Genomic DNA, 90,096 nt, shown 5'->3' with positions numbered 1-90,096 from the left:
GACGCATCGGCAGGATCGGCGGAGCCGCGACCTCCGGCGCTGCCATCTCGGGCGGAGCCTCTTGTGGCGGCGGTGCCTCCGCAGCAGCAGGCGGTGGCGGGGGTGGGGGTGGGGGTGGCGGCGCCTCCGCCTCGGCCGGTTCGGGCGGCTTTTCCTCAGGCGCAGGCTCTTCCTCTGCCGGTTCTTCCGGCGCAGGCGGCTCTGGCGGCGGCACAAGCGTTACCTCGACCACCGGCTCTTCCGACGGCTGCTCCGGCTCATCCGGCTCCGGCCAGGCGAAGTTGAACAGCAAGACCGCGGCCACGGCAGCATGGATCAGCAAGGAGATACCCAAGCCCCCGCCAAAACGCCGCCACCGCATCGATCTTGCTTCTACCATCGAGCGATACTTAGCAACGAATGAAGCGGAAACAATGGTCAAGGTTGGCTATGCAGGCAAATCCGGTGTGAACTGCCCAACAAAAAACCCGGCGTCTCCGCCGGGTTCTTCAATTCCAGATCCTGACCGCTCTTAGCTGTCCAGGAACGAGCGCAGCTTGCGCGAGCGGCTCGGATGCTTCAGCTTGCGCAGCGCCTTCGCCTCGATCTGGCGGATACGTTCGCGGGTAACCGAGAACTGCTGGCCGACTTCTTCGAGCGTGTGGTCGGTGTTCATGCCGATGCCGAAGCGCATGCGCAGCACGCGCTCTTCACGCGGCGTCAGCGAAGCAAGCACACGGGTTGTCGTTTCGCGCAGGTTCGCCTGGATGGCGGCGTCGATCGGCAGAAGCGCGTTCTTGTCCTCGATGAAATCGCCGAGATGCGAATCCTCTTCGTCGCCCACCGGGGTTTCGAGCGAGATCGGCTCCTTGGCGATCTTCAGGACCTTGCGGACCTTTTCGAGCGGCATGGCGAGCTTTTCGGCCAGTTCTTCCGGGGTCGGCTCGCGGCCGATCTCGTGCAGCATCTGGCGCGAGGTACGAACGATCTTGTTGATCGTTTCGATCATGTGCACCGGAATACGGATCGTGCGGGCCTGGTCGGCGATCGAACGGGTGATCGCCTGACGGATCCACCAAGTCGCATAGGTCGAGAACTTGTAGCCACGGCGGTATTCGAACTTGTCGACCGCCTTCATCAGGCCGATATTGCCTTCCTGAATGAGGTCGAGGAACTGCAGGCCGCGGTTCGTGTACTTCTTGGCGATTGAGATGACGAGACGCAGGTTGGCCTCGACCATTTCCTTCTTGGCGATACGGGCTTCGCGCTCGCCCTTCTGCACCATGTGCACGATACGACGGAATTCCGTCACCGAAATACCGGTTTCGGTGGCAAGGTTCTGGATCTCGCCGCGAATGTCGCGGATCGTCTGATTTTCCTCGCGGGCGAAATCCTTCCAGCCGCGCGCAGAAAGATTGGCGATCGACTTCATCCAGTTCGGATCGAGTTCGGCACCGGAATACTGCTCGAGGAACGAATCACGCTTGACGCCGTAGGATTCGGCCAGACGCAGCAGGCGGCCTTCGTTCTGCACGAGGCGCTTGTTGATGTCGTAGAGCTGCTCGACAAGGCTATCGATGCGGTTCTGGTTCAGCGACAGCGACTTGACGGCCGTGATCAGCTGGTCCTTGAGCTCCTTGTAGCGGCGCTCCTGGCCGGACGACAGCGTACCGGCACAGGCGAGACGTGCCTCCACCTGCTGGTCCTGCAGCTTGCGCAGCTTCTTGTAGGTGTCGGCGATCAGGTCGAGGGTTTCCATGACCTGCGGACGCAGTTCCGCTTCCATGGCAGCGAGAGACAGATTGCTCTCGTCTTCGTCCTCTTCCTCTTCCTCCTGCGGCATGCCTTCGCCGCCGATCGACGTGATGTCGTCATCGCCGGAAGCGACGGGGCGACGCTTGGCGCGTTCCTTTTCCTTTTCTTCGGCAGCCTTGCGGTCGGCCTCGATCTTTTCCGGGCTCTGGAACTGCGGCGCAGCCTTGGCTTCCGGACCGGAATAGGTGGTTTCGAGATCGATGATCTCGCGCAGCAGCGTCGTGCCTTCGTTGAGTTCGTCGCGCCAGATGATCAGCGCCTGGAACGTCAGCGGGCTCTCACAGAGGCCCGAGATCATCGTCTCGCGGCCGGCCTCGATACGCTTGGCGATGGCGATTTCGCCTTCGCGCGACAAAAGTTCGACCGAACCCATTTCGCGCAGATACATGCGCACCGGATCGTCGGTACGATCGGTCGGCTCTTTCTTCTTTGCAGTCGCAACGGCGGTACCGGCAGACGGCGCCAGCTCGTTGCTTTCGCTTTCGTTGTCGTCAGCGTCGTCGCTGTCTTCGCTCGCCGTCTGTTCCTCGGCGTCTTCGTCCTCGACGACGTTGATACCCATGTCGGACAGCATCGCCATCGTGTCTTCGATCTGCTCGGACGTCACTTCTTCCGACGGCAGGACCGAATTCAACTCGTCCATGGTAACGTAGCCGCGCTTCTTGGCGGCCTTGATCATCTTTTTGACTGCGTCATCCGAAAGATCGAGAAGCGGACCGTCTGTCGCGCCGTCGCGTTCGCTTTCGGCTTCTTCGTTTTCTTTGACTTTCGATGCCATTTATCTCGTCGCTTTCCCTGACGTCTGATCATGCTGCCCACCGCCGGGCAAAAGGAGAGCGGACCACTCGCCCGGGCGGATAGCTGTCACTGACCTAACGGAGTGTTGCTTAATTCCTGATTAACTAAAGGCATTGCGGCCGCAGCACCGAACTCTTGAATATCCGCATGACCGGTGATCATACCAGAGATCCGTCTGAACCCACTTCACCCTTGTGTTGCTGAATTGGTGATTCCCACAATTTTTCTTGGCGTCAAGCTTTTCCACATCGAATGCCCAGAAAAACAACAAAATAGACGCCATGCGGTGGCTTATACACCTGTTGACGGGAATGTAGGTTATCGGGCCGAAGAAACAAGGGGCCGAGGCAATTGAGCATTGCCTGATGCAAAATGCACGGGTTCAAGCCTTCACCCCGACCAAAAACCACACGCGCATCTGGCCCTTGCCCTTCACCTCGATCGGCCCGCGCAACTCGAACTCGAAGCGATCCTCGAGACGTTTCTTCAGGCAGTCCGCTACCTGGATGCGGCTGGCGACCCCCAGTGATTCCATTCGCGCCGCCGTGTTCACCGCATCCCCCCAGACATCGTAGAGCAGCTTGTTCGGGCCGATCACGCCGGCCACCACCGGTCCGGTATCCATGCCGATTCTAACTTCGACCGGCTCGCCGATCTCCTCAGAGATCGTTCGGCAGCATTCGAGCAGATCCAGCGCCATCAATGCGACCGCTTCTTCATGATTCTCGCGCCGTTCCGGCAATCCGCCCGCCACCATATAGGCATCGCCGATCGTCTTGATCTTCTCGAGCCCGTGCTTCATCGCGATGGCATCGAAGCGGCCGAAGATCTGGCTCAGGAATGCCACCACCTGCTGCGGTCCCCAGCGCGCAGCGCGCGGGGTGAAGTTGACGATATCGGCAAACAGGATCGTCGCCGAATCGACATGGTCTGCGACCAGCTGCGTTCGATGATCCTTCAGGCGGTCGGCGACAGCGCGCGGCAGGATATTCTGCAGCAAACGTTCGGAGAATCGATACTCGGTTTCCAGAGCGGTCTCCGCCTGCGCCGCCTCCTTGAAGGCGAAGAAGGAGGTGGTGAAAATGAGCAGGAACGTAAACGGCACCGTCATGTAGTACAGCACCTGCAGAAACACAGGCTCGACATGGAGGAAGGAGATCGGCTGAACGAGAACAATCTCGACCACGAGGAAAGCGCAAAGGGCAATCAGCGCGACCAGACCCGACAAGGCCAGCCGCTCGGCACCGAACACCAGGATGGAGGCAGCCGCCCCGGGCAGGAAGAAAAACTGCAGCCCCGAATCGCGGCCAAAGAACAGGCAGCTGGCGAGCCCGAAGATCAGCCACATGGTACAGAGATAGACGGCACCGGCGGTCGAGCCGAAGCGATGAAAGAACGGCGTCACCGCATAGAAGACGACTTGCGGTGCAAACGCGATGATCGCCGGCAAAAGCCCCCATCCGTCATAGAGCATGTAGAACAGGATATAGGGTATGGTGATCAGGCTATACATGGCCGAGATCACATTGGTGACCGCCAGCCGCCGGCGAATGCGCGGCGAATAGCCAGTGGTGCCGATACGCGCAATCCACCAAAGGACAACAGGCAACCGCCAGGGTGACCGACGGCCTCGTGCTCCGGGAGCTATCAGTTCGAGCTCATCTGACGACACGATGCGTTCCGCGTACAAAGGTTTGCTGATGTTCCATCCCGCATTTGCAAAACGCGCGCAACCTCGAATCCGCTACGCGGATTACGAGCTGTGACCTGTTGCCGGACCTTTGACACGGCCCGACATGACCCCGAAGCCATCGATGATCGCCTCCTGGTTCTCCATCCGGGCGACTTCGAGCTGAACCTCGTGCAGGGCATTGATCAGCTGGTCGATGCGGTCGCCGTCGTCGGCTTCGGTCGCATCGGCAACCTCGCGCTCCAGCTCGATGCGCTGGCGCTTCAGCGCACGCGCACGCTTGTAGAGCGAGAGTGCCTGACGATAACCCTCGCGCGCGTCTTCAGGTGCTGCGATCTCGGTTGCGGTCCAGAGCCGGGCATTGCGGATCTGCTGATCAAGATTGCGCAGCGTCGCGCCATGACCATGGGCGTCGAGCCGCGCCATCAGCGTCTCGCGACTGAGCGAAGGACCACCTTCGGCCACGGCCGTCAAAAGCGATGACCATAGCTTCTGCAAGGCGGGATTTTCATAGTCGACGGACGCGATCTCGTCATATTCGTCTTCGAGCAGTTGCGGGTGGTTGACCACGGTGAGCGCGAGAACGCTTTCGCGCAGGGCCGGCTGCTCCTGATGCCCCCGCACCAGCCCCGAGCGCGCCAGTCGGTCTGAAATGGCGCCACCGCCACCCGCGGAAGGCCCGGGCGTGCGGCCGCCAAACCGTCCACCGCCCTGGCCACCCTGCCTGCCCTCGCCATTGCGGCCACTGCCGCGACCACCCTGCTCATAGCCACCACCGCCGCCACGTCGCTCGTTGCGGCCAGGCTGGGTCGACTGGAAGAAGGTATAGAGCCGGTCGCGGACATCCTGCTGGTAGTGCCAGCGCACATTCTCGTCGGCGATCACGGTGACGATCTGCTTCAGCCGCGCCTCGAGTTCGGCGCGCTTTTCCGGCGTGTCGAAACCGCCACCGCCCACTTCGCGCATCCAGACCATTTCGGCCAGCGGTCGGGCCTCGGCCATTACCCGGTCGAAAGGTGCACGACCGTCTCGTTTCACCAGGTCATCGGGGTCCTTGCCGTCGGGCAGCATGGCAAAGCGCAGCGACTGGCCGGGCTTGATATGCGGCAGTGCCAGATCGACGGCGCGAAACGCCGCCCGCTGCCCGGCCCCGTCGCCATCGAAACACAAGACCGGCACCGGCGTCGTCTTCCACATCAACTGCAACTGGTTGTCGGTCAAAGCCGTGCCCAGCGGCGCCACGGCATTTTCGATACCAGCCTGATAAAGCGCGATGACATCCATATAGCCTTCGACGGCAATCAACGTCTCGGCCCCACCCGCCCCCTGCATCGACCGGCGTGCACGCGAGAAATTGTAGAGCACGTTGCCCTTGTGGAAGAGCTCGGTTTCATTCGAGTTCAGATATTTCGCCATCGCATCCGGCGACATGGCGCGACCACCGAAGGCGATTACCTTATCGCGCGACGACAGGATCGGGAACATGATGCGATCGCGGAACCGGTCATAGGAGACTGGAATATCGGATCCATGCACGACCAAGCCACAGGCCTCGATCTGCTCTTTCGGCACGCCCTTGCCCGACAGATACTCCTTCAGCGCATTGCGGCTCTCCGGCGCGTAACCCAGCCGGAAGGTCTCGATCGTCTTGCCCGACAGACCCCGTTCGCGCAGATAGGCGCGTGCCCGCGCGCCGCTTGCCGTCTGCAACTGGTCCTGAAAGAACTGCGTCGCAAGCTCCATGACATCCTGAAGCGTCGTGCGTTCCTTCTCCCGCCGCTCCGCCTGCAGATCCGGCTGCGGCATGGCAATGCCCGCCATGTCGGCGATCTGCTGCACCGCCTCGGGAAAGCTCAAGCCCTCCATCTCAGTCATGAAGCGGAAATGGTCGCCCGAAACGCCGCAACCGAAGCAGTGATATCGTCCCTTGCGATCCTCGCAATGGAAGCTCGGGCTCTTCTCGCCATGGAACGGGCAGCAGGCCCAATAGTCACCCTTCGGCGCATTGGTCTTCTTGCGATCCCAGGTCACACGACGGCCGATCACGGCCGAAATCGGCACGCGGTCACGGATCTCGTCGAGAAAGTCGTTGGAAAAGCGCATAGTCGTCCCTGCTGGCTGAGTTTCATATAGGCGCGCGCTCGACCCAACGCCACGCCTTTCGCGCATGATGCCCGCTATTCACAGCCATTGACGAAAATGACAAGTGTATATACAATCCATCCTAAGCGATTGTGAGCGGAATGGCACATGCAAAGCTTGGATGACGTGCCCATTGAGGACTGGGACTTCGAATGGGATGAAGACAAGCGGCGCTCCAACATCCGCAAGCATGGAATCGACTTCGAGGACGCCATGCTGGCATTGTCCGGCCCGCGGCTCGAACACCCCTCGCCGAAAGCGGGCGAACATCGGATAGTTGCAGTCTGCCCATTGACCGGCAGATTAATCGCAGTGGTCTACATGATGAGAGGACACGTATGCCGGATCATTTCCGTACGCGCGGCAGGAAGCAATGAGCGAAGAAAATATCACGCGCATTACTCTACATGAGCTTCTCGAAAAGCGCGCTCGAGGAGAAAAAAGCCTGACCGACTGGGCGCGGGTTAACGCGTTGACCGACGAGGACATCGAACGCGCCATGCGCGACGATCCCGACTGGCAGGACTTCATCGACATCGACTGGTCGAAGGCCGTGATGGTCATCCCCCAGAAGAAGAAGGCGATCTCCATTCGCCTGGATGAAGACATCATCGACTTCTTCCAGCAGACCGGCAAAGGCTACCAGACCCGCATCAACGCGGTGTTGCGACATTTCATCAGCGAGCAGAAGCGCTCCAAGGGCTGAAATCCGGGGACTGGAATACGGGGCCTGAAACGCGAAACGCCGCCCGAAGGCGGCGTTCGTCAACTCCATGCCGAAAGGCAGATCTATTTGAGCAGGTCCTTGACCAGGCCCGAAGCCTTGGCAAAATCCATCTGACCCGGATAGCGGTCTTTCAGCGTGTTCATGCATTTGCCCATGTCGCGCAGACCCTGAGCACCGGTTTCGGTGATGACGGAGGCGCACAGTTCACGCACCTTCTCTTCCGAGATCTGCTCGGGCATGAAGGACCGGATGATCTCGATTTCCTCAAGCTCCTGGGCAGCCAATTCCGGCCGCGCATTCTCGGCATAGATCCTGGCCGACTCGTCGCGCTGCTTGATCATCTTCATCAGGATCTGCATGATCTCGTCATCACTGACGGCATCCTTGCCCTGTCCCCGATTGGCAATGTCACGATCCTTGATCGCCGCCTGGATCAGGCGCACGGTCGAGGTGCGGCGAACATCCTTTGCCTTCAGGGCTTCTTTCATCGTATTGGCGAGTATATCGCGTATCATTTCTTTCTCCGCGGAAAAGCCAGTGCGGACGGTGTCGAATTGTGGCTTTTCCTTGTTTTCTGAGCCGTTTCATAGCCAGACATCCTCGGCAGTGCAAACGAATTGCACAAACCCTTGAAATGGCTTGGGAGAAATCCGCAAGCCTTCAAACTCAAGAATTGACCTGACGGATCGATCCGTCTATTGCTCGGCACCTGCACGAAATTGTCATCAGGGCCGAACACGCGCGACTACGCGCGCCCTCGATCTGCAACATAGATGGCCCTTGGAAGCTGCCCTGACAAGTGGGCTGCCGCGAGGGCGAACAAGGAACGACCATGACCGCGACAGCCCCCTGGACCACCCGCAAGCCGACAGCCCTTCTCGTTCTTGCCGACGGGACGGTCATCGAAGGTCACGGCATCGGTGCGACCGGCAAGGTTCAGGCCGAGGTCTGCTTCAACACGGCTCTGACCGGTTACCAGGAGATCCTGACCGACCCGTCCTATCTCGGCCAGATCGTCACCTTCACCTTCCCGCATATCGGCAATGTCGGCACCAACGAGGAAGACATCGAAGACCTGACGCCTGCTGCCCGCCACGGCGCCGTCGGCACAATCTTCAAGGCTGACATCACCGAGCCATCCAACTATCGCGCCGCCTCGCATCTTGATGCCTGGCTGAAGGCCCGCGGCATCATCGGCCTTTCCGGCGTCGACACACGCGCGCTGACCGCCTGGATCCGCGAAAATGGCGCTCCGAATGCGGTCATCGCCCATGACCCGAACGGCGTATTCGACATCGAGGCGCTGAAGGCCGAAGCCAAGGCCTGGAGCGGTCTCGAAGGGCTCGACCTCGCCAAGGTCGCCACATCCGGCCAGTCTTCGGTCTGGAGCGAAAAGGACTGGTCCTGGGAGCACGGCCACACCACGCTCGGCGAAGCCGATGCCAAGTACCACATCGTCTGCGTCGACTTCGGCGTGAAGCGCAATATCCTGCGCCTGTTTGCCGGCCTGGATTGCAAGGTCACGGTCGTGCCGGCCTCGACCTCGGCTGAGGATATCCTGGCACTGAACCCTGACGGCATCTTCCTGTCCAACGGCCCGGGCGACCCGGCCGCGACCGGCGAATACGCGGTTCCGGTCATCCAGAACCTGATCAAGAGCGAAAAGCCGCTGTTCGGCATCTGCCTTGGCCACCAGATGCTCGGCCTGGCGCTGGGCGGCACAACGGAAAAGATGCACCAGGGCCACCATGGCGCCAACCATCCGGTCAAGGACTTCACAACCGGCAAGGTCGAGATCGTCTCGATGAACCACGGCTTCGCGGTCGACTCGAAGTCGCTGCCGGAGAGCGTTGAAGAGACTCACGTTTCCCTGTTCGACGGCACCAATTGCGGCCTGCGTCTCAAGGGCAGGCCGGTCTTCTCCGTCCAGCATCACCCGGAAGCATCCCCCGGTCCGCAGGACAGCCACTACCTGTTCCGCCGCTTCATCAATATGGTGCGCGAGAACAAGGGCGAGCCGGCTCTGGCCGAGCGTTGATCCCAACATCGGCAACGCTTTGCCGGTAGACTATTTAGACGGCCCGGATCAGATCCGGGCCGTTTTCATGTCATGACGGACCCTGTGCAGAAACCGCGCGCAGAGCAGCACGGACGAACTTGTCAGTCCGACCAGAAAGCCGATCCAGATGCCGATCCCGCCGAGACCGAGCGGGAAGGCCAGGATCCAGGCCAGCAGGAAGCCGATCGGCCAGTAGGAAATCAGCGCCAGGATCATCGGCACACGCGCATCCTTCAGGCCGCGCAGCAGGCCGCTGGCAACCGCCTGCACGCCGTCGACCAGCTGGAAGATCCCGGCGATCGCGATCAGCGGTCCGGCATAGCTGAGAACCGCCGCGGCATCCGCCGTGCTCTTGTTGATGAACGCGCTGCCAAGCAGGTTCGGGATCGCCATGAACAGGATGCCGCCCGCAAGCGAGATGACACTGGCAAGTACCATGACCGCCACCGCCGCCCGTATCAGCTCCGGATAGTTGCCGCGTCCATGCGCCAGTCCGACACGCACGGTCGCCGCCTGCGCCAGGCCGAGCGGGATCATGAACGCGATCGAAGCCAGTTGCAGGGCAATGCCGTGCGCGGCGAGTTCGATCGTGCCGATACGGCCCATCAGCAGCGATGCTGCGGTGAACAGGCTGACTTCGGCAAGAATGGTGACACTGATCGGCACGCCAAGCATCAGGACCTCGCGGAAGGCATGCCAGTCCGGCCGCCAGAAGCGGACGAACAGCTCATAGGCGCGTGTTTCCGGCCGGGTCTGGATATAGAGGACCATAAACAGGAAGCTCGATACATGCACAATCACGGCAACGATTGCCGCACCCGTCATGCCGAGTGCCGGCAAGCCGAAATGACCAAGCACCAGCGCATAGGCAAGGATTGCGTTCATCGCCAGCATGACCAGCGTGACGTAGAGAATGATCCCTGCCCGGCCTGTCGCACTGACGAGGGCGCGCAGGACTGCAAACAGCAGCGCCGGCAAAAGGCCAAGTTGAATGATCTGCACGTAACTGGCAGCCAGAGCCGCGACTTCCGGCTTCTGGCCAAGGGCCAGCAGGATGGCTTCCGCATTGTAGAACAGCGGCGCCGTCAGCAGCGTATAGAGGATCGACACCCACATGCCCATGCGGATCGAACGACGCACGGAGACGACGTCGCCGCGGCCATAGGCCTGCGCCACCATCGGCACGACCGCAATCGAAAAGCCGGAACCGAAGACGAAGATGGTGAAAAAGAACTGTCCGGCAAGCACCATGGCCGCCAGCGCCTGGGCGCCGAGCTGGCCGACGATCACCACATCGGTCGTGTGGATGGCCAACTGTGCCAGCTGAGACCCGATCAGCGGAATCCCGAGCGCGAACGTCGCACGGAAATGCGAGCTCCAGCTACCGCCGGCATCGTGGGCCGCAAGGGATCGGACGAATTGTTGCATGACAGATATCCAAGACGAAAAAAGCCGCTTCCAGTTTTGGCTGGCGAGCGGCGCTTGACCTTGACTAATTGATGAAATTTTAGACTGCAAGCCTAAAAACAGATCAAGAAATATTATTGGTCGGATCATCAATCTGATTGATGCCTGGCTCCTGCCCACGCCCTCGCCCTCGCCGGGACATACCCGCCCAACAAGTCACGAACGCGTGAGTTTTAACTTGACTCATTTTATCCTGTTTGAATAGCTTCGCGCCAACGGAGCTGGATCGGGATGCCAGCCTCGGTAGACACGTGATCAGCAAGGAATGAAATGATGGTGGGTAGACAGGCAGGGCTGCAGATGTTCGCAAGACACTTGATTGCGAGCAGCGCCATGGTGACGGTTTCACTGGCAATTGCAGGCGCCGCCGGGGCACAGGACAGCGTCACGGAGGATGCGACCCAGCTGCAAACGATCGTCGTCGATGGCAAATCGGATCGTGCCGTCGGTCCGGACGCCACGATCGTCGGCAAGAACTCTGCAACCGGCACCAAGACCGATACCCCGGTCATCGACGTTCCGGCCTCGGTCTCGGTGATCACCCAGAAGGAACTGGAGCAGCGCCATGTCGACAGCCTGCAGCAGGCGGTTGCCTACACGTCCAGCGTCTTCACCGATGAATTCGGCAGCGATGATCGCTACGACTACATCCGTATCCGCGGTTTCGATCAGACGACGCTCGGCACCTATCGCGACGGCCTGGCCGCGCGCATTCCCGCATGGTTCACCGCCAGCCGTCTCGAGCCCTACGGGCTTCAACGCGTCGAGGTGTTGAAAGGATCGACATCGACACTTTTCGGCCTCAACGGCCCCGGAGGCCTGGTCAACGCTATCACCAAACGCCCGCAGGACGAAAAGCATGGCGAGGTCTACACCTCCTACGGCGACGGAACCAAGGAGATTGGTGCCGACATCGGCGGACCGCTCGACGCCGACGGCGTCTGGAGCTACCGGCTCACCACGCTTCTGAAAGACGGCGACCTCGGGTGGGATTATTCCAAGGATGATCGCATTTACGTCGCGCCGGCACTGACCATCAAGCCGCAGGAAGGCACGTCGCTGACCATTCTGACCGACTACTACAAGCGCAATGGAACAGGTGCGCGCGGTTTCCCAGCCGGTACCGGTACCGACATCGACATCGACATCGACATCGATACATTCCTCGGCGAGCCTGACTTCAACCGCTTCAACACCGAGCAGGCCGATATCGGCTACCAGTTCGAGCACGAATTCAACGAGAACCTGACCTTCCGCTCGAACGCCCGCTACACGCATCTGAGCCTCGACTATGCCGAGATCTATGGTGCATCGACCGACCCGACTGCCGACCGCACGGCGTATTCCGTCGATGGCATGTCGAACCGCTATGCCTTCGATAACCAGCTGCAATACGACGCCAGCTGGAACGGGATCGAAAGCAAGACATTGCTCGGCGTCGACTACACCGACGACAACACCGTTGAAGAGATCTTCTACGGCACGGCCGACGGCATCGACATCAACAACCCGACCTATTGCGGTCTCTCCTGCATTGACCCCGGCTCCGACCCCTGGGTGGACTGGAAAGTCAGACAAAAGGCGCTGGGCATCTATGCCCAGGAGCAATTGACCTTCGACGATCGCTGGATTGTCACGCTTGGCGGGCGCTGGGATCATGTGAACACGGTCGCGGACTATTTCAACACGGGTTTGCAGGACGACGATACGGCATCCGCCTTCACCAAACGGGCCGGCCTGACCTACAAGTTCACCCCGGATTTCGCCGCCTATGCCAACTATTCGGAGAGCTTCCAGCCGCTGGTGACGCCGACCGGCAACGGATATGCCCTCGAAGGCACGCTCAAGCCTCAAAAAGGCGAGCAGTATGAAGTGGGCGTCAAATATAAGCCGGAAGGTTTCGATGGACTGTTCACCGCCGCGCTCTTCGACCTGACCCAGACCAACGTGCCAAGCAATGTCAGTCCGACAGTGCAAAGGCAGATCGGCAAGGTTGGCGTCCGTGGCCTCGAGCTCGAGGGCAAGGCTGCAATTGCCGATAACCTCAACCTGACGCTGGCCTATTCCTATTGGGACGCGGAGATCCAGGAAGCCGGCTCGACCAGCGGCAATATCGGCAACAGGCCGCAACGCGTCCCTCGCCACCTGGCATCGGCCTGGCTCGACTATACGTTCCTGGGAGACGGCGAGCGTGGCGACCTGACCGTCGGCGGCGGCGTACGTTATATCGGCCAGTCCTACGGCGACGACGCCAACACCGTATCAGTCGGCGGATATGCGCTGTTCGACGCCATGGCCTCCTACAAGGTCACGAAGGACGTGACCCTGTCGGTCAACGCCACGAACCTGTTCGACAAGAAATATGTCGCCTCCTCCTACTACGGCACGGAATATTACGGTGACCGCCGCAAGATTGTCGGCACGCTCAAATATACGTGGTGAGATTGCCAACCATAGTTCGCAACGGCAAGGACTGGTAAAATCGACATAGCCAAAACAATGCCGCATGGATCGGGCCATCCCGGTCCGGCGGCATTGCTGCTTTGTTCCCAGCGTCGAGAAATGTCAGGACTACTCGGCTCCTCGCCCCTCGGCCCCTCTTCCCTCGGCACGGACAAAATCGACAAAGGCACGAAGCGGCGCCGGCATGTATTTGCGGCTGTGGTAGTAGAGGAACGGCCCGGAAAACGATTCCTCCCATTCCGGCAAGACCTGCACAAGATCACCCGAGGCGAGCGCATCCCGCAGGAAGTCCTCGAACGTGAAAATCATCCCTAGCCCCGCCTTGGCCGCGGCGATCTCCATGTCGATCGAATCGGCAATCATCCGCCCCACCGGCGTGACCGACACTGTCTCTTCACCCCGTTCGAAGGCCCATGCCTGCATGCGACCGCTGGCAAAGCGGTGCAGGATGGCGGGATGATCGACAAGCTCGCGCGGATGCTGCGGCGCGCCGTGCAGCGCGATGTAGCCAGGCGATGCGGCTCCGACATAACGCTGGCTGCGTGGTCCGATGGGAAGCGCAATCATGTCCTGCTGCAAGGATTCTTCGTAGCGGATACCGGCATCGAAGCCCTGCGCCAGCACATCGACCAGCGCATCATTGCTCGTCACTTCCAGCACGATCTCCGGATAGAGCTTGAGGAACCGGCAGGCGATGTCCGGCAGCACGCAGCGCGCGACGATACCTGGAACATTCAACCGCAGCCGACCCGCCGGCCGGTCGCGGACACTGTTCAGCCCGTCGAGCGCCGCCTCGATCTCGCCCAGCGTCGGAGCCAGACGATCGAGCAGCCGTTGCCCCGCATCGGTCAGTGTCACGCTGCGCGTCGTGCGATTGAGAAGCCGAACGCCGAGCCGCCCCTCTAGCCGCCGCATTGCTTCGCTGAGCGAGGACGCGGAAACACCGCGCTGCTTTCCCGCCGCACGAAAGCTGCGCAGCTTTGCGATCGCGGCGAAAGCATCGAGTTCGGCCAGGGGCAGATCACTCATTGTTCTGATTTCCAAACAACCTGTACGCTAACGAACGGATTATCGCACAAAGAGCATCGAGATAAAAGCATCCCAACGCCAGCCGCGCCGCTGCAGCTGGCGAAGACGGGAGAATGACAATGCAAATGATGAAACTTGGAAAGACCGGCCCGGAAGCCTCGCGCTTTGGACTGGGTTGCATGGGCATGTCCGGCATGTACGGTCCCTCGGACCGCAGCGAGAGCCTGGCGACCATCGCCGCCGCGCTTGAAGCCGGGATGACGCTGTTCGACACCGGCGACTTCTATGGCATGGGCCACAACGAGATACTGCTCTGCGAGGCGCTGAAAGGCGGCAAGCGTGACAAGGCGCTGCTCAGCGTCAAGTTCGGCGCACAGCGTGATCCCGGCGGCAACTGGATCGGCTTCGATGGCCGGCCCTCTGCCGTAAAAACCGCCCTCTCCTACACGCTCCAGCGCCTCGGCACCGATTACATCGACATCTACCGCCCGGCGCGCCTCGATCCCAACGTACCGATCGAAGATACGATCGGCGCGGTGGCCGACATGGTCAAGGCCGGCTATGTGCGCCATATCGGCCTGTCGGAGGTCGGCGCAGAGACCATCCGGCGGGCGGCGGCGGTCCATCCGATCGCCGACCTGCAGATCGAGTATTCGCTCGTCTCGCGCACCCTCGAAGACAAGATCCTGCCGGCCTGCCGCGAACTCGGCATCGGTATCACCGCCTATGGCGTCCTGTCGCGCGGCCTGATTTCCGGCCATTGGCAGCCTTCAAAGGGCAATGTCGCCGGAGACTTCCGTTCCCATGGCCCGCGCTTCCAGGGTGACAACGAAGCCCGCAACCTGGCGCTGGCCGAAGCGCTCAGCAAGGTTGCCACCGCCAAGGGCATGACCACTGCCCAGGCTGCCATTGCCTGGGTCATGGCTCAGGGCGATGACATCATGCCGCTGATCGGCGCCCGCCGCCGCGACCGCCTCGCGGAAGCGCTCGGCTCAGCCGCCTTTACGCTCACGGCCGGAGACCTCGCCGAGATCGAGGCGGCCGTTCCGAAAGGCTCCGCCGCCGGCAGCCGTTATGCCGAGGCGCAGATGGCCCATCTCGACAGCGAGAAGTAACCAGCGCGGCAAGACGATGCGGCCGGATTTGGCCCGCAGCGGACTTCAGACAAACAAAACAACATTGCATTTGCGTTGGGAAATTAAGAGGTTGCCAGAACAAGCTCCGCTATCCTTCGCGAACGAATTTTGCGGAGAGTGTAATGAGTCGATTTGCTTTTACTCTGCTTGTTGCTCTGGCGGTCGCGGCAACTGGAATTGGCGCAAGACATTATGTTCAAGCGTTGGGACCCTATGGGCTTGTCGCTGTGATGTGGGCAACCATTGCGATCTTCATGATGATCTGGCGTCAGCTTTCGGTCTCAGCGTTTGTTTCAAGCATCACTATTTCCAGCGCGATCTGTCTGCCTATCGTTGCATACCTGATCAACAAGTGGCTAGGTTTTGGAGTAGGTGCGGTAATTTTCTATCTAGCCTCTAAATGGGCTGAAAAACTGAAAGATCGGTCGTCACCAAACGCTGGTCAATGACTGCTGATGGCGCGAAGCGGAAGACAGCAGTCGGGGAAGACCGAACCCGGTCGTGATCGACGCACCTTTCCTTGGGGAATATCCGACACCCTCTTCCGTTTCCCCGGAGGCAGCGTTTAATGTGCGGCGTGTTTCCTCCTTCAAGAACGGCATCTCATGTTTGAACTGATCTGGCGCGGCGTGATCATCGGTGCGGGCGCAACAGCATTGATGGACATCTGGGCGATTGTCCTGTGGCGCGTATTTGGCCAGTCGAAAGCCAATTGGGCGCCGGTCGGTCGCTGGTTCTGGCACCTGAAAAACGGCAAGGTCTTCCACGACAATATTGCCAATGCCGAACCCTACGCGCATGAACTGACATTGGGCTGGATCAGCCACTATGCCGTCGGCATCCTCTACGGTATTCTACTGGCGGTTCTGGTTGGGCCGGTCTGGTTTGCAAATCCCACCTTCCTGCCCGCCTGGATCCTCGGCATCCTGACTGTCGGCGCGGGCTGGTTCCTGCTGCAGCCAGGCCTCGGTATCGGCTGGGCCGCGTCGAAGACGCCCAATCCCACAAAGGTGCGCGCCCTCAATCTGGTGGCGCACACGGTATTCGCCATCGGTCTCTGGGGTACGGCTCAACTGATTGGCTGACCCGCATATCGCCGGGACTTGAGAAACAAAAATCGGCGTTCAGGCTTGCGAACAAGGTCTGAACGCCGATCTACATCAGAAAAAACCTTAGATATTTCCTGAAAACGTGTCGCAGGACCCGACGCTGCCGCTGTCGTAACCCCGCTTGAACCATTTCATCCGCTGCGCCGATGTGCCGTGGTTGAAGGCATCGGGCACGACATAACCCTGGCTGCGCTTCTGCAGCGTGTCGTCACCGATCTGCTGGGCGGCATTCAGCGCCTCTTGCAGATCGCCGGCCGAGAGGATGCCTTCCTTGTCGGCGCTCTTCGCCCAGATCCCGGCATAACAATCCGCCTGCAATTCGACGCGCACCGACATCTGGTTGGCTTCGCGCTCACCCATTGCCTGGCGCTGGCGATTGAACTCCGGCAGAACCCCGGTGAGGTTCTGCACATGATGGCCGACCTCGTGCGCTATCACATAGGCCTGGGCGAAATCGCCGGCCGCATCGAACTGCTGCTCAAGCTGGCGGAAGAAGGACGTGTCGAGATAGACCTTCCTGTCGCCGGGGCAATAAAACGGACCGGTCGCAGACGATGCCTGACCGCAGGCAGAACTTGTTCCGCCATCGAACAATACCATCGTCGGCTTCTGATAGGTCTCGCCGGACGCCTTGAAGATTCCGTCCCAGGTCGTCTCGGTTTCCGCAAGCACCGTGCGGACAAAGGCGGTCATTTCATCGTTGGCCGGCCCCGACGGAGCCTCACCGACCTGTTGTTCATAGCCCGAGCCGGAGCCGGACATGTTGCCCTCGCCCAGAACCTGCAGCATGTCGATGCCCATGGCCTTGAGGATGAAGTAAACTACGACCAGGAAGATGATCATGCCGAAGCTCAGGCCGCCACCGCGCCTGCCGCCCATGGGGATCTGGATCCCCGAGCGGCCGAAGGGATTGCGCCCCAATCCGCCGCCGCCGGAGGAATTGCCGCGGCGATCCTCGATATTGTCCGATTGGCGTCGGCCCTTCCATTCCATGCTGTCCCCTCCAAGGCTTCAATTCGCCTACTCAACGTCACATTAGGATAAAGCGTTCCATCACGCCATTGCGGATTAGCTTTTCGCGTAGCGATATTCGCCGCCGCGCGTCAGGGCGCGCTGGTAGGCAGGCCGGGCCCGGATCGCTTCCATCCATTGCCTGAGCACTATGGTGTCTCGTTCGTGCCCGATCGCGCTCATTGCCCCTTCGACCGGAAAGCTCATGGCGATGTCGGCCGCCGAAAACTGCCGGCCGGCAAACCAGCCATCGCGAGCAAGTTCTGACGTCCACAGCGCCAGATGATCGGCCATTTGCGGATCGATCAGCTTGCGGCGCACCCCGTCCGAAATCATCCGTGCCACCGGCCTGATAAAGAATGGCACCTGGCCCGGAATGCGAGCGAAGACCAGTTTCATCACCAGAAGCGGCATCGCCGAGCCTTCAGCATAATGCATCCAGTAACGATACCGCAGGTACTCGTCCGTGCCCGCGGGCGGCAGCAGTTTCTTCCCGTCATAGGTCTCGATCAGGTAGTCCATGATCGCACCGCTCTCGGCGATCACTTTGCCATTGTCGACGATCACCGGCGATTTTCCGAGCGGATGGACCGCCTTCAGGTTGTCGGGAGCTCGATATTCGGATGTACGTTTGTAGGTTTTCACCTCGTATGCGAGGCCCAGTTCCTCCAGCAGCCAGAGAATGCGATGTGCGCGGGAATTGTCGAGATAGTGAACGGTGATCATCAATGGCTTCCGGTTTCATCTGTCCGCTGACCATCTAGGGCACGCAGCGCCAAGGTCGAACAAATTTCTCAGAACGGCTATCCTACGCGCATCGAGCCTCGGCGAAGACGCTGGCCCGCCGCGGGTGCCCGTGCCACTATCGCGCCGACAAGACTGAATCACTTTGGGAGGAGTGACCCATGAAGGCCATGCGACTGGAGGGCGTCGGCCAATTGTTCGTCCGCGAGATCGACCGGCCGATCCCCGGACCGGATGACCTTCTTGTCAGGGTCGAGGCCTGCGGCGTCTGCGGCACCGATCGGCATCTCTTTCACGGCGAATTTCCCTCCACCCCTCCCGTCACGCTCGGACATGAATTCGGCGGCATCATCGAAGCCACAGGCACGACCGTGACCGGCTTTTCCGTCGGAGATCGTGTCACCGGCGATCCCAACATCGCCTGTGGCCGCTGCCCGCAATGCACCGCCGGACGCGTCAATCTCTGCCGCAATCTGCAGGCCATCGGCATTCATCGGGACGGCGGCTTTGCCGACTACGTTCTGGTTCCACAAAAGCAGGCGTTCCTCCTGCCGGCCGGCCTCGACCCGATGCATGGCGCCTTCTGCGAACCGCTCGCCTGCTGCCTGCATGGCATCGATATTGCCGGTATCAAGGCCGGCGCCTCCGTCATCGTGCTCGGCGGTGGCGTCATCGGCCTGCTGACGGTGCAACTGGCGAAACTGGCCGGCGCAACCACGGTGATCCTTTCAACCCGTCAGGCGTCGCGTCGCAGGCTCGCCGAGGATCTCGGCGCCACGGCAAGCGTCGATCCAACCGCAGCTGACATCATCGATCAGATCGCCGGGCCGGATGGCCTGGTGCCCGGCGGTGTCGACGTCGTCATCGAATGTGCCGGTGTCGCAGAAACCGTCCAGCAATCGTTCCGCCTGGCAAAAGCCGGCGGTACCGTTGTCATCCTCGGCGTTATGCCACAGGGGGCAAAGGTCGAGATCGAGCCCTTCGACATCCTGTTTCGCGAACTGCGCGTCCTGGGCTCCTTCATCAATCCCTTCGTCCACCGCCGCGCAGCCGATCTGGTCGCATCGGGCGCGATCGAGATCGACAAGCTGATCTCGCGAAAGGTGTCGCTCGACGAGGCAGCCCGGGTCGTTTCCCATCCACCGGCACCAGGCGAGGTCAAGGTCCTGGTCGTACCGGGGCTGACTAGCGGTTAGTGGCGGTCAGACAGGTGGCGCGAAATGAGGATCTGCAAAGATGTCCCCCTATGGCCAAAAGTCAGGAAGCCTCAGACGGCGGGGGTCAGTGTCTCAGGAGAAAACACCAGCAATTCCTCGAAATGGTTCATGTCGTCGAAGGCGCAGAAGGCCGGCGCCTTGAGCTCGATGATCGGGGCACGTTGCCGGATGTCAGCGACGATCTGATCCAGAAACGGCTGCCAGCGCAGAATTTCGGCATCGTCGAAATATCGCAGCATATAGGCGAAAGTGATGTGAAACACGTAAGCGTCGTGGTCTGGATGCCGGTAGCCCAAGAGGTCGGAGAGACGGTCGCGCCAAGCCTTCAGTGCTGCACGATCTTTCATCGACACGCCATCGAGAACCAGACCGAGGGGCGTCGCGTGTGTGACCTCCATCTGAAACACCGGCCCCGGCTCGAACCCTGCCAGCCGATCGATGAAGATTGCCGTCATGTCGTCGACCGGGGTCTCGACAGGCACGTCATGCGCCCAGAAAGGCCGTTCCCGACGGCTGTCGATGATGCCCTTGAACAGGGTCATGTGCAGGCTGGTCTCAGCGGTGAAAGCAAGGTTTTGCGCTTCGGCGGTTTCCAGATAGCGCTGCCGCGCCGCGGCGATTGCCCTCTCGCTTTCCGATCCGGAAGCCAGATGGCAGACCACCGTATTGCCCCGCTCCGTCAGGAACCGCCCCGAGCTGTCATATCGACGACCCAGGTGGCTGGGCACTCCGTCGCGGAAGTGACTTGAGCAGGGCCGCAGGTGGTCCGGTAGAATCTCGATGGTCATGGCGCGCCTCTCGTTGAATGAGGCGGCGCTACCAGCGCGATGTAATGACAATGTGACACCGGCTCATCAGCCCGCAGGACGATGCGGCCAGACCAGTATCAACAGGGTCGCGCCGAGAAAAAGCGGAGCGATCGGCAACCCGAACGACGCGCTGAGGACAAAATGCAAGATTGGCAGCAGTGCCACGCCGCGTAGCAGCCGCGTGTGAAGAGCGTGCCGCGCCCAGGGTGGCTCACTTCGATAAACTCCTATCGCCGCAACCGCCGACAGGGCGCCCATATCGTAGACCAGACTGTAGGGCGAAATCAGGAAGCTCGCGACAAGCAGTAGCAGGCTTCTCGCGAAAGCATCCTTCAAACGAACGAGGCCGATCAGGAACAGGATGAACGCCACGGAGGCGAACACGAGGTGAAGTTTCATCGCAACCGCTGAATCAATTCCGAGGCTGCGCAGGGAACCGAACAAGGACGGCATCATGAACAGAAAAGTCCCTGAAAAATCCGTCATCACGCTCGCCTGATAGGGCAGATTGAACTGGGCATATCCTCGCCAGCTGTCGATTCCGAAAAGCAGGACCGAAGTCGCGGCAAGCAGAAGTGCCGTGATCGCAGCGGAACCGATGACCACCCAGTTGCTCCCGAACAACAACACGATTGGAACGAGAATCCCGAGCTGCGGCTTTACCGTCAACAGTCCAAAAGCGATACCCGCCCATATCGGCGACCGGTCTCTAAGGCCCAATCCGTACAGCATCAGCGCAGCCATGAGGAAACCATTCTGCGCCAGCACAAGATTGCAGATGATGAATGCGACGAGAAGTGCGGCAACGGGTGGCGCAATTCGCCTCTCGAAAACAGAAACGCTGTGCAGGAAGACAATCGCCGTCAGAGCGAGAAAGATCACCATGGACGTGGCATGCGGCAACAGGCCAAGCGGCCAGATCATTAGAAGAAAAGACGGTGGATAGCTCCAGTTGTGCCAGGGGTAGTCCTCCCCGAATGCTGCGAGCATATGGCGGAAATAATTGTCCTGACCAGTGAACAGATCAAGCACCTCTCCCTCCAGCACGAGACGCGAGGCAATCCAGTAGTTCGAAAAATCGGTGTTGGTCCATTTAAGCGTACCCGTTTCCAGGTTCCCCAACCACACCGCCCCGAGAATCATTGCAGCAAATACAGCGATGACCGCCGCCAGCCACTGAAGTGATTTCGCCGGAGCCCTCGTGTTTTCTTCTGTTGTCATGGCTCCGTCCCGAGGCCGTGGTTGCTGGTGGCTGCACGACTTTGCTTCAGTGGCGGTAAAGCAAGCCTTTACTGCCACTGACAAGTTTGAGGGTGGTCTCCCACGCACCGACCCGTCGGCGCAAAATAGAACCGGAGATCCCCGAAAAATGTGTCGATGCACTGCGTTTTGGGGTTCCTTCCGCCGGTACATTTCCCTATAAGCCGCTTCTAGCCTGAAAAGACCATCTATCTGCGCCCGGCCGGTGACCTGATCACCTTGGCCGGTTTTTCGCGCAGGTCACAGAACGGATAGAGCCATGCCCAAGCGCCAAGATATCAAGTCCATCCTCATCATCGGCGCTGGTCCGATTGTCATTGGCCAGGCATGCGAATTCGACTATTCCGGCACCCAGGCCGTCAAGGCGCTGAAGGAAGAGGGTTACCGGGTCATTCTGGTCAATTCCAACCCGGCCACCATCATGACCGATCCGGGCCTTGCCGACGCAACCTATGTCGAGCCGATCACGCCGGAAGTCGTCGCCAAGATCATCGCCAAGGAGCGCCCGGACGCGCTGCTGCCGACCATGGGCGGCCAGACGGCGCTGAATACCGCGCTGTCCCTCAAGAGAATGGGGGTGCTCGACCGCTACAATGTCGAGATGATCGGCGCAAAGCCGGCCGCAATCGACATGGCCGAAGACCGCGCCCTGTTCCGCGAGGCCATGACCCGCATCGGGCTGGAAACGCCGAAGTCGATGCTGGCCAACGCGACCGAAATCAAGGACACCGACCGCAAGACCCATGAGGCTGCCCGCGCCGAGATCAAGACGAAGCTGTCAGGCGCAGACCTCGACAAGGCGCTCGACGAGCTGGAAAACCAGTGGAACCTCGGCGAGACCGACCGCAAGCAGCGCTACATGAGCCATGCCATGGCAATTGCCGCCCAGGCGCTCGACGTCGTCGGCCTGCCGGCAATCATCCGCCCCTCCTTCACCATGGGCGGCACCGGCGGGGGCATTGCCTACAACCGCTCCGAATTTTACGAGATCATCAATTCCGGCCTCGACGCCTCCCCGACGACCGAAGTCCTGATCGAGGAATCTGTTCTCGGTTGGAAGGAATATGAAATGGAAGTCGTCCGCGACAAGGCGGACAACTGCATCATCATCTGCTCGATCGAAAACATCGACCCGATGGGCGTGCACACGGGTGACTCGATCACGGTCGCGCCTGCCTTGACCCTGACGGACAAGGAATACCAGATCATGCGCAACGCCTCGATCGCGGTTCTCCGCGAGATCGGCGTCGAGACCGGCGGCTCGAACGTGCAGTTCGCCGTCAACCCGGCCGATGGCCGCCTGGTCGTCATCGAAATGAATCCGCGCGTCTCGCGCTCGTCTGCTCTGGCATCAAAGGCCACCGGCTTCCCGATCGCCAAGGTCGCCGCCAAGCTCGCCGTCGGCTACACGCTGGACGAACTCGACAACGACATCACCGGCGGCGCGACCCCGGCATCGTTCGAACCGTCGATCGATTACGTCGTCACCAAGATCCCGCGTTTCGCCTTCGAAAAGTTCCCGGGCGCCTCGCCGGTCCTGACCACCGCCATGAAGTCGGTCGGTGAAGTCATGGCCATCGGCCGCACCTTTGCCGAATCGCTGCAAAAGGCTCTGCGCGGCCTCGAAACCGGCCTGACCGGTCTCGACGAGATCGAGATCCCCGGCGTCGAAGGCAATGGCACCAGTGGCGACGACAAGAACGCCATCCGCGCCGCCATCGGCACGCCGACCCCGGACCGCCTGCGCATGGTCGCCCAGGCTCTGCGTTTCGGCATGACCGAAAAGGAGGTGCATGACGGCTCCAAGATCGACCCCTGGTTCATCGCCCAGTTCAAGGCGATCATCGACATGGAAGCCCGCGTACGCGAACACGGTCTGCCGACAGACGCCGAAAACCTGCGCACCCTCAAGGCCATGGGCTTCTCCGATGCCCGCCTCGCCTCGCTTTCCGGCAAGCGCCCGAAGGAAGTCGCCGAACTGCGCAACGGCCTAAACGTCCGCCCGGTCTTCAAGCGTATCGACACCTGCGCTGCCGAATTCGCCTCGCCGACCGCCTATATGTACTCGACTTACGAGACGCCCTTCGTCGGCGAACTGCGCTCCGAAGCCCAGGTGTCCGACCGCAAGAAGGTCGTCATCCTCGGCGGCGGCCCGAACCGGATCGGCCAGGGCATCGAATTCGACTATTGCTGCTGCCATGCCGCCTTCGCGCTCAAGGATGCCGGCTTTGAAGCGATCATGATCAACTGCAACCCGGAAACCGTGTCGACCGACTATGACACCTCCGACCGGCTCTATTTCGAGCCACTGACGGCCGAAGACGTGATCGAGATCCTCCGTGCCGAGCAGGAAAAGGGCGAAGTCGTCGGCGTCATCGTCCAGTTCGGCGGCCAGACCCCGCTGAAGCTTGCCGAAGCGCTGGAAAAGAACGGCATCCCGATCCTCGGCACCGCGCCGGACATGATCGACCTTGCCGAAGACCGCGACCGCTTCCAGAAGCTTTTGATGAAGCTCGACCTCAACCAGCCGAACAACGGCATCGCCTATTCGGTCGAGCAGGCCCGCCTGGTCGCAACCGAGATCGGCTTCCCGCTGGTCGTGCGCCCATCCTACGTGCTCGGCGGCCGCGCCATGCAGATCATCCACAATGAGAGCATGCTGCAGAGCTATCTGCTCGACACCGTTCCGGGCCTCGTTCCGGAAGACATCAAGCAGCGTTATCCGAACGACAAGACCGGCCAGATCAACACCCTGCTCGGCAAGAACCCGCTGCTGTTCGACAGCTACCTGACCAATGCCATCGAAGTCGATGTCGATGCGCTCTGCGACGGCGAGAATGTCTTCGTCTCGGGCATCATGGAGCATATCGAGGAAGCCGGCATCCATTCGGGCGACAGTGCCTGCTCGCTGCCGTCGCGCTCGTTGTCCAAGGAAATGCTCGACGAACTGGAACGCCAGACAGCCGCCATGGCCAAGGCGCTCAATGTCGGCGGCCTGATGAACGTTCAGTACGCCATCAAGGACGACGTGATCTACGTGCTCGAAGTCAATCCGCGCGCCTCGCGCACCGTGCCCTTCGTCGCCAAGACCATCGGTGCGCCGATCGCCAAGATCGCCGCCCGCATCATGACCGGCGAAAAGCTCGATGTAGCGATCGCCGCCTATGGCGAAAAGCCTGACCCGCGCAATCTGAAGCACATCGCTGTCAAGGAAGCGGTCTTCCCCTTCGCCCGCTTCCCCGGCGTCGATACGCTGCTCGGTCCGGAAATGCGCTCGACCGGCGAAGTCATCGGCCTCGACACCGATTTCGCGCTCGCCTTTGCCAAGAGCCAGCTCGGCGCCAGCGTCGAACTGCCGCGCGACGGAACCGTCTTCGTCTCGGTCCGTGACGAGGACAAGGCCCGCGTTCTTCCGGCCATCATGATCCTGACCCAGATCGGCTTCAAGGTCATGGCCACCGGCGGTACCCAGCGCTTCCTCGCCGAAAACGACATTCCGGCGATCAAGATCAACAAGGTGCTGGAAGGCCGCCCACATATCGAGGACGCCATCCGCAACCGCCAGGTCCAGTTGGTCATCAACACGACCGATGGCAACAAGGCGATCTCGGATTCCAAGTCGCTGCGCCGCGCCGCCCTGATGCAGAAGGTGCCCTACTATACCACTATGGCCGGTGCACTTGCTGCCGCCGAAGCGATCCGGGCCTTGAAGAAGGGCCAGCTCGAGGTTCGTCCGCTGCAGAGCTACTTCTGAGCGGACAGACCGGCGTCATCTGAACAAGCCCCATAACGCGTTGCGTTATGGGGCTTGTTTCGTTATGATAGCCCATGATCCGGAGTTTTGCTGACGCAGAAACCAGTCTTGTTTGGTCCGGGCGCCGAAGCCGAAAGCTTCCCTCGGACATGCAGGCCGTGGCGCTTCGCAAGTTGCGCATGATCAATCAATCGAGGGTACTTTCCGACCTGAAGGTACCGCCAGGAAATCGACTGGAGCTATTGCGCGGCAATCGCTCGGGCCAGCACAGCGTCCGCATCAATGACCGGTGGCGGATCTGCTTTATCTGGAAAGACGGAGGTGCAGAGAATGTCGAGATCGTCGACTATCACGAGTGATGACGAACTGCTTCAGAACCCGACACCCGGAGAAATCCTGGCCGAAGAGTTCATGAAACCAATCAAGCTGAGCCAGAATGCCTTGGCCCGCGCGCTTGGCGTTTCTCCGCGAAGGATCAACGAGATCATTCTCGGCAAACGGGCGATTACAGCCGACACAGACCTTCGCCTCGCACGCTATTTCGGCACTAGCGAGGGCTATTTTCTCGGCCTTCAGGCGGATTTTGATCTGATGGAGCGCCGACGCATCATCTCCAGCGAACTCAACGCCATCACGCCCCGTGCGGCCTGAAACAGCCAATGCTTCGCGCTGGAGCCGTAGCCTTGACTTGACTTGACTTGATCTGCTTGCAGTACTATTTATCCAATCGGTTAATTAACCAATCGGATAATCAATGTCGCTGGACCCGCTCTCAGAAACGCTCTTCGCCCTGGCCGATCCCACACGCCGGGCGATCCTGGCGCGCCTGTCAAAGGGCGAGGCGACAGTCAACGAACTGGCGGCTCCGTTCGACATCAGCCTGCCGGCCGTCTCCAAGCATCTGAAGGTTCTGGAGCGCGCCCGGCTGATCTCACGCGGGCGCACCGCCCAGTGGCGCCCGTGCCGGCTTGAACCGGAACCCTTGAAGGCCGTTGATGGCTGGCTCGGCGATTATCGCACGCTTTGGGAACACCGCCTCGACCGGCTGGAGGACTATCTCGCCACGCTTCAGGCAGACCACGACCACCAGGAGGACAAAAATGACTGAGAAGATGGAAATCCTCAACAATCGGCTGTTTGCCGTCGATCCGTCCACGCTGTTCAATGCCTTTGCCGACCCCGAAAAGCTCAAGCATTGGTGGGGACCGCATGATTTCACCAACCGGATCGACGAATTCGATTTCCGTGAAGGTGGCAGTTGGCGCATCACCATGACCGCGTCCGACGGCACCGATTTCGACAACCATTCGACCTTCAAGGAAATCGTCCCGGCCCGCCGTATCGCCTTCCTGCATCACGAGCCGATGCACATCTACACGATGGAAATGACCTTTTCGCCGGAAAGCAACGGCACGCGGCTCCATTGGCGCATGCTGTTCGAGCCGACGGAGGAAAATCGCGCACTCGAAAAATTCATCACCGCGGCCAACGAACAGAATTTCGACCGCCTTGAACAGGTGCTCGACCAGCACGCGGGAGCGCTGTGACATGCCCCTCGAACTGGACCCATCCCGCATCATAGAGGTCGACCGCCTCGTCGGCGCGCCGATCGATCTCGTTTTCACGATGTTCACCGAGCCCGGCCATATAGACCAGTGGTGGGGGCCGGACGGGTTTCGTAACGAGACCCATGAGATGGACTTCGCCGTCGGCGGTCTCTGGCGCTATACGATGCATGGCCCGGATGGCAAGGACTGGCCGAACTGGATCCGATACCAGGACATCACGCCCCCGACCCGCATCGCCTATCAGCACGGCGGCGAGATGGGCGAACCCGCCCATTTCGAAGGCGTCATCACCCTGCAGCCGGAAGGAGACCGCACCCGTGTTACCATCACACTGATCTTCCCGAGCCCCGAAGCACGCGACGCGACGATCAAGTTCGGCGCCGTCGAAGGTGGAAGGCAAACCCTGGCGCGCCTGGATGCCTATGTCGGCGGCCAACGGAAACGGGTCTGAACAACGCCTGCGCAATGCCGTTTTGTCGTACGTTCGGATTTGACGCTTGCCAATTCTGAGAAATCGCGGAACTCTCCGCCAGCCTTTGGGGGAGACGACATGGAAGTGCCAAACCGGATCGGTGAACATGCGACGCGCCGCGAATGGATCGGCCTTCTGATCCTGTCGATCGCCTGCCTGATCTATTCGATGGACCTCTCGGTCCTGTTTCTCGCCATGCCGGCCATTGTCGCCGATCTCGATCCCTCGGCAACTCAGCTTTTGTGGATCAATGACATCTACGGCTTCATGGTCGCCGGCTTTCTTGTGACGATGGGCACGCTGGGCGACCGGATCGGTCGCCGCAAGGTCCTGCTCATCGGCGCCTTCTTCTTTGCCGCCGCCTCGGCCTTTGCCGCCTTCGCCACGACGGCCGACATGCTGATCGTCGCCCGCGCCCTTCTCGGCATTGCCGGCGCGACCATCGCACCCTCGACACTATCACTCGTCGTCAACCTGTTTCGCGACGAGAGCGAGCGCAATCGCGCCATCAGCATCTGGGGCACCGCCTTTGCGCTTGGCGGCCTTGTCGGCCCGCTGATCGGCGGCGTGCTTCTGGAATATTTCCACTGGGGTTCTGTTTTCCTGATCAATGTACCGATCATGGCGCTGCTGCTCGCCACCGCGCCCTTCCTGTTGCCGGAATATCGCGACGAGCAGGCGTCCCGTATCGATCTGCTCAGCGTCGGCCTGTCACTGTTGACCGTGCTGCCGATCATCTACGGCTTCAAGAAAATGGCGGCCGACGGCTTCATGCCGTACCAGTTGATACCGATCGTAAGTGGATTGCTGGTCGGCTATATCTTCGTTCGTCGTCAAAAAGCCCTCAGCCACCCGCTGATCGATCTCGCCCTGTTCAAGATTCCCGCCTTCACAGCCTCGCTGTTGGTGAACCTCTCGGGCGTGTTTTTCATCTTCGGCATTTTCCTCTTCCAGAACTTATACCTGCAGTTGGTCATCGGCTTGACACCACTAGAGGCAGCGATTTGGTCGATCCCTTCATCGCTGGTCTTTACCGTGATGTCCTTTCAGGCATACCGCGTCACCAATCATCTCGGACCGGTTCGAACCGTGCTTCTCGGCCTTGTGGTCAACGCGGCCGGTGCGGCCTGCATGGCCATCGCCGCCTATCATTCGAGCCTTGTCGGCGTCCTGTTCTCCAGCATGATCATCGGCCTCGGCTTCGTGCCGGTCATCCTCACCACCACCGGCCTGATCGTCGGCACGGCGCCGCCGGAACGCGCCGGTTCTGCCTCGGCGATTTCTGAAACAAGCGCCGAGTTTGGCGGTGCTCTGGGCATTGCCGTGCTGGGCAGCCTCGGAACATTCGTCTACCGCATGGCCATGTCCAGCGTCGATCTCTCCGGCCTTGACGGCCAGACCGCTCTTGCTGTTTCGTCATCACTCGCCAGCACGGTCGAGATAGCGCAAGCGCTCGGTGGCCCGGCTCCCGAATGGCTCATTGAGGCCCGGGCAAGCTACGCCCTCGGCTTTGCCGTCTGTTGCGCCGCTGCGGCGGTCACGCTTCTGTTGCTCGCGTTGGTCGCCAAGCGTGTCTACGACACCGCGCATCTCGACGAAAAAGCCCTTCAAGCACATTAGAGCCACACATTCTGATTGGGTACTGGATGTGCACGCCAAGCGTCAGCACGCGCGCAATACCTTATGCACGGCCAGCATATCCGAGTGAAAACGCGCAATCTCTTGGCGTCTGCGCGCCTCGTCCGGGATGCGCAGCAGGTAGGAAGGATGCACCGTGACGAACAGGATTTGGCCATTGGCGAGCGCAAGAGGATGGCCACGCACCTCATCAAGCGCCTTGCGTTCGCCGGTCAGGGCAAAATAGGCGCTACCGCCCATGGCGACCACGATCTTCGGCTTGACGATGTCAAGTTCACCGGCCAGCCACCAGCGGCAATGCTCGATTTCTCCGACATTCGGCCGCTGATGGATACGGCGCTTGCCGCGCATCTCGTATTTGAAATGCTTGACCGCATTGGTCACATAGGCCTGCTCGCGCACGATCCCGGCCGACGTCAGCGCATGGTCGAACACGTTGCCGGCCGGCCCGACGAACACGCGGCCGGCCAGATCCTCCTGATCGCCGGGCTGCTCGCCGACGAACATCAAGGCAGCATCGATCGGCCCCTCGCCAAACACCGTCTGGGTGGCATGACAATGCAGCGGGCAGCGCTCACATGTTGCAGCGTCCTGCCTCAGGCCGGCAAATGCATCGTCGGGCCCGCCATCCTCGTCCTCCGCTTTTTCCTGCCATGCGGCTTGCAGCCTTTCATGAAAGGCCGGCGGCTGGCTGGCTTCGCGCGCGGCCATCTCCGCCACCCTTTGCTCCGCATTGGCGATCAGGCCGGGGATCAGATCGGCCTCCGGCATGTTTTTCCAGTATTTCTTCGGCATCTCAGCCTGCATGGCTTTGATCTTCAGCCGTGCCGGATTGAAGATATTGGCGAAATAAGTCCGCCACAGATCATCCGTCGCATCCTCTGCCTGCGGCTTTTCGGCAGATTCCGCCGATATCTCCAAGCTGCGGCCATCCCAGATCGCCGAGCCCTTTGGCGTGGCGATGACCCAGTCCATGTCGGTAAACCGCCTCTGGAAGAACGGCGCGGTCCGGGCAACGATGTAGTGCTCCGGCTCGAACCACGCGACAAAGCAGCGGCGCTCCTCGACACGCCGGTCGGGAACCTCGCGAAACCGCACGAAAGCGGTCATCTTGTGTGCATCGCGACGAACGTTCTTGATCAGTGCCCGCAAATGCACAATGTCCCGATCGGCTGTATCTCCCAGCAGCGACCGATCGGCCTGCAGCCGCCAGAGAATCCGGTAAAGCAACGCGAACCGGTCCGGCTCGCAATGACAAAGCGCAGCATTCGCTGCCTCCACAAAGGCGCGCGGCACGCTGAACGCCTGGACACGGTCACCATACTGACCCTGATTGTGCGCGGCGGCATCTCGACCGAACAGATCGTCCGCCCCGCCTGAAACGATCCATCGCACGTCATCCGGATGCACATGCGCGCTCAGAAGAGACCGCGCCGCATCGCGCCATTCCCCGAAATCGCCGCGCCCCTCCAGTGACACAACCGGCATCAGAGTAATGACAACTGTTCGGGCTGCGGTGCGAAGACAGCCCGTAGGTCGGATCGCTCCAGGGTCCTGTGCGGCGACCAACCTTCGGCAACAATGAAAGGCCGCACCTTCTTGAGCACGACGCCGAGGCGGGCCAGATCCTCCAGCCGAACCGTGCGATGCTGGCGGGCCGCCAGCAGGGCTTTCACCGTCTTGGTGCCGAAACCCGGCACGCGCAACAGGCTCTCCCGATCGGCCGTGTTCACATCGACCGGGAAATCCTGGCGATTGGCGAGCGCCCAGGCGAGCTTCGGATCAAGCTCCAGGTCGAGCATGCCGTCGGCACGTGCCGACGTGATCTCTTCAACCGAAAAGCCGTAGAATCGGTAAAGCCAGTCAGCCTGATAGAGCCGATGCTCGCGCACCAGTGGCGGCTTGATCAGCGGAAGATTGCGCGAACTGTCCGGAATGGGGCTGAAAGCCGAGTAGTAAACCCGCTTGAGCGAATAACTGCTGTAGAGCCTAGCGCTGGAACCGAGGATCGTCGCATCGTTCGCCCCGTCGGCACCGACGATCATTTGCGTACTCTGGCCGGCGGGGACGAACCTCTTGCGCCGGCCGGTATGCGTCGTCTCGCCCGCAGCCTCGATCTTCAGACGCAGGTCGCCCATCGAGCGACGAATCCCGGCCGGGCGTTTTTCCGGCGCATAGTGCTGCATGCCCTGATCCGTCGGCAGTTCGACATTGATCGACAGCCGGTCGGCATAAAGCCCGGCCTCCTCTACCAGTCGCGCCGAAGCCTCCGGGATCGTCTTCAGATGGATATAGCCGCGAAAGCCATGCTTGATGCGCAGGTCGCGGGCAATCTGTACCATTTCGCCCATCGTGTCGTCCGACGACCGGATGATGCCCGACGACAGGAACAGCCCCTCGATATAGTTTCGACGATAGAATTCGATTGTCAGCCAGACGACTTCGTCCGGCGTGAAACGCGCCCTTTCGACATTGCTCGATGACCTGTTGATGCAATAGGCGCAATCATAGATGCAGAAATTGGTCAGCAGGATCTTCAGGAGCGAAATGCAGCGTCCGTCCGGCGCATAGGCGTGACAGATACCCGAGCCTTCCGTTGAGCCCAGCCCGCCGCTCGCCGACGAATCGCGGCGGGTCGTACCGCTCGAAGCGCATGAAGCATCGTATTTCGCCGCATCCGACAAAATGGCGAGGCGCTCTTTCAGAGATTTCTTCATAAGCATGTTCACTATATGTTCTGCCTGCTTGCGTCAAGGCATCGGCACGGCGGAGTTGGTCGCGCCTGATGCGAAAACGCCGATCGACGGCTGCGGCAAAGGCTAAATTTTACCGCCTGAAATTGAGACTTTCGCATCAACTCAACCGAAACCTCTGCCTTTTCGATATGGCCAAAGCCGACATTCATATTCCAGTAAAATTAAATATACATATTAATCACAGACACTTAGCGGCAATCCTGCATTCGGAAATACACCCTCCGAATCCCTCCTGTCGAAATGTCTGGAATTTGCGTCAGGCAATCTGCTATAGTTGGTTCAAATTTGATTTGTGACACGGTTCCGTAGCTTTGCTTCGGAACCTGTTTTCTTTTGTGCCCGCGCTCGCGGATAAAAAGACCAAAGGAAGAGGTAATGGTAGATAAAGTACCGATGACGCAGAACGGCTTCGTCAAGCTGAACGAAGAGCTTCGCTGGCGCCAGCAGGAAGAGCGTCCCCGCATCATCGAGGCAATCGCGGAAGCGCGCGCTCATGGCGATCTCTCCGAAAACGCGGAATATCACGCGGCCAAGGAAGCCCAGAGCCACAACGAAGGTCGGGTCGGTGAACTGGAAGACCTGATCGCCCGCGCGGAAGTTATCGACCTGTCGAAGATGTCCGGCTCGAAGATCAAGTTCGGTGCCACCGTCAAGCTGGTCGATGAGGACACCGACGAAGAAAAGACCTACCAGATCGTCGGCGACCAGGAGGCCGACGTTAAGGCCGGCCGCATATCGATCTCTTCGCCGATTGCCCGCGCCCTGATCGGCAAGGAAGTCGGCGACAATATTGAGGTCGTGGCACCTGGCGGCTCCAAGGCTTACGAAATCCTCGCCGTTCAGTGGGGCTGAGCACCGAGGAGAGGCATGTGGCACCCGAACCGATAGCTTACGTGGATCCATCCGAGATCCACGTGATTGCGCCAAACTTCAAGCAGCGTCTTTCGGGCGTCACATCGACGATCATCCAGCTTGTTCCGGTTCAAAACAGGCTCGGTCACCGCGTGGCGGTGATCGGCCCTGGCTTGCCGGCGCACCTGCCACATATCCGGTTTGCCGATCTGTGGAAGCTCTGGCAGAAGCCGAAAGACGGCAATGTCCGCGTATGGCATGCCCGCCGCAACATCGAGATGCTGCCGGGCCTCGTGCTCCGGGACATTCTCCGGATGCCGCTCAAGCTCGTCTTCACCTCCGCCTCGCAGCGCAAACATTCCCGCTGGACCAAATTTCTCGTCTCGCGCATGGATGCGGTCGTGGCGACAAGTGCCAAGACGTCGAGCTACCTAACAGTCCCTAACGCGGTGGTCATGCATGGCATTGACGAGCAGCGTTTCCGTCCTGCTGATGACAAGATTGCAGCCAAGCAGACCCTTGGCCTTGCCCCGCAGCAAAAGCATGTCGGTTGCTTCGGTCGAGTGCGTCACCAGAAGGGCACCGACCTTTTCGTCGACGCGATGATCGAACTTCTGCCAACGCGGCCGGACTGGGTCGCGGTGATCGCCGGACGTGCCACCGCCAAGCATGCGGAATTCGAACGCACCCTGAAGGACAAGGTCCGGACGGCAGGCCTTCAGGACCGTATTCTGTTTGTCGGCGAGCAGACCAATATCAACGACTGGTACCGCGCCCTTGATCTCTTCATCGCGCCGCAGCGCTGGGAAGGTTTCGGCCTGACCCCTCTCGAGGCCATGGCCTCGGGCGTGCCGGTGGTAGCAACCGATGTCGGCGCATTCCGGGAACTGATCGCGGTTGGCGAAAACGAAACCGGCGTTGTGCTTGCAGACATCAGCACGACGGCGATGGTAAATGCCACCAGCTTGCTGATGGATGATGAAGAACGCAGACACGCCGCAGGCCGGCGTGCAATCGAGAGAGCCCATGGCACCTTCTCCATTGAAGGCGAAGCAGAAGGCCTACGGCGCATTTACGACCGACTTTCACGCGCGGGCGGCTGAGCCGGCAATCGCCGCCGAACCGTCAGAGACGTCATCAATCGAGAGCGACAAGACACGCCCATGAATTCGCCAAGCTCCGCCGCTCCCGCCGCCTTTCCGGTGCCCACTGCCTCTCCGGTGAATGTCATCTGCATGAAATGGGGCACGCTTTACGGCCCCGAATACGTCAACAATCTCTGCCGTGGTGTGCAACTCCACCTGAAGCGCCCGCATCGTTTTGTCTGCTTTACCGATGACACGACCGGATTAGACCCGGTAGTGGAGACCGCCCCCCTTCCCGCGTTGAAGATGCGCGATGGAGAAACCGATACACGCTGGAGAAAACTGTCGGTGTTCGCCAGGGACCTTGCCGGTCTGTCGGGACCAACGCTCTTTCTCGACCTCGACCTCGTCGTCGTCGGCAGTCTCGATGCCCTGTTCGACGCGCCAGGCGAATTCCTGGTCATCCGCGACGACGACCTTTTCCGCACAAAGCCCTTCCGCTGGCTCAACCGCAAGCGCGATGCATTCCTCGCGATGGTCGGCAACAGTTCCGTCTTCCGCTATGAATTCGGCGCCCATGCCGACGTGCTTGAAGACTACCTGGCGGATCCTGCGCAGGCCGCCGTAGACTACGAGCACGAACAGCAATTCCTGAGCGACCATATGTTTCGCGCTGGCAAGCTGCGCTACTGGCCGCGCCAATGGTGCGTCAGCTTCAAGAATGACTGCGTACCAAAGAACCTCGCCAGTTTCCTGCGCGATCCGTCGCTTCCCGAAGACGCCCGGATCGTCGTCTTTGCCGGCCATCCGAAAATGGGGGAAGCGTTGAATGGCGGCGGACAGAAATGGTACCGCCGCATCGGTGACGTCACTTGGCTACGCAAGGCCTGGTACGGCGCTTAGAGCCAATCACATCTAAATTTGGTGCGGTTCGTCGCCGGCCAGGAGCCTCGGCTCTCAGACCTCCACCAGTCCAAGCTTCTTCACCTGCCGGATCGTCAGCATGGTGCGAACCGTATCGACATGCTCGTTCGCCGTCAGAACCTCGATGACGAAATCCTGGAACTTGGTCAGGTTGGCCGCAACGCAATGGAGCAGGAAGTCGCTGTCGCCATTGACCATCCACGCCTGCCGCACGATCGGCCAGCCGTCGGTTGCTGCGGAAAAGGCCTTGAGATTGGCTTCGGACTGGTGCTTCAGGCCAACCATGCAGAAAGCGACAAGATCGTAGCCGAGCTTGGTTGCGCTCACCAGCGCATGATAGCCCTCGATCACGCCGGCCTCTTCAAGCTTGCGCACGCGGCGCAGGCATGGCGGTGCGGAGATCCCGACCCGCTCCGACAATTCGACATTCGTCATCCGGCCATCGCGCTGCAACTCCCGAAGGATTCGAAGATCGATGGCGTCGAGTTCCACTTTCAGCACGGGCGGGCCTTTCCCAAATCAGCCTCAGTTATCTAGCGGAAACGTCAGAATACGCAATAATCTGTCCGGAATGCGCACAAATATTACACTGCCTCTGAAAGCCCTGTTGCTAATGCAAAGCTCCCCTTGAATAAACATGGGGAGCGTTCATAAATGAAGCGACAAGCGGGAGCGCGCTCCACGGTTCGAACGCAGCTCTCTATTGGTCGTTTTGAAAGGATCCATCATGTCTGCCCGCCACACCAAGGTGCTGATCATCGGCTCCGGCCCCGCCGGTTATACCGCCGCGATCTATGCCGCCCGTGCAATGCTGAAACCGGTCTTGATCGCCGGCATGGAACAGGGCGGTCAGCTGATGATCACCACGGACGTGGAGAACTACCCGGGCTTTGCCGATCCGATCCAGGGCCCATGGCTGATGGAACAGATGCTCAACCAGGCGATCCATGTCGGCACTGAGATCGTCAGCGATCTGGTCACCGAAGTCGACACCAGCCACCGCCCCTTCACCATCAAGACGGACAGCGGCCAGGTCTGGACTGCCGACAGTCTGATCATATGCACCGGCGCCAAGGCAAAATGGCTCGGCATCGAGAGCGAGCAGCATTTCCAGGGTTTCGGCGTATCCGCCTGCGCGACCTGTGACGGCTTCTTCTACCGCAACAAGGATGTCATCGTTGTCGGCGGCGGCAATTCGGCCGTCGAGGAAGCGCTTTATCTGTCGCATATCTGCAAATCGGTCACGGTCGTGCATCGCCGCGACTCGTTTCGTTCGGAAAAGATCCTGCAGGAAAGGCTCTTCGCCAAGGACAATATCCGCGTGCTGTGGAACACCGCCGTCGATGAAATCACCGGGGCGCCTGCCAAGCCGCCGATGCCGCCATCGGTCTCCGGCGTCAAGCTGCGCGACACGCTGACCGATGCGATCACCGAAATGCCGATCGATGGCGTCTTTGTCGCGATCGGTCACGCGCCGGCCGTCGAACTGTTCAAGGATAAGCTGAAGCTGAAGTCGAACGGCTATTTGTGGACCGCGCCTGATTCGACCGCAACCGATGTCCCCGGTGTGTTTGCCGCTGGCGATGTGACTGACGATATCTATCGGCAGGCGATCACGGCCGCCGGCATGGGCTGCATGGCGGCGCTGGAAGCGGAACGCTTCCTGTCAGCCGCCATCGCTCCCGTCCAGCAAGCGGCGGAATAAGCGATGAGAGGGGGCGGCATGCCGCTGGACTGGGACAAGCTGCGTATTTTCCACTCGGCCGCTGAGGCCGGGTCCTTCACCCATGCAGCCGACAAGCTTCATCTGTCGCAGTCCGCGATCAGCCGCCAGGTCTCGGCGCTGGAGCAGGACATCGGCGTCAAGCTGTTCCATCGCCATGCCCGTGGCCTCATCCTTACCGAACAGGGCGAACTTCTGTATCGCACCGCCCATGACGTCCTGCTCAAACTGCAGACCGTCAAGATGCAACTGACGGAGACGACGGAGAAGCCGAGCGGCAAGCTGCGCGTCACTACCACCGTCGGCCTCGGTCAGGGATGGCTCACCGACAAGGTGCAGGAATTCCTGCAACTCTATCCGGACATGTCGATCCAACTTCTCCTCGACAACGAGGAACTGGACGTCAACATGCGTCATGCCGACTGCGCCATTCGCCTGCGCCAGCCACAGCAGTCGGACCTGATCCAGCGCAAGCTATTCACCGTGCACATGCACGTCTATGCCGCGCCATCCTATATCAACCGCTACGGCGAACCGCAGTCGATCGAGGATCTGGACAGCCACAAGATCATTTCCTTCGGCGAGCCGGCGCCCAACTACCTGCTCGATGTCAACTGGCTCGAAACGGCAGGCCGCTCGTCGGACAATGCCCGCATGCCGCATCTTCAGATCAACAGCCAGACATCGATCAAGCGCGCCTGCCTTCTCGGCATCGGCATCGCCATGCTGCCGGACTATATTGTCGGCCGCGATCCGGGTCTGGTCCAGTTGGCCATCCCCGCCGACATTCCATCCTTCGACACCTATTTCTGCTACCCGGACGAGATCAAGAACGCGGCAAAACTCAAGGCTTTCCGTGACTTCATCGTCGCCAAGGCGCGCAACTGGAACTTCTGATCAGCCAAGCAATGCAGTCGTTTTCAGGCTGAAAAGTTAAGGCCTGCGCTTGACGCATGCCTGACATGCACAAAAAAGCATTGTTCACTGCACAAAAAACCACCATATCGCACTCAGCTGATGCATATGGTGGCTTTTTCCTCCCAGTTCCACCGCAGCAGCTGTTCCCCTCTGGAGGTTTTTGACCTTCACACTTTAAAGGGCCCTGGATTTTTCCAGTGGCCCTCTTTTTTTGCCAAAATTTTAAGTGATCTGTCTGGCGGCATTGCCGCTTGCGTTCAACCTCCCGCCTTTGGCAATCTACAAACTTGACGATAGTCAATAATCCCCTATTTGACTTTCGTAACATACACTGAGGAGAAATCTCTTTGGAAGACGTCATGAAAGCGCTGGCCCATCCGGCGCGACTGGAAATGCTCATCTGGCTGAAGGATCCGCTCGAATATTTCGGCGTCGCACGAGAGGAAGCCTCGGAAGGCATCAGTGCGGGACAATTCGAACGCTCGGGCCTGTCGCAATCAGCGGTCTCTGCCCACCTCGCGACACTCCAGCGCGCTGGCTTGATTGCCTCGAAGCGAGTAGGACAACGCGTCCTGTATCGTCGCAACGAACAGAGCATTTCCGAATTTATCCAGGACTTGAACAGCAAGCTTTGAGACCCCAAATGAGAAATTCCAATGCGCTTTCCTCCCCATCATTGGAAAACTCCCGAGAGGTTTCATGTCCAAGCTTTTTCAATCGACCACCGTGGGCGATATCGCCGTAGCGAACCGCGTTGCCATGGCACCGCTGACCCGTAACCGTTCCCCGGGCGCCGTTCCCAACGATCTCAATGTCGAATACTATCGCCAGCGCGCCGGCGCCGGCTTGATCATCACCGAAGGCACGGCCATCACCCACCAGGGCCAGGGTTACGCGGATGTGCCGGGGCTCTATCTGCCGGAAGCCATCGAAGGCTGGAAACGCGTCACCAGCGCTGTACATGAAGCGGGTGGCAAGATCGTCACCCAGATCTGGCATGTCGGCCGAATTTCCCACACCTCGCTTCAGCCGGACGGTGGAAAGCCTGTCGCCCCGTCTGCGATCCAGGCGAAGTCCAAGACCTATATCCTCAACCCCGATGGCACCGGCGCATTTGCCGAAACGTCAGAACCCCGCGCCTTGGAACTGAACGAGATTCCGGGCCTGCTCGAAGACTATCGCAAGGCCGCCCGTGCCGCGATCGATGCCGGCTTCGACGGCGTCGAGATCCACGCTGCCAACGGCTATCTGCTTGAGCAGTTCATGCGCTCCAGCAGCAACCAGCGCACGGACGCCTATGGCGGCTCGATTGACAACCGTATCCGCCTGACTGTGGAAGTGGCTGAAGCCGTAGCCAAGGAAATCGGCGGCGGTCGCACCGGCATCCGCATTTCGCCGACCACCCCAGCCAATGACGTATCCGATCCCGATCCGACGGCTGTCTACACGGCCCTGGTCGAGAAGCTGGCGGCCCATGACCTGGCCTTCATCCACGTCGTCGAAGGCGCGACCGGCGGCCCACGTGACGTTCTGCCCTTCGACTGGGCAGCCCTCAAGGCAGCCTACCGCGCCAAGGGTGGCAAGGGTGTCTGGATGGTCAACAACGGCTATGACCGCGAAACGGCGATCGAAGCCGTTGAAAGCGGTTATGCCGACGTCGTCGCCTTCGGCAAGCCATTCATCGCAAACCCCGATCTGGTTCGTCGCCTGAAGGAAGAAGCGCCACTCAACGAGCTGGATGGATCCACGCTCTATGGTGGCGGTGAGCAGGGCTACACGACCTACCCGGCGCTTGCCTGACGCCACGCCTGGCCGCGGCATTCGATAAAAGCCACTGATGGAATGAGAAACGCCCACCGAATGTCCAACATTCGGTGGGCGTTTTGCATTGCGAACGAAAAGACCATTGTCGAGGCACACCGGCGATCACAATCAACCATGCCCCGCTCCGACCTTCGGCGGGAGCAAAACCCCCAATCACTTGATTCAAAACATTAACGCACGGCCCAAGCGTGAAGAAGGCCCGCTAGCCGGTTGATCGGATTCACGAAACGACTGCCGCCATCGGCATCACAGCTGTGAAGGCGCCTCGGGAACGTAGGCATCGACGACCTCGATTTCAGGGCGATCGCCACCGTCACTGTATTCCTCCAGCCAGCGACCGCTTTCGTCCTGAAAGCTGATCGTCACCGGTTCGTCGCCGACCTGCTGCTCGGCCACCACAATCCGGACCGCCTCAAGCGCCTGATCATGTGTCGCGAACGATTCGGAATAGACTGTGCCCAGCCGATAAGCCCAGCCCCCATCATGGGGCACGATCTCATAGACAATCTTCACCATGGCCTTCTCCTCTCACGGTTTGACGATTATTCCATCAAAGACGATGCTTCGCAAATGTCATGCGGTCACAGCCGCTTGAGCGGGAACCTCTGAATGCTTTCGCCGTTCCGCAATACAACCGTGAGGAATGCAAGTATGTCGCTGATCCGCCAGGAACGATCCCTGTTCATTCCGATTGTCATGGCAATCCTCGCTTATCTTGTCGAACACGCGGTCTCGGAGGCAGGCCAGGCAGCATCCCTCATAGGTGCGGCCCTGTTGATCGGTGCGATCGTCATCGCCTCGATGCGCGTGGCCCATCACGCCGAAATCCTCGCCCACAAGGTTGGCGACCCCTACGGCACGATGATCCTGACCCTCTCGGCAGTCGCAGTGGAGGTGATCATCCTGGCGATCATGATGAACAACGAGGCCTCACCGACCCTTGTACGCGACACCATCTATTCCGCGGTCATGCTCGATATAAACGGCATTCTCGGCCTTGCCGCCTTGATCGGCGGGCTCAAGCACGGCGAACAGCCCTACAATGACGATTCCGGCAAGACCTATGGCGTGATGATCCTGACCGCCATGGGAATTTCCATGATCGTCCCCGAATTCATCCCGCACGAAAAATGGCAGTATTATTCGCTCTATACGATCTTCGCGATGATCGCGCTGTATGGACTGTTCCTGCGCATGCAGGTCGGCACCCACAGCTACTTCTTCTCCTATAGTTATCCGACCCGGGAACCGACTGCCGAAGAGAGCAAGTCCGGGGCACACGACAATCCATCCCCCGGGCCATCCCCCAGGCCAACTCACGCACCAACGCATCGACAGTCCACCACCGTCTCCATTGCCGTCATTCTCTTCGGCGTCGTTCTGATCGGCGGCCTGGCCGAAGTCATGGCGGTTCTGGCAGATGCCGGACTGGAAGGAACCGGTGCCCCGGTTGCCCTCACCGCCATTCTCGTCGCGGCGATTTCCGCAGCGCCCGAAATCCTCACAGCCCTGCGCGCCGCCCTCAACAACCGCATGCAGGCCACCATCAACATCGCCATGGGTGCCTCGCTTTCGACGGTCATCCTCACCGTCCCTGTGATGGAAGGTATTGCCCTCTACACCGGTCAACCCTTCGTGATGGCGATGACCCCTGTCCAGACCACCATGGTAGCGATCACTCTGATTGCAGCGGCCATCAACCTCAACGACGGCGAGACCAATGCCATTGAAGGCATGACGCATTTCATCCTGTTCACGACCTTCATTATGCTGTCCTTCATCGGCCTCTGAGCCCCTCCAGCCTTTGTGCACCGCACACGAAAACCGAAATTCCTTCGGAACCTTTGTGGAAAACTGCCGTTCCTCCAGCGATGGTCAGCCCGCTTTGGGCCACCCGCCGCATTGTCAACACGATGCGGATGCACATCGCTCCCACAGGTTACCGGGGGGCCAACTCGGGAGTCGAACGTGAAAAGATTGGACGTGATCGACGGCATGCGGGGCTATTTCCTCGTGTTTATGCTGGTCAACCATCTGGTATTCACAGGCGGCCTTTGGCTCGTCGAAATCAACCATCGCAATCTCGCCTTTGTCGAGGATGCGCAGGGCTTCGTCTTCCTGTCCGGTCTGCTGACCGGCATGGTCTATGCCCGCAAGATGATGAAGGACGGTTATGCCGTCGGTCGCGACCGGATCTGGTCGCGGGCGCTTGAGCTTTATCGCTATGCGATGGGCATTATGCTGGTTGTCCTGGCACTGCAGCTGATCCTGCCCGGCGCAGGTGCAATCTGGCAGAACTGGCTGGGTCCGACAAAGCTCTTCGACCCGAGCAGCCTAGCGCCGGTGATCTCCTTCCTGTTCCAGCCGACCTTCATGGACATCCTGCCGCAATATATCGTCTACATGCTGTTTGCGCCGATCGTCATCTGGCTATGCCTGCGCGGTCAGTGGCTCGGTGTCGCCATCGGATCGCTGTTGATCTGGATGGCAGCTCAGCTCGGCCTGCAGCGCGCCCTCACCTATCCGCTCAACGAGTGGCTAGCCGGAGCGCCCGACAAGGAGGGCCTGCGGGTCAGCTTCAATCTGCTCGGCTGGCAGATCGTCTTCTTCGCCGGCATCATTGGCGGCAGTCTGACCTCGACGAAGCAAATCGAATGGCAGAAAATGTTCAACCCACGCAACACCACGCTGGCCTGGACCGCGCTTGCCATCTGCCTCTTCTTCATGCCACTGCGCATCATGACCGCGCATGGTCTGATGCCGGGCGTCGTGCTGGAAAAATTCGGGCTGATGGAAGTCCGCGCCGATTTTGGTCCCGTCTATCTGCTCAATTTCGCGGCTGTAGCCTATGGTCTCGCCTGGCTGCTGATCGCCGGCCCGCGCAGTGAGAACGGCACCATCCGCAAGATCGCCAACGGCCTGACCAGCCTGTTCTCGCTGAAAATCCTGCAACTGCTCGGACGCCACTCGCTGCAGATCTATGTCTGGCATGTGCTGATCGTCTATCTGGTCTACTATGTCGACGGCCGCACGCCGGAACTGTCGCAACTGACCAAGACGATGATCACTGCCGTCGCACTGGCACTCCTGACCCTGCCCGCCCTGTGGCGCGACCGCGAACGGCTGTTCGGCGACAGCGCCTTCCTGGGCCCATGGGTAAAGAACACGGCCTAAACACCCGGTTCGACTCAACAAAAAAGGCGGGACCGCGAGGTCCCGCCTTTTCGCATTTCAGATCGTGTTGCTTACTTGCACGAAGCGCAGAAGCGCTGGATGCGGTTGCAAGCCTCTTCGAGAAGCTCTTCCGAGGTCGCGTAGGAGATGCGGAAGTTCGGGCCGAGACCGAAGGCCGAGCCATGAACCACGGCCACGCCTTCGGTCTCCAGCAACTCGGTGACGAAATCCTCATCCGTCTCGATGACCTTGCCCGACGGCGCGGTTTTGCCGATCAGGCCGGCGCAGGACGGATAGACATAGAAGGCGCCTTCCGGCTTCGGGCATACGATGCCGGTGGCCTGATTGAGCATCGACACGACGAGATCGCGGCGACCTTCGAAGATCTTCTTGTTCGCCGGAATGAAATCCTGTGGACCGTTCAGCGCCTCGACGGCGGCCCACTGGGCGATCGAGCAGGCGCCCGACGTCTGCTGGCCCTGGATCATGTCCATAGCCTTGATCAGCGCGAGCGGACCGGCCGCATAGCCGATGCGCCAACCAGTCATTGCATAGGACTTCGAAACGCCGTTCATCGTCAGCGTGCGGTCATAGAGCGACGGCTCAACTTCGACCGGGGTGACGAACTTGAAGTCGCCGAAGGTCAGGTGTTCGTACATGTCGTCGGTCAGCACCCAGACATGCGGATGCTTGACCAGTACATCGGTCAGCGCCTTCAGCTCGTCATGGCTATAGGCCGCACCCGACGGGTTGGACGGCGAGTTGAACAGGAACCACTTGGTCTTCGGCGTGATCGCCTTTTCCAGATCGGCAGCGGTCAGCTTGAAATTGTTGTCCTGCGTCGTCGCGACGAAGACGGGCGTGCCGCCGCAAAGCGAAACCATTTCCGGATAGGAAACCCAGTACGGCGTCGGGATGATGACTTCGTCGCCCGGGTTCACCGTCGCCATGAAGGCGTTGAACAAGATCTGCTTGCCGCCGGTGCCGACGATGGTCTGCTCAGGTGTATACTCGAGACCATTCTCGCGCTTGAACTTGGCCGAGATCGCCTTGCGCAGTTCAGGAATGCCCGAAACCGGCGTGTACTTGGTCTCGCCACGCTGGATCGCGTCGATGGCAGCCTGCTTGATATTGTCTGGCGTATCGAAATCCGGCTCGCCGGCACCAAGGCCGATCACGTCCCGGCCTTTCGCTTTCAGCTCGCGCGCTTTCTGCGAGACGGCGATGGTGGCGGACGGCTTAACACGGGAAAGGGCGTCGGCGAGAAATGCCATTGTGTGAGATCCTGAAGCTGATTGATCAATTGGAACCCTCGACGGAGCCAAGGCTTCAGGTTCAAGCTCTATGGCGAAAATGGTCCTAGCTTTCAAGCGGAAAGCGCGTGCGTCGGGCGATTATCGCGTCACCGAGCCAATCCGCCCGGCGCACCACCTGCCCAATCATGTGAAAGCCGCGACATGAACCCGGCATCGCCATAATTCCGTCCCGCTGCCGTCGCGAAAAGCCGATTGTCTGCGCCTGCCCGGCAACAGCGTGGAAGGCCCACCATGAATACCCGCACAAAGAATCCTGTTGAGCTCGACTGCGCAACCTCCCATCGACGGTCCCGACGGCCCGCCATCAAAGCCGTCGGCATCACAACATTGGCGGTCACAGGCCTGGTGGCGGCTCTGACCTTCGGGGCAAGCGCCGAAACACCGCTCGCGCCGAGGCTCCCGACCACGCAACACCAAGCAACCGTCATGGTAGCACCACACGGCGATCCTGCCGCCAGCCCCATCGCAAGTAACCAGCCGGTCGCCCCACTGGCCGCCCCACTGGTCAGCCCGTCAGACAAGACTGACGGCGAAAAAACCGGAAGCATCGGCGGGCACAGCAGTTCCCTCATCAGCGAGGAAAGGCGTGTGCTGATCGGCCTGCTGTTTCTCTGTTTCGCGGTCATGGCAGTAGGCGGTTACGGGCTATGGCGCCGCAGCTTCAGGGATCTGATCCAAACCCGGATTGGTGTCGACCGGCCCTGAACTGACATTGACACTGCCGCGCTGTTAACGCTGCAGTTCACAATGAGGTCAACAGACGGCGGTTTTGCACCTGGCACCTGTTATAGCCCTTGTCTGGCCTCGCCAGTCCACCAAATAGCATCAGAGACCGGATTGCCTGAAAACCACCCGCTGCGCCCGGAAGACAAAGACCGTTTGGAGGATCCATGACAGCGACATCCAGCCTGAAAATGCGCCTTTCCCTCGCCGCCATCATTGCTGCGGCAGCGCTTCCGGCAGCACAACCCGTTCTGGCCCAGGAGAAAATTCAGGCCGGCGACGTCGCGATCAACGTCCAACCCATCGCAGGCAACCTTGAAAACCCATGGGCGGTCGAAGTCCTGCCCGATGGAGCATATATCGTCACGGAAAAGCCGGGCCGTATCCGCATCATCCGCGACGGCAAGACCAGCGAACCGCTGGCCGGCCTGCCGGAAATCCGCGTGACCGGCCAGGGCGGATTGCTCGACATCGCCCTGGCGCCCGACTTTGCCGAGAGCCGCGTCCTCTATTTCACCGCCGCCGTCGCCGGTGAAGGCGGACACGGAACAGCAGTTTTTTCCGCCCGGCTTTCAAAGGATGAAAGCGGTCTCGAAAACGTCCAGCGTATCTTCGTGATGAACAGGCTGACCGGAACCGGCCAGCATTTCGGCTCGCGCATCGCGATTGCCGCCGACGGCAGCCTGTATTTCGGCATCGGCGACCGTGGCGAGATGGATCGCGCCCAGGATCCGAACGATCACGCCGGTTCCATTCTCCACATCAAGCCCGATGGCACGCCCGGCGACGGCAACCCGTTTGCCACCAACGGCAAGGGTGCGGCAGAAATCTGGTCGATCGGCCACCGCAACCCGCAAGGCATCACCATCGATCCGAACGACAACCAGCTCTACACGGTTGAACATGGCGCCCGCGGCGGCGACGAAATCAACAGCCCGAATGCCGGCAGCAATTACGGCTGGCCGATGATCTCATACGGCAAGCATTATTCCGGCGCTGAAATAGGCGTTGGCCAGGCGGCAGATGGCTATGAGCAGCCCCTGCACTACTGGGATCCGTCAATCGCCCCCGGCGCGATTGCAGTCTATCGCGGTGCGATGTTCCCCGAATGGAATGGCGACTTCCTGATTGCCGCCCTGAAATATCAATTGCTCGCCCGCATCGATCGCGCCGAGGACGGCTCCATCGGCACGGAAGAAAGACTTCTGGCCGGAGACTATGGCCGCATCCGCGATGTCAAGGTGGCGCCGGACGGCTCAATTTTGCTGGTCACGGATGAAGAAGATGGACAATTAATCCGACTATCACGCGCCGATGCATCCTAAAGGCGAAAAAGGCGAACACAGAAAATTTCAACTGAAAAACACCGTGTTCGCACTTCGATTTCCGTAAATCTCCATCGCACGCGATGCAAATTTTCGCCGAAACGCCAATTCCGGCCAAAATCCTCCTCCGGAGACCGGCACATCCCTTGATATCCAAGGGCTATCGCCGTTAACCTTCGGAAAACTTTTGCTTGCCAATTCCTGATAAACCAAGCACTCTTTTCGTGTTCGGGCAAATTTGCGAGCATGGGAAGACCTAATAAACAGATGCGCGCCGGGGACGCTATAACAACTCCGGGCAGACAATCTTGAGCCGTTGGCCTCAAGGTTGCATGCGGTAACAGGGCCCCTTTCCTCACATATCGACAAATGCCTGTCGCTCACCCGTTCGCGGGAAACATTGCAATGCTGCCCCGCCGAATATGGGCAGAGAGAAAAGGACCTGACGCATGGCCGAAACTGGCACTGTAAAATTCTTCAATACCGACAAGGGCTTTGGCTTCATCAAGCCAGACAATGGTGGCGCGGACATCTTCGTTCATATCTCCGCAGTGCAGGCATCTGGGCTTTCGGGCCTGACCGAAAACCAGAAGGTAAGCTTCGACACGGAACCGGATCGCCGTGGCAAGGGCCCGAAGGCCGTAAACCTGCAGGTATCCGGCTGATTTCATCCGGTCCCTGCTTCGCATTCGCGGCCCGGCAGGTTTGCCGGGTTTTTTCGTTCAGCTTCCGTTCAGCCGGCGGGGCCTAGTGTCTCCTCATCGCTCGTTAACCAAGAGCAAAGCCGCTTTGGCATGAGGAACTGACCTTATGATGAAAATCGCAAAATACGCCCTTCTCGCGACGGTCGTCACCTTGACCCCGATCATGGCATCGAGCCAAGCCGAAGCACGGGATCGCTATCGTCACCACAGGGACAATGACGCCGTTGCCCTCGGCGTTCTGGGCCTTGCAACCGGCGTGATCGTCGGTTCGGCCATCGCCAGCCAGCCGCAGCGCCGCGTCTATGTCGAGCCGGCACCGGTCTATGACGAACCGGAATACTACGTCGACGATTATCCGCCGCCGCCCCCGCCGCGCCGCAGCGTCTACCAGGAACGCCGCGTCAGCTACGGCGTCGAGCCATGGACGCCGGAATGGTATGACTACTGCTCGAACCGTTACCGCAGCTTCAATTCGCGCAGTGGCACCTATATCGGCTACGACGGCATGTCGCATTTCTGCACCGCAGGCTGACCGAAACGACCGTTAGCCTGAACTGCAAAGCGCCGCTTCTGCGGCGCTTTTTTTCCATCCACCCTTGAAACAGACCCGTTGGATCAGAGCCCGCGCAAAAAAGGGTTATTCCGGCGTTCTTCGCCAATGCGCCCGCCCGGACCATGGCCGCAGATGAAGCCGACATCATCGCCCAGCGGAAAGACCTTGTCCCGGATCGAATTCAGCAAGGTCTGATGATCGCCTCCCGGCAGATCGGTTCGGCCGATCGAGCCGCTGAACAGCACATCGCCAAGATGGGCAAAGTTCTGATTGCGATCGAAGTAGATGACATGACCTGGTGCATGGCCCGGGCAGTGATAGACCTCGAACTCGTGATCGCCAAACGATACCCGGTCACCATCCTCGAGCCACTGATCGGGCACCACATTGCGCAGGCCCGAAACGTTATAGGTCCTTGCCTGCGTCTCGATCCGCTCGAGCAACGGCAGGTCGTCCTTGTGCGGACCGATGATCGTGAGGCCCAGCCGCTCCTTGAGCTCGGCAGCACCACCGGCATGATCAAGATGGCCATGGGTCAGCCAGATCGCCTTCAAGCTGATCTTGTTCTCTTCGATCGTCTGGATGATGACATCGACATCGCCGCCTGGATCGACAATCACGCCTTCGCGCGTTTCGTCGTCGAAGAGAATGGTGCAATTCTGTTGGAATGGAGTAACCGGGATAATGCCTGCCTGAACTTGACCCATCGGGACTGCTTCCTTTGACGCTAGGGACTGGAAGCGCATATCACGACTGTTCGACGACGGAAATCAGCGGTTGAGCCCATAGGCGCTCGAAACCGGCGATCCCGGCAACATCGTCGCCTGCGCCACCAGAAGGCTGGCCACCATCAACTTGGCCGCGACCACGACAATCACCACCGGTTTCAACGACCGTGCCGATGTGCTTTCCTCGATTTCATTGTGGAGCATGAGAGCCCGTCCCTTCCTCATTCCTGGTATCCCTAGCCGAATGTCCTTACGTGGACCTGTTCGACCGTTCTCGAAGCCCATAACGACCAAGTCGGCAAGAGGTTTCCGACTATTTCGCAAGCTGTGCGATCCGTGTAAAATCATTGGAGTTTTGCCGCACTTCCGCTTAGTTTGCCGCCAATCGAATACAGTGTCGTTTCCGGTGGCATGGATGCGCATTGAGTGATCCGGCCCAAAACGAGCGGTCAGGAACGAGCGGGAGAGCAAACGCGGACGATCGTGCCGCGGCAATCCCGGACAGCAAGCCGGCATCGACTGGGCAGAGCCCCGCGCATCTGCCGGGAAAGGCCGGAAGGAAAGGAATGACAGCGTGGTACGACAGTCTGCGGTAAAGGCTGCCAAGAAGGATCTTCCCGAATTGCCTGTGGTCGACGACAAGGCAATCGATTTCGAAACGATCGAAAGGCTGTTCTTCGCCTATCGCGATTTCGTTTCCGATCCCGATGCGATCCTGTCGAAATTCGGCTACGGCCGGGCCCATCACCGGGTTGTCTATTTCGTCAGCCGGCGCCCCGGGATGACCGTGGCCGACCTGCTGGCGATCCTGCAGATTACCAAGCAGAGCCTTGCCCGCGTGTTGAAGGAACTGATCGACAGCGGCTATATCCGCCAGATGGCCGGTCCCGCCGATCGCCGTCAACGGCGCCTCTATCCGACGCTCGCCGGCCGTGAACTGGCGCTTGCCCTGTCGGAGCCGCAATCGCAACGCATTGCCAATGCCATGCAGGGCCTGTCCATCGCCGAGCGTGAGGCGGTGCGCCGTTTCCTCGACGGCATGCAGAAACAGACAGTTGCCGTGAACCCGGATATCGACGACGGAGCCGACTGACGTGGCCAAGAAGATCCTGCTTTCAGACGATGCACCCCATCTTCTCGTCGTTGACGACGATACCCGTATCCGCGACCTGCTCCATCGGTTCCTGACGGAAAAGGGGTTTCGCGTGACGGTGGCCGCAGATGCAGCGGAAGCACGCCGCAAGCTCGAAGGCCTCAATTTCGACCTGCTGGTGCTGGACGTGATGATGCCGGGTGAATCCGGCCTGTCGCTGACCCAGAGCCTGTCGGACGCAAAAAAATGCCCGGTGATCCTGCTAACCGCCCGCTCGGAAGCGGATTCGCGTATCGCTGGCCTGGAAGCCGGGGCTGACGACTATCTGGCCAAACCCTTCGATCCGCGCGAACTGGTGCTGCGCATCAACAACATCCTCAAGCGTAACCTCAATCCGGACGCCCCGAAGATTGAGCAGGTCATGTTCGGCCCCTATACCTTCTCCGTCCTCCGCAAGGAATTGCGCAAAGGCGCGGAAACCATCCGCCTGACCGACCGCGAGCAGGAGATCATGTTCCTCTTCGCGACGCGGGCGGGTGAGACGATTGCGCGTCATGAACTGGTCGGCAATGACGCAGAAGTCGGCGAACGCACGATCGACGTCCAGATCAACCGCCTGCGCCGCAAGATCGAGGATGATCCGGCCAATCCTTTGTGGCTGCAAACCGTGCGTGGCATCGGCTATCGCCTGAGCATGGACTAGTCGGTCCGCCGACGGCAAACGGCACGTGCCGGCAAGGAAGCGATGACCAAGGACGCGAAGACGATGACGCCTTTCGAGCAGATCCGCCGGGATCAGGATCGTAGTCCGGCAACGGGCCTGCGATATCTTGCCCGTTGGCTGCGCCACCGGCTGCCGACCGGTCTCTACGCCCGCTCGCTGCTGATTATCATCCTGCCGATGCTGATCCTCCAGACGGTCGTTGCCTTCGTCTTCATGGAGCGCCATTGGCAGCTGGTGACCGAACGCCTCTCCTCCGCCGTCACCCGCGACATATCGGCGGTAATCGCCCTGATCGAGGCCTATCCGAGCCCGCAGGATTATGGACAGATGGTCCAGATCGCCAAGGAACGGCTGAACCTGACCATCGCGATGGAGCCCGGATCGGAACTGCCGCCCGCCCGCCCCCGCCCCTTCTTTTCGATCCTCGACCAGATCCTGTCCGACCAGATCGAGCGCCAGATCCGCCGGCCCTTCTGGATCGATACCGTAGGGGATTCCGGCCTCGTCGAAATCCGCATCGTGCTGGATCAGGGCATCCTGCAGATCTTTGCCCGGCGCAACGAGGCCTATGCCTCCAACACCCATATCTTCCTTGTCTGGATGGTCGGCACGTCGCTGGTGCTGATCATCATCTCCATCCTGTTCCTGAGGGGCCAGATCCGACCGATCCTGGCGCTGGCCAATGCCGCCGAGAGTTTTGGCAAGGGCCAGCGACCGCCGGACGATTTCAGTCCGCGCGGCGCCGATGAAGTCCGCCGCGCCGGTCTGGCGTTTATCCTGATGCGCGAACGCATCGAGCGGCAGATGGAACAGCGTACCGCCATGCTGTCAGGCGTCAGCCACGATCTGCGCACCATCCTGACCCGCTTCAAGCTGCAACTGGCACTCGCCGGCGACGATCCGGAACTCGACAATCTCAATCAGGATGTCGACGACATGCAGACCATGCTGGAAGGTTATCTCGATTTTGCCAAGGGCGAGGCGGAGGAAGACGTCGGCCAGATCAGGCTCGGCGAATTGTTCGAGAAACTCGCCACGGACTTTGCCCTCCACAAGAAGACGCTGACCTATACGATCGAAGGCGATGAAGCGATTGCCGTCAGGCCGAATGCCTTCACGCGCCTGGTCACCAACCTTGCCTCCAACGCCAGGCGCTACGCAACGAAGCTGAACATCGAGGCACGCCACACCGCCAAGTGGCTCGTGGTGATCTTCGACGACGACGGTCCAGGTATTCCGCAGTCTGCGCGCGACGATGTGTTCAAGCCGTTCTTTCGGCTCGATGAAGCGCGAAATCTCGACGCCTCCGGCACGGGTCTCGGATTAGCGATCGCCCGTGACATCGCCCGCAGCCATGGCGGCAATGTCACGCTCGAGGACAGTCCCCTTGGCGGTCTTCGAGCCGTGATCCGCATTCCCGTCTGAGCCGAGAAGGAAGCCGACATGACCCCGCCCGACAGCGCACCATGGAATGCCATGACATGGCTCAATCCTCCGGCATCCGCACATGTCGAGGGCAACGATCTGCTGATCGAGACCGGCCTTGAAGGTGACTTCTGGCAGACGACCTATTACGGCTTCCGGCATGACGACGGCCACGTCCTGCATCAATCCAGGCACGGTGACTTCACGGCGGAGACCCGCTTCACCGGTGCCTATGAGGAACTCTACGATCAGGCCGGCCTGATGATCCGCCATGATGCGGATCACTGGATGAAATGCGGCATCGAGTTCACGGACGGCCTGTGCCATTTCAGCACCGTCGTGACGACGCGTGGGCGCTCCGACTGGTCGGCCTTCGCACTGCCCCCGTCGACAAAGACCATCAGCGTCAGAGCCAGCCGCCTCGGTGACGCGCTCTTTGTCCAGTATCAGTTGGATGGAGACGGTCCTTGGCAGATGGCGAGGCTCGCCTATTTTCCGCCCGACATCGAACAGCTCTCTGTCGGCATCACCGCATGCTCGCCAAAACGGGCGGGCTTCAAGGTCCGCTTTCACGGCTTCTCGCTCACCGATCCTGTCAGCAAGGACATTCACTGAAAGGAAAAGGCCCTCGCGGGCCTTTGATCACATCAGTTTGCGGCCATTGGCAACCGGCCGCTCGACGGCCGCCAGAACGATCGCACCCGCTTCGTCCTCAAAGCCAAGCGTCAGGACCTCGGAGCGAAATGGCCCGATCTGGCGCGGCGGGAAATTGACCACCCCCAGCACCTGACGACCGAGCAGGCTTTCCGGCGTATAGTGCACCGTGATCTGCGCCGAGGATTTCTTGATCCCGATCTCCGACCCGAAATCAATCTTCAGCTTGAAGGCCGGCTTGCGCGCTTCGGGGAAGTCTTCGACTTCGATGATCGTGCCGACACGGATATCGACCTTCTCGAAATCGGCAAAGGTGATCTCGCTCAAGCTGCTTTCGCTCACTGTGCCAGTTCCTCGGCCCGCTTGCGCGCAGCTTCGATCGCCTGGTCGAACAAGGGTTGCATGCCCTCGTCCGCCATCAGCACGGACAGAGCAGCCGCGGTTGTGCCGCCCGGCGAAGTCACGTTCTGACGCAGTCTGGAAGCGGGGTCGGGAGACTGATGAAGAAGTTCACCAGCCCCCGCGACCGTTTCCCGCGCGAGACGCATGGCAAGGTCCGCCGGCAGTCCGGCTTTGCGGCCTGCCTCTGCCATGCATTCGACGAGATAAAACACATAGGCCGGCCCACTGCCCGAAAGCGCGGTCACGGCATTGATCGCATCCTCGCTATCGACCCATTCGACCGGGCCGGAAACCTTCAGCAGACGATGCACGATATCGCGCTGCGTTTCGCTGACGGCAGCATTGGCATAAGCGCCCGTCACGCCACGACCGATCATCGCCGGCGTATTCGGCATGGCGCGAACCATCGCCGCCGCCCCCAGATGAGATTCCATTGAGGCAATCGTCTTGCCGGCAGCGACGGAAACGACAGCAGTGCTGTCGCCCATCAGCGAGGTCAGCTTCGGTAGGACCGCATCCATCACCTGCGGCTTCAACGCCAAAAACAGGATATCGGCAACGAGACCATCCGGCGGATTGACCGAATGGCTTGCACCCGCATCGCGGATCATCGTCAGCATGGCCTCTGACGGCGACGGATCAAGGACCAGCACGGAAGAGCCGGGAACGCCATTCTTCAGCCATCCGGACAGCATGGCGCCGCCCATATTGCCGGCGCCGACGAGCACGATCTGCCCGAATGCTGACTGGCTCATGCTCAGGCCTCTCCGACGGTCTCGAACAGCACTGCATCCATCGCAGTCTTTGCATCGACGCCCGACCAGACGACGAACTGGAAAGCCTGATAGTAGGCCTCGCAGGCCTCCACCGCCGACGAGAGGAGCACTTCGACCTGTCGGTTGGTCGGCTCAGCACCACCAGCGAGCAGCAGCGACTGGCGGAAAATGACCACGTCCTCGTTACGCCACAGGTCGAAATGCCCCATGAGCACCTGTCCGTTGATGTAGGAGAGAAGCTTGATCACCTCGTTGAGGCGATTTTCCGGGATCTTCAGGTCGAAGGCCGATGCCAGATGCAACGCCTCGAACTCTTCCATCCAGGAGAACGACACATGGTAATCGGTCCAGCGCCCTTCGACCGTCATCGCGATCTCGTCTTCGCCGGAACGCTCGAACGACCAATCATTGGTCGCCGCGACAAACTCGATCATATCGACCGGGTTGGACTGGCGTTCGACTTCCATTTCCATGAGGCTCATGCATCACCTTCTTGACCGGAATGAATGTAGGCTTTCGGCGGCATGCCGAAGAACTCAAACACCAGAACCGGAAACTACACTGGAACGATTCCGAAGGACCCCAGGATAAAACACGCACCCTGTCCGAAACTTACGTAGGCCCGTTTCGAATCATCATTTAAAATCAGTGTATAATCGCCAGAACCAAGAACCAGCCCCCAATGCCACAATTGCGTCTCGGGCCTGTGGATGGACCTTCGGGAATCGCCTGCGCAACGGGGCATAAGCGACTCTGGCCATTGGCTTTTTGCCACCTGTCCACAAGCGGTAAAATAACCGGGGATTGGCTTGGGACGACCCACGGTCAAGGGCCTGAAAAGACAAAAGACCCACAACCAACAGGTTATGGGCATCCTTGGAAAACAAGTATTTGAACCGGCTTACCGGAAACTTAGACTGCCGGCTTGCTCGCCTTACCCGGCTTATTCGCAAGTTGCGCTTCGAGCGCCTCGATCCGCTTCTGCAGCAGATCGTTTTCCTCGCGTGCCTTCAGCGCCATCTCGCGCACGACGTCGAATTCCTCGCGCTTCACCAGATCCATGCTGTTCATCCAGCGCTCGGCCTGGGCATGAAACGCGGTTTCGACTTCCCGGCGCACGCCTTGCGCGGCACCGGCGGCGTCCGTCATCAGTTTGGCAAATTCATCCATGATACGGTTCGGCCCGGTCGACATGGCATGGCTCCTCTTCAATCAAGATCCGTTGGGGATCACCCCGTTGAAGATGAGGTAGGCATTCGGCCGGGAGCTTGCAAGAAGTTTCGAAGTGATAAAGGTGGTTGACGGTGTCACAGGGGCACGCGATTCCATCTTGACCGGCTCATTTAGCAACGCCATTTTCGCCCTGCATAAACGAAAGAAAGCCATTTGTTGTCAGTCCTGGAACTTTTCGCCGTCGTGACCTTCCCCGCGATCGATCCGATCGCCTTCTCGGTCGGCCCTTTGGCGGTCCACTGGTATGGACTGGCCTATGTCGTCGGCATTCTTCTCGGCTGGCTCGTCGCCCGTGATCTGCTGCGCCGGCCGCAGCTCTGGCCAAACGGCCAACCGCCGGTCACGATCCAGCAGGTAGACGACTTCATCCTCTGGGCGGCCATCGGCATCGTTGCCGGCGGACGTCTGGGCTACATTCTGTTCTACGATTTCGCCTCCGTTGCCGCCAATCCGATGCGCGCGATCGAGGTCTGGAATGGCGGAATGTCCTTCCATGGCGGCTTTCTGGGTGCCACGCTCGCCATGGTCCTCTTTGCCCGCAAGCACACAATCCCGCTCTGGAGCCTGTTCGACCTGGTCGCCAGCGTCGCCCCGCTCGGGCTGTTTTTCGGCCGGATCGCCAATTTCATCAATGGCGAGCTCTGGGGCCGTCCGGCTGATGTCGCCTGGGCCATGGCCTTTCCGACCGGCGGCCCTTTCCCGCGTCACCCAAGCCAGTTGTATGAAGCAGCCCTTGAAGGGCTTCTGTTGTTCGTTGTGCTGCAGGTGCTGGCACGCGTCTTCAAGTCCTTGCGAAACCCTGGCCGCATTACCGGCGTCTTTGTCGTTCTCTATGCAGCGGCCCGCATCTTCGTCGAGTTCTTCCGTGAGCCCGACGCGCAGATCGGCTACCTCTTCGGTGGCTGGCTGACCATGGGCATGGTCCTGTCGCTGCCGATGGCTGCCATCGGCATCTGGGTGATCGTGTGGTCTGGTCGGGCCGCCGTTGGCGCCAATCGGACGGAACGAGGCTGAGGAGGTCATGCGAATGCCCACACCGCTCGCCGAAAAAATCAAGGCTCTGATCCTCGCCAATGGCCCGATCAGCATCACCGACTATTTCGCCCTCTGCCTTGCCGATCCCGAGCATGGCTACTATCGCACCCGCCATCCTTTCGGCCGCGCCGGCGATTTCATCACGGCCCCGGAAATCAGCCAGCTCTTCGGTGAGATGCTCGGCATCTTCATGATCAGCACCTGGCAACACCACGGCGAGCCTCAGGATGTTCGGCTGGTCGAAATCGGCCCTGGCCGTGGCACGATGATGGCCGACATGCTGCGCGTCATTGCCCGCGTCGCACCCGGGCTTTATGAAACCGCGACGGTGCATCTGGTCGAAACCAGCGCCTTGCTCAAGCTGACGCAGATGGAAACCCTCTCCTCGCACGGCGAAAAGGTATCCTGGCACGAAAGCTTCGAGGGTTTGCCGGCTGGCTTCACCCTGCTTGCAGCCAACGAACTGTTCGACGCAATCCCGATCCGCCAGTTCGTCAAGACACCGACCGGTTTTCGCGAGCGCATGGTCAGCCTCGACGATCATGACGACCTCTGCTTCACCACCGGTGTGGCGACGCTCGACGCGGCACTGCTGCCCCAACAAATGGAGCCCCCCGAGGACGGGGCAATCTACGAAGTGGCCCCAGCACGCCAGTCCGTAATGCTGACCATCTGTGAACGCCTGCGGCAGTATCATGGAACGGCTCTGGTCATCGACTATGGCCACATGGTCAGCAATTTCGGCGACACGTTGCAGGCTGTGCGTGCCCACGAATACGATCCGCCACTCGCCCACCCCGGCCTCGCAGACCTGACCAGCCACGTCGATTTCGAAAATCTCGCCCGGACCTCCCTGTCCGCAGGTGTCCATCTGAACGGCTGTATGCATCAGGGCGACTTTCTGGTCGCGCTCGGCATCGAGGAGCGCGCCGCCGCCCTTGGGCGCGGCAAGGACGAGCGGACCCAGGCCGATATTGTCGACGCCGTGCGGCGTCTGGCAGGCTCCGGCAACGGCTATATGGGCGAACTTTTCAAGGTCATGGCGGTGTCCAGTCCCGCCGTGCATGTTGCCCCGTTCAAGGTCAAGCATTGACTTGACCGGCCTCCATTGACACCATCGCGCCGAAAATATCGCCTGGGGAACACCTGAAAGACGAATGAATTCAGTTGTTTTCACGCATGAGCGAATCAGGCGCCGGAGGACGCATCGATGCCGGAGACAAAAACATGAGCGACACCTCGTCGCCGCAACCGATCATCGGCGCGCGGCTTCAACAGGCGGCGGCCTCCGGTATCCGCCACGGTTTCTTCACCCGTTCCGGCGGCGTGTCGGATGGCATCTATCGCGGATTGAACGTCGGTCTCGGCTCGAATGACGAGCCGCAAAATGTCGAGGAGAACCGGCGCCGCGTCAGTGCCTGGTTCGGACAGCCGCTTGATCGGCTGGCCACGGCCCATCAGGTCCACTCGCCGGACGTCGTGACGGTCGGTGCAGACTATGATGGCAGCCGTCCGAAAGCGGATGCTCAGGTAACGGCAACGCCCGGCATCGTGCTTGGCGTCCTGACCGCCGATTGCGGCCCGATCCTGTTTGCCGATCCTGAAAACCGCGTCATTGGTGCGGCCCATGCCGGCTGGAAAGGCGCCCTGACAGGCGTGCTCGAAAATACGATCGAGGCGATGATTGCGCTCGGGGCCTGCCGCCAGTCCATCCACGCCACGCTCGGGCCGTCGATCAGCGGCGCCAATTACGAGGTGGGGCCGGAATTCGTCGACCGCTTCGCCAACGAAGATCCTGCCTTCACCGCGTTCTTCACGCCCTCGGCAAAACTGGGCCACGCGATGTTTGACCTGCCGGGCCTGACCTTGATGCGGCTCGCGAAGGCCGGCATCGAGGTCGACACGCTCGGCCTCTGCACCTATGCCGATCCTGACGCCTTCTATTCGTACCGCCGCACCACCCATGCCGGAGAACCGGACTACGGCCGACAGATTTCCGCAATCGCGATATTGGAGGACTGACATGGCACTGCACTTCACCGAGAGCGAATATGCGACCCGCCTGTCGCGTCTGACCGCCCGCATGGCGGAGCAGAAGCTCGATGCGGTTTTGCTCTTTGCCCAGGAAAGCATGTATTGGCTGACCGGCTACGACACCTTCGGCTACTGCTTCTTCCAGTGCCTCGTGGTCAGGGCTGATGGCAGTATGACACTGCTGACGCGGTCAGCCGACCTGCGTCAGGCAAAGCACACCTCGACAATTCAGAACATTGTCATCTGGGTCGATCGCGTCAACGCCGATCCGACCGCAGACCTGCGTGGACTGCTCAGCGACATGGATCTGCTCGGCACGCGAATCGGCATCGAATATGACACGCATGGCATGACCGGCCGCGTTGCCCGGCTGCTTGACAACCAGATGACCAATTTCTGCGAAATCGCCGACATCTCCTATCTCGTCAGTGAATTACGGCTGATCAAGAGCCCGGCCGAGATTGCCTTTGCAACTCGCGCCGCCGAACTCGCCGATGATGCCCTCGACGCCGCCCTGCCGCTGATCAGCGCCGGCGCGGATGAGGCAGACATACTGGCTGCGATGCTAGGAGCCGTGTTCAGCGGCGGCGGCGACTATCCGGCCAATGAATTCATCATCGGATCGGGTCCGGATGCGCTGCTGTGCCGATACAAGTCCGGGCGCCGCAAGCTGTCCGAGACCGACCAGTTGACCCTGGAATGGGCGGGTGCCGCCGCACACTACCATGCGGCCATGATGCGCACCGTGATCGTCGGTGAACCCAGCACGCGGCACCGCGAACTGTACGCCGCCTGCCAAGAGACCATCAAGGCGATCGAGGGCGTGCTGCGTCCGGGCAACACGTTCGGCGACGTCTTCGACACGCACGCCCGCATTCTCGACGACCGTAGCCTGACCCGGCACCGCTTGAATGCCTGCGGCTATTCGCTGGGCGCCCGCTTCTCGCCCTCCTGGATGGAACACCAGATGTTCCACGCCGGCAATGCGCAGCCGATATTGCCGGACATGACCCTGTTCGTGCACATGATCATCATGGACAGCGAGCGCGAAACGGCGATGACGCTCGGTCATACCTATCTGACCACCGAGGATGCGCCACGCGCCCTCTCCCGCCATCCACTCGAGCTGATCATCCGCTGAGGCGAGAAGCGATCACCGTCTGTTCAGAAAATTGACAGTAAATTGCTGCTACAAGCATACAAACAGGAGTGACTGGGAAGGATCGGCGATAGATGAGACGTTCCGTACGGCTGGCATCAATACTCGTCCTGCTCCTGCAGCTTGGCGCCTGTAACAGTACCGAAGTCCTGACGCCCCCCGTCGATGTCGGCGATGGCAGCCAGGGCGGCGGCGACATCGGGCAAACATCCGCGGCACCGCTTGGAGCGGTCGCCACCCAGGGCGTCCAGAGCGCCCCTCTCGACCAACCCGGCTATCAGTATCACCGCTCTCCGCAGAACACGCTGGAGGCTCAGGCGGCCGCTTTGAGCCAGGGCAACAATCCGACAGCCTCCGCTCCGCTCGACGGAGGCGCATACGATACCGATCGGACAAGCCAGGCCTTTCCGCAGCAACCACAGGCGCAGGCGGCGCAACAACAACAGCAACAGCCGGCCGCCCAGCAGACACAACAGGCCTCCCTCGCACCGGCCGGCGCGACGACCGCGCGCGGAACAATCCGTTTCCTGCCCATCATCGGCGCCCCGGTTCAGGCCGTGACGCCCCTGTCGCGCCAACTGGGTGCCGAAGCGCGCGCCCATGGCCTGACCATCAAGAGCGCCAATGATCCGGCCAGCGAACATATCCTGAAGGGCTATTTTTCCGCCTTTGCCGACGGCAGCAATGTGACGATCGTCTATGTCTGGGACATACTGGACGCCAGCGGCGGCCGGCTTCATCGCATTCAGGGTCAGGAAAGCCTGCCTTCGGGCGCAAAAGATCCGTGGGCTTCCGTTCCCGCATCGGTCATGCAGCAGATCGCCACTAAGAGCGTGGCGCAATATGTGGCATGGAAAAACGCGCAGACCGGTTAGACCTTGGATTTCAACCCGTCAAAGTTGCCTTATTCACCCTATCCAGAGTTAACTCACCCCGAATTGACGAAAAAGCGGGTGAACACCGCCTAGCCTATTGCATTCAGGGGCAAGGACGGTAAAAAGCGCGCATCTCAAGGCATATAACAGGCGGGCCACGATGAAGGTTTTCGCAGGTAATTCGAACCGGCAGCTGGCCGAAGCGATCTGCTCCTATATCAATGTTCCACTCGGCAAGGCCAGCGTCCGCCGTTTCGCAGACCAGGAAATCTTCGTCGAAATCCAGGAAAACGTGCGTGGCGAGGACGTGTTCGTCGTACAATCGACGTCGTTTCCGACAAACGACCACCTGATGGAACTGCTGATCATGATCGACGCCATGCGGCGTTCGTCTGCACGGCGCATCACCGCGGTGCTTCCGTATTTCGGCTATGCCCGTCAGGATCGCAAACCGGGACCGCGCACGCCGATTTCGGCCAAGCTCGTGGCAAACCTGATCACCGAGGCTGGAGCAGACCGCGTCCTGACGCTTGATCTGCATGCCGGACAGATCCAGGGCTTCTTCGATATTCCGACGGACAATCTTTACGCCGTGCCGCTTCTGGCGCGCGACATCAAGGAGCATTACGACCAGAACAACGTCATGGTCGTATCGCCAGACGTCGGCGGCGTGGTTCGCGCCCGCTCATTGGCCAAACGCCTCGACTGTCTGCTGGCGATCGTCGACAAGCGCCGCGATCGTCCGGGTGAGTCCGAAGTCATGAACGTCATCGGCGACGTGGCCGGCAAGGACTGCATCCTGATCGACGACATCGTCGACAGCGGCGGCACTCTCTGCAATGCCGCCGAAGCCCTGCTAAAGCATGGCGCGACCAGCGTGACCGCCTATATCACCCACGGCGTTCTGTCTGGCGGCGCTGTCACCCGCGTTGCGTCATCGAAACTGCGCGAACTGGTGATCACCGATTCCATTCAGCCCACCACGGCCGTTCAGTCGGCACACAACATTCGTGTGCTCTCGACCGCCAGCCTGCTCGGCGAAGCCATCAACCGCACCAGCGCGGAAGAGTCGGTTTCCAGCCTCTTCGACTGATATTCGGCAATGCAGTGCAATGCGTCGCATTTAGACGCATTGCACTGGAATATTTAGCTTATTTTTCTAGTTATATTGCAAAACGTCATTCCTTGACGCAATTCCATTAAAACAGATCGGCTATCATGTTGAGTGATTGCTGCGTCTGCGCATGCATCGAATTACTCTCACCCGGCCATCCATTCCATGTCTCTGACAGTCGAATTGCTGCTCCAGAATGCCGATCTGCACGAGGCAATTCGCGATCAGTCCAAAGCCCTGCTCGAAATCAACGCTGTGGCGCCCAAGCTTGCAGCGGTTTTTGGCACGCAACAACGCTGGCTTCTGGCGCATCTCGCCATGTCGATCTACTTCAACGAAGCGGCACGCGGCGCGCCCGAACCGGCAATCGTCATGGCGCGCTTCTTCGAGCAGGTGAAAAGCCACAGCATTTCCAGCGTCAACACTGCCGATGCCTTCGTCAAGGAAATGCTGGTCTACGGCATCGCGGAACAGATCGCCACCGCCGACAAGCGCAACCGCCCGGTACGGCCAGCAGCCCAGACGGTTGCAGCGGTTGGCCAGTGGATGTGGATCCATCTGGCAACGCTCGACCGGCTCGATGGCGGCCACCGTCAGGCGGCCTACAAAGACGACCCGACGCTGATCAATCGCCTGCATCCAGAAATAACGGCGAATTTTCTCGTTTCGCCGGAAATCCGCACGCCGCCGCAGACATTCACCCTGTTCACTTGGCTGAACAATGGCGGCATCGTGATGGACTGGCTGCTGGCAGGCATCGAACCGGCGGACGCGTCGGTCGAGCGTGTCGCGACGCAAGTCAGGTCCGTGCCGCAGATGGCCGAAACATTCCGCCTGTCGCGCACGCATCTCACTCGCAAGCTGCGCGAAGCCGAAGCGATCGGCAGTATCGGCTGGGAAGGCACCCGCGGACGGTCGGTCATGTGGGTCTCGAAGGAATTCCGCCGTGAATACGCGGAATCGCAATCGGCCAAGCTGGCGATCATCGACGCTGCCTGCGAAACCTTCGGCATTCGCTGACCGGGCGCACTCGCTCCTTGCAGACTCGGTCAGCGCACCGGCAGCGGACACGCCTCGCCACCGGAAAACAGCCGTGACCGCGTCAGGAACCGGCGCTCACGACCATTGTCGAGGGAAAACATGCCCCCTCGCCCCGGCACGACGTCGATGATCAGTTGTGTGTGCTTCCAGACATCGTACTGGCTGCCGCTGATATAGAACGGCACCCCGCCGATCTCGCCGAGCTTTACATCCGTCTCACCGACCCGATAGTCGCTTGCCGGATAACACATCGGCGAAGAGCCGTCGCAGCATCCGCCGGACTGGTGGAATAGGATGTCGGGATGGTCTTTCCGGATTTCGGCGAGAAAGGCGAGTGCCGCCTCGGTCGCGATGACGCGGGGTTCGTTTCCTGTCGACATTGAAGCCTCCTGATCGAATGACTGCCCTCCCCCTGGCGAACCAGGGAGAGGGCTAAGCGGCATCGGCGGAGACGCCGCCTCGGGGGAGGATCCGATGATCAGAAGAAGCCGAGCGCCTTCGGGCTGTACGAAACCAGCATGTTCTTGGTCTGCTGGTAGTGGTCGAGCATCATCTTGTGGGTCTCGCGACCGATGCCCGACTGCTTGTAGCCGCCGAAAGCCGCATGCGCCGGATAGGCATGGTAACAATTGGTCCACACCCGACCGGCCTGGATATTGCGGCCGAAATTGTAGCAACGATTGGCATCGCGGCTCCACACACCGGACCCGAGGCCGTAAAGCGTGTCATTGGCGATCTCAAGCGCTTCGGCATCGTCCTTGAAAGTCGTGACCGAGACAACCGGCCCGAAGATTTCCTCCTGGAAGACCCGCATCTTGTTGTGGCCCTTGAAGACCGTCGGCTTGACATAGTAGCCGCCGGCCAGATCGCCCGCGAGGTTGTTGCGCTCCCCGCCGATCAGCACTTCGGCACCCTCCTGCCGGCCGATATCCATATAGGACAGGATCTTTTCCAGCTGTTCCGAGGAAGCCTGCGCTCCGATCATCGTCGACATATCGAGCGGATCGCCCTGGCGGATGGCGGCGACCCGCTTCAGTGCCTTCTCCATGAACCGGTCGTAGATCTTCTCATGCACCAGAGCGCGGCTCGGGCATGTGCAAACCTCACCCTGGTTGAGCGCGAACATCGCAAAACCTTCCAGCGCCTTGTCGAGATAGTCGTCGTCCTCGCGCATCACGTCTTCGAAGAAAATGTTCGGCGACTTGCCGCCCAGTTCCAGCGTCACCGGAATGAGGTTCTGGCTGGCATATTGCATGATCAGGCGACCGGTCGAGGTCTCGCCGGTAAAGGCGATCTTGGCGATCCGCGGGCTGGTGGCGAGCGGCTTGCCGGCTTCCAGACCAAAACCGTTGACAATGTTGAGCACGCCCGGTGGCAGGAGATCGCCGACAAGTTCGATCCAGACGAGGATCGAGGCCGGCGTCTGCTCGGCCGGCTTCAGCACGACGCAGTTTCCAGCAGCCAGTGCCGGCGCCATCTTCCAGGCCGCCATCAGGATCGGGAAGTTCCACGGAATGATCTGGCCGACAACCCCGAGCGGTTCATGGAAGTGATAGGCGATCGTGTCGTGATCGACTTCGCCGATCGTGCCTTCCTGAGCGCGGATGCACGACGCAAAGTAGCGGAAATGGTCGATGGCGAGCGGAATGTCGGCGGCCATGGTCTCGCGCAAGGGCTTGCCATTGTCCCAGGTCTCGGCCTTGGCCAGAAGCTCGAGATTGTCCTCCATCCGCTGGGCGATCTTCATCAGGATGTTGGAGCGTTCCGTCGACGAGGTGCGTCCCCACTTGTCTTTCGCGGCATGCGCGGCGTCGAGCGCCAGATTGATGTCATGTTCGTCGGACCGCGCAACATCGCAAAGCTTGCCCCCGGTGACCGGCGTGGTGTTCTCGAAGTACCGACCGTTGACCGGCTCGCGAAATTCGCCGCCGATGAAGTTGCCGTATTTCAGCTTGAATGGCGACGCGGCAATCTTCTGGACCTGAATATTCATGTCTTATCCTCCCTGTGAACAGGCCCCTCCTCGGGCCAGTAGGAAGATGATTGACGCGATTGGCGTTGGCGTGAAGCCCACCTGGACCGTGCCGCACCGCACTCTGTTTCAGGAATGCGACACTGCTGCCAATCTCTATTGCGCCTGGAAGCGCTTCAGCTTCCGGTGCAGCGTCGCACGGCTGATACCAAGGATCTGGGCCGCCTGAGAGACATTACCCTGGGTGCGCGACAGCACGCGGCGCAGCGCCGCGCGCTCGGCATCATCGAGATCGCTGCCACCATCGCCGCGCGCCTCGCGCAGCACGTCAGCCGCCGGCATGCCTTGCGAAATCAGCTGATCATCAAGCTTCAGCGCCACTCGCGCTGCTTTGGTTGCGCCGAGAATAAGGTCGTCGCTATCAACCGCGATCAGAGCCGAAATAGAATTGGCCTGCGGCACGACGACGATCCGTGCGCCAGGAAATGCCTGCCGGAAGAGATTGGTTTCGACCCGGGCGGCCGCATCCTTCACGGCCTGCGACAGCACGGCCAGTGTCATGTCGTTCACGTCGTTGCGGCAGGTCGAGACATCGAGCGCTGCCATGACCCGGCCAAGATGGTCGCGGATCGGCGCTGTCGCGCAGGAAAGTCCGATATTGGCACTCATGAAATGCTGGTCGCGGTGGATAACCACCGAGCGTTCGTCCACCAGCGCAGTACCGATGCCGTTGGTCCCGACGCTCGCCTCGCTCCAGACATTCTGTTGCCAGAGACCGAGCGAGCGAAACTCGGTGTCATCGCCCGGCGCACCACGTCGATCGACCACGATCCCGTCGGCATCGGCCAGAATGATGCAACAACCGGAGCGTCCAATCATCTGGTAAAGCCGGTCAACCTCGTCGGTCGAGCTGCCGATCAGCCGTTCCATGCGCCGATGCGCCTCGCGGAAGGCGATATCGTCCACCTGAACCGGTTTTCGCGCCTCTTCCGGCGCAAGGCGATAAAGATTGAGGCAGCGGCTCCAGGACGCTGCGACCGGCGACGTCACGGCCGCAGAGGCTTTTTGCGCCGTCGAGTAGACGAGTGCCGAATGGCTGGTATCTTGTCGCATCGGCTCCTCCCAAAGCATGATGCAGTTATGCCTGTGCATTCCACATGTTTCAATGAGACGAAAGAAATACAAGCATCCGAACATGTAGATCCAGAAAACTGGCGCAGATATGCGACAGATCTACAGATGCAATGGCCAGGCAGCTGTCAGGCAGCAAGTCCGGGCTTGCCCGGAACGGCGGACGATCCGGCGTCCGCTTCAATCTCCCGTACAAGATTGACCACATCGCTCAGCGCGGACAGCGGAACCGGCCGGCCGTAGAAATACCCTTGCACCTGCTCGCAACCCTCGGCCTGAAGGAACCGGACATGCGCCTCGCTTTCCACGCCTTCTGCCAGAACAGGAATGTCGAGACTGGCGGCAAGGATCAGCGTCGACCGCACGATCGCCGCTGATTGCCGGCTGCTGGCCACGCCGTCGATGAAGCCGCGATCGATCTTGATCTTGTCGAACGGAAACAGTTGCAGCGTCGAAAGCGACGAGTAGCCCGTTCCGTAGTCGTCCATCGCAATCTTCACGCCGATCGCCTTCAGTTGACGGATGATCTGCAGCGCATGTTGCTGATCGGCGATGATGCCGGATTCGGTGATTTCCAGCTCCAGCCTTTCCGCCGGCAAGCCGCTTTCCTCGAGAATCTCGCGCACCCGCTCGGGCAGCCTGATATCGGCGAGCTGCTTCGGCGCGACATTGACCGCGATCCTCAGCGGATTGCTCCATTTCACCGCCGCGAGGCAGGATTGGCGCAGGACCCAGTCGCCAAGTTCGAGGATGAAACCGCTGCGCTCGGCAATCGGAATGAATTCGCTTGGCGAGACGAGGCCGCGCACCGGATGGTTCCAGCGCAAAAGTACCTCCAGACCGATCACGTCGCCGGTCGCGGTGTCGTTCTGGCGCTGATAATACAGTTCAAACTCGCCACGCAGGAAGCCGCTGCGCATATCCATCGCCAGCGCATTGCGCTCGCGCGCCGCAAGATCCATCGAGCGGTCGTAGAAGCAGACATTGTTCGATCCGATCGCCTTGGCCCGGTACATGGCGATATCGGATTGCGCCATCAGGTCATCAATGCTCTCGGCACTCTCGGGATACATCGTGACGCCGATGCTGGTTCCGATCGACAGGGTCTCGCCCACCCACTCGACCGGAGCACCGAGATCCTGGATGACCTTTTCGGCAAACTGCTGTGCGTCCGCCTTGGTGTAGAGCCGCGACGATACGGCGACGAATTCGTCTCCGCCGATGCGGGCGACAAACTCACCTTCACGCAAACGGGCACTGAGCCGCTCGCCAACCGCCCGCAGAACCTGATCCCCGGCCGCATGGCCATGTACGTCGTTGATTTCCTTGAAGCGGTCGAGGTCGAACGAAAACACGTAGATGCGCTCGCTGTGTGCCGATGGCATATCGATCATATGCGTCAGACGCTCGATAAACGCCGCGCGGTTCGGCAAGCCGGTGAGCGCATCGTGCAACGACAGCTGGCGATAACGCTCGACAGCCAATTTCGACGATTGCCTGTCGATCGCATAGGATGTGGCGCCAATCGTCATGATCATTAGGGTCACGACCACCACGACGACCGTCAGAATGCTTTCCGGCAACACGTCATACGGCAATTGCGCCTGCATGTTCGGCACGACAGTTAGCGCTGTCATGCCGAGAAAATGGGTGGAGGCGATGGCAAGAAGCAAGGCCACACCGCCGCCCAGGCGACAAAAGCGCGTCAACGGCCGCGACGCACGGTTTGTTGCGATCGCCCCGAAAAGCGCCCCGCAAATCAGCGACATCACCACATAGCTCCGGTCCCATTCGAGGTGACCCTGAACCTGATAGCCGCTCATGCCGACATAATGCATGGCCGCGATGCCGAGACCGACAAGGCCGCCGCCCGCCTCGATGGCCAGGCTGCGCTGGGCGATGCCGGCAATGGCAAATCCAATACCTGTGATGCTGACGGCAAGAATGAGCGACATCAGCGTCCGCTGCGGCTCGTAACCGGTCACGACCCCGGCTTCGTAACCCATCATCGCAACGAAATGCGTGGTCCATATCGAACAACCACCGATCACGCTGGTCAGCGAGATCCAGCTCGCCCGGGCCATGCCGCGCGTACCACGGATACGACCGAACAGCCGCATCGTGAGAAAGGCACCACAGATGCATATTCCAACCGCGGCGGCCAATGAGACGGGATCATGATCAACGACAATGCAATTCACGAGTTTCAGCATCAAATGGGACCGTGTGTAAAATCTTGCGCATCACCCAATTAGCAGTCGTCAATTTCCAAATGCTTGGCAAAGATAGTTAGCGAGATCGCTACGCTGGCGGAAATCGCGATAAATCCGAAGTTAATCGCCAAGAACCCTTGCCGGCCAACGGTATTGTTGCAACGAAACTTGCTATTCGGGGGGGACTGGTTTATAGCGCCCCCGTCCGCGTAGACACCCTTGGAGGCAACGCGGATGAGGCCGTCAAACGCCTCCAGTCCTGGAACGCCGCTGAAAGGCAGCCACCAGGGCTCTCCAGACAACTTGAAAGGTTAAAGCCATGAGCCATGCTTCATACGAGCTCAAGGCCGTAGCACGCGAACGGGTAGGTAAGGGGTCCTCCCGCGAACTTCGCCGCAACGGTTCCATCCCAGCTGTCATCTATGGTGACAAGCAGGCCCCGATTTCGATCTCGATCAACACCAACGAGATCACCAAGCGCATTCATGCCGGCGGTTTCATGACCACGATCGCCGTTATCGAAATCAACGGCGAAAAGATCAAGGTTCTCCCGAAGGATTACCAGCTCGATCCGGTCCGCGATTTCACCATGCACATCGACTTCCTCCGCGTCTCGGCCAACAGCCAGGTCTCGGTTCAGGTTCCGGTGCATTTCGTCAACGAAGACAAGTCTGCCGTCAAGATCGGCGCAGTCCTCAACATCGTGCGTCACGACGTTGAACTGCATTGCCCGGCCGACAACATCCCGGAATTCATCACGGTTGATCTTTCCGGCGCCAAGATCGGCGACAGCATCCACATCTCGGCCGTGAAGCTGCCGGCAGGCGTGACCCCGGTCATCGCTGACCGCGACTTCACCATTGCAACGCTGGTTGCACCAGCTGGTGGCGTCGAAGAAGAAGCCGAAGCTGAAGCCTGATCAAACCGAAATTTCGGTTAGAAAGAGAACCCACCTTGGAAACAGGGTGGGTTTTTTTGTATTTCAGGCTCTTATTGTCATAAAACTCACAAAAATGCGGATGGCGGCTTTAACTTGATTTAACGGTTTCATGAAAGCGTGACGGCCGTATTCTCGCCACAAAGGGAGCATCCCGAGAAACATGTCCCATCGTCAGCGGCATAAAGGAGCGAAATGCCGATGACACGATCAGTCGAGAGTCGATTCCTGGCGATTGTTGCGATCACGATCTTCATTCTTGTCGTTCCGCTCTTTGCCCTCTTCCTCTCGCTCACCACGGAGCGCGCCTCCAGCGAATTGCAGCAAAACCTGGAAGTGCTGATCGCCGCCAATGGCCAGGCTCTCGCAAAGCCGATGTGGGATTTCGACCGCGAGAGCGTCGAACAGATTACCGCAACGATCATCTCCAACAGCACCGTCAGCCGGGTTCACGTCCGCGATCTGTCCAATGGCATCAATGTCTCGATGCCAGCGCTGCCGAAATGGCCAAAGAACGGCCTGAGCTCGATCACCCGCGAAATCTTCTACCATGCCATCGAGGGACCAAAACTCGTCGGCACGATCACCATATATTATAGCCGAATCGACATGTTCTCTTCGCTCCGCCAAGCAGAAGTGATTTTGATCGGCATCTTCATGCTGGCCGTCCTCGGCGTCGTCGGCGCTGCAGTCATCGGCAACCGCGTCATGGTGATGAGACCATTGCTCAAACTGACTGCCGCCATCGAGGCAACCCGCAGGCTGGGTTCTCGCCATCATGTCGACTGGCAGTCGAATGACGAGATCGGCCGGCTTGCACGCAGCTTCAACGCCATGCAGATCAAGCTCGAGCAGGAAGAACGCGAACTGAAGCTCGCCCACCAACGCACCACCGAAATCTACAACCTGACCCCGGCCATGCTCTTTTCGCTCGACGAGCAGGATCGCATCACTGGCGTCAGCGACTACTGGCTGCTCGCCACCGGCTATCAGCGTCACACGATCGTCGGACGTCACTTTTCCGAACTCGTACCCTTGGACGCCTGGGAAAACTATCTGGAGCACAAGCGGACCAAGGCGATTGTCGGCGTCCTCGAGGCCACCACCCGCTTCGTCTGCGCCGACGGCACGGTCATGGACGTTCTGATCGCCGAGGCAAATCGCGAGGCGCAGGAGGGCGACGAAGGCCTTTCGCTCAGCGTCATGACTGACGTCACGGCCCTCAAGCAGTCCGAGGAGCGCAACCACCGTCAGGCGATCACCGACCACCTGACGGGCCTTCGCAACCGCCAGGGCTTCGAGAACGCACTCGACGACGAGATCAAGCTGACCGACGCAACTGAACACGAACTTGCCTGCATCTTTGTCGACCTTGATCGGTTCAAGTGGATCAACGACAATCTCGGCCACCAGGCTGGCGATACAGTGCTGTGCCATTTCGTCGAACGGATGAAGGCACATTTGCCGATCGGCGCGACGGCGGCCCGACTTGGCGGGGACGAGTTTGCCATCCTGTTGCGCGCCACGGATGCCGAGAGCGTTGCCATGGAGCTGAGCCGGCAACTGTGCGACATCTTTGTCGAGCCGATCAAGATCGATGGCGCCACCGCCCGCCTGAGCGCCAGTGTCGGCATCGCCATCTATCCGCGCCATGCGGCCAATGCGGCGGAACTGCTGCAAAAGTCCGACATGGCGATGTACAGCAAGAAACGCGACGGCAAGAATGGCGCTCAGCTCTACAATCCGCTCATTCAGGACGACACGCGCCAGCGCGCCGAGATCGAACACGATATCGAGCAGGGATTGAGCAACGACTGGTTCGAGGCATTTTTCCAGCCCATCGTCCAGATCGAAAGCGGCAGGGTCGTCGGCTACGAGGCACTGATGCGGCTCGTGCATCCAGAGCGGGGCATCGTGCCGCCAACCGAAATCATTCGGATCGCCGAGGAAATCGGCGCTATTGGCAAGGTCGGTGGCCGGATTCTGGAAAAGGCGCTGGAGAACCTGGTGCGACTGAGTACCGCAACGGATGACGATAGCACGTACCTTGCGATCAACTTCTCGCCGCTGCAGTTCGAGCCATCGCTACCGGTCCGGCTGGCGTCCTTGACGACAAGGCACGGCATCGCGCCCAAACGCATCGTCATCGAGATCACCGAGGCAACCCTGCTGCACGACAACCCGCAGATCCGCACTATTCTCGATGACTTCAACCGCTTCGGCTATCGTATTGCACTTGACGACTTCGGCACGGGTTACTCGTCGCTGAGCTATCTCAACCGCTTCCCGGTCGATATCGTCAAGATCGACCAGTCCTTCATCCGCTCGCTGTCGGAAGTCGAGCCAGAACTGCGCAACAAGAGCCGCATGCTGGTTGAAGGCATCACCGCCATTTCGCACAAGATGGAATGCAGCGTTGTGGCGGAAGGCGTGGAGACCGAGGAACAACGCGTCCTTCTAGAGGAATTCGGCGTGGATTACGGCCAGGGATATCTCTTCGCGCGCCCGCAACCGGTCGCAGCCTTGATCGACGCCGCTATCAGGAAAAACCGCCTGCGCGAGGGTGCAGCGGGCTAGAAACACCAGGAAGAGAGGCATACCGCAATGAAAGTGCTTGGAATTCTACTTTCACTTGCGGCGGCCCCGGTTGCCGCCGCCGACACTGTCTACTTTACCACCGAAGACTACCCGCCCTACAATTTCCGCGCCGGCAACGACATAAAGGGCGCGGGCTACGACCAGTTGATCGTCATGATGGAGGAGTTGAAGATCCCCTACTCCGTCGAGATGATGCCATGGGCACGCGCTATCGCGCTTGCCCAGACAGAGCCGATGCATTGCGTCTTCACCACGGCCCACATCCCCGAACGCGATACGCTGTTCAAATGGGTGGAGCCCCTGGCGGTCGGCCGCAATCTGATGGTAGCCCGCAAGGGGTCAGGTCTCGACGTGAAGAATACCGACGAAGCCAAGTCCTATACGGTCGGCACGCAGCGCAATGACTACACCCAGACGCTGCTCGAAAATGCCGGATTTGAGAAGATCGATCTCGCGACCGATCTCAAGCTGACCCTGAAGAAACTGGAAAGCGGCCGGCTCGATCTGATGCCGATCGACGAGCAGCATTATGTGCAACTGGTAAAGGACGGCGAACCCCTGGAAGTCAAATTCGTCTTCACCGAGCAGAAGTTCTCGATCGCCTGCAATTCGACTTTTCCGGATGATCTCCTGGCCAGGATGCAGGATGCTCTCGATACGATAATTGCCGATGGCCGGCAGGCCGAGATCCTGGGCAACTATGGCCTGCTCGGGTCGAATGTCAGTGCGCTTGCCAGCACGCCAGCCTCCAACCCTTGACATTCAGCGCGTTTCGCGGTGGTGAAAGGCCGCGCCGCGATCGGCGCGGTCACTGACCAAAACGGCAGAAACGGACGCAGCCATGATGATCCTTGCTGGGCTCGGAAACCCAGGCTCTCAATACGAGCGCAATCGCCACAATATCGGCTTCATGGCGGTGGACGCGATCCATCGGCGCCATTCCTTCTCGCCCTGGGCGAAAAAATTCAAGGGCCTGATCGCGGAAGGCACACTTGGCACCGAAAAAGTGCTGCTGATCAAGCCGCAAACCTTCATGAACCTCTCCGGCGAAAGCGTCGGCGAGGCGATGCGCTTCTACAAGCTCGGACCCGAGGATATAATCGCCATTTACGACGAACTGGACCTGATGCCCGGCAAGGCTCGCATCAAGACCGGTGGCGGTCATGGCGGCCATAACGGCATCAAATCGATCGATGCCCATTGCGGGCTGAACTACCGGCGCCTGCGCCTCGGCATCGGCCACCCCGGCGACAAGTCGCGCGTCCACGGCCATGTCCTCGGAGACTTCGGCAAGTCGGATGCCGAATGGCTAGAGCCGCTGCTCGAAGCGCTGGCCGACAATGCCGACATGCTGATCAAGGGCGAAGATTCGCAACTGATGAACAAGCTGGCACTGGCAACCGGCGGCAAGGCGGACGAGGAAAAGCCGGCCAGGGCACTAAAGCCGGCGAAGACCGGCCAATCGCACATCCACCAGGCGCGAAACTTCAACCAGCCGAAAAAGCTGCCGGAATCCGGACCGATGGCGGACATGCTCAAGCGCATGTTCGGCAAGAAGGACGACTAAGTACAGTTCTGCTCAGTCACGCTCATCGGACAGACCTTTCCACAGCAAGGCCCCGATCACCGCCCCGGCTATGGGGGCCACCCAGAACAGCCAGAGTTGCTGTAGCGCCCAGCCGCCGACAAAAAGCGCCTGACTTGTCGAGCGCGCGGGATTGACCGAGGTATTGGTCACCGGGATCGAGATCAGATGAATCAGCGTCAAACCGAGGCCGATGGCAATCGGCGCAAAGCCGGCGGGCGCCTTGGCACTGGTGGAGCCGAGGATGATCACCAGGAAGAAAGCCGTCAGTACAACTTCGATCACCAGCGCCGAGACGAGGGAATATCCGCCCGGCGAATGCTCACCGTAGCCGTTTGCCGCAAAGCCGCCGATCTCGGCTCCCGCCTTGCCTGTGGCAACGATGTAGAGCACCAGCGCTGCGGCGGCCGCACCCAGCACCTGGGCCGCGACATATGGCCCGAGATCGCTTTTGCCGAACCTCCCGGCAACGGCAAGCCCGACGGAGACTGCCGGATTGAAATGCCCGCCGGAAATCCCGCCGACCGCATAGGCCATCGTCAACACGGTAAGGCCAAAAGCCAGAGAGACGCCCAGCAGGCCAATGCCGACGTCTGGAAATGCCGCCGCCAGAACGGCGCTGCCGCAGCCGCCAAACACCAACCAGAACGTACCAAGAAATTCGGCAAGCAGTTTCGAACGCATGAGAAACCCCCTCCATGCATGAACCAAGCTGTCTGGATAAAAAGACGGCAACATCCCCATGTTGCCTGCGCGACCAATTTCCAGACACGCTACACTAGCAAATTTTGCTCTACCTGCAATTGCCTGGGAAAAGATCCATAGCAATGGACCGAACATCGCGAAAGGCCTGTGGAACCCCGTCTATTCTTCCGGTTCGGTGGTGAACATCAGCGGAAACCCGGCCTCCTTGGCGAGATCGGTTGCCTCCTTGGCCTTCGTTTCGGCAATATCACGGGTACAGACGACGACAACCGCCGAGCCGAATTTGTGTGCCGTCATCATCACACGATTGCCGGCCTCCTCGCTCATGCGGAACACCGCTTTCAGCACGACGGTGACGAATTCGCGCGGCGTGTAATCGTCATTGAGCAGAATGACCTTGTAGAGCTTGGGCCGCTCCAGCTTCGGCTTGGATTGCAGCTTCGGCTTCAGGGAGACGTCTTTGTTCGGCATCAGGCTCTTTCCGTCGTCGATCGCATTGGTCAGGAATGGCCCCTGTCCGGCCATTCAACAACAGACGTTCCTCATCCCCCACGGCTGCAACTTATCCTGCCTCAGCTTTGCGCGCGGCGCAATATCAGCCGAAACCCTTGACCCGGCGCGCCCCTTCGCCCATAGGCAAGGCAACAAATCCCACTACGTGACGGAATGAACCCATGGGCTTCAAATGCGGTATCGTCGGACTGCCGAATGTCGGCAAGTCCACTCTCTTCAACGCGCTGACAAGGACGGCCGCAGCCCAGGCTGCCAACTATCCGTTCTGCACCATTGAGCCGAATACCGGCGAAGTGGCCGTGCCGGATCCGCGCATGCAGAAACTGGCATCGATCGCGGGCTCCAAGGAAATCATCCCGACCCGCATCTCATTCGTCGACATCGCCGGCCTAGTGCGCGGCGCATCGAAGGGTGAAGGCCTCGGCAACAAGTTCCTCGCCAACATCCGCGAAGTCGATGCTGTCGTGCATGTGCTGCGCTGTTTCGAAGACGACGACATCACCCATGTCGAAGGCAAGATCAATCCGGTCGGTGACGCGGAGACCATCGAAACCGAACTGATGCTCGCCGACCTGGAGAGCCTCGAGCGCCGCGTCGAACAGACCCGCAAGCGCGCGGCCTCCAAGGACAAGGAGTCGCTCGCCCAGTTGCCGGTCATGGAAGCCGTCATCAAGCTTCTGAACGAGGGCAAGCCTGCTCGCATCCTGTTGAAGACCCTGGCTGCCGACGAGATTGAAGTGCTGAAGGGCCTCAACCTTCTGACCTCGCATCCGGTTCTTTATGTCTGCAATGTCGCCGAAAGCGATGCCGTGGACGGCAATGCGCACACAAAGGCCGTTGCCGAAATGGCCAAGGCTCAGGGCGCGGAATGCGTGATCATCTCGGCTGCGATCGAAGCGGAAGTCGCACAACTGCCGGACGAGGAATCGAAAGAATTCCTCTCGGCGCTTGGTCTGGAAGAAGCGGGCCTCGACCGCCTGATCCGCGCCGGCTACCACCTGCTCGACCTGATCACCTATTTCACGGTTGGCCCGAAGGAAACCCGCGCCTGGACCATTGTGCGCGGCACCAAGGCCCCCCAGGCCGCCGGCGTCATCCATACCGACTTCGAACGCGGCTTCATCCGCGCCTTCACCATCTCCTTCGACGACTACATCGCCTTCAAGGGTGAAGTCGGCGCCAAGGAAGCAGGCAAGGGTCGTGACGAAGGCAAGGAATATGTCGTCCACGATGGCGACGTCATCCACTTCCGCTTCAACACCTGAAGCAAGCAAGAAAGCGCCTTCAACGAGGCGCTTTTTTTATGTGCGGAAAACAAGTTCAGACTTGAACATAACCCCGTCTTGCGCAGACTGCCGGTGAAAGCGAGGGTGAGATGACGGAGACAGACAAGCTTCACTACGAGGATTTCACACCCGGGCGGCGTTTCGACTTCGCCCCAAATACCATTGCGGCGGATGAAATCATCGCATTCGCCCGTGAGTTCGACCCGCAGCCGATGCACCTGTCGGAAGAAGCGGGCCGTGCCAGTATTCTCGGCGGCCTGTCGGCATCGGGATGGCACACGAGCAGCATCTTCATGCGCATGATGATCGATAGCTATGTGCTGCGCTCGGCCTCCGAAGGCGCGCCCGGCATCGATCTGATGCAATGGCGAAAGCCTGTACTGGCCGGAGACACGCTCAGCGGCCATTCTACGGTCGAGACGGCCCGCCTGATGCGCTCGCGGCCACATCTGGGCATTGTGACCTTTCAACATGAATTGACCAACCAGCGGGGCCAGCTTGTCCTGTCCGCGAGAAACGCGATCATGTTGCGTCGCCGCCAGGTTGAAGAGGTATCGCCATGAAGATGCTCGACCTCTATCCCGCCGGCACCCGCTTGGAACTCGGTTCGTTGACCTTCACTGCCGAAGACATCATCCGTTTCGCCAGCACATTCGATCCGCAGCCCTTTCATATCGACGCTGAAGCGGCGAAGTCTTATGTCTTCGGCGGTCTCTGCGCCTCGGGCTGGCATACCTGCGCTGGCTGGATGAAGAACTTCGTCGCCTTCTGGGATGCAGAAACAATACGGCTGACGGCCACCGGAACAGAAACGCCTAGGCTCGGCCCCTCGCCCGGGTTTTCCGAACTGCAATGGCTGAAGCCGGTCTATGCCGGCGACACCGTCACCTACTTCATGACCCCGATCGAGACCCGCCGTATGCCCGGGACAAAGGGTTACATGGTCATTTCAGCCCTATGCGAAGGCTTCAACCAGAACGCCGAGCCCGTCCTACGCTTCAACAGCAATATCATTGAATTTCCGGAACCCAAGGATTTGCCATCATGAGCATTTACAAGTTCACCGCTCGCGACATCGAAGGCCACGAGCGCAATCTGTCCGACTACGCCGGCAAGCTTGTCCTGATCGTCAATACCGCCAGCGCCTGTGGCCTGACGCCGCAATACAGCGGCCTGGAAACGCTGCAGCAGACCTTCAAGGACGATCTCGTCGTGCTCGGCTTCCCGTGCAACCAGTTTGGCGGCCAGGAGCCCGGAACGGAAAAGGAAATCGCCCTGTTCTGCGAGACCAGCTTTGCCGTCACGTTCCCGCTGTTTTCGAAGATCGAGGTGAACGGCGAAGGTGCCGACCCGCTTTATGCCTATCTGAAAGCGGAGACCCCCGGCGAGGATCAGGGCGCAGATATCGGCTGGAACTTCGCCAAGTTCTTGATCGGCCGCGACGGCAATCCGATCGCCCGCTTCTCGCCGCGCACCGCGCCGGAAGATATTAAAGCGGATATCGCCAAGGCGTTGGCTGGCTGAGGACCAGCCGGTCACTGACCGCCAGGAGCAAGGTATGCCGGCCGACCGGGCACGGTCGACCGATGCAATCCTCAATGGCCGGAGAATTCGACCAGCGTGCGCACCTCGACGCCAAGAGCCTCGAGTTTCTTGCGTCCGCCAAGGTCCGGAAGGTCGATGACGAAGCAGGCAGAGACGACATCCGCACCGATCTGGCGCAGCAACTGCACGGCACCGACCGCGGTTCCACCGGTGGCGATCAGGTCGTCGACCAGGATGACCTTTTCGCCGGGCTGGATCGCGTCACGGTGGATCTCCATCTCATCGACGCCATATTCCAGGCTATAGGCGATGCTTACCGTCTCGTGCGGTAGCTTGCCCTTTTTGCGAATCGGCACGAAGCCGGCCGAAAGCTGGTGCGCAACCGCACCACCGAGGATAAAGCCGCGTGCCTCCATGCCGGCAATCTTGTCGATCTTCAGCCCGACATACGGCTGCACCAGCTCATCGACGGCCCGGCGAAATGCCCGCGCATTGCCCAGCAGTGTCGTGATGTCGCGGAACATGATGCCCGGCTTCGGATAGTCCGGGATCGAACGGATGGAATCGACGAGGTAATTTTGTACTTCGGAGCTCATTGGTATCCATGGCCTTTGGGAGAGTTGGCGGCAAATTGGCCTTTCGACACCGGCTTGTCCACCTCTGTCATCGATGGGCAGAACCAAGTGAAAAAGCCGGCAGGCGCGTCGGGACACCATCAGGAAAACGGCCCCCAACAAAAAAAGGCGGGACCGCGAGGCCCCGCCTTTTTCACAAAACCGTCAGCTGACGATCAGTGTTCCTTGTTCGCGTAAACCGACTTCTTGGTCAGGTAGATCAGGGCCGAGAAGATGAACAGGAAGATCATGACCATGAAACCCATGCGCTTGCGGTCTTCCAGATGCGGTTCGGCAGCCCACATCAGGAATGCAGCGACGTCCTGGGAGTACTGGTCGAGCGTCTGCGGTGCGCCGTCGTCATAGGTCACCTGACCATCGCTGATCGGTGCCGCCATGGCGAGCGCCTGGCCGGCGATGAAATGCGGGTTGAAGTGCGTGCCTTCCGCAATCACAACACCCTCAGGTGGTTCCTGATAGCCGGTCAACAGCGCATGGATATAATCCGGGCCGCCTTCCTGGTAACCGCCAACGATCGGGAACATGTCCCAGATGAACTGCGGGAAACCACGCGTCACGCCGCGTGCCTTCGCGATCAGCGAGAAATCCGGAGGCGCCGCCCCGTTGTTCGCAGCCGCAGCCGCTTCATGGTTCGGGAACGGCGACGGGAAGTGATCCGACGGCACGGCCTTGCGGGTAAACATTTCACCGTCGGCGTTCGGGCCATCCTGCACTTCGTAATTCGCGGCGAAGGCTTTGACCTGCTCTTCCGAATAGCCCAGACCTTCCAGAGTCCGGAAGGAAACCAGGTTCATCGAGTGACAGGCGGCACAGACTTCGGTGTAGACCTTGAGGCCACGCTGAAGCTGACCCTTGTCATACTTCCCGAACGGACCAGCGAAGGACCAGTCGATCTGCTCGGGCTTCAGGATCGGATAGTGGCCCGTCTTGGCGGCATGTTCGACCAGATGGGCGAGATCACCCTCTTCGGCTGCGAGAGCCATGCCGGAAAATCCGGCCATGGCAGCAATCAGCGCGATGCTCGTGAAAAGCTTTTTCATTGTTCTACTTTCCCTCTCTCGCGCACTTAGGCTTTGGCCGCGGCAGATTTGCCGCTCTTTTCGAGCACGTCTTCGGTGATCGAGTTCGGAATGCGACGCGGCGTTTCGAACAGGCCGAGCAGTGGCATCATGACCAGGAAGAAGCCGAAGTAGTAAGCGGTACCGATCTGCGACATGACGACATACATGCCTTCCGCCGGCATGGCGCCAAGCCAGCCGAGGACGATCGAATTGGCCACGAACAGCCAGAAGAACAGCTTGTACCAGGGACGGTAGACGGCCGAACGAACCTTCGACGTGTCGAGCCAGGGCAGGAAGAACAAGACGATGATCGCGCCAAACATCACCAGAACGCCGCCGAGCTTGGAATCGATCGGGCCGACATTGAAGGTGATCGCGCGAAGCATCGCGTAGAACGGTAGGAAGTACCATTCCGGAACGATGTGAGCCGGGGTCTTCAGTGCATCAGCAGGGATGTAGTTGTCCGGATGGCCGAGGAAGTTCGGCATGTAGAAGACAAACCAGGCATAGGCGATCAGGAAGATGGAAACGCCGAAGGCATCCTTGAGGGTCGCGTAAGGCGTGAACGGCACGGTATCCGTCTTCGACTTGACTTCGACACCGGTCGGATTGGTCTGGCCGGTCACATGCAGCGCCCAGACGTGCAGGATGACAACGCCGACGATCATGAACGGCAGCAGGTAATGCAGGGCGAAGAAGCGGTTCAGCGTCGGGTTGTCAACGGCAAAGCCGCCGAGCAGGAACTGCTGGATCCATTCGCCGACGCCCGGAAATGCGGTGAAGAAACCGGTGATAACGGTCGCACCCCAGAAGGACATCTGGCCCCAGGGCAGGACGTAGCCCATGAAGGCGGTCGCCATCATCAGAAGGAAGATCACCACACCGAGGATCCAGAGGATTTCGCGCGGCGCCTTGTAGGACCCGTAATAGAGACCACGGGCAATGTGCAGGTAGACGGCGATGAAGAAGAAGGACGCGCCGTTGGCGTGCATGTAGCGCAACAGCCAACCGTGGTTGACGTCGCGCATGATCTTCTCGACCGACTCGAATGCCACCGAGACATGCGCGGAATAGTGCATGGCCAGAACGACACCGGTCAGGATCTGCACCACCAGCATGACGGCAAGCATCGCACCGAAGGTATAGGCATAGTTCAGGTTGCGGGGAACCGGATAGGCGACGAAGCTATCATAGACCATGCGCGGCAACGGAAGGCGCGCATCAATCCATTTTTCGACGCCGGTCGACGGCTGGTAACTGGAAGGACCACTCATATTCTCTTATCCCCTCAACCGATCTTGATCACTGAATCAGACACAAATCCGAAGGTCGGAATTGCAAGATTCATCGGTGCCGGACCTTTCCGGATACGACCCGCGGTATCGTAGTGCGAGCCGTGGCAGGGACAGAACCATCCGCCGAAATCGCCTGCCTGACCAAGCGGCACGCAGCCGAGATGGGTACAGGAACCGATCATGACGATCCAGTTCTCCTTGCCTTCGCCTGCAGAGCGGGCAAGGTCGGTTGCGTCAGCGGCAGCATCGACATTGGCGTTGCGGGCAATCGGGTCCTTGAGGTCGGCAAGCGCCACCTGATTGGCTTCCTCGACTTCCTTGGCCGTGCGGTTGCGGATGAACACCGGCTTGCCGCGCCACTTCACCGTCAACGACATGCCGGGCTCAAGCGCGGCCACGTCGACTTCGATCGAAGCGAGCGCAAGAGTGGAAGCGTCCGGACGCATCTGATCAATGAACGGCCATGCGACGGCGGCTGCACCAACCGCGCCGGCCATACCGGTCACCATGTAGAGAAAGTCACGGCGCGTAGGTTCGGCCGCATGTTGTGCATTGGTCTCGTGTTCGCTCACGGTCAAATTATCCTCTTCGCAATCCTGCGACACACCGCATTCTGCCCCCGCAGTGGGAATCATGAATCAGACATAGTCCGGCCATAGATTCCCCCCAGATTGCCGCGTTCTAAGCTTGATAAAGCATTCTGTCCAGTCTCCGCACGGGGAAGGAGCCACTATGTCGCGGAATAAATTGTGACGTGGTGCCATGAGGTTGGATGAACCGGACGGTTCTTGCAAGCCCGCCTTTTTTCAAGCATGGTCGGGTGCCTCCGGCCGAGCCCGGATGACAGGGTCGGGACGGGCATGAGAGACAATATCTATTGCGTTTTTTGCGTCCTGCTGACACTGGCGCTGGCGGCCCTCGGTATGCGCTATGTCACCGAGCTTTGGATTTTTTCCTTCTTTTTCAGCCTGCAACTGCAGATCAGTCTGATCGTTCTTGTCGGCATCCTGCTCTGCCTTCTGGTGAAACGCGGCGTCTATGTATGGATATTGCTGGCCGTCTGTCTCGCCCTGATTGGCCACAGCCTGTGGATGAAGCGCGAATTCGTCGCCAGCCCCTTGCCAGCAGAGGCGATCGCCAACGCCCCTCGCCTGCGCATCCTCAGCTTCAACATCCTCAACGACAATGTCGAGAATGCCGGAAAGATCGCCGACATGATCCAGGGATCGCAAGCGGATGTGGTCTACATCATGGAAGCCAATCCGCTTTTTGGCGAACTCGATCGGCTCGGCGAAACCTATCCCTACCGCATCGGCTGCGGCATCGAGACCCCAACCTGCGATCTGATGATGCTGTCGAAGCATCCCATCCGGGCTGGCCGCTACGATGAGCTCAGCGATCTGCGCGCCGACCGCTTCGCCGAGATCGAGATCGAGGTTGCCGGCCGCAAGATCAGCCTTCTCGCGGCCCACGTTTCGAAACCGTATTTCGACGATTATCACAGCATTGAAATGGACAACCTCATCCTGGGGCTGAACGATGCCAAAGGCAGCGTCATCCTGGCCGGCGATTTCAACTCGGACAGCATCGCACCGGACATGCAGCGTTTCCTGCGGCGCTCGGGCCTGCGCAAGGTCGGCCCCGAACCCGCGACATGGCCAGTCGAAGCCGGCGTGGCCGGCATTGCGATCGATCACATCTTCATCGGCAAAGAGTTCGCACCGCTGTCGCTGAAGCGTCTCGACGAGAGCTATGGATCAAACCATTTCGGCCTTGTCGCCGACGTAGCACTGATCGGTGAAGCCGAACCAGACAACTGATCACGGGTTGTCCCCGCCCGCGATTGAATCGCCGAACAAGAAAACAAGCGCGCATCAGGCCTCCTCGACAACACCCTGCGTATCGAGGAAACCGCCGGATTGCCGCGCCCAGAGCTCGGAATAAAGTCCGCCCCGCGCAACGAGTTCGGCATGTGTCCCCTGTTCGATGATCCGGCCCTTGTCCATGACGACGAGACGGTCCAGCGCGGCAATGGTCGACAGGCGATGGGCGATGGCCAGAACTGTCTTGCCTTGCATCAGCTTGTCGAGATTGGACTGAATTGCTGCCTCGACTTCCGAGTCGAGCGCCGAGGTCGCCTCATCCAGGACGAGGATCGGCGCATCCTTCAGCATCACACGGGCAATCGCCACCCGCTGGCGCTGCCCACCCGAAAGCTTGACCCCGCGCTCGCCGACATGCGCGTCAAAGGCCTTGCGTCCACGTTGGTCTTCCAGGCGCTGGATGAAGTCGAGCGCTTCTGCCCTGTCCGTCGCCTTCAGCAATTGCTCATCGGATGCGTCCTCGCGTCCGAATACGATATTGTCGCGGATCGAGCGATGCAGCAGCGCCGTGTCTTGTGTCACCATGCCGATCTGCGACCTCAGGCTCTCCTGCGTCACCGTTGCGATATCCTGGCCGTCTATCACGATGCGGCCCCCCTCGACATCGTAGAACCGCAAAAGCAGATTGACCAAGGTCGACTTGCCGGCTCCTGAACGACCGACGATGCCCACCTTTTCTCCCGGTGCGATGGTCAGTGTCAGGTGATCGATCACGCCCTTCTTGCGGCCATAGTGAAAGCTGACGTTTTCGAAGCGGATTTCGGGCGATACGACTTTCAGCGCCGTGGCATCGGCGCGATCGACCAGGTCGATCGGTCTAGCGATCAACTCAGCGGAATTCTGGATCGTGCCGATATTGCGCATGATGCTGTTCATCTGCGTCATCATCCGGCCGAGCAGCATGTTGAGCCGCAGCACGAGGCCGAGCGTGAATGCGACCCCGCCGCCGGTGATCGCGCCGGAAAACCACAGATCGATCGAAATTGCAGCGACCATCACGATCATCACCCCAGACAGGATGGCAAGCGAGGCCCGGACGCCCGTCAGAAGTCGCGCAAAGGGCCTCAACGTGTCCTGAAAGCGATCGAAACCCGCCTTGATATAGTGATCGTTCTGCCGCTCCTTACCGAACAGTTTCAGCGTCTGGATATTGGAATAACTGTCCACTAGACGGCCATTCAACATTGACGACGCTTCAGCCGATTCCCTGGCGTGATAGCGGATCTTTGGTACGAACAGGCGGGCAAGCACCAGGAAAATCGCGATCCACACTCCGATGACCGCCGAAAGCCGCCAGTCGAGCTGTGCGACCAGCGCCATGGTCGAGATCGTGTAGATCACCATGAACCAGACAACCTGAAGCAGGGAGGTCAACAGGTCCCCGGTGGACTGGCCAGCGGACCAGACCTTGGTGACGATACGGCCGGCAAAATCGTTCTGGAAGAAGGACAGCGATTGCCGCGCGACATGCGCATAGGCCTGCCAGCGCACCAGATTGAAGAAATTGAGGACGATCACCTGTTCTTCGACCAGCGCGCCGATCGTCACGACGATGAACCGTCCCGCCAGCATGACCAGGGCCATGGCGGCAAGCTCCCCCCCATGGGCCGCAAGCAGCCCGTCCCATCCGGCCTCCTTGGGCACGGTGTCGAGCACATCGACCAGCCGACCGACAAACCAGAACAGGCCGGCCTCCAGCACGGCGATCGAGCCGCCGAATATCGCCATGAGCAGGAAGGCAAGCTTCGCCTGGCTGACATAGAACCAGACAAAGGCCAAGGTCTTCTCCGGCGGACGCAAATTGTCCGAGCGGGAAAATGGATCGAGCCAGTTTTCGAAGAGACGCGCAACAGAATGAAACATGCAATGCGATATAGGCGGTTTCCACCGTCTGGCAAAGCAAGCCGGTCATTACATTTGCGTAATAACGGCTTTGCAAAAATGGCAACGGCGGCCGAAGCCGCCGAACCACACATTATTCGTCAGGATCTTTCCTGATCAGGGGGCGTCAGCGCCGCCGGGCAGCCGTGGCCCCACCGCCGAAGGCAGAGGCCAGTCGGTCGCTCATCGCATGCGCCGGCGAAGCAACCGGACGCGAGGCCGATGACGCGACATGCAGATCCGCCCGGCCATCGCCCAGCCTGAACTGCGCCAGCAGCGCGTTGAGCGCAGCTGCCTGTGCTGCAAGGCTGTGGCTTGCAGCCGTGGTCTGCTCGACCATCGCCGCATTCTGCTGTGTGCCCTGGTCCATCTCGTTGACCGACATGTTGATCTCGGAAAGACCGGTCGACTGTTCGCGGGCCGACACGGCGATGGACGCGACATTGTCGTTGATCTGCTGAACCTCGGTCACGATCGACTGCAACGCCTTGCCGGTCTGGCCGACCAGATCGACACCATCACGGACCTTCTCGCCCGATGTCGTGATCAGCGCCTTGATCTCCCGCGCCGCCTTGGCGGAGCGCTGGGCCAGTTCGCGCACTTCCTGTGCCACCACGGCAAAGCCCTTGCCCGCCTCGCCGGCACGGGCCGCCTCGACCCCGGCATTCAGCGCCAGCAGGTTGGTCTGAAACGCAATATCGTCGATCACGCCGATGATGTTGCCGATTTCGCTCGACGATTTCTCGATCACCTCCATGGCATTGACGGCCTGATGGACAATCTCTCCCGAGCGCTCGGCGCCGTGACGGGTTTGTTCGACCAGCTTGCCTGCCTCGCCGGCACGAACCGCTGAATCCTTGACCGCGGTCGTGACCTGTTCCAGCGCAGCGGCGGTTTCCTCGACGGAGGCAGCCTGCTGCTCGGTCCGGCGGGACAGATCATTGGCGGCGGAACGGATCTCATTGGCGCCGGCATCGATCATTCGGGCATTCTCGCCGACGGACTGCAGCACCGATTGCAGTTTCGCCACCGATTCGTTGAAATTGGCACGAAGCGGCTCAAGCTGGCCGGCAAACGGAATGTCCAGACGGAACGTCATGTCGCCATCGGACAGACCCTTCAGGCCACGCGCAATACTCTCGACAGCAAACGAGACGTCGGCTGCGGTACGAGCATTGTGTTCGTCCCGAGCAAGGCGCTCGCTTTCGCTGGTGGAGCGATTGTTTTCGGTTTCCAGTTCCAGCCGCTCGCGTGCGACGGCATTGTCACGGAATACGGAAACGGCAGCGGCCATTTCGCCGATTTCATCATGACGATCCGTATGCGGTATCGAAATCTCATTGTTGCCGGACGCAAGCATGTTCATCGAGTGGGTAATCGCGCCGATCGGGCGCGTGACGCGGACGAGGCTCAGCAATGCCGCGCCGGCAGCCACCAGAGCAGCAAGCACAATGGCGCCAATGGTGGTGATGTAAGCGAACTCGGCTGCAAGCGCTGCGGCCTTTTGATCGTCGTGGCTCCGGGCGCCGATTTCGTTGATCATGTCCTGCATGAGGATGCCGGCCTCGCCACCGATCGGAATCATCTCCGCGATGATGGCCTTTGCTTCATAGACGCGTGATGCCTTGACCACGGTGACGAACTTTTCGCCCAGCGCATCATACGTGGACAGGACTGCGTTCAGCTTGTCCATGCTCGCCTTCGTCGACGGGTCGGAAATCCTGTCGCTGAATGCCTTGAAAGCGTCTGCGCGCTCCGCGGTCTTTTTTTGCAACTGTTCAAGCGTCCGCTTCTGATCTGCGGCATTGCTGGCGGTCAGCGTCATCAGGTAAAGCCGACGCACTTCGGACAAGAGCCTGTCCAGATTTGCCGTCATCAGCGATTGCTCCATCCGGTCTCCCAGCTTCTCGGCCTGAGCGTTGAGCTCGGATACGGAGCGCATCCCCAGCACGCCCTGGAGCAGGAGGAGAACGACGACTAGCGCGAAAAGCGCCGGCATAAGAAATTTGATTTTGACTTTGCTGAACATCTGAAACCGCAATCTGAGCTTGATGGATATCGCCCTGTCTTGGCAGCTTAAACTAAAGAAAAAATTACGTCAGATGGCGAAGTCCAGCACTACGCCGCCACCATAAGTCATTGTAAAATTAGAATGTTACGAAAATCAAACGAGCGACGGAACTGCCTCATGCCGCTTCGATCAGTGGCAGCTTGTCGGCCTCGAGAAGAAGAGTGTCCGGCAATCCTGCGCCGTCCAATCTGGTCCTAACGCGAGAAACGCGTCAGGTAAATGCCAAGCAGGATCAACACCACGCCAATCACCTGACCGGCATGAAGACCCGATGCAACCTGCAACTGGTCGATCATCAGCCCGGCGATCATCTGCCCGCCGATGATCAACAGCGCCGAACGGGCAGCGCCGATGCGCGGAAACACATAGGAGCTGACGGCGACAAAACCGGCCCCGATGATGCCGCCGGTAAAGGCCCAGCTCGGCGCCAGTCCAAGAGTGTGGAAATTGCCGCGTTCGAACAGCAACACAAACACGGTGAGTAGCAGGAAGCCACTCAGGTGGTTCCAGAACGACGCCTTGAACGCACCGCGATCCATGCCGAGGCGGCCATTGATCGAGCGCGACATGCCGACAAAGGCACCGGCGGTAAGCGCGATCAAAACATACCCGATCATGACGCGCCTCCCGAATAGATCACCAGCGCGCTGCCCATGGTCACCAGCAAGGCGGCCAGCAGGTCGAAACGGTTGAGCGGGCGTTTGGGGGTACCGAACCAGCCCCACAGGTCGGACAGGAGACTGAACAGGATCTGCCCGACAAGCATCAGCGACAGTGCACCGGCCAGGGCAAGGCTGGAATTGACCGCGATGGATCCCAGCGCAACGGCAAGCGCGCCGGGCGCTCCGCCAAAATAGGACCAGAGCGGCGGCCTTGCAGCATGGATCGCCAGGTCAGCCGGTTTCGGGGACCGCATCCGGCTGGTCTGCAACAGCACGATCGCTGCGACAGCCCCTACACCATGCACGACCCAGGACGCGATGAACGGGGTGGAATAGCTGGCAAGCCCGCTGTTCAACGTGACCATCACCGCCAGCATGCCCCCTGCAACGGCCGCCCAGATCCAGTCGAGATATTGCCGCATCGGCTTCGCCATTTCATTGATTTCGGAGTGCGCCCAGCACCCGAATAAGCATGCGGACCCTGAATGCCAATCGACATTTCCTGATCCGGGTGCAGAAAAACTCAAACGCGCCGCCGGATGAATGGCGACGCGTTGCGGCAATGAGGGGGAAACGGCGGTGTTACTCCGCCGCCTCGTCGGTTTCGTCGCCGTCCTCGGCTGCCAGGAAGCCGCCGGACTGGCGGTTCCACAGGTCGGCATAGACGCCACCCAGCGCCACCAGTTCCTGATGCGAGCCGCTCTCGATGATCCGGCCCTTGTCGAGCACGATCAGCCGGTCCATCTGCGTCAGCGTCGACAGGCGGTGCGCAATCGCAATCACCGTCTTGTCCTCGATCAGTTTGAACAGGCTTTCCTGGATCGCCGCCTCGACTTCCGAATCGAGTGCAGACGTTGCCTCGTCCAGTACCAGGATCGGCGCATCCTTGAGGAAGACGCGCGCAATCGCGATGCGCTGGCGCTGGCCACCGGACAGTTTCACCCCGCGTTCGCCGACATGCGCATCGAGACCCGCACGGCCCTGCTGGTCGGCCAGCGTCTGGATGAAGTCCCAGGCATTGGCACGGCGGGCAGCCTCGATCACCTCGGCATCCGTGGCATCCGGCCGGCCATAGGCAATGTTGTCGCGGATCGACCGGTGCAGCAGCGAGGTATCCTGGGTGACGACGCCCACCAGGGACCGCAGACTGTCTTGCGACACCTGCGAAATGTCCTGCCCATCAACCAGAATTCGGCCCTTCTCCAGGTCGTAGAAGCGCAGCAACAGGTTGACCAGCGTCGTCTTGCCTGCGCCGGAACGACCGACCAGGCCAACCTTTTCCCCGGCCTTGATCGTCAGCGCGAAATCCTCGATCACGCCGTTGCGCTTGCCGTAGTGGAAGCCCACCGCATCATAGACGATCTCGCCCTTCGGCGCCGTCAGCGCTTTTGCCGTCGGCGCATCGACGATGTCATGCGCCGTGGTCATCATGCCCATGCCGTCGTAGACGGTGCCGATGTTTTCAAACAGCGCCGCCACTTCCCACATGATCCATTGCGACATGCCATTGATGCGCATGGCAAGACCGATGGCGATCGCGATCGCACCGACAGATACCACGCCGTCGAGCCAGAACCAGATGCTCAGCGCCGAGATCGAAAACAGCACGATGGCGTTGTTGATATCGACGGCAATGTTGAGCAGCGTGATCTGCCGCATCTGGCGATGCACGGTACCGAGAAAGGCATCCATTCCCTCCCGCGCATAGCTCTCCTCGCGGCCGGCATGGGAAAACAGCTTCACCGTCGCAATATTGGTGTAGCTGTCGACGATCCGGCCGGTCATCATCGAGCGCGCATCCGCCTGTTCGCTGGACAGCTTGCGCAGCTTCGGGATGAAGAAGCGCAGGATCAGCACATAGATGACGATCCATGCGGCGAGCGGCAGAACCAGGCGCCAGTCGACGGCAGCAACGAGAGCCAGCATCGAGACGAAGAAACTGGTGGCATAGACGAAGACGTCGATGACCTTCATCGTCGATTCCCGGATCGACAGGGCCGTCTGCATCACCTTGGTCGAGACTCGTCCGGCAAACTCGTTGGCGAAAAAGGTCATCGAGTGACGCAACAGGAAGCGGTGCATCTGCCAGCGCGCGATCATCGGGAAGTTGCCCGCCAGAACCTGATGCATCGTGATCGAGTGGATGATCCCAACGATCGGAAGCCCGACCAGCACCAGTGCGCCCATGGCGATCAACCGCGAACCCTCGTTTTCAAGAAACGTGGTTCGATCGGCATTCGACAACCAGTCGACGATATTACCGAGGAACTGGTACAGGAACACTTCGCCCACCGCGATCAGCAGCGAGCAAAGCCCGAGCACCAGCAGCCACGGCCATGCGGGCTTGGTGTAGTGCCAGCAAAAGGCAAACAGACCCTTCGGCGGCAGAGAAGGCGCATCCGAAGGATAGGCATTCAAGCGGTTTTCAAACCACGAGAACATGTGGAACTCCATGAAGAAGCGCGCGAACGGACATGTCATCGGGACGTGTCGCAACTGCGCGAAATGTCAATGATTGAGGCCACATAGGGCCGCAAGATGAATCAGTTTGGGAAATACAAAGGCGATGAAGTCGCCGTCACGCAGGCCTGGCGAGCAGGTGGGGCACTGGCTTCAAACCGAAAAAATCCATCGATGGCCCTCCCTCGTGCGTGTTACAGATGATGATGTTGTAACCACCTCGGCAGCGCTTGCAAAGCGGCGAATGGCACATGACAGGGCATTCCACTGCAACTGTTGCAGACTGACAACAACCAGAAGGTTGACCCTTGCCGCCCAGCCCCCTTGAGGGTGGTGCTAGGCTGGCGTAGAACCCGCGTCATGACAGCGCTCCGCATCGCCCTTTTCCAGCCCGACATCCCCGGCAATACCGGCACCATCCTGCGCCTTGCCGCCTGCCTCGGGTTAAAAGTTGATATCATCGAGCCGGCCGGCTTCGTCCTCTCCGACAAGAACCTGAAGCGCGCCGGCATGGATTATCTCGCCAGCGTCGCGATGACACGCCATGTCAACTGGGAGCAGTTCGACCAGTGGCGACGCGCTGAAAACCGACGTCTAGTGCTAGCATCGACCAAGGCCGCAGAACCATATACCGGCTTTTCCTACATGCCGGACGACATCCTGCTCTTCGGTCGAGAAAGCGCCGGCGTGCCCGATCAAGTTCATGATATGGCAGACGCACGCATCGTCATTCCGATGGTCGAGGGCCAGCGCTCCATCAACGTCGCCATGTCGGCCGCGATGATTGCAGGCGAAGCATTGCGCCAGACCGCGCTTTAGGTTCGAGAAAAGGCAATCGTCAAGGAACCCGCGGCCCGGATCCGCTAGCGTATGATCCGATGGACGCCTTGGCGCGTCGGAGTACAACCACAATTGCTAATTCATCCGAAACGGTCTATGTTGCGGCGCAGCAAAAACGGGAGATGGAAATGTTCGAAACAGCATTCGCCCTGAGTTTGACCCAGTTTGCCCGAACCTTCAGTACGCCGGAACGGCTACAGCACCGGCCGGCGCGCAATGCCGCGCTCGAGCCCTGGCGCATGCGCAATACCGGGCTCGACGCATTGTTCTACGACGTCAAGTCGCTGTCCGCCGAGGAAACCTTCTATATCAGCGATGCGCTGGCCTCCGAAGGTTTGATCATGATCGTGCCGCCCGGCGGACATGGCATGCTGACAATTTGCGACAGCGTCGAGGAATACCGTCTGCGCGGCGGCCGCAACGTTCATGCGCTTGCCGTTGCCGGCATTGGCGGTTCCGCGATCGGCGCCGCCGCCTTTGCCCGCAACGTCGCCAACGCGATCGACGCCCCGGTGGCCGCCGTCGTTTCTGGCTATGGTCTCGGCGACATCGTCAACGAGGCGATCGGCGGCGCCTTCTTCTTCGGCTGGCTCGGCCATGTCCGCAGCAATCTCGAAGTGATCGACGATCTGGTCGGTCGGCCGAAACTCGGCGCCTACGGCAAACGCGATGCAGACACGGAAAGTGTCCGCAGCACCGGCTTGGACACCGACACGGTCGCCACGCTGCTGGCCGACCCGGAGCTTTCGTTCAGCCTGCTTGCCGGTCACTCGCGCGGCAATCGCGTTCTGGCCGACGCACTCCAGTCGCTGACCGTATCCGCACCGGCGCGCCTGGAAACGCTGGCCAACAAGGCGCGCATCGTCACCTTTGGCGGTCGCATCAAGATGCCGGACATCTTCACCGACGTGGTCGACGTGGTGGGCGAACTGGATTGGTTCGGCGAGATCAACTCACGACCGAAGATCAAGACCGACATTCGCGTTCCGCTCTGCGGACATTCGACCAATACCGATATCGCCGGAGCCCTGCAGGTCACGAAAGTTCTGAAAGACATCCTCGGCGCGGCTTCGCCCTCGGCTGTTGAACTGAAGGAGATCGAGCCGCAGGTGGTCGAGGCTGAGACACAGGCGGCGCCTGCCGTACCAGACGACGAACCCGCTCCGATCGAACTTGCGCCACTGGCGTCCGCTGAGACAGCCCCGCCAGCTCCGATCGTAGAGCTGATGCCGGATATGCAAGCGCACGATGACATGCCGCACGCGTTGGCCGACGCCGAACCGCCGTTGCCGGTTGTCAGCGAAGCCGGTCCAGTACCGTTGGAACCGGAAACGAGCCCGGCATTGGCAACGCCAGTGGCCGTAACGCCAGAAATCACAACGCCAGCGAAGGCCACCAACCCGGCACCGACCGCCAAACCGACGGCACCGGCAAGGGTTTCATCTGCACGGACAAAATCGAAGCGCTCGCCACCGAAGCACTGAGACCATCATCGCATCAACAGCCCGCCGCACAGCGGGCTGTTGTCGTCTCAGGTCCTTGCGAGGTCAGAGAAACAGCTTCAGCGAATTCCCCATGGAATTGTTGGCAATGTTGAGCGAGGTTGTTTGAAGCTGCTGAGCCGCCAACTGGGCCGCCAGCAATACGGACTGCTCATTCAGGTCCGCATCCACCAGACGACCGATTCCGGTCTGCGTGACATCCTGTAGATCCTGCATGAAATCCATGTTGGCGGAAACGCGATTGCGCGTTGTGCCGATCTCGGC

88 protein-coding genes are annotated in these 90,096 nt (G+C 60.1%); 50 read left to right on the top strand and 38 right to left on the bottom strand.

Annotation, left to right across the window (positions count from 1 at the left end; translation table 11 throughout):
- The 4 genes from PDO_RS25345 to dnaG form a co-directional block, all read right to left on the bottom strand.
- On the bottom strand, positions 1-334 hold a 334-nt coding region (locus PDO_RS25345), incomplete at its 3' end, for a hypothetical protein (protein ID WP_202803132.1).
- 177 nt (positions 335-511) lie between these two features.
- Entirely contained in the window at positions 512-2,572 is a 2,061-nt protein-coding gene (rpoD, locus tag PDO_RS25340; protein WP_007608513.1) for an RNA polymerase sigma factor RpoD, read from the bottom strand.
- 402 nt (positions 2,573-2,974) lie between these two features.
- Positions 2,975-4,201, bottom strand: a complete 1,227-nt coding sequence (locus PDO_RS25335) for an adenylate/guanylate cyclase domain-containing protein (protein WP_244426529.1) — start codon at positions 4,199-4,201, stop codon at positions 2,975-2,977.
- Between the two features lie 144 nt (positions 4,202-4,345).
- Positions 4,346-6,385 (bottom strand): DNA primase, encoded by a 2,040-nt coding sequence (gene dnaG / locus PDO_RS25330; RefSeq protein WP_007608511.1) that lies wholly within the window; start codon positions 6,383-6,385, stop codon positions 4,346-4,348.
- Between the two features lie 147 nt (positions 6,386-6,532).
- On the opposite strand from dnaG, the gene PDO_RS25325 reads away from it, so the two are divergent.
- Positions 6,533-6,835, top strand: coding sequence for a BrnT family toxin (locus PDO_RS25325; RefSeq protein ID WP_007608510.1), 303 nt, complete (start codon positions 6,533-6,535; stop codon positions 6,833-6,835).
- The gene (locus PDO_RS25320; protein WP_007608509.1) at positions 6,798-7,130 is read left to right on the top strand and encodes a BrnA antitoxin family protein; all 333 of its coding nucleotides are present in this window, start codon (positions 6,798-6,800) and stop codon (positions 7,128-7,130) included. The genes PDO_RS25325 and PDO_RS25320 overlap by 38 nt, the downstream gene beginning before the upstream one ends.
- Positions 7,131-7,213: 83 nt before the next feature.
- Here the strand turns inward: PDO_RS25320 and PDO_RS25315 are convergent, their stop codons facing one another.
- The gene (locus tag PDO_RS25315; RefSeq protein WP_007608508.1) at positions 7,214-7,666 is read right to left on the bottom strand and encodes a GatB/YqeY domain-containing protein; all 453 of its coding nucleotides are present in this window, start codon (positions 7,664-7,666) and stop codon (positions 7,214-7,216) included.
- A gap of 317 nt (positions 7,667-7,983) precedes the next feature.
- Here PDO_RS25315 and carA point away from each other — a divergent pair, with 317 nt between their 5' ends.
- Positions 7,984-9,189 carry a glutamine-hydrolyzing carbamoyl-phosphate synthase small subunit gene (gene carA, locus PDO_RS25310; RefSeq protein ID WP_007608506.1) on the top strand — a complete coding sequence of 402 codons (1,206 nt, stop codon included), beginning with the start codon at positions 7,984-7,986 and terminating at the stop codon, positions 9,187-9,189.
- A gap of 48 nt (positions 9,190-9,237) precedes the next feature.
- Here the strand turns inward: carA and PDO_RS25305 are convergent, their stop codons facing one another.
- On the bottom strand, positions 9,238-10,638 hold the full coding sequence (locus PDO_RS25305) for an MATE family efflux transporter (protein ID WP_007608504.1): 1,401 nt from the start codon (positions 10,636-10,638) through the stop codon (positions 9,238-9,240).
- A gap of 309 nt (positions 10,639-10,947) precedes the next feature.
- On the opposite strand from PDO_RS25305, the gene PDO_RS25300 reads away from it, so the two are divergent.
- Positions 10,948-13,119, top strand: coding sequence for a TonB-dependent siderophore receptor (locus PDO_RS25300; RefSeq protein ID WP_007608502.1), 2,172 nt, complete (start codon positions 10,948-10,950; stop codon positions 13,117-13,119).
- A gap of 129 nt (positions 13,120-13,248) precedes the next feature.
- Here the strand turns inward: PDO_RS25300 and PDO_RS25295 are convergent, their stop codons facing one another.
- The gene (locus PDO_RS25295; protein ID WP_007608500.1) at positions 13,249-14,169 is read right to left on the bottom strand and encodes a LysR family transcriptional regulator; all 921 of its coding nucleotides are present in this window, start codon (positions 14,167-14,169) and stop codon (positions 13,249-13,251) included.
- Positions 14,170-14,288: 119 nt separating this feature from the next.
- Here PDO_RS25295 and PDO_RS25290 point away from each other — a divergent pair, with 119 nt between their 5' ends.
- The 3 genes from PDO_RS25290 (at position 14,289) to PDO_RS25280 (ending at position 16,390) form a co-directional block, all read left to right on the top strand.
- Positions 14,289-15,284, top strand: a complete 996-nt coding sequence (locus PDO_RS25290; RefSeq protein WP_007608498.1) for an aldo/keto reductase — start codon at positions 14,289-14,291, stop codon at positions 15,282-15,284.
- Between the two features lie 143 nt (positions 15,285-15,427).
- On the top strand, positions 15,428-15,754 hold the full coding sequence (locus PDO_RS25285; protein WP_007608497.1) for a hypothetical protein: 327 nt from the start codon (positions 15,428-15,430) through the stop codon (positions 15,752-15,754).
- Between the two features lie 156 nt (positions 15,755-15,910).
- Positions 15,911-16,390 carry a DUF2938 domain-containing protein gene (locus tag PDO_RS25280; protein WP_007608496.1) on the top strand — a complete coding sequence of 160 codons (480 nt, stop codon included), beginning with the start codon at positions 15,911-15,913 and terminating at the stop codon, positions 16,388-16,390.
- Positions 16,391-16,477: 87 nt separating this feature from the next.
- Here PDO_RS25280 and ypfJ read toward each other — a convergent pair whose 3' ends face one another.
- Positions 16,478-17,407 (bottom strand): KPN_02809 family neutral zinc metallopeptidase, encoded by a 930-nt coding sequence (gene ypfJ, locus PDO_RS25275; protein WP_007608495.1) that lies wholly within the window; start codon positions 17,405-17,407, stop codon positions 16,478-16,480.
- 75 nt (positions 17,408-17,482) lie between these two features.
- Complete coding sequence (locus PDO_RS25270; RefSeq protein ID WP_007608493.1) at positions 17,483-18,151, bottom strand: glutathione S-transferase family protein; 669 nt, start codon at positions 18,149-18,151, stop codon at positions 17,483-17,485.
- 179 nt (positions 18,152-18,330) lie between these two features.
- Between PDO_RS25270 and PDO_RS25265 the strand changes: the two genes are divergently transcribed.
- Entirely contained in the window at positions 18,331-19,365 is a 1,035-nt protein-coding gene (locus PDO_RS25265) for a zinc-dependent alcohol dehydrogenase family protein (RefSeq protein ID WP_007608492.1), read from the top strand.
- 71 nt (positions 19,366-19,436) lie between these two features.
- Here PDO_RS25265 and PDO_RS25260 read toward each other — a convergent pair whose 3' ends face one another.
- Positions 19,437-20,174, bottom strand: coding sequence for a DUF1868 domain-containing protein (locus PDO_RS25260; RefSeq protein WP_007608491.1), 738 nt, complete (start codon positions 20,172-20,174; stop codon positions 19,437-19,439).
- 66 nt (positions 20,175-20,240) lie between these two features.
- On the bottom strand, positions 20,241-21,416 hold the full coding sequence (locus tag PDO_RS25255) for a glycosyltransferase family 87 protein (RefSeq protein ID WP_007608482.1): 1,176 nt from the start codon (positions 21,414-21,416) through the stop codon (positions 20,241-20,243).
- Between the two features lie 298 nt (positions 21,417-21,714).
- Here PDO_RS25255 and carB point away from each other — a divergent pair, with 298 nt between their 5' ends.
- The 7 genes from carB (at position 21,715) to PDO_RS25220 (ending at position 28,869) form a co-directional block, all read left to right on the top strand.
- Entirely contained in the window at positions 21,715-25,209 is a 3,495-nt protein-coding gene (carB, locus tag PDO_RS25250; protein WP_007608480.1) for a carbamoyl-phosphate synthase large subunit, read from the top strand.
- Positions 25,210-25,283: 74 nt separating this feature from the next.
- The gene (locus PDO_RS25245) at positions 25,284-25,568 is read left to right on the top strand and encodes a type II toxin-antitoxin system RelE/ParE family toxin (protein WP_037075481.1); all 285 of its coding nucleotides are present in this window, start codon (positions 25,284-25,286) and stop codon (positions 25,566-25,568) included.
- Positions 25,540-25,860, top strand: coding sequence for a HigA family addiction module antitoxin (locus PDO_RS25240; protein WP_007608469.1), 321 nt, complete (start codon positions 25,540-25,542; stop codon positions 25,858-25,860). Before PDO_RS25245 ends, PDO_RS25240 begins: the two co-directional genes overlap by 29 nt.
- A 109-nt stretch (positions 25,861-25,969) precedes the next feature.
- Positions 25,970-26,317 (top strand): ArsR/SmtB family transcription factor, encoded by a 348-nt coding sequence (locus PDO_RS25235; protein WP_202803133.1) that lies wholly within the window; start codon positions 25,970-25,972, stop codon positions 26,315-26,317.
- Complete coding sequence (locus PDO_RS25230; RefSeq protein ID WP_007608467.1) at positions 26,310-26,756, top strand: SRPBCC domain-containing protein; 447 nt, start codon at positions 26,310-26,312, stop codon at positions 26,754-26,756. Before PDO_RS25235 ends, PDO_RS25230 begins: the two co-directional genes overlap by 8 nt.
- 1 nt (position 26,757) lies before the next feature.
- On the top strand, positions 26,758-27,228 hold the full coding sequence (locus tag PDO_RS25225) for an SRPBCC family protein (protein WP_007608466.1): 471 nt from the start codon (positions 26,758-26,760) through the stop codon (positions 27,226-27,228).
- 99 nt (positions 27,229-27,327) lie between these two features.
- On the top strand, positions 27,328-28,869 hold the full coding sequence (locus PDO_RS25220; RefSeq protein ID WP_007608465.1) for an MFS transporter: 1,542 nt from the start codon (positions 27,328-27,330) through the stop codon (positions 28,867-28,869).
- Positions 28,870-28,911: 42 nt separating this feature from the next.
- Here the strand turns inward: PDO_RS25220 and PDO_RS25215 are convergent, their stop codons facing one another.
- Positions 28,912-30,375 carry a UdgX family uracil-DNA binding protein gene (locus PDO_RS25215; RefSeq protein ID WP_007608461.1) on the bottom strand — a complete coding sequence of 488 codons (1,464 nt, stop codon included), beginning with the start codon at positions 30,373-30,375 and terminating at the stop codon, positions 28,912-28,914.
- On the bottom strand, positions 30,375-31,604 hold the full coding sequence (locus tag PDO_RS25210) for a putative DNA modification/repair radical SAM protein (RefSeq protein WP_037075478.1): 1,230 nt from the start codon (positions 31,602-31,604) through the stop codon (positions 30,375-30,377). The genes PDO_RS25215 and PDO_RS25210 overlap by 1 nt, the downstream gene beginning before the upstream one ends.
- A 414-nt stretch (positions 31,605-32,018) precedes the next feature.
- Between PDO_RS25210 and greA the strand changes: the two genes are divergently transcribed.
- The 3 genes from greA to PDO_RS25195 are packed head-to-tail and all read left to right on the top strand — an operon-like array spanning position 32,019 to position 34,483.
- Positions 32,019-32,495 (top strand): transcription elongation factor GreA, encoded by a 477-nt coding sequence (greA, locus tag PDO_RS25205; protein WP_007608455.1) that lies wholly within the window; start codon positions 32,019-32,021, stop codon positions 32,493-32,495.
- A gap of 17 nt (positions 32,496-32,512) precedes the next feature.
- Positions 32,513-33,598 carry a glycosyltransferase family 4 protein gene (locus PDO_RS25200; RefSeq protein WP_007608452.1) on the top strand — a complete coding sequence of 362 codons (1,086 nt, stop codon included), beginning with the start codon at positions 32,513-32,515 and terminating at the stop codon, positions 33,596-33,598.
- A 60-nt stretch (positions 33,599-33,658) separates the two neighbouring features.
- Positions 33,659-34,483: a hypothetical protein gene (locus PDO_RS25195; RefSeq protein WP_007608451.1), complete on the top strand. Its 825-nt coding sequence runs from the start codon at positions 33,659-33,661 to the stop codon at positions 34,481-34,483.
- 54 nt (positions 34,484-34,537) lie between these two features.
- On the opposite strand, the gene PDO_RS25190 is transcribed toward PDO_RS25195, so the two are convergent.
- Positions 34,538-35,005: an Lrp/AsnC family transcriptional regulator gene (locus tag PDO_RS25190; RefSeq protein ID WP_007608448.1), complete on the bottom strand. Its 468-nt coding sequence runs from the start codon at positions 35,003-35,005 to the stop codon at positions 34,538-34,540.
- Positions 35,006-35,231: 226 nt separating this feature from the next.
- Between PDO_RS25190 and trxB the strand changes: the two genes are divergently transcribed.
- From trxB to PDO_RS25170, 4 genes are all read left to right on the top strand, one after another.
- Entirely contained in the window at positions 35,232-36,209 is a 978-nt protein-coding gene (gene trxB, locus PDO_RS25185) for a thioredoxin-disulfide reductase (RefSeq protein ID WP_007608445.1), read from the top strand.
- A gap of 18 nt (positions 36,210-36,227) precedes the next feature.
- On the top strand, positions 36,228-37,124 hold the full coding sequence (locus PDO_RS25180; protein WP_007608436.1) for a LysR family transcriptional regulator VtlR: 897 nt from the start codon (positions 36,228-36,230) through the stop codon (positions 37,122-37,124).
- A gap of 362 nt (positions 37,125-37,486) precedes the next feature.
- A complete protein-coding gene (locus PDO_RS25175) occupies positions 37,487-37,780 on the top strand; it encodes an ArsR/SmtB family transcription factor (protein ID WP_141649998.1) in 294 nt (97 codons plus the stop codon).
- Positions 37,781-37,844: 64 nt separating this feature from the next.
- Positions 37,845-38,945, top strand: coding sequence for an alkene reductase (locus tag PDO_RS25170; protein WP_007608434.1), 1,101 nt, complete (start codon positions 37,845-37,847; stop codon positions 38,943-38,945).
- Positions 38,946-39,215: 270 nt separating this feature from the next.
- Here the strand turns inward: PDO_RS25170 and PDO_RS25165 are convergent, their stop codons facing one another.
- Positions 39,216-39,485, bottom strand: coding sequence for a DUF2188 domain-containing protein (locus tag PDO_RS25165; RefSeq protein ID WP_007608432.1), 270 nt, complete (start codon positions 39,483-39,485; stop codon positions 39,216-39,218).
- Positions 39,486-39,620: 135 nt separating this feature from the next.
- On the opposite strand from PDO_RS25165, the gene PDO_RS25160 reads away from it, so the two are divergent.
- Positions 39,621-40,760 carry a calcium:cation antiporter gene (locus tag PDO_RS25160; protein ID WP_007608431.1) on the top strand — a complete coding sequence of 380 codons (1,140 nt, stop codon included), beginning with the start codon at positions 39,621-39,623 and terminating at the stop codon, positions 40,758-40,760.
- A 177-nt stretch (positions 40,761-40,937) separates the two neighbouring features.
- Positions 40,938-42,143 carry an OpgC family protein gene (locus PDO_RS25155; RefSeq protein ID WP_007608430.1) on the top strand — a complete coding sequence of 402 codons (1,206 nt, stop codon included), beginning with the start codon at positions 40,938-40,940 and terminating at the stop codon, positions 42,141-42,143.
- Between the two features lie 71 nt (positions 42,144-42,214).
- On the opposite strand, the gene PDO_RS25150 is transcribed toward PDO_RS25155, so the two are convergent.
- A complete protein-coding gene (locus PDO_RS25150; RefSeq protein ID WP_007608429.1) occupies positions 42,215-43,417 on the bottom strand; it encodes a pyridoxal phosphate-dependent aminotransferase in 1,203 nt (400 codons plus the stop codon).
- Between the two features lie 273 nt (positions 43,418-43,690).
- Here PDO_RS25150 and PDO_RS25145 point away from each other — a divergent pair, with 273 nt between their 5' ends.
- The 4 genes from PDO_RS25145 to PDO_RS25130 all read left to right on the top strand — a co-directional run bounded on the left by PDO_RS25145 (position 43,691) and on the right by PDO_RS25130 (position 46,743).
- Positions 43,691-44,164: a hypothetical protein gene (locus tag PDO_RS25145; RefSeq protein WP_007608427.1), complete on the top strand. Its 474-nt coding sequence runs from the start codon at positions 43,691-43,693 to the stop codon at positions 44,162-44,164.
- A 185-nt stretch (positions 44,165-44,349) separates the two neighbouring features.
- Positions 44,350-45,507 (top strand): PQQ-dependent sugar dehydrogenase, encoded by a 1,158-nt coding sequence (locus PDO_RS25140; RefSeq protein ID WP_007608425.1) that lies wholly within the window; start codon positions 44,350-44,352, stop codon positions 45,505-45,507.
- A gap of 449 nt (positions 45,508-45,956) precedes the next feature.
- Entirely contained in the window at positions 45,957-46,172 is a 216-nt protein-coding gene (locus PDO_RS25135; RefSeq protein WP_007608423.1) for a cold-shock protein, read from the top strand.
- Between the two features lie 145 nt (positions 46,173-46,317).
- On the top strand, positions 46,318-46,743 hold the full coding sequence (locus PDO_RS25130) for a BA14K family protein (protein ID WP_007608421.1): 426 nt from the start codon (positions 46,318-46,320) through the stop codon (positions 46,741-46,743).
- Positions 46,744-46,826: 83 nt separating this feature from the next.
- Here PDO_RS25130 and PDO_RS25125 read toward each other — a convergent pair whose 3' ends face one another.
- Both PDO_RS25125 and PDO_RS28480 read right to left on the bottom strand, forming a co-directional pair.
- A complete protein-coding gene (locus tag PDO_RS25125) occupies positions 46,827-47,471 on the bottom strand; it encodes an MBL fold metallo-hydrolase (RefSeq protein WP_007608419.1) in 645 nt (214 codons plus the stop codon).
- Between the two features lie 63 nt (positions 47,472-47,534).
- The gene (locus PDO_RS28480; protein WP_007608418.1) at positions 47,535-47,696 is read right to left on the bottom strand and encodes a hypothetical protein; all 162 of its coding nucleotides are present in this window, start codon (positions 47,694-47,696) and stop codon (positions 47,535-47,537) included.
- A gap of 370 nt (positions 47,697-48,066) precedes the next feature.
- On the opposite strand from PDO_RS28480, the gene PDO_RS25120 reads away from it, so the two are divergent.
- The 4 genes from PDO_RS25120 (at position 48,067) to PDO_RS25105 (ending at position 51,349) form a co-directional block, all read left to right on the top strand.
- Positions 48,067-48,585, top strand: coding sequence for a MarR family winged helix-turn-helix transcriptional regulator (locus PDO_RS25120; protein ID WP_007608417.1), 519 nt, complete (start codon positions 48,067-48,069; stop codon positions 48,583-48,585).
- 1 nt (position 48,586) lies between these two features.
- The gene (locus PDO_RS25115) at positions 48,587-49,288 is read left to right on the top strand and encodes a response regulator (protein ID WP_007608416.1); all 702 of its coding nucleotides are present in this window, start codon (positions 48,587-48,589) and stop codon (positions 49,286-49,288) included.
- A gap of 63 nt (positions 49,289-49,351) precedes the next feature.
- Positions 49,352-50,734: an ATP-binding protein gene (locus PDO_RS25110; protein WP_037075500.1), complete on the top strand. Its 1,383-nt coding sequence runs from the start codon at positions 49,352-49,354 to the stop codon at positions 50,732-50,734.
- An 18-nt stretch (positions 50,735-50,752) separates the two neighbouring features.
- Positions 50,753-51,349 carry a DUF1349 domain-containing protein gene (locus PDO_RS25105; RefSeq protein WP_007608414.1) on the top strand — a complete coding sequence of 199 codons (597 nt, stop codon included), beginning with the start codon at positions 50,753-50,755 and terminating at the stop codon, positions 51,347-51,349.
- Between the two features lie 27 nt (positions 51,350-51,376).
- On the opposite strand, the gene PDO_RS25100 is transcribed toward PDO_RS25105, so the two are convergent.
- From PDO_RS25100 to PDO_RS25085, 4 genes are all read right to left on the bottom strand, one after another.
- Positions 51,377-51,730, bottom strand: a complete 354-nt coding sequence (locus PDO_RS25100; RefSeq protein WP_007608413.1) for a tRNA-binding protein — start codon at positions 51,728-51,730, stop codon at positions 51,377-51,379.
- The gene (proC, locus tag PDO_RS25095) at positions 51,727-52,545 is read right to left on the bottom strand and encodes a pyrroline-5-carboxylate reductase (protein WP_007608412.1); all 819 of its coding nucleotides are present in this window, start codon (positions 52,543-52,545) and stop codon (positions 51,727-51,729) included. Before proC ends, PDO_RS25100 begins: the two co-directional genes overlap by 4 nt.
- Before the next feature lie 2 nt (positions 52,546-52,547).
- A complete protein-coding gene (locus PDO_RS25090) occupies positions 52,548-53,048 on the bottom strand; it encodes a type III secretion system chaperone family protein (protein WP_007608410.1) in 501 nt (166 codons plus the stop codon).
- A 430-nt stretch (positions 53,049-53,478) separates the two neighbouring features.
- Complete coding sequence (locus tag PDO_RS25085; protein ID WP_007608409.1) at positions 53,479-53,760, bottom strand: accessory factor UbiK family protein; 282 nt, start codon at positions 53,758-53,760, stop codon at positions 53,479-53,481.
- A 192-nt stretch (positions 53,761-53,952) separates the two neighbouring features.
- On the opposite strand from PDO_RS25085, the gene lgt reads away from it, so the two are divergent.
- The 7 genes from lgt (at position 53,953) to PDO_RS25050 (ending at position 61,036) form a co-directional block, all read left to right on the top strand.
- Positions 53,953-54,813 carry a prolipoprotein diacylglyceryl transferase gene (gene lgt / locus PDO_RS25080; protein WP_037075466.1) on the top strand — a complete coding sequence of 287 codons (861 nt, stop codon included), beginning with the start codon at positions 53,953-53,955 and terminating at the stop codon, positions 54,811-54,813.
- 13 nt (positions 54,814-54,826) lie between these two features.
- Positions 54,827-55,927, top strand: coding sequence for a class I SAM-dependent methyltransferase (locus tag PDO_RS25075; RefSeq protein ID WP_007608398.1), 1,101 nt, complete (start codon positions 54,827-54,829; stop codon positions 55,925-55,927).
- A gap of 134 nt (positions 55,928-56,061) precedes the next feature.
- Positions 56,062-56,856 carry a peptidoglycan editing factor PgeF gene (gene pgeF / locus PDO_RS25070; RefSeq protein ID WP_007608397.1) on the top strand — a complete coding sequence of 265 codons (795 nt, stop codon included), beginning with the start codon at positions 56,062-56,064 and terminating at the stop codon, positions 56,854-56,856.
- A 1-nt stretch (position 56,857) separates the two neighbouring features.
- A complete protein-coding gene (locus PDO_RS25065) occupies positions 56,858-58,009 on the top strand; it encodes a M24 family metallopeptidase (protein WP_007608396.1) in 1,152 nt (383 codons plus the stop codon).
- 92 nt (positions 58,010-58,101) lie between these two features.
- The gene (locus tag PDO_RS25060) at positions 58,102-58,902 is read left to right on the top strand and encodes a hypothetical protein (RefSeq protein WP_007608395.1); all 801 of its coding nucleotides are present in this window, start codon (positions 58,102-58,104) and stop codon (positions 58,900-58,902) included.
- Positions 58,903-59,062: 160 nt separating this feature from the next.
- Positions 59,063-59,995, top strand: a complete 933-nt coding sequence (locus tag PDO_RS25055) for a ribose-phosphate pyrophosphokinase (RefSeq protein WP_007608394.1) — start codon at positions 59,063-59,065, stop codon at positions 59,993-59,995.
- 186 nt (positions 59,996-60,181) lie between these two features.
- Positions 60,182-61,036 (top strand): hypothetical protein, encoded by an 855-nt coding sequence (locus tag PDO_RS25050; RefSeq protein WP_007608393.1) that lies wholly within the window; start codon positions 60,182-60,184, stop codon positions 61,034-61,036.
- 29 nt (positions 61,037-61,065) lie between these two features.
- Here the strand turns inward: PDO_RS25050 and PDO_RS25045 are convergent, their stop codons facing one another.
- The 4 genes from PDO_RS25045 to PDO_RS25030 all read right to left on the bottom strand — a co-directional run bounded on the left by PDO_RS25045 (position 61,066) and on the right by PDO_RS25030 (position 66,373).
- On the bottom strand, positions 61,066-61,437 hold the full coding sequence (locus PDO_RS25045) for a DUF779 domain-containing protein (protein ID WP_007608392.1): 372 nt from the start codon (positions 61,435-61,437) through the stop codon (positions 61,066-61,068).
- Positions 61,438-61,535: 98 nt separating this feature from the next.
- The gene (gene adh, locus PDO_RS25040) at positions 61,536-63,050 is read right to left on the bottom strand and encodes an aldehyde dehydrogenase (protein ID WP_007608386.1); all 1,515 of its coding nucleotides are present in this window, start codon (positions 63,048-63,050) and stop codon (positions 61,536-61,538) included.
- A gap of 135 nt (positions 63,051-63,185) precedes the next feature.
- Positions 63,186-64,142 carry a helix-turn-helix domain-containing protein gene (locus PDO_RS25035; protein WP_007608366.1) on the bottom strand — a complete coding sequence of 319 codons (957 nt, stop codon included), beginning with the start codon at positions 64,140-64,142 and terminating at the stop codon, positions 63,186-63,188.
- Positions 64,143-64,288: 146 nt separating this feature from the next.
- Positions 64,289-66,373 carry a putative bifunctional diguanylate cyclase/phosphodiesterase gene (locus PDO_RS25030; protein ID WP_007608364.1) on the bottom strand — a complete coding sequence of 695 codons (2,085 nt, stop codon included), beginning with the start codon at positions 66,371-66,373 and terminating at the stop codon, positions 64,289-64,291.
- Positions 66,374-66,692: 319 nt separating this feature from the next.
- Here PDO_RS25030 and PDO_RS25020 point away from each other — a divergent pair, with 319 nt between their 5' ends.
- From PDO_RS25020 to pth, 4 genes are all read left to right on the top strand, one after another.
- Positions 66,693-67,292, top strand: coding sequence for a 50S ribosomal protein L25/general stress protein Ctc (locus PDO_RS25020; RefSeq protein ID WP_007608363.1), 600 nt, complete (start codon positions 66,693-66,695; stop codon positions 67,290-67,292).
- 219 nt (positions 67,293-67,511) lie between these two features.
- Positions 67,512-69,887 (top strand): EAL domain-containing protein, encoded by a 2,376-nt coding sequence (locus PDO_RS25015; protein WP_007608362.1) that lies wholly within the window; start codon positions 67,512-67,514, stop codon positions 69,885-69,887.
- A 27-nt stretch (positions 69,888-69,914) separates the two neighbouring features.
- On the top strand, positions 69,915-70,667 hold the full coding sequence (locus PDO_RS25010) for a substrate-binding periplasmic protein (protein ID WP_007608361.1): 753 nt from the start codon (positions 69,915-69,917) through the stop codon (positions 70,665-70,667).
- An 82-nt stretch (positions 70,668-70,749) separates the two neighbouring features.
- Positions 70,750-71,475: an aminoacyl-tRNA hydrolase gene (gene pth / locus PDO_RS25005; RefSeq protein ID WP_007608357.1), complete on the top strand. Its 726-nt coding sequence runs from the start codon at positions 70,750-70,752 to the stop codon at positions 71,473-71,475.
- Between the two features lie 12 nt (positions 71,476-71,487).
- Here pth and aqpZ read toward each other — a convergent pair whose 3' ends face one another.
- Together aqpZ and clpS are read right to left on the bottom strand one after the other, a co-directional pair.
- Positions 71,488-72,177: an aquaporin Z gene (aqpZ, locus tag PDO_RS25000; protein ID WP_007608355.1), complete on the bottom strand. Its 690-nt coding sequence runs from the start codon at positions 72,175-72,177 to the stop codon at positions 71,488-71,490.
- Positions 72,178-72,357: 180 nt separating this feature from the next.
- Positions 72,358-72,669, bottom strand: coding sequence for an ATP-dependent Clp protease adapter ClpS (clpS, locus tag PDO_RS24995; RefSeq protein ID WP_037075493.1), 312 nt, complete (start codon positions 72,667-72,669; stop codon positions 72,358-72,360).
- A gap of 203 nt (positions 72,670-72,872) precedes the next feature.
- On the opposite strand from clpS, the gene ychF reads away from it, so the two are divergent.
- The 4 genes from ychF (at position 72,873) to PDO_RS24975 (ending at position 75,521) form a co-directional block, all read left to right on the top strand.
- The gene (ychF, locus tag PDO_RS24990; protein ID WP_007608352.1) at positions 72,873-73,976 is read left to right on the top strand and encodes a redox-regulated ATPase YchF; all 1,104 of its coding nucleotides are present in this window, start codon (positions 72,873-72,875) and stop codon (positions 73,974-73,976) included.
- A gap of 110 nt (positions 73,977-74,086) precedes the next feature.
- The gene (locus tag PDO_RS24985; protein ID WP_037075459.1) at positions 74,087-74,560 is read left to right on the top strand and encodes a MaoC family dehydratase; all 474 of its coding nucleotides are present in this window, start codon (positions 74,087-74,089) and stop codon (positions 74,558-74,560) included.
- Positions 74,557-75,045 (top strand): MaoC family dehydratase, encoded by a 489-nt coding sequence (locus tag PDO_RS24980; RefSeq protein WP_037075456.1) that lies wholly within the window; start codon positions 74,557-74,559, stop codon positions 75,043-75,045. The genes PDO_RS24985 and PDO_RS24980 overlap by 4 nt, the downstream gene beginning before the upstream one ends.
- The gene (locus tag PDO_RS24975) at positions 75,042-75,521 is read left to right on the top strand and encodes a glutathione peroxidase (protein WP_007608350.1); all 480 of its coding nucleotides are present in this window, start codon (positions 75,042-75,044) and stop codon (positions 75,519-75,521) included. Before PDO_RS24980 ends, PDO_RS24975 begins: the two co-directional genes overlap by 4 nt.
- A gap of 71 nt (positions 75,522-75,592) precedes the next feature.
- On the opposite strand, the gene PDO_RS24970 is transcribed toward PDO_RS24975, so the two are convergent.
- From PDO_RS24970 to petA, 4 genes are all read right to left on the bottom strand, one after another.
- Positions 75,593-76,138: an adenine phosphoribosyltransferase gene (locus PDO_RS24970; protein WP_007608340.1), complete on the bottom strand. Its 546-nt coding sequence runs from the start codon at positions 76,136-76,138 to the stop codon at positions 75,593-75,595.
- 194 nt (positions 76,139-76,332) lie between these two features.
- Positions 76,333-77,217 (bottom strand): cytochrome c1, encoded by an 885-nt coding sequence (locus PDO_RS24965; protein ID WP_007608339.1) that lies wholly within the window; start codon positions 77,215-77,217, stop codon positions 76,333-76,335.
- A gap of 26 nt (positions 77,218-77,243) precedes the next feature.
- A complete protein-coding gene (locus PDO_RS24960) occupies positions 77,244-78,512 on the bottom strand; it encodes a cytochrome b (protein ID WP_007608338.1) in 1,269 nt (422 codons plus the stop codon).
- A gap of 14 nt (positions 78,513-78,526) precedes the next feature.
- Positions 78,527-79,105, bottom strand: a complete 579-nt coding sequence (petA, locus tag PDO_RS24955) for a ubiquinol-cytochrome c reductase iron-sulfur subunit (protein ID WP_037075490.1) — start codon at positions 79,103-79,105, stop codon at positions 78,527-78,529.
- Positions 79,106-79,393: 288 nt separating this feature from the next.
- Between petA and PDO_RS24950 the strand changes: the two genes are divergently transcribed.
- Positions 79,394-80,353 carry an endonuclease/exonuclease/phosphatase family protein gene (locus tag PDO_RS24950; protein WP_007608335.1) on the top strand — a complete coding sequence of 320 codons (960 nt, stop codon included), beginning with the start codon at positions 79,394-79,396 and terminating at the stop codon, positions 80,351-80,353.
- Positions 80,354-80,407: 54 nt separating this feature from the next.
- On the opposite strand, the gene PDO_RS24945 is transcribed toward PDO_RS24950, so the two are convergent.
- The 5 genes from PDO_RS24945 to PDO_RS24925 all read right to left on the bottom strand — a co-directional run bounded on the left by PDO_RS24945 (position 80,408) and on the right by PDO_RS24925 (position 87,472).
- A complete protein-coding gene (locus PDO_RS24945; protein ID WP_007608333.1) occupies positions 80,408-82,279 on the bottom strand; it encodes an ABC transporter ATP-binding protein in 1,872 nt (623 codons plus the stop codon).
- A 145-nt stretch (positions 82,280-82,424) separates the two neighbouring features.
- Positions 82,425-84,326, bottom strand: a complete 1,902-nt coding sequence (locus tag PDO_RS24940; protein ID WP_007608331.1) for a HAMP domain-containing methyl-accepting chemotaxis protein — start codon at positions 84,324-84,326, stop codon at positions 82,425-82,427.
- 236 nt (positions 84,327-84,562) lie between these two features.
- Positions 84,563-84,985, bottom strand: a complete 423-nt coding sequence (locus PDO_RS24935) for a DMT family transporter (protein ID WP_037075451.1) — start codon at positions 84,983-84,985, stop codon at positions 84,563-84,565.
- Positions 84,982-85,464 (bottom strand): DMT family transporter, encoded by a 483-nt coding sequence (locus tag PDO_RS24930; protein WP_244426526.1) that lies wholly within the window; start codon positions 85,462-85,464, stop codon positions 84,982-84,984. Before PDO_RS24930 ends, PDO_RS24935 begins: the two co-directional genes overlap by 4 nt.
- A gap of 148 nt (positions 85,465-85,612) precedes the next feature.
- Positions 85,613-87,472: an ABC transporter ATP-binding protein gene (locus PDO_RS24925; protein ID WP_007608329.1), complete on the bottom strand. Its 1,860-nt coding sequence runs from the start codon at positions 87,470-87,472 to the stop codon at positions 85,613-85,615.
- Positions 87,473-87,850: 378 nt separating this feature from the next.
- Between PDO_RS24925 and PDO_RS24920 the strand changes: the two genes are divergently transcribed.
- Both PDO_RS24920 and PDO_RS24915 read left to right on the top strand, forming a co-directional pair.
- Positions 87,851-88,309, top strand: a complete 459-nt coding sequence (locus PDO_RS24920; RefSeq protein WP_007608326.1) for a tRNA (cytidine(34)-2'-O)-methyltransferase — start codon at positions 87,851-87,853, stop codon at positions 88,307-88,309.
- 149 nt (positions 88,310-88,458) lie between these two features.
- A complete protein-coding gene (locus PDO_RS24915; RefSeq protein ID WP_007608324.1) occupies positions 88,459-89,814 on the top strand; it encodes a hypothetical protein in 1,356 nt (451 codons plus the stop codon).
- Positions 89,815-89,877: 63 nt separating this feature from the next.
- Here PDO_RS24915 and PDO_RS24910 read toward each other — a convergent pair.
- Positions 89,878-90,096: flagellin (locus PDO_RS24910; protein ID WP_007608323.1), on the bottom strand; the 219-nt coding region annotated here is incomplete at its 5' end.

The organism is Rhizobium sp. PDO1-076 (genome assembly GCF_000247475.1).
Lineage (GTDB): Bacteria > Pseudomonadota > Alphaproteobacteria > Rhizobiales > Rhizobiaceae > Allorhizobium.
This window is presented reverse-complemented; position numbering and strand designations above follow the sequence as displayed.

Bases quoted from the DNA above. Each gene is read 5' to 3' on its own strand.
- rpoD (WP_007608513.1), bottom strand. From the start codon at position 2,572: ATGGCATCGAAAGTCAAAGAAAACGAAGAAGCCGAAAGCGAACGCGAC.
- dnaG (WP_007608511.1), bottom strand. From the start codon at position 6,385: ATGCGCTTTTCCAACGACTTTCTCGACGAGATCCGTGACCGCGTGCCG.
- PDO_RS25325 (WP_007608510.1), top strand. From the start codon at position 6,533: ATGCAAAGCTTGGATGACGTGCCCATTGAGGACTGGGACTTCGAATGG.
- PDO_RS25320 (WP_007608509.1), top strand. From the start codon at position 6,798: ATGAGCGAAGAAAATATCACGCGCATTACTCTACATGAGCTTCTCGAA.
- PDO_RS25315 (WP_007608508.1), bottom strand. From the start codon at position 7,666: ATGATACGCGATATACTCGCCAATACGATGAAAGAAGCCCTGAAGGCA.
- carA (WP_007608506.1), top strand. From the start codon at position 7,984: ATGACCGCGACAGCCCCCTGGACCACCCGCAAGCCGACAGCCCTTCTC.
- PDO_RS25305 (WP_007608504.1), bottom strand. From the start codon at position 10,638: ATGCAACAATTCGTCCGATCCCTTGCGGCCCACGATGCCGGCGGTAGC.
- PDO_RS25300 (WP_007608502.1), top strand. From the start codon at position 10,948: ATGATGGTGGGTAGACAGGCAGGGCTGCAGATGTTCGCAAGACACTTG.
- PDO_RS25295 (WP_007608500.1), bottom strand. From the start codon at position 14,169: ATGAGTGATCTGCCCCTGGCCGAACTCGATGCTTTCGCCGCGATCGCA.
- PDO_RS25290 (WP_007608498.1), top strand. From the start codon at position 14,289: ATGCAAATGATGAAACTTGGAAAGACCGGCCCGGAAGCCTCGCGCTTT.
- PDO_RS25285 (WP_007608497.1), top strand. From the start codon at position 15,428: ATGAGTCGATTTGCTTTTACTCTGCTTGTTGCTCTGGCGGTCGCGGCA.
- PDO_RS25280 (WP_007608496.1), top strand. From the start codon at position 15,911: ATGTTTGAACTGATCTGGCGCGGCGTGATCATCGGTGCGGGCGCAACA.
- ypfJ (WP_007608495.1), bottom strand. From the start codon at position 17,407: ATGGAATGGAAGGGCCGACGCCAATCGGACAATATCGAGGATCGCCGC.
- PDO_RS25270 (WP_007608493.1), bottom strand. From the start codon at position 18,151: ATGATCACCGTTCACTATCTCGACAATTCCCGCGCACATCGCATTCTC.
- PDO_RS25265 (WP_007608492.1), top strand. From the start codon at position 18,331: ATGAAGGCCATGCGACTGGAGGGCGTCGGCCAATTGTTCGTCCGCGAG.
- PDO_RS25260 (WP_007608491.1), bottom strand. From the start codon at position 20,174: ATGACCATCGAGATTCTACCGGACCACCTGCGGCCCTGCTCAAGTCAC.
- PDO_RS25255 (WP_007608482.1), bottom strand. From the start codon at position 21,416: ATGACAACAGAAGAAAACACGAGGGCTCCGGCGAAATCACTTCAGTGG.
- carB (WP_007608480.1), top strand. From the start codon at position 21,715: ATGCCCAAGCGCCAAGATATCAAGTCCATCCTCATCATCGGCGCTGGT.
- PDO_RS25245 (WP_037075481.1), top strand. From the start codon at position 25,284: ATGATCCGGAGTTTTGCTGACGCAGAAACCAGTCTTGTTTGGTCCGGG.
- PDO_RS25240 (WP_007608469.1), top strand. From the start codon at position 25,540: ATGTCGAGATCGTCGACTATCACGAGTGATGACGAACTGCTTCAGAAC.
- PDO_RS25230 (WP_007608467.1), top strand. From the start codon at position 26,310: ATGACTGAGAAGATGGAAATCCTCAACAATCGGCTGTTTGCCGTCGAT.
- PDO_RS25225 (WP_007608466.1), top strand. From the start codon at position 26,758: ATGCCCCTCGAACTGGACCCATCCCGCATCATAGAGGTCGACCGCCTC.
- PDO_RS25220 (WP_007608465.1), top strand. From the start codon at position 27,328: ATGGAAGTGCCAAACCGGATCGGTGAACATGCGACGCGCCGCGAATGG.
- PDO_RS25215 (WP_007608461.1), bottom strand. From the start codon at position 30,375: ATGCCGGTTGTGTCACTGGAGGGGCGCGGCGATTTCGGGGAATGGCGC.
- PDO_RS25210 (WP_037075478.1), bottom strand. From the start codon at position 31,604: ATGAAGAAATCTCTGAAAGAGCGCCTCGCCATTTTGTCGGATGCGGCG.
- greA (WP_007608455.1), top strand. From the start codon at position 32,019: ATGGTAGATAAAGTACCGATGACGCAGAACGGCTTCGTCAAGCTGAAC.
- PDO_RS25195 (WP_007608451.1), top strand. From the start codon at position 33,659: ATGAATTCGCCAAGCTCCGCCGCTCCCGCCGCCTTTCCGGTGCCCACT.
- trxB (WP_007608445.1), top strand. From the start codon at position 35,232: ATGTCTGCCCGCCACACCAAGGTGCTGATCATCGGCTCCGGCCCCGCC.
- PDO_RS25180 (WP_007608436.1), top strand. From the start codon at position 36,228: ATGCCGCTGGACTGGGACAAGCTGCGTATTTTCCACTCGGCCGCTGAG.
- PDO_RS25170 (WP_007608434.1), top strand. From the start codon at position 37,845: ATGTCCAAGCTTTTTCAATCGACCACCGTGGGCGATATCGCCGTAGCG.
- PDO_RS25165 (WP_007608432.1), bottom strand. From the start codon at position 39,485: ATGGTGAAGATTGTCTATGAGATCGTGCCCCATGATGGGGGCTGGGCT.
- PDO_RS25160 (WP_007608431.1), top strand. From the start codon at position 39,621: ATGTCGCTGATCCGCCAGGAACGATCCCTGTTCATTCCGATTGTCATG.
- PDO_RS25150 (WP_007608429.1), bottom strand. From the start codon at position 43,417: ATGGCATTTCTCGCCGACGCCCTTTCCCGTGTTAAGCCGTCCGCCACC.
- PDO_RS25145 (WP_007608427.1), top strand. From the start codon at position 43,691: ATGAATACCCGCACAAAGAATCCTGTTGAGCTCGACTGCGCAACCTCC.
- PDO_RS25140 (WP_007608425.1), top strand. From the start codon at position 44,350: ATGACAGCGACATCCAGCCTGAAAATGCGCCTTTCCCTCGCCGCCATC.
- PDO_RS25135 (WP_007608423.1), top strand. From the start codon at position 45,957: ATGGCCGAAACTGGCACTGTAAAATTCTTCAATACCGACAAGGGCTTT.
- PDO_RS25130 (WP_007608421.1), top strand. From the start codon at position 46,318: ATGATGAAAATCGCAAAATACGCCCTTCTCGCGACGGTCGTCACCTTG.
- PDO_RS25125 (WP_007608419.1), bottom strand. From the start codon at position 47,471: ATGGGTCAAGTTCAGGCAGGCATTATCCCGGTTACTCCATTCCAACAG.
- PDO_RS28480 (WP_007608418.1), bottom strand. From the start codon at position 47,696: ATGCTCCACAATGAAATCGAGGAAAGCACATCGGCACGGTCGTTGAAA.
- PDO_RS25110 (WP_037075500.1), top strand. From the start codon at position 49,352: ATGACGCCTTTCGAGCAGATCCGCCGGGATCAGGATCGTAGTCCGGCA.
- PDO_RS25105 (WP_007608414.1), top strand. From the start codon at position 50,753: ATGACCCCGCCCGACAGCGCACCATGGAATGCCATGACATGGCTCAAT.
- proC (WP_007608412.1), bottom strand. From the start codon at position 52,545: ATGAGCCAGTCAGCATTCGGGCAGATCGTGCTCGTCGGCGCCGGCAAT.
- PDO_RS25090 (WP_007608410.1), bottom strand. From the start codon at position 53,048: ATGAGCCTCATGGAAATGGAAGTCGAACGCCAGTCCAACCCGGTCGAT.
- PDO_RS25085 (WP_007608409.1), bottom strand. From the start codon at position 53,760: ATGTCGACCGGGCCGAACCGTATCATGGATGAATTTGCCAAACTGATG.
- PDO_RS25075 (WP_007608398.1), top strand. From the start codon at position 54,827: ATGCCCACACCGCTCGCCGAAAAAATCAAGGCTCTGATCCTCGCCAAT.
- pgeF (WP_007608397.1), top strand. From the start codon at position 56,062: ATGAGCGACACCTCGTCGCCGCAACCGATCATCGGCGCGCGGCTTCAA.
- PDO_RS25065 (WP_007608396.1), top strand. From the start codon at position 56,858: ATGGCACTGCACTTCACCGAGAGCGAATATGCGACCCGCCTGTCGCGT.
- PDO_RS25060 (WP_007608395.1), top strand. From the start codon at position 58,102: ATGAGACGTTCCGTACGGCTGGCATCAATACTCGTCCTGCTCCTGCAG.
- PDO_RS25055 (WP_007608394.1), top strand. From the start codon at position 59,063: ATGAAGGTTTTCGCAGGTAATTCGAACCGGCAGCTGGCCGAAGCGATC.
- PDO_RS25050 (WP_007608393.1), top strand. From the start codon at position 60,182: ATGTCTCTGACAGTCGAATTGCTGCTCCAGAATGCCGATCTGCACGAG.
- PDO_RS25045 (WP_007608392.1), bottom strand. From the start codon at position 61,437: ATGTCGACAGGAAACGAACCCCGCGTCATCGCGACCGAGGCGGCACTC.
- adh (WP_007608386.1), bottom strand. From the start codon at position 63,050: ATGAATATTCAGGTCCAGAAGATTGCCGCGTCGCCATTCAAGCTGAAA.
- PDO_RS25035 (WP_007608366.1), bottom strand. From the start codon at position 64,142: ATGCGACAAGATACCAGCCATTCGGCACTCGTCTACTCGACGGCGCAA.
- PDO_RS25030 (WP_007608364.1), bottom strand. From the start codon at position 66,373: ATGCTGAAACTCGTGAATTGCATTGTCGTTGATCATGATCCCGTCTCA.
- PDO_RS25020 (WP_007608363.1), top strand. From the start codon at position 66,693: ATGAGCCATGCTTCATACGAGCTCAAGGCCGTAGCACGCGAACGGGTA.
- PDO_RS25015 (WP_007608362.1), top strand. From the start codon at position 67,512: ATGACACGATCAGTCGAGAGTCGATTCCTGGCGATTGTTGCGATCACG.
- PDO_RS25010 (WP_007608361.1), top strand. From the start codon at position 69,915: ATGAAAGTGCTTGGAATTCTACTTTCACTTGCGGCGGCCCCGGTTGCC.
- pth (WP_007608357.1), top strand. From the start codon at position 70,750: ATGATGATCCTTGCTGGGCTCGGAAACCCAGGCTCTCAATACGAGCGC.
- aqpZ (WP_007608355.1), bottom strand. From the start codon at position 72,177: ATGCGTTCGAAACTGCTTGCCGAATTTCTTGGTACGTTCTGGTTGGTG.
- clpS (WP_037075493.1), bottom strand. From the start codon at position 72,669: ATGCCGAACAAAGACGTCTCCCTGAAGCCGAAGCTGCAATCCAAGCCG.
- ychF (WP_007608352.1), top strand. From the start codon at position 72,873: ATGGGCTTCAAATGCGGTATCGTCGGACTGCCGAATGTCGGCAAGTCC.
- PDO_RS24985 (WP_037075459.1), top strand. From the start codon at position 74,087: ATGACGGAGACAGACAAGCTTCACTACGAGGATTTCACACCCGGGCGG.
- PDO_RS24980 (WP_037075456.1), top strand. From the start codon at position 74,557: ATGAAGATGCTCGACCTCTATCCCGCCGGCACCCGCTTGGAACTCGGT.
- PDO_RS24975 (WP_007608350.1), top strand. From the start codon at position 75,042: ATGAGCATTTACAAGTTCACCGCTCGCGACATCGAAGGCCACGAGCGC.
- PDO_RS24970 (WP_007608340.1), bottom strand. From the start codon at position 76,138: ATGAGCTCCGAAGTACAAAATTACCTCGTCGATTCCATCCGTTCGATC.
- PDO_RS24965 (WP_007608339.1), bottom strand. From the start codon at position 77,217: ATGAAAAAGCTTTTCACGAGCATCGCGCTGATTGCTGCCATGGCCGGA.
- PDO_RS24960 (WP_007608338.1), bottom strand. From the start codon at position 78,512: ATGAGTGGTCCTTCCAGTTACCAGCCGTCGACCGGCGTCGAAAAATGG.
- PDO_RS24950 (WP_007608335.1), top strand. From the start codon at position 79,394: ATGAGAGACAATATCTATTGCGTTTTTTGCGTCCTGCTGACACTGGCG.
- PDO_RS24945 (WP_007608333.1), bottom strand. From the start codon at position 82,279: ATGTTTCATTCTGTTGCGCGTCTCTTCGAAAACTGGCTCGATCCATTT.
- PDO_RS24940 (WP_007608331.1), bottom strand. From the start codon at position 84,326: ATGTTCAGCAAAGTCAAAATCAAATTTCTTATGCCGGCGCTTTTCGCG.
- PDO_RS24935 (WP_037075451.1), bottom strand. From the start codon at position 84,985: ATGATCGGGTATGTTTTGATCGCGCTTACCGCCGGTGCCTTTGTCGGC.
- PDO_RS24930 (WP_244426526.1), bottom strand. From the start codon at position 85,464: ATGGCGAAGCCGATGCGGCAATATCTCGACTGGATCTGGGCGGCCGTT.
- PDO_RS24925 (WP_007608329.1), bottom strand. From the start codon at position 87,472: ATGTTCTCGTGGTTTGAAAACCGCTTGAATGCCTATCCTTCGGATGCG.
- PDO_RS24920 (WP_007608326.1), top strand. From the start codon at position 87,851: ATGACAGCGCTCCGCATCGCCCTTTTCCAGCCCGACATCCCCGGCAAT.
- PDO_RS24915 (WP_007608324.1), top strand. From the start codon at position 88,459: ATGTTCGAAACAGCATTCGCCCTGAGTTTGACCCAGTTTGCCCGAACC.